The following is a 110,552-nucleotide window of genomic DNA, read 5'->3' as shown; positions in this document are numbered from 1 at the left end:
GCGCCGCTGGCCGCCCTGCCGCCCGCCTTCGCCGGCGCGGCCCTGCTGCTGGCGCTGCTGCAACGCCGCGTCGGCTGGCGCGCCCTCAGCCTCGCGGCCATGGCCGCCGCCGGCCTCGCCACCGCCTCGGGCCTAGCCCCCGAATCCGTGGAAGCCGCCCTCGCCGGCCCCGGCGGCGCGGGCCTCGGTCTGGTCGCCAGCCTCTCGGCCGCAGGGCTGACCGCCCTGGCCGCCTGGCGGATCGCGCCGGCCCCACCCTTCGGCGCCACGCGCCAGGTGCTGGGCGCCGCCGCGGTGGCCCAGGTCCTGATCGGCGCCTTTCTGGCCCTGCGCTTCGCCGCCTCGGGTGACCAGCCGGCCATCGGCCCTCTGATGGAGAGCGCCCTGCGCACCTTGCTGCTTGCCCTGGCCGGCGGCTCGGCCTTGCTGGCGCTCCGCGACCTCAGGGGTCTGATCGTTCGGGTCGGCCCGCACCTGCTGCTCGGCGCGGCGGCGCTCCATGCCCTTTGCGGTCCGATGACGATCCGTAACCCCTGGTGGGGACTGTGGAGCGAGGCGGTCGGCCCCATCCCCCTGATCAATATCCTGCTCCTTGCCTTCCTGGCCCCGGCCGCCGTCTTCGGTGTCGCCGCGACCCGGCTCTATCGCGCCGGGCGGCCTCTCGGCGGCCGCATCTACGGGGCGATCGCTGCGGTCCTCGCCCTGACCTGGGCGATCCTTGAGACCCGCCGCCTGTTCCATCCCGTGGACCTGGCCGTCGGCGCGACCAGCTTCGCCGAGATCTGCGCCCTTGGGCTCATCCTGCTGCTCGCCCCGCCGATCCTGCGCCGGGTCGGACCTCAGGCCGCCCGCGCCGACGCCCGCCGAACGGCCGAGGTCGCCGGCCTACTGGCGCCGCCCTTCGTGCTGATGCTGACGGGGCTGTTCTTCTGCCCCTGGTGGGGCGCGGCGGATACGCCGCTCGGCCCGCCGGCAATTTCCTTCGCTCTGCTGGCCGGGGTGGTCGCCCTGTCGGCCTGGAACGGCGCCGCCCTCCGTGACGCGGCCCGGGAGATCGGCCTGACGGTCGCCGGGCTCCAGGCCCTTCTGCTGACCACCCTCGCCGTCCGATGGCTGTTCGAGCCGGCCATGGCCGGGGGCCGAATCGAGAGCTTCGAATCCTGGACCTATTCGGCGGCCTGGGCCCTGTTCGGCGCTGGCCTGCTGGCCCTGGCCTCGGCGTGGCGCGAGCGAGCCCTGCGCTGGTTGTCGCTGGCTGTTCTGCTGACCGTCGCCCTCAAAGTGGTGCTGATCGACATGGCCAGCCTGGACGGCGTGACCCGCGCCGCGTCCTTCCTGGTGGTCGGCGCCCTGATGGTGGCGGCCGCGGTCATGGCCCGCCGCCTGGGCCGCCCGACCGGGGATCAGGGCGAGAAATTCACCAATGATTAACCATGTTTGCCGACCCTCACGCCGTCTTCCTTGAAGACACCCCACCATCAAAGACTTTGAACAGCCCGGCCTCACCGCCGGGCTCTTTTTTTCCGCCGCACACGGCTTGCACCGCCGCCGCCCCCGGCGTATACGCCGCCTCCTTCCGAAGCGATGTTCCTCGGTAGCTCAGTTGGTAGAGCAGGCGGCTGTTAACCGCCGGGTCGCAGGTTCGAGTCCTGCCCGGGGAGCCATCGGAAGGCTTCCACACATCGCAGATCAGTCAGAGGCCTTTCGGTAGGCCGCTCTCTCGGCCTCGACGGCTGCCCGGGCCATGTCGACCTCGGCATCATGGAGAGCCCGGGCCTTCGCCAGCCGTTCGCGCGCGCCCGCAACTTCGGCCTCGAGCCGCGCCAGCTCCGCCTCCCCCGCCCGCTCGGCCGCCTTCAGCGCCGCCTCGGCCTTGTCGAGCTTGGCGCGACTAACCTTCTTCGGGGGCTTGGCGCCCTTGCCGGCCGCCTTCAGCGCTTCGGACCAGTCACTGTCCGCCGGCCCGGCCTTGAACCGACCCTTGCCACCCTTGGGCCGCTTTAACGGCTGGCCCGGAGAGGCCGTCGCGGCGTCGACCATCGCCGAATCGGTGGTCACCCCGGCCTGTCCCTGGGCGAACAGGTCCTGATGGACGCCGAACGCCTCCAGCGCCGCCTTCTGGTTGGGCGCCGCCACGATCCAGTCGTTCAGGCCGTCAAGTTCGGCCGTGTAGGTCTTCAGGCGGCCAGCCATGATGGCCCTCGCTTGGTTCCCGCCGGGGACCCCGACGGGGCGCTAACGCCGCGGATCGGCGAGCGTTCACCAGGGTGAGCGACCAGGCCGACTCCCGCTAGGTTGGAGCCGGTTAATCGCCTGGGGCGAACTTGATGCATCACCACAGCCGCCCGCTTCGCGCGCTGGCCATCGGCCTGTCATCCCTGGCCGGGTTTATCGACGCGATCGCCTTCCTCGGTATCGGCGGCTTCTTCGTTTCCTTCATGAGCGGCAACTCCACCCGCCTCGGGGTCGGCCTGGCCCTGGCGCCCGGAGCAGCGGCGACCGCCGCGGCCTTGATCGGTGCGTTTGTGGTCGGGGTGACGACCGGATCGCTCATCGGTCATCTGGCGGGGCGGCATAGGCGGACGGCGGTGCTGGTGCTGGTCGCCACAGCGATCATCCTGGCCGCCCTCCTGCGACCCTCGGCATCGCCCCTGGTGGCGGCCCTCATGCTCGCGGCCGCCATGGGCGCCGCCAACGCCGCCTTCGAGCGCAATGGCGAGGTCGCCTTCGGGGTGACCTATATGACCGGCGCCCTGGTCAAGCTCGGCCATCGCCTCGCGCTGGCCCTGCGGGGAGGCGAGCGATGGTCCTGGCTGCCTTACCTCCTGCTGTGGTCAGGCCTGGCGGGCGGGGCGTGGGCTGGGGCCCTCGCCTACAGCCGGATGGGCTTCGGCGCGGTCTGGCTGGCCGCCGCCTTCGCCGGGCTCTTCGCGCTGGCGGCGGCCTGGCTGGACCGGGCGGATCAGTCCACCGCCACCGTATAGTTCAGCGCCAGCCGGCCGCCGTCCGGATACAGGGTCTGGCCGGTGAAGTAGCTGGCATCCTCGCTGGCCAGGAACACCGCCACCCGGCCGATCTCTTCCGGCTCGCCGAACCGCTTGAGCGGCGTGCGCGACAGGATGCCTTTGGCGGCGTCGGGACTGGTCATCACGCCCTTGAGGATATCGGTTGCGATGGTGCCCGGACCGATGGCGTTCACCCGGATGCCGTGCGGCGCCAGCCCCAGGGCCATGGCCTTGGTCAGCTGGTTGATCGCCCCCTTGCTGGTCACGTAGGCCAGCTGGGCGGGGATGGCCATCACCGCGTTGATCGAGCTCATGTTGATGATCGCGCCCTTGACCTTGGCCTCGACCATCCGCTGGGCCACGGCCTGACCGATCACGAAGGCGGCGCGCAGGTTCACCGACACCACCCGGTCGAAGTCCTCCAACTTGGCCGTGAGAATGTCGCCCGCCGCCAGCACCCCGGCGTTGTTGACCAGGATGTCGATGGTCCCGATGGCCAGGGCCGCTTCGGCGACCGCCTCGCGCGCCGCTGTTGCATCGGCGATGTCGCAGGCCAGCCCGGCGACCTTGCGGCCGGTCTCGGCGGCGATCTCGCCCGCCGCCGCCGCCGCACCCGGCCCGTCTATATCGAGCAGCACCACGTCCGCCCCCTCGCGGGCGAACTCGCGGGCGCAAGCCAAGCCGATGCCATGCGCCCCGCCGGTGACCAGCGCCTTGCGGCCGGCGAGCTTCATCACCAGGCCCCGACGTTGGGCATCGAGGCCCAGGGCTCGGCCGGCGCCAGCCGGTCGCCCTTCTGCAGCAGTTCGATGGAGATGCCGTCCGGCGACCGCACGAACGCCATGTGGCCGTCGCGCGGCGGACGGTTGATGGTCACCCCGCCGTCGGCCAGCCGCTGGCAGGCGGCGTAGATGTCGTCGACCGCATAGGCCAGGTGGCCGAAGTTGCGGCCGCCCTGGTAGTCCTCGGTGTCCCAGTTGTAGGTCAGCTCGACCATCGGCGCCTTGCGCTCGCGGGCCATCTCCACATCGTCTGGCGCGGCCAGGAAGACCAGGGTGAACCGCCCGCCGGCGTTCTCCACCCGCGACACCTCGGCCAGGCCCAACTTGGCGCAGTAGAAATCGAGGGCGGCGTCGAGGTCTTTCACCCGGACCATGGTGTGCAGGTATCGCATGAGGGTCTCCTTCAGGTCACCGCCGCGCGCTGGCGGAAGCGGGGCTGGTCGTACTGGGCGGTCGCCACCACCTCGCCGAGGATGTCGGCCGCGCGGGCGACCTCGGCGAAGCTGAGCGGCAGGGGCGAGAAGCCGAAGCGGGCGATGTCCGGATCGCGGAAGTCGCCGATCACGCCTCGGGCGATTAGGGCCTGGACGATGGCGTAGCCGTCCGGGTGGGCATAGCTGACGTGGCCACCGCGCAGGCCCGCCTCACGGGGCGTGACCAGCCGCAGCTCGGCCGCCGCCGGCCCCGCTTCGACGCGGCGGATGAAGAGGTCGGTCAGCGCCGCCGCCTTGGCCCGGATCGCCCTGGCGCCCGCCCGCGCGGCGATGTCGACGCCGCACTCCAGCGCGCTCACCCCCAGCACCGGCGGGGTGCCGCAGGCGAACCTTTGGATACCCAGCGCCGGGTCATAGGCGTCCTGGAAGGTGAACGGCGCCTGGTGGCCCATCCAGCCGGACAGGGGCGAGACCAGCGTCTCCTGATGCCGCCGCGCGACGAACAGGAAGGCCGGCGCCCCCGGCCCTCCGTTCAGGTATTTGTAGCCGCAGCCCACCGCCAGGTCGGCGTTGCAGCCGTTCAGGTCCACCTCCAGCACCCCGGCGCTGTGGCTCAGGTCCCAGATCACCAGCGCGCCCACGGCCTGGGCGGCGGCGGTCAGACGGGTCATATCGCGGATGCGGGCGGTCTTGTAGTGGGCGTGGCAGAGGACCAGCACCGCAACATCCTCACTCAGCGCCGCCTCGATCGCCTCGGCCGGGCGCAGCTCCAGCCGCCGCCCCTGGCCCAGGGTCCGCACCGCCCCTTCGAGCATGTAGAGGTCGGTCGGGAAGTCCCCCGGCTCCGACAGCACAACCTTGCGATCCGGCCGCGCCTGCATCGCCGCCACGGCCAGCTTGAACAGGTTGGCCGAGGTCGAGTCGGCGACGATCACCTCCCCCTGCCCCGCCCCGATCAGCCCGGCGATGGCGTCGCCCACCCGCGTCGGAGCCCCCATCCAGTCGTGGTCGTTCCAGCCCCGGATCAGGCTGACGCCCCACTGGGTCTCCACCACCTCGCGCATCCGCGCCCTGGCCGCCTTGGGCAAAGGCCCCAGCGAATTGCCGTCGAGATAGATCACCCCCTCCGGCAGCTCGAACTCATCCCGAAAGCCGGCCAGCGGATCGGCGGCGTCCAGTTCCGCGGCCTCGCTCATCGCGCCAGCTCCCGCAGCACCGCCCGCACCGGCGAGGCGTCCAGCCCGACCAGCGGCAGCGGCAGGGCGATCAGCTCGTAATCCCCCGGCGGCGGCTCGGTCAGCACCAGCCCCTCCAGGATCGCCATCCCCCGCGCCGCCACCGCCCGGTGCGCGTCCATGGTCTTGGACGTCTCCGGGTCAAGCGACATGGAGTCGACCCCGATCAACCGAACGCCATGGTCAGCCAACAGGGCGATGGCCTCCGGCGACACCGCCTTGAAATCGCTGTCCCAGGCGTCGTGCGGGAAGTCGTCATAGGTCCGCAGCAGCACCCGGGGCGGCGTGCCGTCCAACAGGCCCTCCAGATCGACCGCCTCGACTCGCGCCCCGGCGCCCCGCGCGTCGATCAACCGGCAGGGCCCCAGATAGATCTCCAGATCGACGCCCTCGGCCGTCGCCCCTCCCGCGTCATAGTGAAACGGCGCATCCCCATGGGTGCCGTTGTGCGCGGAACTGGAGAACCGGCCGACATTGACCGGCACGCCCGGCCCCATGCTCCACACCCCCTCGCTCTCGAACGGCGTATCCCCGGGCCAGTGCGGCATGCCGGGGCGAAGGGGCTGGGTGATGTCCCACAGTCGGCTCATGACGGCGCTTATGGGACCGTACGGCGCCGATGGGAAGCGTGGCGGCCACGACTGGACGGATCGGTCCATCCTGTCTCGAAATTCATTTGCCCGAACCCCGGTCTCCAGCATATCAGAACAGTGTTTAGATTACTGTTGGGGATCAGGCGCTCGCGGCGCGACGGCTGCGCGCGCCCAAGGGCGAGCGATGAAGATCAAACAATCCTACCTGGTCGCGGCCGGGATCATCGGCTTCGTGCTGCTGTTGTTCATCGTGGTCGGCCCCCTGATGTCCATGGGCGCGGAGAAGAAGAAAGCCGAGGCGCCGAAGGCCGCCAACAGCGCCCTGCTGGTCACCACGCAGTTGATCGAGCCGACCATGCGTCCCTCGACCACCCTGCTGCGTGGCCGCACCGAAGCCAACAAGGCGGTGGTCGTGCGGGCCGAAACCGCCGGCCCGGTGATCTCCACCCCGACCCCCGAGGGCGCCTTCGTGCGCAAGGGGACCATCCTGTGCCGGATCAGCGTCGACGCCCGCCAGGCCTCGGTCGACCAAGCCCGCGCCAACCTGAAATCCCGCCAGCTCCAGAAGCAGGCCTCCGAACGACTCGCCGCCCAGGGCTACCGCTCCCAGACCCAGGTGCTGCAGGACCAGGCCAACCTCGACTCCGCCCAGGCCAGCGTTCGGGCCGCCGAGGTGCTGCTGGAGCAGGTCAACGTCCGCGCGCCCTTCAGCGGCGTGTTCGACCGGCGCGACGCCGAGGTCGGGACCTACCTGTCGCCCGGCGCTGCCTGCGGCACGATGATCGAGTTGAACCCCGTGCTCATCGTGGTCGATATCCCTGAGCGCCTGACCAGCCAATTCCGGGCCGGCGACGCGGTGGTCGCCACTCTCTCCTCCGGCGAGCAGTTGACCGGCCGTGTCCGCTCCATCGCCCGTGACGCCGACGCTCAGACCCGCACCTACCGGGTCGAGATCCAGGCCCAGAACCCCGGTATGCGGGCCCGCTCCGGCGTCTCGGCCGACGTGCGCGTGACCGCAGGCGTCGCCCCGGCCCACCTGATCCCGCCGGCCGCGCTGGTGCTCGGCTCCGACGGCCGTCAGGGCGTCCGCCACGTCGTGGCCGATAACCGGGTGGCCTTTATTCCGGTGGAGGTGATGGACGAGACGCCGGAAGGCGTCTGGGTGCGCGGCATCGACGGGCCGATCCAGCTGATCACGGTCGGCCAGTCCTTCGTCGGCGAAGGCCAGAGCGTCCGCACCAAGGCGACCGCCCGATGATCGACGCCCTGATCGACGGCGCGATCAAGCGTAGGAAGGTCGTTCTCGGCATCGCCGTGATCGCCAGCCTGTTCGGCTTCATCGCCTATCTGAACCTGCCCCGGGAATCCAACCCCGACATCCCGGTGCCCTTCGTCGGCATCACCGTGCCCTACCCTGGCGTCTCGCCGGAGGACGCCGAGCGCCTGCTGGTCCGTCCGTTGGAGACCGAGCTCCAGTCGCTGGAGGGGCTGAAGGAGATGAACGCCGTCGCGGTGCAGAACGCGGCGATCGTCTACCTGGAGTTCGAGGTCAACTTCAACAAGGACAAGGTGCTGGAGGACGTCCGCGCCAAGGTCGACATGGCCCGGGGCCGCTTCCCGCCCGATGCTGAAGAACCGATCATCAGCGAGAACAACGTCAACGATAACCCCTTCATCGGCATCATGCTGTTCGGGGCCGCGCCCGAGCGCACCCTGTTCCAGACCGCCCAGGAACTGCAGGACCGCCTTGAGGCCCTGCCCGGCGTGCTGCGCACAGAGGTCGGCGGCGGCCGCGAGGAGTTGCTCGAAGTCACCATCGATCCGGTCAAGATGGAGGCCGCCAACGTCTCCGCCACCGAACTGGCCCAGGTCATCGCCCGCAACAACCAGCTGGTCCCCGCCGGCAACCTGCGCACTGACAAGACCGAGTTCGCGGTCAAGGTGCCGGGCGTCGTCGAAGGCCCTGAGGACATCCTGGCCCTGCCGGTGAAGCGCAACGGCGACCGGCTGATCACCGTCGGCGACCTCGGCGAGGTGCGCCGCACCTTCAAGGAGCCCAACCGGATCAGCCGCTTCAACGGCCAGCCGACCTTCGCCATCGATGTCATCAAGCGCTCCGGCGCCAACGTCCTCGACAGCGTCAAGCAGGTGCGCGAGGCGGTCGCCGAGGAGCAGAAGCGGTGGCCCTCGACCATCCAGGTCGACTACACCTTCGACGAAAGCGAGTTCATCGAGCGCAGCCTGACTATCCTGGAAAGCGGGCTGATAATCGCCACCATCCTGGTGATGACCATCATCGTGGGCAGCCTGGGCGTGCGTCAGGGGCTGATGGTCGGCATCTCCATTCCGGTCTGCTTCATGATCGGCTTCCTGCTGCTCACCGCGTTCGGCCTGACCCTCAACCAGATGGTGATGTTCGGCCTGGTGCTGGCGGTGGGGATCCTGGTCGATGGCGGCATTGTGGTGGTGGAGTACGCCGACCGGAAGATGGCCGAGGGGCAGGACCGCGCCCAGGCCTTCGCCGCCGCCGGCAAGCGGATGTTCTGGCCGGTGGTCAACGGCACCCTGACCACCCTCTGCGCCTTCGTGCCCTTCCTGTTCTGGAACAGCATCGCCGGCAAGTTCATGAGCTTCCTGCCGATCACCCTGATGATCGTGCTCAGCGCCTCCATCTTTGTGGCCCTGATCTTTACGCCGGCGTTCGGCTCGATCTTCGGCCGCAAGCAGGGCGTCGATCTGCATCACCTGGAAGAGATCCGGAAGTCCGAGCAGGGCGACCCCCGTGAGATGTCCGGCTTCATGGGCTGGTACGCCCGCGTCCTCTGGTGGTCGGGCCATCACCCCATGCGGGTGACCGGCGTCGCGCTGGCGGTGATCGCGGTGATCGTGGTGGCCTTCTCGATGAAGGAGCACCGGGTCGAATTCTTCCTCGACGAGGATCCGGAGTACTCCTCCGTTTACGTCAAGGCGCGGGGCAACCTGTCCGCCGAGGCGGCCAACACCCTGGTCGCCGGGGTCGAGCAACGGCTGGCTGGGATCAAGGGCATCGAGTCCATCTACGTCTCCGCCGGCAAGTTCAGCGGCGGCGGCGGCTTCGGCGCCCCGCCGGCCGACAGTATCGGCCGCATCCAGATCGACTACGTCGACTTCGAGGAGCGCAAGGAGCTGGGCGTCCGCGGCAAGGACATCACCGACGAGATCCGCAAGCGGGTCGCCGACGTGCCCGGCGTACTGACTGAGGTGCGGCTGCCTCAGGGCGGTCCGCCCCAGGGCAAAGATATCCAGGTCGAGCTGCGCGGCGACCCCGTCGCTCTCAACCAGGCCGCCGACCTGATCAAGGCCAAGCTGGAGGCTGACCCGCAGCTTATCGAGCATGAGGACAACCGCGCCTCGCCCGGCATCGAGTGGAACATGACCATCGACCGCGAGGCCGCCGGCCGCTACGGCGTCGACGTTTTGTCCGTGGGCCAGGCGCTGCAGTTCGTCACCACCGGGGTACTGGCCGGCCGCTTCCGGCCCGACGACGCCGAGGACGAGCTGGACATCCGTGTCCGCTTCACCCCTGAGGCCCGCAACCTGGCGGCCTTCGAGCGACTGAAGATCACCACCCCGTTCGGCCCGGTCCCGGCCAGCTACTTCGTCAAGACCACCCCGACGCAGCAGGTGACCAGCATTCAGCGCCGTAACGCCCAGCGCATGGTGATCCTGCAGGCGAACACGATCGACAATATCGCCTCCAACCAGAAGATCGCCGAGCTGAGGCCCTGGCTGGAAAAGGCGCAGATCGACTCCAGCGTCCGCTGGAAGTTCGTCGGGGCGGACGAGGAAAACCAGGAGGCCGGCGCCTTCTTCATCGGCGCCATGGCCGCCACCCTGTTCATGATGGGCGTGATCCTGCTGTGGCAGTTCAACAGCTTCTACGGGATCTTCGTCACCCTCTCGGCGGTGATCCTGTCGACGATCGGCGTGCTGCTCGGCATCGTGGTCAACTTGGCCAACACCTTCGACTTCATCTCGATGCTGATGGTGGGCACAGGCATTGTTGCCCTAGCGGGGGTGATCGTCGGCCACAACATCGTGCTGGTCGACACCTTCTACCAGCTGCGAAGGCAGGGTTATGAGCCTGACGAGGCGGCCATGCGCTCGGCGGTCCAGCGGTTCCGGCCGGTCATGCTGACCACGGTGGTGACGGTCGTCGGCCTGCTGCCGCTGATGTTCCAGCTGCACCCCAACTTCCGGGGCTTCCACTTCGAGTACAAGGCGCCGGGTTCCGAATGGTGGGTCCAGCTGTCTGCCTCGGTGGTCTGGGGCCTCAGCTTCTCCACCCTGCTGACCCTGTTCATCACCCCGGCCGCCCTGGCGGCGCCCAAGACCCTCGTCCGCCGGTTCAAAAACATCTACCTCCTGCTCCGCGGCCGCCAACGCTGGGCCGACCGGGTGCGCCAGGGCGACGATGTCCGCATGGACATCAAACCTGACGATGAGGATGTGGTGGGGCCGGAGTTGAAGCCGGCGGGGTAGGCGTTGTTTAGTGAGGGCGCGTCGCGCCCTCACCGCCCAACCGCCCTCACCCCCGTACCACCGTCATCCTCGGGCTTGTCCCGAGGATGACGGCGGAGAGCTACGTGACCCCTACAGCGTCGCCGCGCTGAACGTATCGCAGGCCACCGGGTCGCCCGCTTCATACCCCCGCCGGAACCAGCGCATCCGCTGCTCCGCCGAGCCATGGGTGAAGGCGTCGGGCACCACCCGACCCTGCGTACGCTTCTGGATCGTATCGTCCCCGACCGCCGAGGCCGCGCCCAGCCCGTCGCTGATGTCCTGGGCGTTGAATTGGATCCGCCCGTTGGCCGCCCGCGCGGCCCACACGCCGGCGTAGCAGTCGGCCTGCAGCTCCAGCCTTACAGCGCCGGACTCTTCACCGCGCATCCCCATCCGTTGGGCCTTGTCCATCGCACCCTGGAGGTTCTGGACGTGGTGGCCGACCTCGTGAGCGATCACATAGGCCCGGGCGAATTCGCCGCCGGCTCCGAACTTGCTCTCCAGCTCAGACCAGAACGACAGGTCGAGGTATATCTTCTGGTCCGCCGGACAGTAGAAGGGCCCCATCGCCGCCTGCCCGGTCCCGCACCCCGTGCCGGTCGCCTGATCGTAGAGCACCGCCGCGGCCGGCGGCTGATACTTCTGGCCCGAGGCCGAGAAGATCGCCGTCCAGACATCGGTGGTCGAGGTTTCGATAACATCCACGAACTGCCCGGCCTCATCACCTGGCGTGCCGCGCGCGCCCTCCTGCACCGGCGCCCCACCGCCGGCCCCGCCGACGATCGACATCATCTGCTGAGGGTCGATGTCGAAGACGAACACCCCGATCAGCACCGCCACGATGCCGACCACTCCGATGCCCCCGGTCGCGGCGCCGACGCCGCCCATGCCCCGACGATCCTCGATATTGCCGCCCCGCCGACCGCCGCGCCATTCCATCTCAGATCTCCCCAGCCGCTCACGCGCCCTAAGAGGCCCCAATCGGCGCGGCGCGTCCAGAGGAACGCGGTTACCGGTCAGTTGATCCTCCTCACACTCGTCTGGAGAGGGGACTACTTCCGCGTCACCGTGAACCGCACCAGCATCTTCGCCGGCGCATCCCATTCCGGGTCCAGCGCCTGGGCCTGCCGATAGTCGGCCCAGGCTCCTGTCGCATCGCCGATGCCTTCCTTGGCCAGGGCTCGGTTGAAGTAGGCCTTGGCGGGCTCATCGACGCCCAAGGTCAGCCCACGGTCGATTTCCGCCAGCGCCCCGGCGTAGTCCCGGTCCGCCATCCGCAAGACGCCCCGATTGACGAACGCTTCGCCAAGGTCCGGCTGCAGCCGGATCGCCTCCTCGAAGTCGCGGGCGGCTGGGCCATAGGCCTTGGCGCGCATTCGGATCACCCCGCGGTTGACCAGGGTGCCGGCGCGGTCACGGGCCGCCAGCCCCTCAGCCAATGCGCGGGTGCAGATCTCCAGCGAGGCGCGATCCGACCGGCCGGCGAACGCCGCCTTGGAACAGGCCGGCGCCAGCCCCTCGCCCAGCACCAGCACCGAGGCGCTGGCGGATCCCGCCGCCAGCATCCCCAGCGTCACCGCCAGCAGGAGGGTCCTCACCGCCGGGTGACCGAGAACCGCGTCAGCTGCACCTGCGGCGCCTGCCACTCGGGGGCCAGCTCGACCGCCTTCTGGTAGGCCAGGTAGGCGTTCTTCGGATCGTTCATGCCCTCATAGGCGATCGCGCGGTTGAACCAGGCCTTCTCCGGCTCGTCGACTCCGAGGGCCATGCCGCGATCGATCTCCGACAGCCCTTCGGCATAACGGTTCTCGGCAATCAGGCTGGCGCCCCAGTTGACGTAGGCCTCGCCCAGGTCCGGATCGAGCTTCAGCGCCTCGGCGAAGTCGATGCGGGCGTCGTCATACGACTTGCGTCGCAGCTTCAGGATGCCGCGGTTGACGAAGGTGCCGGCCCGGTCGCGGGGTCCCATGGCCTGGGTCTCCAGGGCCTGGGTGCAGGTATCGATGGACTTGAGGTCCTTTCGATCGCTCAGCGCCGCCTTGGAACAGGTCGTCGCCAAGCCCTGGCCGAGCACCAGCGAGGCGCCCGAGGCGGGAGTCGAGATCAGAATGGAAGCGGCCGTCATTGCGGCGGCGGCGAACGCGATTTTACTGGGCATTGTGTTTCCTCCCCAGCGTTCGAGTTATGACCATCTCGACCATACCACGTTTCGCAGAACACGGGATCACGAAATGAACCTCACTCGCTTTCCTCGCGCCCGGTTCGCCCACCTTCCGACACCGCTGGAGCCGGCCCCACGCCTGGGCGCTGAACTCGGTATCGAGCTGTGGATCAAGCGTGACGACTGCACCGGCCTGGCGGGCGGCGGCAACAAGACCCGCAAGCTGGAGTTCCTGCTCGGCGAGGCGCTGGACGCCGGAGCCGACGCCCTGATCACTCAAGGGGCTGTTCAGTCCAACCATGTGCGCCAGACGGCCGCCGCGGCCGCCCGCTTCGGCCTGGCCTGCGAGGTGATTCTGGAGGATCGCACCGGCGACCAATCGGCCGAGTACGTCGGCTCGGGCAATGTGCTGCTCAACCGGCTGATGGGCGCCACCATGCGCACCGTCCCAGCCGACACCGATATGAACGCTGCCATGGACGATCTGGCCGCTAGGCTGAAGGCGGAGGGAAAACGCCCCTACATCATCCCCGGCGGCGGCTCGAACAGCACCGGCGCCCTTGGCTATGTCGACTGCGCCCTGGAACTGGCCGCCCAGGCCAATGCCACGGGCCTGAAGATCGACCGCCTGATTACCGCCACCGGCAGCGCCGGCACCCACGCAGGCCTCGTCGCCGGCTTCGCGGTCAGCGGCGCCGACATACCGATCCTCGGAATCGGCGTCCGGGCGCCCAAGGAGAAACAGGAATTCAACGTCCACAAGCTGGCTGTGGAGACCGCCGCCCGGCTGGGCCACGAGGGCCGCGTCAAACGTGAACAGGTGATCGCCGACTGCGACTACGTCGGCGCCGGCTATGGCCTGATCGACCACGGCGTGACTGACGCCTTGAGCCTCGCCGCCCGCACCGAGGGCCTGCTGTTCGACCCGGTCTATACCGGCAAGGCGCTGAAGGGCCTGATCGCGCTGGCCAAGGCCGGCGTCTTCAGGGGCGAGACGGTGGTCTTCCTCCACACCGGCGGCGCCCAGGGCCTGTCCGGCTATCACCACCAGCTGGAGGCGATGCTCTAGATGAAGGTGCTGGGCGTCCTAGGCGGCATGGGGCCCGCCGCCACCCTAGACTTCCTGGCCAAGCTGCAGGCCGCCACCCCCGCCTCGCGGGACCAGGACCACATCCGCGTCCTGATGGATCTGAACCCCCAGGTGCCTGACCGCAATGTCGGCGACGGCGCGGCCGGCCCGGTCCTCGCGGACATGGCCGTCCGCCTGCGCCAAGCCGGCGCAGAGATCCTGGCCATGCCATGCAACACCGCCCACCTCCACACGGAGGAGGTTCGCCAGGCCAGCGCCCTCCCCCTTATCGACCTGATCGACGTGGCCATCTCCGCGACCGGCGGCGCCCGCCGTGTCGGCGTCCTCGGCACCCGCCTGGCCCTCGACCTTTACCGCGACCGCCTGACCGAAGCCGGCCTGGAGCCGGTCCTGCCGACGAACGAAGCCCAGGACGCCTTCATGGCCGTCCTTTACCGCATCAAAGCCGGCGAGACCGGCCCCGCCGTCCACGCCCTCATGGCGGCCTGCGCGGGCGGCCTGGAGCAGCAGGGCGCCCAAGCGGTTATCGCAGGCTGCACCGAAGTCCCCCTGGTCCTATCCCCCGCCGACCTCGCCGTCCCCTTCATCGACGGTTCCGCGGAACTGGCGAAGGCCTGCGTCGCCGCCTGCCGCTAATCCCACCGTTCCTCGATCCCGTGCAACTCCACCCACGGGTGCGCCCGGTCCTCGTAGACCGTGCGCTTGGGCGCTGGGAAGCTTGGATCGGCGAAGGCGCCCACGGCCACGGCGACCAGACCCGGCATCTCCTCGTTCCGCCACAGCACCGTCGTGCCGCAGCTCTGACAGAACTGAAAGGCGGCCCGGGTGCCCTCGTCCCCCACCCGCTCGAAACGCCCGCTCGGTCCCTCCACGCGCACCTGCTCCTGGGCGAACCGCGCCTGCACCCCAAAGGCGCTGCCCGTCCGCTTCTGGCATTCCAGGCAGTGGCAGACGCTTACCCGCGCCGGCTCGCCCTCGCAGTGGGCCTTCAGCCCGCCGCAGCAGCAGCTGGCCGTCCGGATCACGCCTTGAACACCGGCTTGTCGCCCAGCACGGTCGCCCGCGTCATGATCCGCCGGTGGGGCAGGAAGTCGTCGACGGCCCGGTGCTGGGTGTTGCGGTTGTCCCAGAAAGCCACGTCGCCCGGACGCCAGCGCCAGCGGACTACGAACTCCGGCTGCTGGATGTGGTTGTTGAGGAAGGCCATCAGCGCCTTCGACTCCTCGCGCCGCAGCCCCTTGATCCGCCGGGTGAACACCGAGTTGACGAAGATGCCGGGCTCCCCGGTCTCCGGATGGCTGCGGATCACCGGATGGGTGACCGGCGGGTTAGCCGCCACCGCCTTCTCGTACTTTTCGCGCCCTGCCTGGGATCCCGCCAGCCCGTCGGCGGTGAAGGCGTAGGAGAAATCATGAACCGCTTCCAAGCCTTGCAGGAACGTCTGCATCGGCTTGCTCAGTGCGTTGTAGGCCGCCGTCATCGAGGCCCACATGGTGTCGCCGCCGACCGGCGGCAGCTGCCGCGCCGCCAGGATCGAGCCCATCGGCGGGGTGTCGATGAAGGTGACGTCGGTGTGCCAGAAGTTGTTGTCGGTGGGATTATCGACGTGATTGTCGATGATCATGATCTCCGGGTGGCCCTCGTCCCGGTCATAGAGCGGATGGACGTGCAGGTCGCCGAACCGGGCCGCGAAGTCCCGCTGTTGTGTGGGGGTGAAGTCCTGCCCCTCGAAGAAGATCACCTGGTGCTTCAGCAGCGCCGCCCGGATGTCGCCGACCAGGTCGTCGCTGGCCCGTTCGGCCAGGTTCACCCCCCGAAGCACCGCCCCGATGGCCGGCGACAGCGGTTCGATCTCCAGGACGTTCGAGCGGGTCATGACGGCGTCTCCCTTGGTCTTTTGGGCACTATGGGCCGGGCGGCGGCGGCGCGCTACTTCGGCTTCAGGGGCTCGGTGTGCGGCGCCTCGGCGCTCCAGGCCGGCGACAGGCCGACGTTGGGCAGGGGCTCGGCGCCGGCCCGCTCGTCCTCCTCCCCGTCTCGCTCATCCAGCCGGCGGCGGATCTCGTCGTGAGCAGCGGCGTCCAGCTTGTGGCCGCTGATCAGCCAGGCCGCGATCAGGCCCATGGCGGCCGGCGCCAGGGTGAACAGCAGGCCCAGCACCGTTACCGCCTGCTCGCTGTTGGCCGTGCCGGCCTTGGCGTCGAAGCCGACCGCGGTGAGAATGGCCAGGGACCCGGACACGGCGATGGTAGTGCCGATCTTGATGGTGCCGCTGAGCAGGGAGAACAGCATCCCCGACTGGTCGACGCCGGTTTCCAGCCGCACCTCGTCCCGCACATCGGCCATCATCGAGCGCAACAGGATCGACCCCGCCCCGAACGGCAGCCCGGCCAGGAACATCAGGGCGATCCGCGCGCCGTCATTGTTGGGCGCGACCAGCACCAGGACCTGGAAGAAGGCGTAGATGACCGCCGCCGTGGTCAGCGCCCGATGCTTGCCGATCCGCTTGGCCAGCAGCGGCCAGATCGGCGCCCCGACCAGCCCGCCGACGAAGTAGAACAGCAGGAAGGCCGCCGCCTCCCCCCGGTCGATGCCGTAGGCTGCCTGGTAGTAGAAGAACAGCAGGGTGCCGGCGAGCGTCGGGGCCGTGCCCAGCAGGATGTCGGTCCCCAGCAGCCGCAGCACGTTCGGCCGGCGGATCATCGCCCAATAATGCTGCCAGCCGGCAACCTCGCCTGAGCTGCGGACGGGCGGCTCCGGCAAGGACTTCAACGCCAGCAGCACGGTCGGCGGCAACAGCCCGATGACCAGCCAGCCCATCACCTGCACACCCAGGGCGTCACTGCCGCCCAGCTTGGCGACGATCACCGGCAGGGTCAGGATGACCAGCATGCCGATCAGGGTCATCGCCTGCATCCAGCCGTAGACGCGGGTCCGTTCGCTGTATTGCGGCGCGGCCTGCGCCACCCAGGCCATGGCGCCCAGCTGGCCCATCGACTGGCCGATCATGGCGAAGATCATCCAGCCCAGGATGTAGATCGGGGTAATCCCCGGCTCGGCCATGAACAGCATGTAGAGGCCGATCATGGCGATCGGGACGCCCGCCACCACCCACGGCCGGAACCGCCCGAACCGCGTCTCCACCCGGTCCATGACCAGGCCAAGCGCCGGGTCGAAGGCCAGGTCGAAGATCCGCATGGCCGCGAAGGCCCACATCACCCCCGACAGGCTGACCCCCAGGTCGGTGGCGTAATAGTTGGGAAGGTAGAGCGTGACCGGCAGCATCATCGCGGTCAGCGGGATCGACAGGCTCGCGAAGCCGGCGAGCCGCCAATTGCTGTGTCGTTCCGTAGCCATCAACGCGTTTCCCCACTTTTTGGGGTCATGTTGAACGGCCGTTTGACCCCCGGCAAGCGGCGAACCCCCTTTTCGGGCGAGGCGGGCGGAGATGGCCCCGCGCAACCTCACGTTCGGGGGGCTTCAATGACGATCACCTATGCCAAGCGACAGACCGCCTTCGATCGGGAGGAGCACCAGTGGCGGGTCGAGCCGGACGCGCTGATCTGGGTCCGGCCGGGGGGCGAGAGCCTGACAGCGCCCTGGCGCGACGTGGTCGCCGTCCGCGCCGCTTTCGCCCCGACCCGCTGGAAGCCTTGGCGCCATGTGCTGGAAATCGCCAGCCGCCAGAGTCCGCGCCTGCTGATCGACAACGCCCACCTGCGCGGGGTCGGCGACTTCGAGGACCGATCGGAGGCCTTCAGCCGGTTCGCCCTGGCCTGCATCGCCCGGATCGAGGCGGCGGCGCCGACCGCGCGCGGCTGGCTCGGGGCCGGCTGGACCGCCTATCTCGCCCAGGCGGCTTTCGCGGGCGCGGGACTCTTGCTGGCGGCGATTGCGCTGCTGGCGCTCCCTTCGGCGGTTGGCGGAACAGTGCTGCTCAAGCTGGCCCTGATCGGCGCCATGCTACCTCTGGCAGCGGTCTGGCTGGTAAAAACACGGCCACGCTCAGCTCCACTCTACCCTGCCGCCTTCCTGGCCGGACTGCCGGAGGGCGCCAGCAAGTATTTGTAAACCATGAATTTTTCGGGAACCCGCTGACGTTGAGTTCATTCCTTCTACGTCGATTAGAGGCAACACCATGTCTGCGGATCATCCCTTCCTCAATCCGGACGCATTCGAACGCCTGCGCGAGCAGATGGCCACCGCCGCGGCGCTATGCACCGACGACCAACTCCTCATCCTGGCCGACAGCCTGCACGATGCCCGCCGCCGCCGCCGGGAGCATCGACACAACGAGGAGCGAAGCTGGCGTCCGGCTGAGTCGGCCATGGCAGGAACGATCTGACGGGGCGCAAGAGCGCGGCGCAGGTTGGCGCTCAGGCGTTGAGCCACTCGGTCAGCCCCTCCCGACGACAAACCGCGACGAACCCCGGCCGCGCTCGCATCCGAGTCACATACGGCCCCAGCCGGGACCAGCTCGTCGCCGGGCGCTCCATGTTGCGCGACCAGCGCATCAGCATGGTGGCCAGGAGGTCCACAGTGGTGACCATTTCGCCCAGCAGATACGGCCGCCCGTCGGCCAGCATCCCGTCCAGTCGTTCGAACGCCCCTTCGATCCGTAGCCGGGCCAGCGCCTGCACGGCGGCCGCGCCGGCCGGATCCCCGTCCTTCTCGGCGTAGAACCAGTCCCGCATCGCCGGCGACAGGGTGTTGGCCACGAAGACCATCGCCTCCATCCAGGCCGCGCGCTCGGGCGCCCCTACGGCCGGCGCGAACCCGCCCTGTGGATGCCGCTCGGCCAGCAGCATCAACAGCGCGGCCGACTCGCTTACCGGCCGGCCGTCCACCACCAGGGTCGGCACCCGCCCTGACGGATTGAGCGCCAGGTAGGCCGCCGATCGCTCGGCCTTGATGTCCACCGCCTCGGCCTCGAATGGAACGCCAAGCTCGATCAGCATCCAGTGCACGGCCAGGCTGGCCGTGCCGGGGGCGTAAAAGAGGGTGTAGCTCATGAAGGCCCCCGATCCCGACCCGCCTGGTGCCCCCGGTCGGGCTCGAACCGACACTCCTTGCGGAACCGGATTTTGAGTCCGGCGCGTCTACCAATTCCACCACAGGGGCTCGCGTCGGCGGGATCGCGAAGGGGCCGCAATCTAGCGATGGCGGGCGCGGCGTCAACGCGTGAAACGGAGGGTCCGGGACCCGGCAACGATCAGGGCCCCACCGTCGACAGCTACCGAGACATATCGCCTTACAATAAATTCACTATCGTTTTGCGATATAATTTGTATTGTCTGGCGATAACATTCTGAAGGGATTTCCATGTCCGCCATCTCGACGCCCACCCTGGGACTGTCCCGGGTGATGCTGAAGATCTTCATCGTCCTCAACGTGATCGCCGGCATCGGCGTCGCGCTCGGCCTCGTCGGCAGCTTCATCTTCGAAGTCGGGCTGATGGACTACTACCGGGAGCGGGTGATCGATGACGGCCTAGTGATCCTCGCCTTGCGGGGGATCCTGCTGCTGGCCATTCCGTTCTTCGCGGCGATCTACGTCCTTCTCACACGGCTGCTGGCGATCGTCGAGACGGTCGGGGCCGGGGATCCCTTCGTGCCGGAGAACGCGGCCCGTCTGAAGACCATCGCCTGGTGCATCCTGGTGATGCAGGTCTTCAACCTGGCAGCCGGCGCCTTCGCCGCTGTCATCAAGTCCGCCGACGCCCATATCGATTGGGACCTCGACTTCAACGGCTGGCTGATGGTTGTGCTGGCTTTCGTCCTTGCGCGGGTCTTCGAGGAAGGGACGCGGATGCGCAACGACCTGCAGGCGATGATCTGATGGCCATCGTGATCAAGCTGGACGAAGTCCTGCACGACCGCCGAATGACCCTGACCGAATTGTCGGCGCGGGTCGGGATAACCCTGGCCAACCTGTCGATCCTCAAGACCGGCAAGGCCAAGGGCATCCGCTTCGGCACTCTGGAAGCCATCTGTGAAGCGCTGGACTGCGAGCCGGGCGACCTTATCGAACGGGACCGGACCAGGCCGCCGACCAAGGACGAAGTCGACGTGGAGGCGTCGACCTAGCCTCCCTGCCCCGACAGCCGCGCGGCCGCCCCCTCCAGCCGCACCAGCAACCGCTTGAGGGTGGCCACCTCACTGGGCGCCAACCCGGCCAACAGGGCCGCCTCGTAGGCCTTGGCAAGCGGCGCGATCTCGGCGTGCAGGCCCCGGCCCATCGGGGTGAGGCTGAGAAGGTGGCTACGACCATCGGCGGTGTTGGCGTCGCGGGCGAGCAGGCTGCGGGCAACCAGCTCGCGGGCGGCGCGGGAGACGCTGACCTTGTCCATCACCGTGCGGGTGACGACCTGCTGCTGGGTCATGTCACCCTCGGCCAGCACCGCCATCACCCGCCACTGCGGGATGGTCAGGCCAAAGCGGTCCTCATATGCCCTGGCGATCAGCCGGGAGACACCGTTCGAAGCTACCGACAGCCGGAACGGCAGGTAGTCGTCGAGGGTCAGGTCGGTGTCGGCCGCCTCACCGGGGGTCGGGGCCAGGGACAGATGGGCCGCCACGGGCCGCCTCCTCGTCACGCGGGCGCCACTGTCTGTTCGATGGCGCCGAAGATGGTGTGGCGGCGCGCATCGCGCATCTCAATCCGCACCGTATCGCCATGGCGCAGGAAGGGCGTTTTCGCCTCGCCGTTGAGCAGCGTCTCCACCGTACGCACCTCGGCGATGCAGCTGTAGCCCAGACCCCCTTCGGCGACAGGCTTGCCCGGGCCGCCCTCGGCGTCGCGGTTGGAGACCGTGCCCGAGCCGATGATCGTGCCGGCGCCGAGGTTGCGGGTCTTGGCGGCGTGGGCGATCAGGGTCCCGAAGTCGAAGGTCATGTCGACCCCGGCGTCCGCCTCGCCGAAGGACTGGCCGTTCAGCTCGACCTCCAGGCGGCCGTGCAGCTTGCCGTCCTTCCAGGCCTCGCCAAGCGCATCAGGCGTCACCGCTACCGGTGAGAAGGCGCTGGCCGGCTTGGACTGGAAGAATCCGAAGCTCTTGCCCAGTTCGCCGGGGATCAGGTTGCGCAACGAAACGTCGTTGCACAGCATGACCAGCCGGATGTGGCCGAGCGCCTCTTCCCGCGTCACGCCCATCGGCACGTCCCCGGTGATCACCGCGATCTCGCCTTCCAGGTCACAGCCCCAGGACTCGTCCTTCAGCGGGATCGCATCGCGCGGCCCCAGGAACCCGTCCGAACCGCCCTGGTACATCAAGGGGTCGGTCCAGAAACTGTCGGGCATCTCCGCCGCCCGCGCCTTGCGCACCAGGGCCACGTGATTGACGTAGGCCGATCCGTCCGCCCACTGATAGGCGCGCGGCAGGGGGCTCATGGCGTCATGCTCATGGAAACGCTCGCGCGGCACCCCGCCGACCTCCAGGCTGGCGGCAAGGGCCTTGAGGATCGGCTCGCACCGCTCCCAGTCGTCGAGCGCCGCCTGCAGCGTCGGCGCGGCGGCGGAGGCGTCGAAGCACCAGGCCAGATCGTTGGACACCACGACCAGCTTGCCGTCACGGCCGGACTTGAGGGAGGCGAGCTTCATGGGCGTTTCCTTATGGCTTCTTGATGAGGCGACTGACCCGCGCCCCTTGGTCGTAGCGTGACGGACCGCCGAACACGGCCACCTCGCAGAGAATGTCACCGCCCTCGTCGGCGGCCCAGATGTAGTTCCGCTCCACCTGCACCTCGCGCCCGGCCGGGGACAGGCCTTCGAAGGTGTCGCCCCAGGGGGTGATTTTCGAGAGGTCTCGCCAGGAGAGCGTCAGGGCGCGGCTGAGTTCATCCTCGGCAAAGGCTTGAAGGTCGGGATCGGTCACCACGCCGCTCCCAGCTGGACGGCGAGTGTTCGGGCGATGTCGATGCGCTGGCTCATGTGTCGGTGGTGATCTCGTCCCATTCGGCATGATAGCCGACGAGCCAGTTCAGGCCCTTGTGCCGCTCCATCACAACCCCGCCATCCAGGCCGGCGGGAGCCGGCTTGCCGTCGATGCGGGCCTGCCGCACCGCCCAGTGATAGCGATAGATCAGGTCAGCCTCGTCCAGGATCTCGCCGATGGGCCGCAACCGGGCCTGACTCACAAAGGTCTTGCCGTCATCCGCGCTGATCAGCGACCAGAGACGGTCGACCTCGATGGTCTTGTCCGGCCGCTCCAGCGTCTTGAACCGCCCCAGCGCCCAGGCCATCGGCAAGGCCGCCTCGCAAAGCCAGCTCGCCTGGATGATCGCATGCTCGGTCGGCGCGGCCGCGTCCATGAAGGTCAGTTCCTCGGGCGAAAACGCCGCCCGGTCGGCGAATGCCGCGCGCCATGTCCGGGTGTTTTCCGGGTCGTTCGCCAGGGCCCGATGGGTCATCAACATCAGGGCGCAGAAGCGCCGGGCGACGGCATCGGCGCTCGGCGGTCGGGCTTCGACCGAGTCCTCGATCCGGGGCAGCCAGTCGATGGTGGGCACCCCCTCCTTCTTCAGCCGCGCGATCGAACGCGCCTTCCGCGCTTCGGCCTCACCCGGCGCGGCAGCCGCAACGCCGCCCACCCCGACCAGCGGCAGGCCGGCAAGGCCCGCCATCAACGATCGTCGGCCGAGCGCCGTCACCCCTGCGCCTTCCAACTGTCGACATAGGCCGGGTTTTCCACCGAGGCGGCGCCCACCCCCACCTCCAGTGGATCGCGGGTGTCGATCATCACGGCGTATTCGTCGGTGGCCGGTTTCGGCTGGCTGAGCATGTTCTTCAGCGCCTTGGGGTGCGGGCCGTGGGTGAAGCCGCTCGGGTGGAAGGTCATCATGCCGCTCTCGATGTGATCGCGGCTGAAGAAGTCGCCGGCGTGGTAGAACAGCACCTCGTCGAAATCGTCGTTGTTGTGGAAGAAGGGGATCTTGATGGCCCCTGGATCGGTCTCGAACGGCCGTGGCGTGAAGGTGCAGACCACGAAGCGGTCGCTCAGGAAGGTGGTGTGGACGCTCGGCGGCAGGTGGTAGCGGTGGCTGACCACCGGCCGGATGTCCTTGACGTTGAGCCGCACCGGCGACAGCTCGCCGTGCCAGCCCACGGCGTCGAGCGGGTTGTACTCATAGGTCGCCACCGACACCTGGCCGCGCTTCTTGATCCGCACCGGGAACTCGCCGGCCATCGCCTGATGGTCGCGGAAGGCCTCGTCCATCGCCGGGGTGTCGAGCATGGCCGGGTCGAAAATGGCGTGGGGGCCGAGCAGCCCCTTGTCCGGCAGGGTGTAGTGGGTGTTGGTCGCCTGGATGGTCAGCACCGCCGTGGTCTCCGACGGAGCCAGCCGCCACATCGTCCCACGCGGCAGGTAGAGGTAGTCGCCGGCCCGGTAGCCGATTCGGCCGAAGTCGCAGAACAGGTCGCCCGCGCCGGCGTGGATAAACAGCAACTGGTCGCCGTCAGCATTGCGCGCCAGATCGGTCAGCGCCCCCTCCGGCTTCCAGAAGCGGAGCTCCGTGGCGTTGTTGTGGAGCACCACCGGCGCGTCCCAGGGCGAAGCCTGCGGCTGGTTCAACCGGTTGAGGTCGAACGCCCGCGGCCGCAGCGGCCCCTCGAATTTCGACCAGCCGGTCGGCGGCCTCGGGTGATACAGGAACGCCGCCGGACCGAAGAACCCCTCCTTCGACATCTCCCGCTCGTAGGCACCCTGCGGCAGATCAGCGTGGGCCTGGCGGCTGTGGTCGCCTTGCGCGCCGCGGACCGGGATCCAGTTCTTCTTGCTCATGGTGCGCCTTCTAGGGCTCGTCCTTGTAGATGCTGATGACCGTCGGGCGGCCCGCCGCCGCCTGGGCGCGGTACATCCCGGGGGTGTTGAAGCTCCAGACCAACTGACCGTCGGCGGTCAGGGCGATGATGCCGCCGTCGCCCCTGATGTCGACCAGCTGCTTCTGGACCACCTCGTCGGCCGCCGCCTGCAGGCTCATGCCCTTGTACTGCACCAGGGCGCAGATGGTCCGGGCCACGGTCAGGCGGATGAAGTACTCGCCCGATCCGGTCGCCGAGACGGCGCAGGACCGGTTGTCGGCATAGGTGCCCGCCCCGATGATCGGCGCGTCCCCGACGCGGTTCCAGCGCTTGGCGGTCATGCCGCCGGTGGAAGTGCCGGCGGCGATGTCGCCGTTCGCGTCGAGGGCCACCACGCCCACCGTGCCGAACCTATGGTCGTCCGGCTGCGGGCCCCAGGTGAGCGACTTGGCGGCCGACGGCGCATTGATCGGCCGGGTCGGGATCGGCAGCCGCGCCGCGTTCAGCGCCTTCTCCAGCTGCTCCCACCGCCGCTCGGTGAAGAAATAGGCCGGATCGACCTGTTCCAGGCCCGCCTGCTTGGCGAACTGGTCGGCCCCGTCGCCGATCAGCATGACGTGCGGCGACTTCTCCATCACCGTCCGGGCCAGGCTGATTGGGTGGCGCGTGCGGGTCACCCCGGCCACGCTGCCGGCCCGCAGCGTCGCCCCATCCATGATCGCCGCGTCGAGCTCGTTGCGCCCCTCGGCCGTGAACACCGCCCCGCGCCCGGCGTTGAACAGCGGGTCGTCTTCCAGGACCTTGATGGTCGCCTCGACGGCGTCCATGGCGCTGCCGCCACGCTCCAGGACCCGCTGCCCCTCGGCGAGAGCCGTAGCGAGGCCGGCGCGATAGGCGGCCTCGGTCTTGGCGTCCATGTTGGCGCGTTCGATGACGCCCGCGCCGCCGTGAATGACTATGGCCCATTTGGGCCGCTCCTGCGCCGCGGCCGGAGCCGCCAGCGCGACGAGCAACCCCAATGCCAATAAAGCCCTGCGGATCACGGCGACCTCCCTTGTCATTGAGACCGGAGAAGGCACGACTGCTTAGGCCTGCACAACCCCGCGCCGGATCTGGTCGAGCTCGATACTCTCGAACAGGGCCTTGAAGTTGCCCTCGCCGAAGCCTTCGTTGCCCTTGCGCTGGATGATCTCGAAGAAGATCGGCCCGATCAGGTTCTCGGTGAAGATCTGCAGCAGCAGGCCCTGGCCTTCGGTCGGGGCGCCGTCGAGCAGGATCTTGTCGGCCTGCAGGCGCTGGGTGTTCTCCCCGTGGCCCTTCACGCGGTTATCGAGCAGCTCGTAATAGCTGTCCGGCGTGTCCTGGAACTTCACGCCGCGCTCGCGCAGGGTCTCGACGGTGTGGAAGATGTCGTCGGTGCCGAAGGCCAGGTGCTGGATGCCCTCGCCCTTGTAGTCGCGCAGGAATTCCTCGATCTGACTCTGGTCGTCCTGGCTCTCGTTCAGCGGGATGCGGATCTTGCCGTCCGGGCTGGTCATCGCCTTGGAGAACAGGCCGGTCACCTTCCCCTCGATGTCGAAGTAGCGAATTTCGCGGAAGTTGAAGACCTGCTCATAGAAGTCGGCCCACTTCTTCATCCCGCCCCGGAACACGTTGTGGGTCAGATGGTCGAGATAGGTCAGGCCAACGCTGTTGGCCGCCTCGGCCGCCGCCGCGCCCTCGATCGGGGCGAAATCGACGTCATAGATGCTTTGCGCGCCATAACGATCGACCAGGTAGAGGTTGGTGCCGCCGATCCCCTCGATGGCGGGGATGTTCAGCTCCATCGGGCCGATCTTGCCCGGGGTCGCCGGCTTGGCGCCGCGCTGCAGCGCCAGCTCATAGGCCTTGGCCGCGTCGCGCACACGGAATGCCATCGCGTTGGCCGATGGCCCGTGCGCGGCCTGGAAGTCGGCGGCCTGACCCTGCGGGTCCATGTTGAGGATGAAGTTGATGTCGCCCTGGCGGAAGTGAAGCACGTTCTTGGAGCGATGCTTGCCCACGGCGGTGAAGCCCATCAGCTCCCACATGGTCTTCAGCGCCTGGGGATCGGGCGAGGTGAACTCGACGAACTCGAAACCGTCGGTGCCCAGCGGGTTTTCGAACAGGTCTTTGGTGGGGTTCGGAGCGTTCATCGGGGGCCTCTCTGACCAGGGAAGGTTCGCGCTGCAGTTAGTATCATTTGAAACGATATTGGCAAAGAGGCGACACCGTTCGGTCAATCACGAATTCGCGCCCGCACGCCTTCTCTCCGCCGCAAAAGCGATTAGAAGCCAAACCATGAGCCAGCCCGACGCGTTCCAGGACAATCCTCAACAGGGGTTTATCGATCTGGTTGTCGGACTGCCTGACGGCGCGGGGTCGGACGGGCTGACACTCGGCGAAGTGCTCGACCGGATGGATGAGCGGGCGTTCGGCATCCTGATCCTGATTCTTGCGGTGCCCTGCCTGGTGCCCGCGCTGTACGGCGTGCCCCAGATCGTCGGGATTCCCATCATCCTCCTGGCGGCCCAGATGATGGTCGGCCGGAGCGAGCCCTGGTTGCCGGCCAGCTGGCTGAAACGCCGGATCTCACTCGATTGGCTCAACCGTATGTCCGGCTTCGCCGACAAAAGCATGCGCTGGACAGAGCGGGTTTCGCGGCCCCGCCTGGCGTTTCTGGCCACGGGGTTTGGTGAGCGGCTCGCGGCCTTCTTCATGATCCTGGCGACCCTGACCATCGTGCTGCCGATGACCAACTCGGTTCCCTCCCTGGCGCTTACCCTTCTGGCGGTCGGTGTCATCCAACGGGACGGGATTTTCGTTGCCCTCGGCTCGGCCATAGCGGTCGCCTGGGTCGGCTTCCTGTCCGCGGTGGTCATCGGCCTGGCCTTCGGCGCGACCTGGGCGGTTTCGCTGTTCAACAAGGTCGGGGGCGACGCCGTGGTCGGCTTCTTCCAGGGCCTGTTCAATTGACCGAGGTCGGCGCCATGCAGCCTGTGAAACGCCTGATCGGCTTCTTCCTGCGCCACTGGCCTGAGACGGCGCTGCTGTCGTCGGCCCTGATGCTGGCGGCGGCCCACGCCTTCGAACGGTTCGCCAACCTGATCCCCTGCACCCTCTGCCTCAAGCAGCGGGAGGTCTATTGGGCCGCTATCGCTATCGCCCTGGTCGCCGTGGTGATCAAGCGGACCGCCCACAGCCGGCGCATCTCCCCCTGGCTGGATGGCCTGCTGGGCCTCACCTTCCTGCTTGGAGCCGGCATCGCCTTCTACCATGCCGGGGTCGAGTGGCACTGGTGGCCGGGGCCGGCGGCCTGCGCCGGGGGTGGCGGAGCCGGCGTCTCGCTCAGCGAGATGGAACGGCTGGTCGGTGGCGGCAAGACCGCCTCTCCGGCCTGCGACAAGGCGCTGTGGCACTTCCTGGGCCTGTCGATGGCCGGCTGGAACGTGATCGTGTCGCTGAAGCTGGCGGGCTGGAGCTTCGTCTCCGCCTACAATAGACTTAGGCCATGAGCGCCAAGCCCATCCCCGCCCGTCCTGGAATCGGCGCCACCGCCGGCCGGCTGGCGGAGATTCTACGGGTCGATCACGCCGGAGAGTTGGGCGCCGTTCACATCTATCGGGGTCAACAGGCGGTGCTCGGCCGCGCCCCGGCCCACGGCCGCATCGCCGCTCAGCTGGCCGAGATGGAAGGCCACGAACAGGTTCACCTCTCGCGTTTCGACGCCATCCTCAACGAACGCGGCGTCCGCCCCACCCTGATGGCGCCGCTGTGGCGCGCCGCAGGCTTCGCCCTGGGCGCCGGCACCGCCTTGATGGGTCCCAAGGCCGCCCACGCCTGCACCGAGGCAGTGGAGACGATGATCGAGCAGCATTACGCCGGCCAGATCGCCGAGCTGGAAAAGCGCGAGCCGGAACTGGCCGCCGAACTGACCCAGTTCCGCGACGACGAGCTGGCCCACCGCGACCTGGCCATCGAGGAAGGCGCCCGCGAGGCGCCGGCCTATCCCATGCTGGCGGCGGTGATCCGCGCCGGCTGCCGCGCGGCCATCAAGATCAGCGAAAAGGTCTGAGCGGCCTGGGGGCTCAGCCCCAGGGGCCGGTCGCCGTTGGCGGCTCGATCAACGGCAGATCGCGTCCGCCAGCGTAGCGCACCAGGGCGTCGATCCGCTTGCTGATCGGCGGATGGGTGGCGAACAGGTCCAGGCTGTCGTCCTTGCCGTCGTCCAGGAACATGGCCCGCACCGAGTCCGGCGCGGCAATGTGGGCGCGGCCACTGATCTTGCGCAGGGCCGAGATCATCGCATCGGGGTTCTTGGTCAGCTCCACCGCCCCGGCGTCGGCGACGAACTCCCGGCTGCGCGACAGGGCCATGCGGATGAGAATGGCCAGGCCATAGCCGATCGCCCCGGCCGCGAAGGCGATCAGCAGCAGCAGCCCCGCTCCCTTGTTCCGCCCCGCCCGCGAGCCGACCGCCCCGAACCGCATGCCCCGGACCATCATCTCGGCCAACAGGGTGATGATCCCGGCGAACACCGCGGCGATGACCATGGTGCGGCAGTCACGGTTGATCACATGGGTCAGCTCATGGGCCAGCACCGCCTCTAGCTCGGCCTTGTCCAGCGCCCGCATCAGCCCGCGGGTGACCGTGATGCTGTACTGTCTCTCGTTCAGGCCAGTGGCGAAGGCGTTCAGCGCGTCGGTCTCGATGATGCGCAGGGTCGGCGTCTTCATCCCCCGGGAGATCGCCAGGTTTTCCAGCAGGTTGTAGAGGCCAGGCTCATCCTGTCTCTGAACCGGCCGAGCCCCTGTCGCCAGGTCGATGATCGTCTGGTTGGCGTAGTAGGCGATGGCGAACCAGACCGCCGAGACCAACACGGCCAGCGGCAGGGAGACCACCAGCAGCTGGGTCGCCCGCGCGAGGTCGCCTGGGATCGAACCTGTCGAGGGCAGGACGCCCGCCCCCATCAGCCCGACCGTCAACGCCCAGATCAGTCCGGTCAGCAGCACGGGAAACCCGATCAGCAGCAGGGCTGAGCGAACGTTGTTGGCCTGGATGTGGGTGTAGAGGCCGACGGGCCCCATGGGATCAGAACTTTACAGTGGGAGCAGCCGCGTCCATCGACGCCCGGCTGTCGGCGCCGACGTCGTAGAGCGTGCGGTCCTTGCCGTAGCCGAACAGGCCCGCGAACAGCACAGCCGGGAAGGCGCGGCGGGCGGCGTTGAACTCGGTCACCGCGTTGTTGAAGAACCGGCGGGCGGCGGCCAGCTTGTTCTCGAGGTCGCCCAGCTCGGCCTGCAGGCTGAGGAAGTTCTGGTTCGCCTTGAGGTCCGGATAGGCCTCCGACAGGGCGAACAGCTGGCGCAGGGCGCCGGTCAGCACCGTCTCGGCCTGAACCTTGTCATCGACGCTGGCGGCCGTGGCGGCGCTGTTGCGGGCGGCGATCACCGCCTCCAGCGTGCCGCGCTCGTGGGCGGCGTAGCCCTTCACCGTCTCGACTAGGTTGGGGATCAGGTCGTGCCGCTGCTTCAGTTGAACATCGATGTCGGCAAACGCCTGATCAGCCCGCGCGTTGAGCGCCACCAGCCGGTTGTAGACGCCGATGATCAAAAGGGCGGTGACCGCCACGATGACCAGAATGACGACAATTTCCATGGCCGGACTCCCTCAACCAGGATGACGGTAACGGATTGAGGGCAGGCTGCCTACTTCGACGGATCCACCAGGGCCGCGTAGACGAATTGCTGGCTGAGTTCGTCGAGGCGGTAGGCCTGCCCGCCGCCGATGACCTGGATCATGCCCATGACGAACAGGTCGTTCTCCGGATCGACCCAGAACCAGGTGCCGGCCGCGCCGCCCCAGCTGAAGCTGCCCATTCCGGCGGGCGTGCCGGCGGCGGCCGGATCCATCACCACCCCGAAGTCGAGGCCGAAGCCGACGCCGGGGCCGAGCGGCTGTTTGGCCAACTGGGCGTCGGTCAGGTGGTTTGTTGCCATCAGCTTGACGGTCGAGGGCGACAGGATGCGCACCCCATCCAGCTCGCCGCCGTTGCAGAGCATCTGGGCGAAGCGGGCGTAGTCGGCGACCGTCGAGACCAGGCCGCCGCCGCCGTTGGCCGCCGTCGGCGGCTTGCTGATGTCCAGCACCATGAAGCCGTCAGCCGGCACGATCCCCTTCTGGCGGTCCAGCATGTAGAGACTGGCCATCCGCGACTGCTTCTCCGGCGGGAGCCAGAAGGCGGTGTCCTTCATGCCCAGCGGGCCGAAGATGCGCGACTGCATGAACTCCGGCAGCGACTGGCCGGACAGCTTCTCGACGATGTAGCCCTGGATATCTACCGCGATCGAATAGCGCCATTGCTCGCCCGGCTGGTTGGCCAGCGGCAGCTTGGCCGCCTCGGACATCGCCTCCCGCAGGGTCGGCGAACCGAGCATGCCGGACTCGCGATAGGCGGCATCGACCGGATTGTCGGTGGTCAGGCCATAGGCGAAGCCGCCCGTGTGGGTCATGATCTCGCGCATCGTCGGCGGGCGGGACGCCGCCTCGGTGATCATCTTACCTTTCGCGTCCAGGCCCTTGAACACGCGCAGGTTCTTGAACTCCGGCACATACTTCGTGACCGGCTCGTCCAGCTTCCAGCGGCCCTCCTCGAACAGGATCATCATGGCCACGCCGGTGACCGGCTTGGTCTGGCTGTACATGCGGAAGATCGTGTCTTCCTTCAGCGGCGCGCCGCTGGCGAGGTCGGCCTTGCCGTAGATGCTGTAGTGGGCCGTGCGGCCGTGGCGAGCCACATAGGTGATCACGCCGGGCGCCGCGCCGCGATCGACGAGCGCCTTCATCGCGGCATCCATCTTCGCCAGCCGCTCGGACGAGAAGCCCAGCGCCTCCGGCTTGGCCGGCGCCAGCACCGTCGCCCGCGCCTGAACCACCGCCGGCGCGGCGACCGGGCCGGCCAACAGCAGGCCGGCGGCCAGGGCCGTCAGCGTCGATCTCTTCCAGCCCATATCCCTATCCCCTGCCCCGCATTGGTTTTCTTGGAAGACTAACCGCCCGCGCTGCGGCGGCAAGACGCACTGTGTTCGTAGACATGTTTACATTTCAAACTTGTCTGCTATGAGGGCGTCACGAGCGGCGAACGGCCGTGCTTCTGGGGCTCATGCCAATGACCGAGACATCTCCCGAACGCCTGCACGCGCTGGACGCCGTGCGCGGGTTCGCCCTGCTGCTGGGGGTGGCCTTCCATGCCACCCTGTCCTTCCTGCCGGGGCCCCAGGCCTGGATCGTCATGGACGAGCAGCGCTCGCCGGCCATGGCGATCACCTTCTTCACCCTGCACATGTTTCGGATGACGGTCTTCTTCCTGATCGCCGGCTTCTTCGCCCGCATGCTGCTCGAACGGCGCGGCCTCAAGGGCTTCGCCTTAGACCGGCTGAAGCGCATCGTCGCCCCGCTGGCCATTTTCTGGCCGCTCGCCCTGACCGGCATCATCTCGGTCCTGGTCTGGGTGACTGTCGATACCCTCGGCGCCCTGCCCAAAGACCCGCCGAAGGGCCCGGCCTTCACCCCCACCGACTTTCCCCTGACCCATCTGTGGTTCCTGTGGGTGCTGCTGGTCTTCTATGTCGGCGCTCTCATCCTGCGGGGTCTCGGCCGGCTGGTCGACCGCCAGGGCGTGATCGGCCAGATGCTTGACCCCGTGGTCCGCGCCCTGGTCCGTTGGTCCGTCGGCCCGATCGTGCTGGCAATTCCGGTCGGCCTGGCCTTCTTCCTGACCGCCAAATGGATTCCCTGGGCCGGTATCCCGACGCCAGACCAGTCGCTGATCCCGAACGCCATTGCGGCCACCGCCTATGGCCTGGCCTTCGGCTTCGGCTGGCTGATCCAGCGCCAGGCGGGCTTGGTCACCGCCTTCGCCCGCCATTGGCTCACCCATCTGGTCGCAGCGGTGATTCTGACGGTCATCGGCCTATACATGCTGCCCGAGGAGTCGATCGGCGCGACCTTCGATGACAACTGGGTGCGGGCCGCCTACTGCGTGATCTATCCGCTGGCCATCTGGAGCTGGGCCTTCGGGCTGATCGGGGCGGCGGTGCGGTTCCTGTCCCGCCACAGCCCGGTGCGCCGCTACCTGGCCGACGCCAGCTACTGGATCTACATCGTCCACCTGCCGATCCTGATGGCCCTGCAGGTCGCTATCCGCGACGTGCCCCTGCCCTGGTTCGCCAAGTTTGGTCTGGTCGTCGTCGGGACCATGGCGCCGGCCCTGGTCACCTATGAACTGCTGGTCCGCCACTCCTTCGTCGGCCGGCTGCTCAATGGACGCCGCGTCCCCTGGCGTGCGAAGCCTCAAACTCAAGTCCAGGAAGGAATCGCCTGATGACCGATGCCGACTCCGCGCGAGAGGACCTCGCCTATCTGAAGACCCTCGTCGCCGGCGAGCCCGGCGGCGGCGAGGTCTGGCGCTTCACTGGCCGGCTCTTTGCCCTGGGCGGTCTCGTCTATGGCATCCAATGCCTGTTCCACGGCGCCCAGATCCTTGGCGTCCAGTCGCCGGGGCCGGTCACCCTGTTCTTCCTTGGCGCGCCGACCGTGATCTTCCTGATCTACATGACCTACGCCATCATCAAGAGCGGCAACGCCATCAAGCCCAAGGGCGCCACGGGGCGAGCCGTGTCAGCGATCTTCAGTTCCACCGGCCTGATGAACCTGGTCTTCCTGGTCATCTTCCTCCCCCCCACCATCCAGACCGGCGACTTCCGCATCTGGCTGTTCTACCCGGCGGTGGTGTTCGCGGTGCTTGGGGGCGCCTGGTACGCGGCTTGGCTGATCCGCAAGCGGCTGTGGATGCTGGCGACTGGCCTGGGCTGGATGATCAGCGCCGGCCTGATGGGCCTGACCCGCGGCCATGCGGCCTATGTGCTGATCTGCGGCGCGGCGCTGTTCCTGTTCATGATGCTGCCCGGCATCGCCATGGCGCGGGGCAAGGCCGACTGATGCCGAAGTTCGATATCGGCGGCATCGACGAGGTTATCCACGGCCGCCTGCGGCTGGGGATCATGGCCTATCTCGCCGACGCCGAGGTCGCCGACTTCACCGAGCTCAAGACCGTGCTGGAGGCGACCCAGGGCAACCTGTCGATCCACCTCAGGAAACTCCAGGAAGCCGGCTACATCGACATCGAAAAAAGCTTTGTCGGCGTAAAGCCCCTGACCCGGGCGCGGATCACTGGTGAGGGCCGGGCGGCGTTCGGCCGGTACCTGGAGGCGATGAGCAAGTTGGTGGGGGGCTAGAAGAATGGGGACACGTACCTTTTCGCGACACGATCCAGGCGGCTGCACCGGCGCATGGGCGAAAAGGTACGTGTCCCCGCCCTTCCTCAGCGCGGTCTGAACCGCTTGCTCGTCGGGAAGCCCTTGGGGGCCAGTTTGCCGGCGCCGGCGCGCTTGCCGGCCCAGTCCTTCCAATCGGTCCACTCGCGTGTGCGGCCGGCGGCGTCGATCCAGAAGGCGCCCGTCTCAGCGTTAAACACCGTGGCGTCCCGCAGCCCTCCCTCGCGGTAGGACTGCAGCTTGACCCCCTTGCCGCGCGGCATTTCCGGAAGTTCTTCAAGCGGATAGATCAGGATCTTGCCGTTGTCGCCGATCACCGCCATCTGGTCGCCAGCCACCTCCAGCGATACCACGGCCGTGCCGTTCAGCACCGACTTGCCGGCCCGGCGGAAGGCCAGGGCCTCGTCCTCGGGCATGATGAAGCCGTAGCCCTCCTTGGACGCCAGGATGCGCTTGCGGCCGGCCTTGTGGGGGAAGACGTCGATGATCTTCACCTTGTCGTCCAGGTCAACCATCAGCCGCAGCGGCTCGCCATGGCCCCGCGCCGACGGCAGCTTGCTGCATTCGACGGTGAAGAACCGGCCGTCGGAGGCGAAGATCAGCAGCTTGTCGGTGGTCTCGGCCGGGACCAGGAAGCCCAGCTTGTCGCCTTCCTTGAACTTCAGCTCCGAGGGATCGTCCACCCGGCCCTTGGCGGCCCGGATCCAGCCCTTTTCCGACAGGATGACCGTGATCGTCTCGCGGGGGATGAAGGCCTCGGTGGCGGTGTCGACGTCGATCGACGGGGCCTCCGCGAAATCGCTGCGGCGGCGGCCGACCTCGGTGCCGACCCCGACCACGGCGCGCATGTCGGCCAGCCCCGTGCCGACCAGTTTCCACTGCGCCGCCTCGGAGCCGAGCATGGCGATGATGCCGTCCCTTTCCTCAGCCAGTTCAGCATGTTCGCGGCGGATCTCCATCTCTTCCAGCCGGGCCAGCTGGCGCAGGCGGGTGTTGAGGATGGCGTCGGCCTGGATCTCGGTAAGGTCGAAGGCGGCGATCAGCTTCTGCTTCGGCTCGTCCTCATAGCGGACGATGCGGATCACCTCGTCGAGGTTCAGATAGGCGATCAGCAGGCCGTCGAGGATGTGCAGCCGAGCCTCGATCTTCTCCAGCCGGAAGCGGGCGCGGCGGACCAGCACCTCGCGGCGGTGGTCGAGGAAGGCCTTGAGGATCGCCTTGAGGCCGAGCACGCCCGGCGTGCCGCGCGCATCCAGCACGTTCATGTTGACCGGGAAACGGGTCTCCAGGTCCGAGAGCTTGAATAGGCTCTCCATGAGGACTTCCGGCTCGACGTTGCGGTTCTTCGGCTCGATGACCAGGCGCACGTCCTCGGCGCTCTCGTCCCGCACATCGCCCAGCAGCGGCGCCTTCTTGGCCTCGATCAACTCGGCCAGCTGCTCGACCAGCTCGGCCTTCTTCACCTGATACGGAATCTCGGTGACCACGATCTGATAGCCGCCGCGGCCGGTCTCCTCCTTCGTCCAGCGGGCGCGCAGGCGAACCCCGCCCCGGCCGGTCTCGAAGGTTTCCAGCAGGCTGTGGTGGGGTTCGACAATGATGCCGCCGGTCGGGAAATCCGGCCCCTTCACCCGCTCCATCAGGTCGGCGGTGGTCGCCTCCGGGCGTTGCAGCAGCAGCAGGCAGGCGTCGATCAGTTCGCCGGCGTTGTGCGGCGGGATTGAAGTGGCCATGCCGACGGCAATGCCGCTGGAGCCGTTGGCCAGCAGGTTCGGGAATCCGGCGGGCAGGACGACCGGCTCTTCGTCCTGGCCATCGTAAGTGGGCTTGAAGTCGACCGCATTCTCGTCGAGGCCGTCGAGCAGCAGGCTCGCGGCTTCCGTCATGCGGCACTCAGTGTAACGCATGGCCGCGGCGTTATCGCCGTCGATGTTGCCGAAGTTGCCCTGGCCGTCGACCAGGGGATAGCGCTGGCTGAACGACTGGGCCAGGCGCACCAGGGCGTCATAGATGGCCTGGTCGCCGTGCGGGTGGAAGTTACCCATTACCTCGCCGACCACCTTGGCGCACTTGCGGGCAGAGGCGGTGGGGTTCAGCCGCATCTCGTGCAGGGCATAAAGCAGGCGGCGGTGGACAGGCTTCAACCCGTCGCGGACGTCCGGCAGGGCGCGGCCGGTGATGGTCGAGAGCGCATAGGCCAGGTAGCGCCGCGACAGGGCCTCGGTCAGCGGCTCGTCGAGGATACGGTCGCCGTCACCGGGCGGGGGGGTGTGAACAGTCATGTCGGTCCAGAATCAACTGGGTTGGTTATAGGGGCGTCCGCTGAGGAAAGGGAGCGCGGTGGCCGCGGATCTAAAGTAGTCGCTCCCCCTCTGGGGGAGCTGTCCGGCGCGAATACGCGACGGACAGAGGGGGCAGCGGCGGCGCTGAACCTGCTTGGCGCGCACTCCCCTACCGCCGGCGCCGCCCCCACCACCACGCGCGTATTCGCGCGCGGTCCCCCGCCCCCAGAGGGGGCGGAATTTTCGGCTCAGAGGCGGCCCGCGTCGGAGAGTTGCTCTAGGAGCCAGACGCGGGCCGGCGGAAGCGGACGGTTCAGCGGGCCGAAGACGAACTGTTCGAGGAAGTGGCCGGTGAGATCGAAGCCGGCGCGGATGTCGCCTTCGGCCAGGCCGTTGCGGGGCGAGAGCATGAAGGGCGGCAGGGGCAGCAGACGGTCGGCGTAGGGCTCGCCTGCCTCGCGGGAGACGGCGCGGCCGGTGCGGGGGCTGACCCAGATGAGGTCCTCGGTCACCCCGGTCGAGGCGCATTTGGTCAGGTCGAGGGAAAAGCCCATCTCGGCCAGCAGTCCGGCCTCGAACTGCACGAAGACCGCCGGCCAGACGTCCGGGTGCAACAGGGCGCCGATCAGGGCCTCGAAGGCATGGAAGGCCCCCGGATGCGGCTCCCGCTCCGGCAGGGCCCCGGCGGCCAGGGCGGCGGCGGCGGCCAAACCCGCCAGCGCCATCCGGTCGTCGAACAACTCCGACGGCCCCTCCCCGATTGGTTCGACCGTGGCCGACCCCAGCTGGCCTTCGACCCGGGCGCGATAGCTCACCACCACGCGGGTTCCGGCCTGTAGAACCGACTTGAGCCTTCGCGAGGCGCCGCCGGAAACATGGGCCGCCTGCCGGCCGTGGTGTTCGGTCAGCAACTCGACGATCGCCCCCGTCTCGCCATGCGGTCGGGCGGCGAGAATGTAGGCGTCGTCTTCCCATTCCATGCGGGTGGGATAGCTCCTGCAGCGATCGGAGGCGAGGCCTGCCTCAGGCGTAGAAGAACCGTTCCTCGACGATCTTGCCGTCCTTGACGGTGTAGAGGCCGACCTCGTCCATCTGGATGCGATCGCCGCTGGCCTTCTGGGTCAGGTCCATCTTGAAGCGGACCACGAACTGGTCGCCATTGACGTAGGGCCCCTCGACTTCCGAGCTGTGGACCTCGTGATTGGCGGCCCACCAGTCGCCCTTGCCCTTCACCGCGTCCTTGCCGCGAATTTCGGCCATATCGCCGGGCATGGCCTCGACGCTGAGCACATCATCGGCCCAGTACTTCTGGCCGGCGGTGTCGAAATCTCCCGCCCGGCACAGGGCGACGAGGTCATTGGCGATATCTTGCACGGTCATGGCGGCTCTCCCTTCAGAGACCCGCACTATCTCGCCACACCACCGTCATGGCAAGCATTTTGTTCTATTTTTGTTCCAACCTCGTCTTGGCCTCGAAAGCCTTGATTTCAGAAGTCATTCCCTTCGCCAGGTCGTTGGGGATCGGGAAGGTCAGGGCGTATTGGGCGATTTTCCATTCATTGTTCTGGAGCACCAGGACGCCCGTCCCCCGGCTGGTTCCATAGCTCTCGCTGTCCAGCAGCTCGTCGAACCAGACCACGCATTTGCACGCGATGTCGGCGTAGCCGAAGTGGCGCTCGCGGACGGTGTAGGTCCAGCCCTTGCCCTGGGCGAAGTAGGGTTCGGCGTAGGCGCGGAACTGGGCGATGGTCCAGCGTTCCGAGGCGTCGGTGCCGATGTAGATAGCGTCCTTGGTGAACAGATCGAAGTAGGTCTTGCCGTCGGCCTCCGACGCCGCGCGGTGCAGGGCGTCCAGGGGCGCGTTGACGTCCGTGTTGGGCGGGGTCTCCGGATCGAGAGCCCAGGCCGGCGTGGCCAGCAGCGCCAGGATGAAGATCAAGATGCGCAAGGCGCCCTCCCCTTAGACGTCGAAATCGAGGCCCATGCCGGCATAGGTCTCCCGCTCCTCGGCCCAGGTCTCGCGGACGCGGACGTGGAGGAAGAGATGGACCTTGCGCTCGAAGAGCTCGGCCAGCTCTTCGCGCGACTTCTGGCCGATCCATTTGAGGGTCTGGCCGTTGGCGCCGATGATAATGGCGCGCTGTCCCTCGCGCTCGACATAGACGGTCTGTTCGATCCGGACCGACCCATCCTTCTTTTCCTCGAAGGCCGTGGTCTCGACGCTGGCCGCGTAAGGCAGCTCCTCGTGGACGCGGAGGTAGAGCTTTTCGCGGGTTAGCTCGGCGGCCAGCAGTCGGGCGGGAATGTCGGCGGTCTGGTCCTCGGGGTAGAGCCAGGGGCCCTCCGGCATCAGCTCGGCGAGCCGCGCGCGGAGGTCCTCGACGCCGTTTCCGTCGAGAGCGCTGATCATGAAGGCTTCGCTATAGACGCCGGTCTCGAACAGGGCCTGGGAGACGGACAGCAGCCGCTCGCGCTTGACCCCGTCGATCTTGTTGAGCGCCAGGATGACCATCTTGCCGGACTTCTGGAGCGCCTCGATGATGGTCTGGACGTCCTCGACACCGCGCTTGTCGGCGCCCTTGGCGGAGCCGTCCTGCACCGCCAGTTCGGCCTGGACATCGACTAGGTGCACCACCGCGTCGGCATCGTCGGCCCCGGCCCAGGCGCTGCGCACCATGGCGCGATCGAGTCGGCGGCGGGGGGTGAAGATGCCCGGGGTATCGAGCAGCACGATCTGGGCCTCACCGGCCATGGCGACGCCACGAACCGGAAAGCGGGTGGTCTGCACCTTCTGGGTGACGATCGACACCTTGGCCCCGACCAGACGATTGGTCAGGGTGGACTTGCCGGCGTTGGGGGCGCCGATCACGGCGACGAAGCCGGCTTTGGTGGTCATTGTTGGCCTTCCTGTTTCAGCAGCATGATCATAGCCGCCGCCTTTTCCGCTTCGCGCCGGGAGCCCCCCTCCCCGCGTTCGGTCTCATAGCCCTTTACCGACACTTCGACGATGAACCGAGGCGCGTGGTCGGGGCCTGTCTGTTCCACCACCACATAGGCCGGGACGGGCAGGCGGCGGCCCATGGCCCATTCCTGCAGCCGGGTCTTGGCATCCTTGGCGCGGGGCTCCTCGAGCCGGGCGAACTCCTCCGACCAGGCCTCGAGGAAGAAGGATCGGGCCGTCTCAAGGCCGCCGTCGATGTAGATGGCGGCCATCAGCGCCTCGACCGCGTCGCCCAGGGCGCCGTCGTTGTCCCGCACGCCCATCTTGGTCGCCGAGCCGCTCATCCGCAGGGCCGCGCCCAGCTCCAGACGGCGGCCGACACGGGCGCAGGCCTTGCCGTTTACGAGGTTGGCCAGGCGGGGCGACAGCTCGCCCTCCTTGGCCTCCGGATAGAGGGCCAGCAGCCGCTCCGATGCCAGCAGGCCTAGCACCCTGTCACCCAGGAACTCCAGCCGCTCGTTGTGGCGCACCTTGACGGCGCCGTCCCCGACGCTGGCGTGGGTCAGGGCCCGCTCCAGCAGGGCGCGGTCGGCGAAGCTGTGGCCTATGCGGCGTTCGAGCGTCTCTACAGCAGCAACTCGGGCGTTCATTTCAGCAGGTTGAAGAACCGGCCGGGCCGCGCCTCGGTGAACCAGGTCCAGGGCTTGAACAGCGAGACGCCCTCGCGGACCTTGCCCTTCTCGTCGGTGACCGGGCCGCGGTCCATGCTGGGAGCCGGGTACCAGGATAGCAGGATGATCTCCGCCTTGCCGACCAGATTCTCGGCCGGCATGAAGCCGACGCCGCCGGCGCGGGGCGCGGCGTAGTTGGGCTCGAAGCGGGAATCGAGGCTGTTGTCGCGGTTGTCGCCCATGACGAAGTAGTGCTTCTGGGGCACCAGGAAGACGCCGGTGTTGTTGGGATAGCCGTACTCGGCGCCGGCGTAGGTGGCGTAGGTCTTGCCGTCGAGCGAGGTTTCCTGGCGGCGCACGCCGTTCAGGTCGTCCAGATCCTGGCGGGTCAGCTGGACGTGCGGCACCGCCTTTTCGTTGACGTAGAGCACGCCATTGCGAACCTGCACCCGGTCGCCGGGCAGGCCGATGACCCGCTTGATGTAGTCGGTCTTGTTGTCGGCCGGCAGCTTGAACACCACGATGTCGCCCCGCTTGGGCACGGTGTTGAAGATGCGCCCCTTGAACAGCGGCGGGCTGAGCGGGATCGAGTGCTTGGAGTAGCCGTAGGACCACTTGTTCACGATGATGTAGTCGCCAGCCAGCAGGTTCGGCTCCATCGAGGACGAGGGGATGGTGAACGGCTGGAACAGGAACACCCGCAGGACCAGGGCGATCAGCAGGGCGTAGAACACGGTCTTGCCGATCTCGACCATCTCCTGGACGAAGGAGGGCTTCTCCTCCGGCAGGTCGCGGGGTTCGTCGGACTCGTGGGCGACAGCGTCGGTCATCGGCGCGGGATTCTCTTTGAAACGTGGGGCATGAGCCCAGCGGGTCTGGTTAGCGGTGGAATACCGCAGAGGCAATGTCTGCGCCCGTTACTTCGCCTTCATGGCGTAACTTGGATAGGCAGCGCCTCAATGATCACGAAGGCCTGGGCGTAGGGGTGGTCGTCGGTCAGGGTGACGTGGATCTTTGCTTCCATCCCTTGCGGGATGATTTGGGCCAGGCGTTCGGCCGCGCCGCCGGTCAGGGCCATGGTCGGGGCGCCGGAGCGCAGGTTGACCACCCCCATGTCCCGCCAGTGGACGCCGCGGCGGGGAACGCCGGTGCCCAGGGCCTTGGCGCAGGCCTCCTTGGCGGCGAAGCGTTTGGCGTAGCTGGCGGCGCGGTCTTTGCGCCGGTCGGACTTGGCCTGCTCGGTCTCGGTGAACAGGCGCTGGACGAAGCGGTCTCCGAAGCGATTGAGGGTCTTGTCGATGCGGCGGATGTCGCAGAGGTCGGAGCCCAGGCCGATGATCACGCCGCCTGCTCCGCCTGCGCCCGGGCGGCGTCCATCAGTCGGCGCATGCGGAGAATCGCCTCCGGCAGGCCGACGAAGATGGCCTCGCCGATCAGGAAGTGGCCGATGTTCAGTTCGGCCAGCTGGGGGATGGCGGCTATGGGGCCGACGGTGGCGTAGTCGATGCCGTGGCCGGCGTGGACCTCCAGGCCCAGCTGGGCGGCCTGGGCGGCGCCGGCGGTCAGGCGGGCCAGGATGGCGGCGGCCCGGTCCGTCTCGCCGGCGCGGGCGGCGTCGCAGTAGGCGCCGGTGTGGAGCTCGATGACCTGGGCTCCGGCTTCGGCGGAGGCGGCGATCTGGGCCGGGTCGGCCTCGATGAACAGGGAGACGCGGCTGCCCGCCGCGCGCAGGGAGTGCACCGCGTCGCGCACCCGGTTGGCGCCCCGCACCACGTCCAGCCCCCCCTCGGTGGTCACCTCCTCGCGGCGCTCGGGCACCAGGCAGGCGGCGTAGGGGCGATGGGCCAGAGCGATGGCGACCATGTCGTCGGTGACCGCCATCTCGAAGTTCAGCGGCTTGCCGCGCTTGCGGCAAAGGTCGGCCAGCTGATCGATGTCCGCGTCGGAGATGTGGCGGCGGTCCTCGCGCAGGTGGGCGGTGATGCCGTCGGCGCCGGCCATCAGGGCCAGCTCGGCCGCGCGGGTCGGCTCCGGATAGCTGGCGCCCCGCGCGTTGCGGATCGTAGCGACGTGGTCGATGTTGACGCCGAGGCGAAGGGTCATGGCGGCTGTCCGTGGTGTGGTAGCTGACTACTTAGGGCGCGGGAGCCACGGGCGAAAGTCACGCACGGTTCCAGGTTTTTTCATCCCGGCTGTCGGCGTGGCGGCATCTGGGGCGTCCTTGGGGTAACCGCCGGCCGCGAATGGCGCGGGACGGGTGCGAACGGAGGACGATGCCATGAAGGTCACCCAGCATCTCTGGTACGAGAAGAACATGGCGGAGGCGATCCGCTTCTATGTCTCGCTGATCCCCAATTCGAAGATCGAGGACACCTCGGCGGTGATGGGCGAAAGCCCGGCCGGGCCGTCGGGGAGCGTGACGATCATCAGCTTCACCCTGGGCGGCCAGAACTACATGGCCATCGAGGCCGGGCCGCTGGACCCGTTCAACCACAGCTTCTCGATCATGGTCGAGCCGGAGACGCAGGACGAGCTGGACCGGATCTGGGACGCGCTGTGCGAGGGCGGCAGCGTCGAACAGTGCGGCTGGGTGCGGGACCGATGGGGGCTGTGCTGGCAGGTGGCGCCGAAGCGCTTGCGCGAACTGATGGGCAGTTCGGACCCCGCGGTGGTCAAGCGAGTGACCGAGCAGATGCTGAGCATGGTCAAGCTTGACATCGCGCCGCTGGAGGCCGCCGCGGCGGGCTAAGCGCGCTATTCAGCGATTGCTCAGACCCCGCTCATGCCGCTCACCGCGCCGTCGGCCAGGGTCCCGCCTCGTTTCAAACATCGAGGCAGAGTCATGACGGCGGACAACGAGAAGACGGGCAACGACAAGACGGGCAAGCGGCGTGGCGGCTGGTGGCAGATTCCCATGTGGGCGACGCTGGGGGGGCTGCTGCTCTTGCCGCTGGCAGCCATGCAGTTCACCGCTGAGGTCGACTGGGGACCGGAGGACTTCGCCATCATGGGCGTGCTGCTGGCTATCGTCGGCGGCGGCGTCGAACTGGGGGCGCGGCTGAGTGGCAACGCCGCCTACCGGGTGGCGGTGGCCCTGGCGATGGTCGCCGGCTTCCTGCTGATCTGGATGAACCTGGCGGTGGGGATCATCGGCGACGAGAACAATCCGCTGAACCAGATGTACGCCGGGGTGCTGATGGTCGGTGTGGCCGGCGCCTTCGTCGTCAACTTCAAGGCCAAGGGCTTGGCGCGGGTGTTGATCGCCATGACCGTGGCTCAGGTGGTGGTCGCCGGGGTGGCCCAGGCGGCCGGACATTTCACCTGGATTCTCACGGCCGGTTTCGTGTCGATCTGGTCGATGTCGTCCTGGCTGTTTGCCAGGGCGGCACGGGATGAGGCGGCAAAGGCCTAGGTTTGGGGATCCAGCCAGGTTCGCCGCGCGATCAGCATGGCGGCGACCAGGCAGGCGCTGAACAGCAGGCCCTCGACGGCGCCGGTGGCGGCCTGGGCGAGCGGGCCGAACCCGGGCTCGCCGAATAGCGCGCCGATACGGTCCAGCCGCAGGCGCGACCCCGGAAAGCCGCGGGCCAGCAGGTCGAGGCTGCCTCCCATCAGGCGGCCGCCGAGCAGGGGAATGACGAGGCCCGCCACGCCGCCGACCAGGCCCGCGGCGGCGACGGCCAGGGCAAGGGAGCGGCGGGCCGCAAGCCGGGCGGCCCACAAGGCGGCGAAGCCCACGGCTCCGCCCAGCAGGGCGCCTTCAAGGGCGCCGGTGATTTCACCAGGGGTGCGACCGAACAACAGGTTGAAGGCGTCCAGACCCAGCAGCTTGACCATCCCCCCAACCAGCAGGCCGCCGCCGGCCCCGCCCAGCACGCTCTTGAGGCCCGGACGGCCGGGCGCGAGGCCGGCGGCGGCGATCCCGAACGCGACCCCCGCCCCACCGAGAACGCCGACCACGACCGTCAGGGCGACCAGCACCAGCAGCACGGAGGCGGCGCCCATGCCCGGCTCCAGCGCCTGGGGGGCGCCGGCGAAACCGTAGAGCAGGCCGCCGACGCCGCCGGCGAAGGCTCCGCCGGCGGTCCCGGCCGCACCAAGCAGCCAAAAGCGGCTCCAACGGCCGGGGATCGATTCGCGGGTCTTCGGCGCGGCTTCGTCAGCCTCTACGGGCGCGATGAAGCGGTAACCGTGCTTGGGGACGGTCTCGATGAAGCGGGGGCGGGCCGCATCGTCGCCGAGCTGGCGCCGCAGGGTGCGGATACACTGGGTCAGGGCTTCGTCGGTGACGGGAACGCCGCGCCAGACTTCCTCCAGGAAGCGGTCCTTGGTGACCAGGCGGCCGGATTCGGCGACCAGCAGGGCCAGGGCGTCGAGGTAGCGGGCGTTGAGTTCAACCGGGGCGCCGTCGAGGGTGAGCAGTCGGTCGGCCGCGTCGAGGCGGAAACGGTCGAAGCGGAAGCCGCCGGTGGCCATCTGTTGGGTCCTGCGAGATCAGGGGCTAGGTCTCGCGCGGGCGGGGGGCGGGATCAAATGGAATTCTCGCGCAGCCCCTGCCCTACCCCCTTACCCCTGGGCGGCCAACCGCCGGCTGCCGGGATCTTCCACAGGCAGCGCCGCCAGCTCCGGGGGAAGCGCATCAGCCGGGTACGCAGGGACCTCCAGGCTGGCCAGGGCGATCAGCGGGACGCCGACGTCGGCCTTGCCGCCGGAGCGGTCGACGATGCAGGCGGCAGCGATCACCTCGCCCCCGGCGGCCTGGATGGCGGCAATGCATTCGCGGCTGGAGAGGCCGGTCGTGACAATGTCCTCGACCATCACCACCCGGGCGCCGGGCTCGACGTGGAAGCCGCGGCGCAGCGTGAACTGGCCGCCTTCGCGTTCGACGTAGAGGGATTGGACGCCGAGTTGGCGGGCAGTCTCGTAGCCCGGGATGATGCCACCGACGGCCGGGGAGATGCAGAGGTCGGGCTTGCCGACCTGGGCCACGATCTTGGCAGCCAGGGCTGCGCAGAGGCGCTCGCAGCGGTCGGGCTGGGCGAAAACCAGGTTCTTCTGCAGGAACACCGGGCTGTGCAGCCCGCTGGACAGCACGAAATGGCCTTCCCGCAGGGCGCCGGCGCCGCGGAATTCCTCGAGGACGTCATCGCTGGTCATGGGGGTGGCCATAACCCGAATCCCCACGCGCGCGAAGCGTCAGAGCTTCAGCCGGTAAACCCGCGCCGCCGTGCCGCTGAACAACGCCGTCTTCTCGTCCGCCGAATAGCCGGCGGCGAAGACCTTGAAGGCGTTCCAGAGGGTGGCGTAGTCGCAGGAGAGGATGTCGACCGGGAAGTTGCTTTCGAACATGCAGCGGTCCGGGCCAAAGGCCTCGATGCAGGTTTCCAGGTAGGGCGCCCATTCGGCGGCCAGCTGGGTCGAGGGGGCCGGGGCTTCGGACAGGCAGGAGGGGAAGGCCGGGAAGACCATGGCCAGGCCGCCGAGCTTGACCGTGACGTTCGGGCATTGGGCCAGAGTGCGGATGTTGTCCCGCCAGATGCCGAAGCGTTCCTCGCGGCGACCGGCATAGCTGGCGATACCGAGCGGGGTGCCGACGTGGTCGAGGACGATGGGGGTGTCCGGGAAGGCCTGGGCGAGTTCGATGAGGTTGGGGAGCTGGGGCTCGAGGAGCCAGGCGTCGAAGGAGAGACCGAGCGGCGCCAGTTGGGCGAAGCCTTCGCGGAAGGCGGCGTCGCGGTAGAGGCCGGCGGGCGTGCGGACCAGGGGGCCGAGGACGGCGCTGTCCGGGTCGTGGCTGGCGCTGTGGCGGATGCCGCGGAAGCGATGGCTGGCGGCGATCTGGGCTTCAAGTGTTACCCGGGCGGCGGCGCCGCGCGTGAGGTTGGCGTGGCCGATGATGCCGGCGCAGGGCTTGGCCGGGCCGTAGACGCCGGAATCGGCGATGGCGGCCAGGCCGTTGACCGCCTCGATCTCGCCGACGGGTTTCAGGTGGTCTGGGCCGTCCGGGCGGTAGAAGGCGCCGCATTCGAGGTAGACGGTCGCGACCACGTTATGGCCGCTGGTCATGTCGGCGAGGAGTTCGTCGAGCAGGTAGCGGGGGACGCGGCGGATGATCTGCTCGAAGCCGTGGGTCGGCGGCGGCAGGTGCGGCAGCAGCGCGGTGCGGTCCCACAGGTGGTGGTGGGGATCGACGATCGGCAGGTCGGGGTCGAGGATGGGTTCGGGCATCTGCATTCTCCGTCATCCCGGCCGGAGCGTAGCGGAGAGCCGGGACCCAGGGGGGTCAAGCACGATAGTCGCGGCGGTGAGGGCGGCGCCCCTGCCCTCCTGGGTCCCGGATCAGGCCTGCGGCCTGTCCGGGATGACGGAGGTTGGTGGGCCTACAGAATATCCCCACCCGCCGCGGCCGCCGTGGTGCCGTCGCGTTCAAACGCCTTGATGACGTTGCGGCCGACCGTCCAGCGGTGGACTTCGTCCGGGCCGTCGACGAGGCGTTGGCTACGGATGTGGGTGTACCAACGGGCCAGGGGGGTATCGAGGGAGTAGCCCAGGGCGCCGTGCAGCTGGATGGCGGTGTCTACGACCTTGTGGACCATGTGGGCCAGGAAGACCTTGGCGATGGAGTTCTCCTGCCGCATGTCCATGCCCTTCTCGGCCTTGTAGGCGATGTGGATGAGCATCAGGCGGGCCATGTAGAGCTCGCTGGCGCAGTCGGCGAGCATCCACTGGACGCCCTGGCGGTCCTTCAGCTTGCGGCCGAAGGTCTCGCGCTTGAGCACGTGCTCGGTGGCCATGTCGAGGGCCCGCTGGGCCATGGCGACGTTGTGCATGCCGTGGCGCAGGCGGCCGTAGGCCAGGCGATGCTGGCCCATGTTGAAGCCCTGGCCCTCGCCGCCCAGCAGGTTCTCGGCCGGGACGACCAGGTCCTTGATCTCGATCTCGCTGTGGCCGCCGCCCATGATGTGGCTGAGCGGGCCCTCGGCGGCCATGGTCGGGATGTCGCGGACGATGCGGTAGCCGGGGTTGGGCAGTTCGACGATGAAGGTCGAGAACTGCTGGTGGCGCGGAGCGTCCGGGTCGGTGCGGGCCATGACCACGGCCAGGTCGGCGGCGCTAGCGGCGCTGCTGAACCACTTCTCGCCATTGAGGATGTAGTTCTCGTTGCCGTCCTTGACCGCGGTGGTGCGCATGCCGGTGGCGTCTGCGCCGGCGGCCTTCTCGGTCATCGAGTAGCAGACGCGCATCTCGCCGTTCAGCAGCGGCTTGAGGTACTTTTCCTTCTGGTACTCGGTGCCGTGGGCCAGAAGAGTGAGGATGGTGGCGTCATCCGGGCCCTGGCTGTTCATGCTGAGCGCCCCCAGATGGCTCCTGCCGAGTTCCATCTGGACCAGGGCGTTGGCCAGGGGGCCCAGGCCCATGCCACCGTGTTCCCGAGGCACGAACGGCATCCACAGGTCCTGCTCCCGCGCCTTCTTGCGCAGGTCGGCGAGAACGGACTTGTAGCTATCCTTGTCGTGGATCAGCTTTTCGGCCGGGATACACTCGTCATTGACCCACTGGCGGACCTTTTCGCGGACCGCCTTGGCTTCGGGGGGAATCTCGAAATCGATGGCCATGATCGCGTTTCCTCGGACGATTGATTGTTCTTGAGTCAAACAGTCGTTCGAAAGCGGGGTATGGCGCAAGCAGCAATTGGGGCGCCGCTACGTCAGAGACCCCCAGTTTGTGGGTGGCCGACCTCTGAATTGGGCGCGATGATGCAAGAAATCGGAGCTCTCGCATGACCTTGCGCACCTTTGCCCTCGCCGCCCTCGCCTGCTGCCTTGCCGGCGCCGCTTCCGCCCAGAACGGGCCGATGTCGGTTGGCCTGCCGACCGATCCCAAGGACATTTCGATGCATTGCGCGGCGGCGGTGGCCACCGAGCTGTTCCTGGCCGAGGAGGAAGGCAAGGCGACCAGCTTCGACAAGGAAAAGCTGGACGAAGGGATGGCGCGCTGGATGGACGACGCCGCCTCCAAGCACGGCACCGACGTGGACGGGTTGATCGACAACAAGGTGTTCCTGGCGCTGGCCGAGAACAAGGCGGGCAACGACACGATCAGGATGCACCAAGTCCGCTGGTGCCTGGAACGGACGCCCAAGGGCTAGGCGAGGTGGGCGCGGACGGCTTCGACCCGTGACTCCGGTGGCCCTGGCTTGATCCCGGTCAGGGTGAAGCCCAGGGCCTCGTAGGTCTCGCGGTGGAGGTCGCCGAAGCGGAGGGCGCCGTCCAGGTCGATGCGGCGGGCGTCGGTATTGACGATGAAATCAAGGCTTTCGACGAAAAAGGCCTCGCGGACGTAGGCGTCGCGGGCGGCCTCGGCGGCGGCGATCAGGGCCGGCGACGGAGTGTGGCCAAGGAAGCGGGCCAGCGCGAGGGTGCAGACCGGCGAGCGGTCGAAGATGGTGGTCCCCTCCCCTGCCCGCGCCTGGCGGGCCAGTTGAAGGACGAGGATGTCCTCGGCGAAGGCGGGGTTGGCCCAAGGCTCGACCACGCCTTGGGCTTGGCGCCAGGCGATGAGGTCGGTGGCGGCTTCCTCGATGACCGGGAGGCCGGCCTGTTCGAGGCCTCGGAGGATGAGGGTCTTGCCGGCGCCCGGGGCGCCGGTGAGGATGTAGTGCATAAGTTGGCTCCAATGCTTCTCCCGCTTGCGGGAAGAGGGAGCCGGAGGCGCTAGCCCAGCGGCCGTTCGGCGTTCTCGACGCTCGGGCAGGCGCGGAGGGCCGCCACCAGGTTGGTGATGTGCTTGCTGTCGTGAACGTCGAGGTCGACGTCCACGTCGAAGAGGTCTTCCTGGCGGTGGGTCATCTTCAGGCCGACGATGTTGCCGCCGGCTTCGCCGATGATGGTGCAGACCTCGCCCAGCACGCCCGGGGTGTTGAGGATTGTCACGCGTAGCCGGGCGCGGGAGAGGGTGTTGCGCTCGGCCTCGGGGGTCCAGGTCAGGTCCAGCCAGCGATCGCCCTGGTCCTCGTACTGGGCCAGGTTAGGGCAGTCGATGGTGTGGATGGTGACACCCTCGGCCCAGGCGATGCCGACGATACGGTCGCCCGGCACGGGCGTGCAGCACGGAGCGAAGCGCAGCTCGGCGCCCTGGGCGAAGGCGCCGCGGACGAACAGGCGCGCGCCGGATCCATCCTCGATGCGGCGGCGCGCGGTGATCGCTGCTTTTTCGCTGTCTTTCAGGCCCGGGAAGACGATGTCGATCACCTGCATCGGGGTGGCGCGGCCCCGGCCGATGGCGTCGTAGAGGTCGTCGTCGGTCTTGTAGGCGAGCTGCTCGAGCGCCGGGCGCAGCGAGACGCCGGTCCGGCTCTTGCCCACCCGTTCGAAGGCCGAGAACAGTGCGGCCTTGCCCAGGCGCAGCGACTCTTCCTTCTCCGTCTGGCGGATGTGGCGGCGGATGGCGCTGCGGGCCTTGCCGGTAACGGTCAGGCTGCTCCAGTCGGGCGGCACCGCCGGCTTGGCCCCCTTGATGATCTCGACCACATCCCCGTTGACCAGCGGGGTGCGCAGGGGCTTCAGCTCACCATTGATCTTGGCCCCGATGGTGCTGTCGCCGATGTCGGTGTGGACGGCGTAGGCAAAATCCAGCGGCATGGCCCCGCGCGGCAGGGTGACCAGCTTGCCCTTCGGCGTGAAGGCGAAGGTCTGATCGAGGAACAGTTCCAGCTTGGCGTGCTCGACCAGATCCTCGGCGTCCCCGCCGTGTTCGAGCACGGCGACCAGCTGGCGCAGGTTATGGAGCGGGTCGCGGCCGCCCTCGGCCTGCATGTGCTCGGCGTCGAAGCCGTAAGACTGGTTCTTGTAGCGCCAGTGGGCGGCGACCCCGTCCTCGGCCACCCGGTCCATGGCCTCGGTGCGGATTTGCATTTCTATCCGCATGCCCTTGGGGCCGATCACCGTGGTGTGGATCGAGCGGTAGTTGTTGCGTTTCGGGGTGGAGATGAAGTCCTTGAACCGCTCCGGCATGCAGGGCCAGGCGCGGTGGATGAGGCCCAGCGCCCGATAGCAGTCGGCCTCGGAATCGACGATCACCCGGAAGGCGTAAATGTCCGACAGGGCCGAGAAGCCGATCGATTTGCGCTGCAGCTTGCGCCAGATCGAAAAGGGATGCTTTTCGCGGCCGAACACGCGGCTGGGAATGCCGTTGGCCTGCAAAATGCGCGCGATCTCGCCGCTGACGGTGCTGACCGCCTTGCCCTGTTCGCCGCGCAGGGTTTCCAGGCGGCGGATGATGGCGGTGCGGGCCATCGGGTTGAGCTGCTCGAACGCCAGCTCCTCCAGCTCCGAACAGATGCGGTGGCAACCGATGTTGCGGGCCAGGGGGGCGTAGATGTCGAGGGTCTCGCGGGCGATCCGCTCGCGCTTGGCCGGGGTCTTGATGAAGTGCAGCGTCCGCATGTTGTGCAGGCGGTCGGCGAGCTTCACCAGCAGGACGCGGACGTCCTTGGAAATGGCCAGGATGAACTTGCGCAGGTTCTCGGCCTGGCGGGTGTGTTCGGCGGTCAGCTCCAGCTTGGAGAGCTTGGTGACCCCCTCGACCAGCTCGGCCACCTCGGCCCCGAACAGGGTCTCGATGTCGGCGCGGGTGGCCTGGGTGTCCTCGATGACGTCGTGCAGCAGGGCGGTGACGATGGAGGCGGTGTCGAGCCGGTATTCGGTGAGGATGCCGGCCACCTCGACCGGATGGGCGAAATAGGGATCGCCGGACGCCCGCGTCTGGCTGCCGTGCATGCGGACGGCGTAGACGTAAGCCTTGTTGAGCAGCGCCTCGTCGGCGTCGGGCTCATAGGCGCGGACGCGCTCGATGAGCTCGTACTGGCGCATGTATTTGGGCCGGGCCGCCGCCTTCTGGGCGGCGGTCGGCTCGGGCTTGGGCGCCTCGGGTGGGGGCGAGTTCGGTGGAAGGGCGGCCTCGTCGACCGCCGCTAGAGTGAGAGGTTCTGCGCCGTCGGGGCTCAGTACCGCTCCTCCTGACCGCCGTCGCGGTCGCTCTGCAGGGCGCGGATCAGTTCCGCTTCGCTCATCTGCATATGGGTCGGATCAGACAGCAGGGCGACGGTTTCCGCTTCTTCCTCGGCCTCGGTGCGCTCATCGACCCGTTGCAGGGTGCCGATCAGGTTGTCGCGCAGGCCTTCCGAATCGACCACATCGTCGGCGATCTCGCGGAGCGCCACGACCGGGTTCTTGTCGTTGTCCCGATCGACCAGCAGAGCCGCGCCGGCCGAGATGCCCCGGGCGCGATGGGCGGCCAGCAGGACCAGGCCAAAGCGGTTGGGAACCTTCTCGATGCAGTCTTCGACGGTGACGCGAGCCATGGATATCTCTGTAAAGCGGGGGCGGTTGAACCGGGCTACATAGTGTTTTGCGCGCTATTGTGCAACGCCGCAAGGCACAGGCGCGGCATCGCGGCCGACCTGAGCGGTGTTTGCGAGGTCGCCGGCGCGGCGGTTCACGGTCGGGTGGCGCCAGTCGGGCGCGACCTGCGCCAACGGTCCCATGACGAAGCGGCGCTCGTGGGCGCGGGGATGGGGCACGGTGACACCCCCCTCCTCCACCACCGCGCGACCGTGGGCGATCAGGTCGAGGTCGAGCGTGCGGGGGGCGTTCGGCTCGGCCCGGCGGCGGCCGAACGCGGCTTCGATCCGGTGTAGTTGCAGCAGGGTCTGGCGCACGGATAGGGCCGTCTCGACAAGAACGACGCCGTTCGTATAGGCAGGCTGCGCCGGGTCGGGCCAGGCGGCGGAGCGCCACCAGGATGATCGGGCGAGCACGGTCAGGCCGTGGGCGGGAAAGGCTTCGAGCGCCGCCTCGAGCAGGGTCGGAACGTCGGGATAGTCGCCGGGAAGATTGCTCCCGAGGGCGACGATCACGGCGTCATCGAACTGAGTATTTTTATCCAAGGATTTGAATCCGTGACCTTTTACCCGACCGAGAAACTGGCGCTGTTCATCGACGGGGCCAACTTCTATTCCCAGGCCAAGGCCCTGGGCTTCGACATCGACTACCGCAAGCTGCTGGACGAGTTCCGCCGGCGCGGGGTGTTGATCCGCGCCTACTACTATACCGCCATCGTCGAGGGCGATGACTACAGTCCGATCAAGCCGCTGGTCGACTGGCTCGACTACAACGGCTTCACCCTGGTGACCAAGACGGCGCGCAAATTCGTCGACAGCCAGGGCCGCGACCGCTGGCGCGGCGACATGGATGTCGAGATCGCCGTCGGGATGATGGAGATGGCCGAAAAGGCCGACCATCTGGTCCTGTTCAGCGGTGACGGGGACTTCCGCGCCGTGGTCGAGTCGGTGCAGCGCAAGGGCGTGCGGGTGAGCGTCGTCTCCACGGTGAAGAGCCAGCCGCCGATGATCAGCGACGACCTGCGGCGGCAAGCGGACCATTTCATCGACCTCGCCGACCTGGGCGACATCATCGGCCGCCCACAGCGCCAATCGGCGCCGCGCGGCGGCGGCTACGACAACCGCACCCGCGCGGAGATCGAGGCTGAGGACGAGCTGTAGTGAGCGACCAAGTCGTCGACCTCACCTCCTCCGAGCCGCCGCGCGACTGTCCGCTCTGTCCACGGCTGGTGGCCTATCGGCGGGTGAATCAGGCGGAGAATCCGGACTGGTACAATGGGCCGGCGCCGTCGTTCGGGGACTGGAACGCGCGGCTGCTGGTGGCGGGGCTGGCGCCGGGGCGGACGGGGGCGAACCGGACGGGGAGGCCGTTCACCGGCGATCACGCGGGCTGGCTGCTCTATGAGACGCTGGGAAAGACGGGGTTCGCGACAGGCAAGTTCGAGGCGCGGACGGACGACTCCCTCGATCTCGTCGACTGCATGATCACCAACGCAGTCCGCTGCGCCCCGCCGCTGAACAAGCCGGAGACGTCGGAGGAGAAGGCCTGCAGGCCGTTCCTCGTGAACACCCTGGCCGCCCTGCCGAACCTGAAGGTGATCGTGACGCTTGGCGATGTCTCGCGGCGCAGCCTGCTGCGGGCGTTGAACCTGAAGGGCAGCGTCGGTCAGCCGGGCCACGGATCGGAGTTCCAGGCCGGACCCTATCGGGTGATCAACAGCTACCACTGCTCGCGGCTGAACACGAACACCGGCCGGCTGACCCCGGCGATGTTCGAGGACATCTTCCGCCGGGCGCGGGAACTGATCGAAGCCTAGAACGCGCTTTAGTCGATCGGCTCGCCGGCCTCGAGCACACGCTTGCATTGGTCGGGGTTCAGCATCAGCAGAACGGGGTTGGCATCGGAAGTGTCGCTCTCGCCGACCACCGCGACGCACCAGTAGCGGCCGCTGCCGAACTGGGTGAGGTCGGCGTTGTCGAACCGGCCGGTCTCGGACAGCTGCTGGCCGTTCGACAGGCGGACGGTCACCTTATGGGTTCCGGGCGCGGCGTCGTAGAGAAACCACTGGCCACCCGGCAGGCTTCGGGCAGGCGACGATCCGATGCTGAACTGGACCGGATTGATCAGCACATTAGCGAAATGCACCTTACCGGCGGGTTGGGCCTGGGCGGCGCCGGCGGTGGCCAGCAGGACGGCCGCGACGGCCAGGGTCTTGAACGCTTTCATGGAAACTCCCCTCGGTTGCCGGGAAGGTTGGCAGGCCAGCGTGGCTTTCGCCAGCCCCCAAGAGGGGGGCTAGCCGTGATCCTTCATCAGCCGCGCCTTGTCCCGCTGCCAGTCGCGTTCGGCGGCGGTTTCGCGCTTATCGTGCAGCTTCTTTCCCTTGGCCAGGCTGATCTCGAGCTTCGCCAGACCCTTGTCGCTCCAGTAGAGCTTGGTCGGAATGATGGTCCGCCCCTCGCGCTGCACCGCGCCGATCAGTCGGCTGATCTGCTTACGCTTGAGGAGGAGCTTCCGGGGGCGGCGGGGCTCGTGGTTGAAGCGGTTGCCGCCGGCGTAGGGGGGAATGTCGGCGTTGATCAGGACGATCTCGTCGCCCTCGATGGCGGCGTAGGACTCGGCGATGTTGGCCCGGCCGTTGCGCAGGCTCTTTACCTCGGTACCGGTCAGGATCAGCCCGGCCTCGATGGCGTCATCCAGGAAGTAGTCGAACCGCGCGCGACGGTTCTCGGCGATCAGCCCGCCCTGCTTGTTGGTGGGGGCCATCAGAGCACGCCGGCCGCCCGCATCGCGTCGAGCACCTGGCCGCGCGCGGCTTCCGAGCAGGGGGCGATGGGCAGGCGGCTGTCCTCGGAGCAGAGGCCGAGGGTGGCCAGCGCGAACTTGGTGGGGCTGGGCGAGGCGTCGGCGAACAGGGCCTTGTGCAGCAGGATCAGCCGATCCTGCCAGTAGCGGGCGGTTTCCCAGTCGTTGTTGAGGCAGGCGTTGTACATCGCCGCGCAGGCCTCCGGCGCCACGTTGGCGGTCACCGAGATACAGCCATGCCCGCCCTGGGCCATGTAGCCGACGCCGTTGGGGTCATCGCCTGTCAGCATGATCCATTCGTCGCCGCAGCCGATGCGCTGCAGCGCCTGGCGACCGAGGTCGCCCGAGGCGTCCTTGATGCCGACGATGTTGGGCAGCTTGCTCAGCCGCTCGACCACCTCGTTCGACATGTCCGAGCCGGTGCGGCTGGGCACATTGTAGGTGATGATCGGCAGCTGAACGGCGTCGTTGATCGCCTTGAAGTGCTGGTAGATGCCTTCCTGGCTGGGCCGGTTGTAGTAGGGCGAGACGACCAGGGCCGCGTCGGCGCCCACCGCCTTGGCGTGGCGGGCCAGGTCGATGGCCTCGGCGGTCGAGTTGGAGCCGGCGCCGGCGATCACCGGCACCCGGCCGCGCGCGGTCTGGACGCAAAGCTCGACCACGCGGCGGTGCTCTTCATGGCTGACCGTGGCGCTCTCGCCGGTGGTGCCGACCGGCACCAGGCCGTGCACGCCGCCGGCGATCTGGCGCTCGACCAGGGCGACGAAGGCGGCTTCGTCGACCGCGCCATCGCGGAAGGGGGTGACGAGGGCGGGGAAGACGCCCTTGAACGGGGATTGGAACATGGCTTGCAAATGGCCGTGAATTCGCCGCGTCTGCTTGCGGCCATGGATTGGGGGCGGACAATATGTCCGGGGCCTATTGCTTCGCAATGGGCGCGGGCGGTGAATGTTCCGGAGGATTTCGGGTGAGGATCAGCGCAGGTCAAGGGTTGGCGGTCGCCGGATGCGCGGTTCTGGCGCTGCTGGCGGCCGGATCCGCCTTTACCCAGGCGCCGGCGCAGCTGAACACCCCTGCCCTGCCCTATGCCGACGTGGCCGGCGAGGGGGACGCCGAGTATCTGCGCCTGGCCCTGACAGCCGCCAAGGCGGGTGATGGGGAACGGGTGAGGACCGCCGTCAGCGCCATCCAGGACCCGCTGGCGCGCAAGATCGCCGTCTGGGCGATGGCCGACGGGGCCGCGGACTCGATGTCCTTCGGCGAGCTGGACGCGGCGCGGCGGGACCTGGCCGGCTGGCCCAAGGCCCAGGCGCGGCAGGCGGCGGCGGAAAAGCAGTTGGAAGCGGCGGGGCTGGATCCCGCTCGGGTTGTCGCCTGGTTCGGCGGTGCCGAGCCCGTGACGGTCGAGGGGGCGATGGCCCTGGCCGGGGCCTGGCGGGCGCAGGGTCGAACCGGGGAAGCCAACGCCCTGATCCGCCGCTGGTGGACGACCCGGCTGTTCGAAGCCGAGCCACAGGCGGCGTTGCGGGCCAGATTCGGCGATGTGCTGACCCCGGCGGACCTGCAGATGCGGGCGGACCTGCTGCTCTACGGCTCGCAGGGGCCGGCGGCGCGGGAGATGGTCGACAACCTGACCGGACCGGACCGGGCCTTGGCCGAGGCGCGAATGGCGCTGCGGGCGGGGCGCAGCGACGCGAATGGGCAGGTCTCCGCCCTGACGGCGGACCAGCGGAAGGATCCGGGGCTGGTCTGGGAACAGGCGCTGTATTTCTACAAGCGGGGTCAGGCGAGCCTCGCCTTCTCGCTGTCGGCGGGGATCAAGGCGCCGCCGAGCCCGGACGTTGCGGCGCTGAGCTGGCCCGACAAGCGGCGGATGATCACCACGGCGCTGGGAAATGGCGACGCGCGGGCGGCCTACAACATCGCCCGCGACTGCGGGATGAGCGTCGGCGCCGACGCGGCGGAGGCGGAGTTCTACGCCGGCTGGCTTGCCCTCACCCGGCTTAACGATGCAGCGGCGGCCGAGACCCATTTCGCCAAGCTGGCCGGGGCGGGATCCTCGCCGATCACCCAGGGCCGGGCGCTGTATTGGCAGGGCCGGGCGGCCGAAGCGCTGGGCAAGGCGGCGGAGGCGCAAGCCTTCTATCGCCAGGGCGCTCGGCACATCACCGTCTTCTACGGCCAGCTGGCGGCCGAGAAGGCCGGGTTGCGGGAGATCACCCTGGGGAAGGACCCAGTGGTGACCAGCGCCGACCGGGCGCGGTTCGATGGGCGGGAGGCTGTGCGGGCCGCGCGACTATTGAGAGGGTTCGGGCTGAACGAGGCGTTCCGCGCCTTCGTGCTGCAAATCGACGACATCCTGCCGACGGCGGCCGAGGCGGCGTTACTGGTGGATCTGGCGCGGTCGGCCGGCGACCAGGACCTGGGGATGCGGGCGGTGCGGACAGCGGCCCAGCGCGGCTTCATCCTGCCCGAGCGCGGCTATCCGGTGATCGCCACGCCCCAGGTTCCGGGCGGGGCGGAAGCGGCCTTCGTCCTCAGCATCTCCCGCCAGGAGAGCAACTTCGACCCCCAGGCGCGATCCGGCGCCGACGCGCGCGGGATGATGCAGCTGCTCCCCGGCACGGGGCGGGATACGGCGCGGAACCTGGGCGAGGAATTCACCGTCGATCGCCTCTATGAGCCGGAATTCAACATGCGGCTGGGCAGCCGCTACCTCGGCGACATGACGGCAACCTTTGGCGGCAGCTACGCCATGGCCGCGGCCGGCTACAACGCCGGCCCAGGCCGCCCGCCGCAGTGGATCGCCCTTTGCGGCGACCCACGCGGGGGCGGCGATCCGCTGAATTTCATCGAATGCATCCCGTTCAGCGAGACGCGGAACTATGTGATGCGGACATTGGAGACGACGCAGGTCTACCGCGCACGGCTGAACGGCGGAGTCGCGCCACTGCAGCTGTCGGCGGATCTGCTGCGGGGCGGGCGGTAGTTTACGGCCCCCGCTTCGTCAGCGTGATCTCGTACAGTTTCGGCCACAGCTTCCCGGTCACGAACAGTCGCTTTGTTGCCGGGTCGTAGGCGATGCCGTTCAGCCATTCCGCCTGCGGCGTGCGATCATCGCCCAGCAGGTTCGAGAGGTCGATCCAGCCGACCACCTCGCCGGTCGTCGGGCTGATGCGGGCGATGAAGTCGGTCTGCCAGACGTTGGCCCAGATCTCGCCCTCGACCCATTCGAGTTCATTGAGGTTGACGAGGTCACGGCCTCCGGCGTTGACGCGGAGGCGGCCGGTTTCCTTCAACGTCTCCGGATCAAGGAACCGCAGTTCGGTCGTCCCATCGCTCATGATCAGACGCTTGCCGTCGTGGGTCAGGCCCCAGCCCTCGCCCGGATAGGTGAAGGTTCCGAGCGGCTTGAGGGTCTTCAAGTCGTAGATGAAGCCGAGCTGGGATTGCCAGGTCAGTTGGAGCAGCCGGCCATTCCAGGCGACGGAACCCTCGCCGAAATGGCGGGCGTCGATGCCATGCTGCTGGACGACCTTGCCGGTTTCGAGGGTGACCCGGCGGACCTGGGATCGGCCGTGCTGGCCCGTGCTTTCGTAGAGGGCGCCGGCCTCGAAGAAGAGCCCCTGGGTATAGGCGCCGGGATCGTGCGGGTAGCTGCTGACGATCTGGTAGTCCCAGACCGGCGGTTCGGCCCAGGCGGCGGCCGGCGCGGCGAAGACCAGCAGGAACAGGAGGACGAGGCGCTTCATGGGTCGGCCCGGCGGGTGACGAGGACCGGGCCATCTTCGGTGTCGAAGAAACGGCCGTCGAGGCCGAAGACAGCGCGCAGGCGGTCTGGCGACAGGGACTCGGAAGCGGGGCCATTGGCGGCGACCGCCCCGTCCGACAGGATCACCAGCCGGTCGCAGGCCCGGGCGGCCAGCGACAGGTCGTGCAGGGTGACCACTACGGCGGCGCCACGCTCGGCCTCCTGGCGCAGCAGGGCCAGGCTGAGGAACTGAGCCTCGGGATCGAGGCCGGCGGCCGGCTCGTCTGCGACCAGCAGCGGGGCGCGGGTGGCCAGCAGGCGGGCCAGCAGAACCCGGGCGCGTTCACCGCCCGAAAGGTCGAGCACGCCCCGGCCGGCGGCGGCCGCCATGCCGACGCGATCCAGAGATTGCAGCGCGATGGCGCGAGCCTCGCCGGCCGGCAGATCGGGGGCGCCGAGTTCGGCGATGCGCTCGGCGGGCAGGTTCCAGCCGATCCGCCGCTCCTGGGGCAGATAGCCGACCAGGCGGGCGCGCTCGGCGTGCCTCAGGTCGCCAAGCGGGCGGCCCGCCAGTCGCGCTTCGCCGCGCTGCAGCGGCAGCAGGCCGAGGCCGGCGCGCAGCAGGGTGGTCTTGCCGGCGCCGTTGGGACCGAGAACCCCGACCATTTCACCCGGGTGAAATTCCAGGCTGACGCCGCGCAGCACGGCCCGCTTGCCGGGACCGGCGCGGACGCCTTCGAAGGACCAGGCGGGGCTCATGCGCGCCAGCTCCGCGCCGCGCGCCATGCGATCAGGGCGAACATCGGCGCGCCGATCAGGGAGGTGACCACGCCCAGCTTCAACTCCTGCTCGCTGGGCAGGACGCGGGCGATCAGGTCGGCGGCGGTCAACAGGATGGCGCCGGCGAGCGCGGAAGGAACGAGGATTCGGCCGGGCTCGTCGCCCACCAGGGGGCGCACCAGGTGGGGCGCGGCCAGGCCGACGAAGCCGACCACCCCCGCGGCGGCCACCCCTGCCCCGGTCAGCAGGGCGGCTCCGGCCACGGCGGCCGTGCGCAGGAGCGCCATCGGCAAGCCGGACAGGGCGGCGGTCTCCTCGCCGAGGGTCAGCATGGTCAGCCCCTTTGCCGACCAAAGGCAAAGCGCGGCGCCCAGCGCCATCGGGATCGCGGCGCGGACGAGGTCGGAGAGGTCGCGGTTGGCGACCGAGCCGAGCAGCCAGTTCATGACTTCCGCCGTGGCCACCGGCGAGGGCGAGAAGTTGAAGATCAACGCCGTTAGAGCGCCGCCCAACGCCGACAGCGAGACGCCGAGCAGGATCAACGCCTCCGGCTCGCGAAACCGCGCAGCCAGACCCGAGACCAACAATCCGGCGACCAGGGCGCCGACCAGGGCGCCGGCCTCCACCGCCCCCGTCAGGGCCGAAAGGCCGAAGGCGATGGTCAGCGCCGCGCCGAGCCCCGCGAAGGCCGAGACCCCGAGCACGCCGGGATCGGCCAGGGGATTGCGCAGCAGGCCCTGCAGCGCTGCGCCGGCCAGGCCCAGGCCGCCGCCGACCAGGGCCGCCATCAGGGCGCGAGGCAGGCGGATGGTCCAGATCACCTCGCCGGCCGGGGAGGCTGGATCGCTCAGGGCCTGGATGTACTGGGCCGGGGTCAGGGCGATCTCGCCCAGCAACAGGCTGGCGGCCAGCACGACCGCCAGCGCGGCAAGCAGCAGAGTCAGGGCGGAAAGCCTCATCGCCCAGGCGCCGCCTTGGCCAGAGCCTCGACCCCCTCGGCGGCAAACCAGGCAGGGCAGCTGAGCACGGAGGCGGGCATGGCCGCCAGGGTCCGCTCCGGCAGGCGCTTCTGGACGGCGCGATGGCGGCCCATGCCCCAGCGCTCGAAGGCGGCAGACAGCTTGTCGAAGAATCCCAGGACGAAGCCGCGCTCAGGTCCCATGACCACCGTCTCCAGGGAAACCGGCGTAAAGCCCGGCCGAGCGGCGTTGCGCAGACCGGCGGCCGCCAGGATGCGATCGATGAAGGTCCCCGGCCCGGCGGTATAGCCGCTGGGCGTCAGGTAAAGCGCCTCCCGCCCCTTCCAGGCGCCGGCGCTGGCGGCCAGGCGGGCGTCCATCCGGGCGATCAGAGCCTGGCCGCGTTCGGGCTCGCCGAGCGCGCCCGCGACCCGCACGATGTTGGCGCGCACACCGTCGAAATCGATGGCGTCCTCGATGCGAACGCTGGCGACACCGCGCTTGGCCAGGACCTCGTCGAGCCTCGCATCGCCGCCCCAGTAGCGGACAACCAGGGTCGGGCGGGCGGCCAACACGCCCTCGGCGGTCACCCGGCGCTGGGGCAGACCCTTGGCCAGGTCACGCAGGTGGGAGTCGGCGTCGTCCGCCCGGTGGGACAGTCCGACGATGGCTTTGCGGGGGGCCAGGGCCAGGACGTACTGATCGGCGCATTGGTCGAGGGACACGACGCGGGCGGCCAGGGCCTCGCCGCCGGCCAGCGCGGCGACCACCGCCGTCCCGGCCAACAGGAATCGACGTCCCGCAGATCGCACTCTGTCACCCCTTAGGTCCCGGATCGGCCTTCAGGCCGTCCGGGATGACGGAAGGGGGTTGGAGGGTCAAGTCAATCGGAGACAAGCCCGTGCAGCATGCCGTCGAGCAACGTCTGGCGCAGCTCTGCGTCCGGCGCCCATTTGAAGGTCGGCTTGGTGATGATCAGCGACACCAGCCCATGGCAGGATGTCCACAGCACCTGGGCCGCGCTCTCCACCGAGCCCGTGCGCAACCGGCCGCTAGCGGCGATCTCGCCGACCACGTCGATGAATTTCTGGAAGCAGCGGTCGCCCAGGTCCTGGGTCGCCTCGGTCTTCTCCACGCTCATCAGCCCGGTGTGGGCGCAGAACACCAGCTGGTAGGCGTTGGGGTTCTCCAGGGCGAACGCCATGTAGGCGTCCAGCATCAGCCGCACCCGCGTCACCGCATCGATCGGCCGGACGGATAGCTCGCTGTTGATCTCCAGGAGCCGGTTGATGGCCCCGTCGCTGATCTCCAGCAGGATCTCGTCCTTGTCCTTGAAATGCATATAGAGCGCCGTCGAGGAGACCCCCACCTCGTCAGCGATCTTGCGGATCGTCGCGCCCTGATAGCCCTCCGCCACGAAGATCCGCTGGGCCGCCTCGAGGATTTCGCCCCGACGCATATGCCCGTCGCCCTTCGGCTTCCTGGCGGAGCGCGGCGGCTTCTTGAGAACCGTCGTCACGTCCTGTGTTTCCCCTCATCGTCCCCGAACTGAACACTAAACGGGAATCACTTGAGCGGCGCAACAGTTCCAAGTGCGGCCAAGCGCGCTGGACGCGGCGGCGCCTCACCGGTAAGCCGCGCCGTATGACCGAGCCCCGCGTCGCGGACGCCCCCATCCTGCTCAGCACCAAGGCCTGGGCCGACTATGCGCTGATCGACAGCGGCAACGGCCGCAAGCTGGAGCGCTATGGCCAGTTCCGCGTGGTGCGGCCGGAGCCGCAGTGCCTGTGGACCCCGAAGCTGTCCGATGCCGAGTGGGGGAAAGCCGACGCCGTCTTCGACCCGACCGACGAGGACGAGGCCGGCCGCTGGCGGTTCTCTCGGCCGATGCCGGAGATGTTTCCGCTGAGCTGGGGGCAGGCCAAGTTCAACAGCCGGTTCACCAACTTCCGCCACCTGGCCTTCTTCCCGGAGCAGGCGGCCAATTGGGCCTGGCTTGACCAGCGGATCCGGAGCGCCGGGCGGCCGCTGAATATCCTCAACCTATTCGGCTACACGGGCGTCGCCAGCCTGGTCTGCGCGGCGGCGGGCGCCAGCGTCACCCACGTCGACGCCTCAAAGAAGTCGGTGAACTGGGCGCGGGAGAACGCGATCATCAGCAAGCTCGACTTCGCCCCGGTCCGCTGGCTGGTCGAGGACGCCAAGAAGTATGTCCAGCGGGAGGTCCGGCGGGGCAACACCTACGACGGCATCATCCTCGATCCGCCGAAGTTCGGGCGCGGGCCGACCGGCGAGACCTGGCGTCTGTTCGAAGACCTGCCGGAGCTCTCGCAGCTCTGCACCCAGCTGCTGGCGCCGGACGCCTCCTTCCTGATCCTCAACGCCTACGCCGCGCGAATTTCCGGCGCGGCTCTGTCCGGCCTGCTGGCCGACCAGCTTCAGGGGCGCGGCGGGACGATCGACTGGGGCGAGCTGGCCCTGGAGCAGGAGGATGGCGAGCGGCGGATCGGCCTCTCCTTCTTCGCGAGATGGACTGCATGATTGCTCGCCAGGTCACCTCGCTGGCCAACGAGACGGTCAAGCACGCCCGCGCCCTGCACATGCGCAAGACCCGCGAGGAGAGCGGGCAGTTCCTGGCCGAGGGGCTGAAGATCATCACCGAGGCGGTGGACCAGGGCTTCGCGCCCGAGACCCTGCTGTTCGGCAAGGCGGCGGCCAGCCATCCGCTGCTGATCCGCGCCGCTGAAGCGACCACGGCCGCCGGCGGCGAGGTCATCGAGGTTACCCCGGAAATCCTCGAGAAGATCGCCCGCCGCGACAACGCCCAGCCGGCCCTGGCCATCTTCCGCCAGCGGTTTGTGCCGCTGTCCAGCCTGGAGCCGACCTCCAACGTCTGCTGGGTGGCGATGGACCGGGTGCGCGACCCCGGCAACCTGGGCACCGTGGTGCGGACAGTGGACGCGGCTGGCGGCGGCGGGGTCATCCTGGTCGGCGACTGCTGCGATCCCTATTCGGTCGAAGGCGTGCGGGCGACCATGGGCTCGATCTTCGCCGTACCGCTGGCCAGGGCGAGCGTGGAGGAGTTCGTCGCCTGGCGGGCCGCGTGGCCGGGGTCGGTGGTCGGCACCCTGCTGACGGCGGAGCATGACTACCGGGCGGCGGACTATCGGTCGCCGACCCTGATCCTGATGGGCAACGAGGCGCAAGGGCTGCCGCCGGAGCTGGCGGGGGTCTGCGACGTCAACGTCAAGATCCCGATGCGCGGCCGAGCCGACAGCCTGAACCTGTCGGTGGCGACGGGCATCATGATCTATGCGGTGACGGATCGGTTGCTGGGGTAGCCGGGACAGACCGTAAACTGCCACCCGGGCCAGAACCCTACGTCCCGCGCGGCTTGGCCCGCGTCGTGGCCTGGGCCTTCCAGGGCTCTTCCGGCCACAGATGCCGTGGATACCGCCCCTTCATCTCCGTCCGCACGTCCTTCCACGACCCGCGCCAGAAGGCCGGCAGGTCTCGGGTGACCTGGATCGGCCGGTGGGCGGGGGACAGTAGCGCGAGGACCAGCGGCCGACCGGCGACCGTGGGGTGGACCTCTGTCCCGTACAGTTCCTGCACCCGCACCGAGATGGTCGGCCCCGCCTCGGCGGCATAGTCGATGGCCAGGCGGGAGCCCGTCGGAGCGGTCCAGCGGGCTGGGGCGGCGGCGTCCAGGCGCTTCTGGACGTCCCAGGGGATCAGGGCGCGGAGGGCGTTTTCAAGCTCGTTGTCGGTCAGGCTGGCCAGGGTGCGGCGACCTTCGAGGAGCGGAGCGAGCCAGTCATCCAGGCTTGCCGTCAGGGCGGCGTCCGACAGGTCCGGCCAGGCCTCATCGCCGGCGCGCAGGAAGCGGGCGCGTTCGAGCAGGGAGCGGCTCCCCTCCCCCATCGGCAGGACGGCCAGCCCCTCGCGACGGACCTGGCCGAGCAGGGCGGCGGCGATCATCGCTCTGTCGGGCTTGTCGATCAGCCGGTCCTCCAACACTAGCCGGTCGAGACGGATGAGGCGGCGGGCGCGCACCTTGCCGTCCGCCTCGACGTCGAGCCGGTCCTCGGTGCTCAGGCGGGTGGCGAAGGCCTCGCGCAGGGCTGCGGGGTCGAGCGGGGCCGCGAGCAGGATGCGGTCGCGGGCCGCCCCGCCGCCCAGTTCGCCGACCGCCAGCCAGGGCTCGCGCGCCAGGGCGTCGGTGGGCTCCAGGTGGCAACCCCTGCCATTCGCCAACTGGAACTCGCCAGGCTTGCCGCGCGCCTTGGCGACCCGCTCCGGAAAGGCTTCGGCCAGCAGCAGGGCCGGGTCGAGCGGCGGCTGAGCGGGTGGGCGGCCCGCGCCTCGCGCCCAACGGTCGGCGAGGGTCCGGGCGTCGTGAGCGCGGGGCGAGCGGTCGCGGTCGAACTGGTCCAGGCGGTGGCGCAGGTCGGCGTCGCGACCGCCGAGGCCCCGTTCGGTCAACAGGGCGGCGATGCGGGCGGCGAGCACGGCCTGGCCACCGGCGGCGCCCCGGATGACCATATGGGCCAGGCGCGGCGGCAGGGGAAGTTCGGCCAAGGCCCTGCCGTGGGCGGTCAGGCCACCGGCCTCGTCGAGGGCCTCCAGGCGATGGAGCAGGCTGCGGGCCTCGGTGAAGGCGCCGGTCGGCGGCGGGTCGAGGAAGGCCAGGTCTGCGGCGTCGCGGGCGCCCCAGCGGGCCAGGTCGAGGGCGAATCCGGAAAGGTCGGCCTCCAGGATCTCCGGGCGGGCGAAGGGGACCAGGGCGCGGGTCTCCGGCTCGTCCCAAAGCCGGTAGCAGACGCCGGGCTCGGTGCGGCCGGCTCGGCCCCGGCGCTGGTCAGCGGCGGCGCGGGACACGCGGACGGTTTCCAGGCGGGTCAGGCCGCTCGCCGGGTCGTAACGGGGGACGCGGGCGAAGCCGCCGTCGATCACCACCCGGACACCCTCGATGGTCAGGCTGGTCTCGGCGATGCTGGTGGCCAGCACCACCTTGCGCCGGCCGGCCGGCGCGGGGCTGATGGCAGCGTCCTGGTCGCGCGGGTCGAGGGCGCCGTAGAGTGGGGCAAGGTCGACGTTGTCGGGCAGGCCCGCCTCGTCCAGGCGGTCGCGGGTGCGCAGGATTTCGCCCTGGCCGGGAAGGAAGACGAGCAGGCTGCCGGTCTCCTCGGCCAGCGCCTTGCGCACGGCGCGCGCGACCTGGTCCTCCAGCCGGGCGGCGGGGTCCCGGCCGAGATAGCGGGTGTCAACCGGAAAGGCGCGTCCCAGGCTCTCGATCACCGGGGCGCCGTCGAGCAGGCGGGCGACCGCCGCGCCATCGAGGGTGGCGCTCATCACCAGCAGGCGCAGGTCGTCGCGCAGCAGACCCTGGCTGTCGCGCGCCAGGGCCAGGCCGAGGTCGGCGTCGAGGCTGCGCTCGTGGAACTCGTCGAACAGCACAGCCGCGACGCCATCCAGCCCCGGATCGTCCTGGATCATCCGGGTGAACACCCCTTCGGTGACCACCTCGATCCGCGTCCGCGCCGAAACTTTCGACTCCATTCGCACCCGATAGCCGACTGTCTCCCCGACCCGCTCACCCAGGGTGGCGGCCATGCGGGCGGCGGCGGCGCGGGCGGCCAGGCGGCGGGGCTCCAGCAGAATCAGCTTTCCGTCCGCCCACGGCTGATCCAGCAGCGCCAGCGGCGCGCGGGTGGTCTTGCCGGCGCCGGGCGGGGCGACCAGCACGGCGCTGGTCCCGTTAACCAGGGCCGCCTTCAGGGCGGGCAGGATTTCCTCGATCGGCAGCATTCGGGAATGCGTTTAGTGCCCCAATCGCCCCGCGTCACCGCAAGCCGTTGCGCGCGGCGGCTTTACTGCTAACGTCCCCCGCTTGTGACGTCGGCGGGGAGCCGGCTTAAGGGGAGCGAGACGCATGTCCGCAGAGGGCGCCCGAACGGGCAACCGGCTATTTCTCAAGAAATCCATCGCCAACATTCAAAAGGAAGCGGCCAAGAGCGAGCTGAAACGCACGCTAGGGCCGATCAACCTGATGAGTCTGGGCGTCGGGGCCATCATCGGGGCGGGCATCTTCGTGCTGACCGGCCAGGTGGCCTCGGCCAACGCCGGCCCGGCCATCATGATCTCCTTCATCGTTGCCGGCATCGCCTGCGCCCTCGCGGGCCTGTGCTACGCCGAACTGGCCTCGACCATGCCGGTCTCCGGCTCGGCCTACACCTATGCCTACGGCACCATGGGCGAGGTGTTCGCCTGGATCATGGGCTGGCTGCTGGTGCTGGAGTACGGCATCGCCGCCTCCACAGTGGCGGTCGGCTGGTCCGGCTATGTGGTCAGCATGCTGCATGACTTCGGGATAAACTTCCCAAGCATCATGGTGGCCGGCAAGGAAGCGCCGATGTGGGCCACGCCGCTGATCCAGGCCTCGCCGAACGAGGCCGGCAACCTGGTATTCTCGATGACCGGCACGCTGAACGCGGTGGCCGCCATCGGTATCGCCCTGGTTTGCGCCCTGCTGGTGCTGGGCGTGTCGGAATCGGCCAACGTCAACAACATCATTGTGGTCATCAAGGTCATCGTCCTGCTGACCTTCATCGCCGTGGGGGTGACCTACATCAACCCCGCTAACTGGCAGCCCTTCATTCCCGAGCCCACCGGCAACGCCGGCGAATACGGCGTCGGCGGGATATTCCGGGGGGCGGCGATCATCTTCTTCGCCTATGTCGGCTTCGAGGCGGTCTCGACCGCCGCGGCCGAGGCCAAGAACCCCAGCAAGGACGTGCCCATCGGCATCCTGGGGGCCCTGGTGATCTGCACCGTGATCTACATGGCCGTCGCGGCCGTGATGACCGGCGTGGTGCCCTACAAGGAGCTGGCCAGCCCCGCCCCCATCGCGGTCGCCATCGACCGCATGGGCCTGGAATGGGCTGACGTTCCCCTGGCCACGGCCGAAGGCGGACAACTCAACCTGATCGCCTTCCTGATCAAGGTCGGGGCCATCACCGGCCTCTCCTCGGTCATGCTGGTGCTCTGCTACGGCCAGACCCGCATCTTCTACACCATGGCCCGCGACGGCCTGCTGCCGAAGGTGTTCGCCGCCATCCACCCGAAGTTCCGGACCCCCTGGATGGGCACCATCCTGCTGGGCATCCTGATCGCGGTGGCGGCGTCGTTCCTGCCGATCAGCCTGCTGGGCGACCTCGTGTCGCTGGGCACGGCGGTGGCCTTCTCGATCGTCTGTCTGTCGGTCATCTACCTGCGGGTGAAGCACCCCGACCTGCCCCGGCCGTTCAAGGTTCCGGGCGGTATCGTCACGGCGGTGCTCGGCATCTTCGCCTGCCTGTTCCTGGCCTGGCAGAACTTCAAGCCGATGATCGACCATGCCCTGGCCGACAACCCGGTGCCGCTGACCATCCTGGCGGTTTACGCCCTGGTCGGCGCGCTGATCTACGCGGCCTACGGCTACTGGCACTCCTACCTGGCCAAGGGCATCGACATCACCGAGGACACCTCGATGTCGAGCCCCGCCGAGGCGTTCGCCAAGGGTGTGGACGACGTGAAGGACTGACCGTCCTTCACCTGAAGACGGAAAAGGCCCAGGAGCATTCCTGGGCCTTTTTCAGTTGAGGCCTACTCCGCCGCCTCCGCCGTCGCCCGCCCCAGCGGCGTTTCCGCAGGCGCCGGTGATGCGACCGAGGCGACAGCGATGCCCAGATAGAGCAGCGTGTGCAGCCCGATGGCCACGGCGAACACCGCCCGGTTCCGGGTCCAGGCCGCCCCACCGACAAGAACCAGGTAGATCAGCGCGTTCACGCTGTAGGAAATCGCCAGCGCCTGGCCATTCTCGCGCGTCAGGTTGACCGCCAGCTGACCGCACATTCCCAACATGTTGGCGACGATGAGCAGGCAGAGCACCGTCCGCTTGTTGGCCCAGAAATGATCATCCAACCGCGCCGGCGCATCGGCTTCGTCCGGGAATACCAGGGCTGCGGCGATGAAATAGACGACCGCCACGATCAGCCCGCCGACCAGCAGCCCGTAGCTGAACGGCAGCGTCCGATAGTTGACCCAGGCCGCCTCCCAGAACGTCGCGATGTCCAGCGCCACGAACACCCCAATCAACGGCGTCAGCCAGCCGACAGGCTGCGCCTTGCGATGCTTGAAGGCACGCGCCGCGCCGGTGGCCAACACGGCCACGGACAGGCCGAGGAGAAGGCCGTAGAAGCTGAAGAAGAACTCGAACGCGCTCATGAAAGGTTTCCTGCCCGCCTGATTGCTTAGGTCGCGATCCCTGTCCTGTCACGATCCTGGGCAGCCTCTGGCGCTGGGGCCTTCCAATCGCCTGTCCGAACCCCGATCATAAGGGCCAGTCCCAGTCAGGAGCCCTGCCTTGAGCGAGCCCCCCATCCGCGCGGTGATCGCGCGAGTCACCCCGCTGCAACAGAACTGCACCATCGTCTGGTGCGCCAAGACCAAGAAGGCGGCGATCATCGATCCCGGCGGCGAGGCGCCGCGCCTCATGAAGGCGCTGGAGGATCACGGGCTGACCCTGGAAAAGATCTGGATCACCCACGGCCACATGGATCACGCCGGCGCGGCCCAGACCATCAAGGACCTGACCGGCGTTCCCATCGAGGGTCCGCACCCGGACGACCAGTTCTGGATCGACCGCATCGAATCCAGCGGCAAGCAGTACGGCATTCCTGATGCACGGAGCTTCACCCCCGATCGATGGCTGCATGATGGGGACAAGGTCACCCTGGGCGAGACCGAGTTCGAGGTCTTCCACTGCCCCGGCCACACCCCCGGCCATGTGGTGTTCTTCCACCGCGAGGCGCGGTTCGCCCAGGTCGGGGACGTGCTGTTCAAAGGCTCGATCGGCCGCACCGACTTTCCGCGCGGCAATTTCAATGACCTGATCGAGGCCATCACCACCAAGCTGTGGCCGCTGGGCGACGATGTCGCCTTCATGCCCGGCCACGGCGAGATGAGCACCTTCGGGTTCGAGCGTAAGGCAAACCCCTACGTCTCGGACATCGCCCTGGAATCGTCGCGGATCGAACCGGCCGAGGACCTTGCGCCTCGGCCGAGCTAGTAGCGCTTAGACCCCCCGCGCCTTGCGCATCGCGTCCTGTTCAGCCGCGTTGAGCTTGCCATCCCCGTCGGTGTCGGCCTGTTTGAAGCGGTAGTTGGAGGCCTTCACGAACTCCTCCTTCGACACCTTGCCGTCCTTGTTGAGGTCGGCCGGGGCGAGGATGTTCCTGCCGCCGGTGAACTTGGCGATCTGGGCCTGTTCATCGGCGTCGATAACGCCGTTGCCATTGGCGTCCATTCGCTTGAAGCCGCGTTCGCCGGCCGCGAGATGTTCGGCCATGCTGATGAACCCGTCCTTGTCGGTGTCGGGCGACGGGGGCCGCGGCTGGGCGGAGGCGGCGCCGGCCGCGAGGACGGCCAGGACACAGGCGGCGGCGAAACGACGGATCATCGGGGACTCCAACGGGTTCTTTGGGGCGGCGGACTTGAGACCGGCCCGGTTGCACCCGTATGTCTGCCTTGCAATCGTGTCGAGACACAGGCCTGCAATTGTCGTCCCATGGAGCAGACCATGACCCTCGACGCCCCCGACACGGGCGAGACCCCCGTCCGGATCCTGATGGTCGATGACGACCCCGGTATCCGCGACGTGGTGTCCGAATTCCTCGGCCAGCATGGCTATCAGGTGGAAACCGCAGGCGACGCGCGCGGCATGGAGCTGGCGCTGGCCAAGGGGCCGGTCGACCTGATCGTGCTCGATGTGATGATGCCCGGCGAAGATGGCCTGTCCATCTGCCGCCGCCTGACCGCCCAGCCGGGCGGGCCGGCGATCATCATGCTGTCGGCCATGGGCGAGGATACCGACCGCATCGTCGGGCTGGAGCTGGGCGCCGACGACTACCTGCCCAAGCCCTGCAATCCGCGCGAACTGCTGGCCCGCATCCGCGCCGTGCTGCGGCGTCGGCAGGAGCCTTCCGTTGCGCCTGAAGACGGGATGACCGCCACCTGCCATTTCGCCGGCTGGCGGCTGGACCTGGTGCGGCGCGAACTGCGCTCGCCGGAGGGCGTGGTGGTCAACCTGTCGAGCGGCGAGTTCTCCCTGCTGCGCGCCTTCGTCGAGCGGCCGCAACGGATTCTCACCCGCGACCAGCTGCTGGACATGGCGCGGGGCCGCGATTCCGAAGCCTATGACCGGGCCATCGACGTGCAGATCAGCCGGCTGCGCAAGAAGCTGGACGACGGTTCGGGTGGCGGCGAGCTGATCCGCACGGTTCGCAGCGAAGGCTATATGTTCGTGCCGAAGGTGACGCGCAGCTGATGCAGATGAGGATCCGCAGCGCCCCGCTGTTCGCCCAGGTGATGGCGCTGGCCCTGGTCAGCCTCATCGCCGTGCCGGCGATCAGCGCGGCCATGCTGCTGGCCCTGCCGCCGCCGCAGCCGGAGGTGTACCGACTCAGCGAAGTGGCCCAGGCCCTGAAGAACCGCGCCGATACCGAGGTGACCGACGGCCGCCCCCTGGTGGTCAAGCTGAGGGACGAGGGGCCGGAGGAGGCCTTCCGCCGCTCCCGCTGGCGGGAGGACTTCAAGCGCAACCTGGCCCAGGACATGGGCATCGAGGCCCGCGACATCGCCATCGAGACCATGGGCCCGGTGCGGGTGCTGCTGCGCACCGAAAGCCGGGTCGAGGCCAAGATCTTCCGCATGGAGCCCCCTGGCCCCGAACGTGGCGACCATCGAGGTCCGCCACCGCCACCGGAGTTCCGCCCCAACGAGCGGGTGATCTTCGCCCCCTTCAAGATCGGGGTGCGCCAGGCCGACGGCCAATGGCTGGTGGTCAAGCCCAAGCCGGTCTTCCGCTGGGACGCCTACCAGACCCGATTGATCTTCACCCTGGTGCTGTCCATCGCCCTGATCGCGCCACTGGCCTGGCTGCTGGCGCGGCGGCTGTCCGCGCCGATGGGCGCCTTCGCCAGGGCCGCCGACCGGCTGGGCCGCGATCCCCGCGCCCCGCCGCTGGAGATCAAGGGCTCGACCGAGGTGGTCGCCGCCGCCAGCGCCTTCAACCAGATGCAGGAGCGGCTGCGCCGCTACGTCGATGACCGCACCGCCATGGTCGGCGCCATCGCCCACGACCTGCGCACCCCGCTGACCCGGCTGAAGTTCCGCATCGAACAGGCCCCGGACGAGCTGAAGGCCAAGCTGGCCTCCGACATCGACCAGATGGAGGCGATGATCGCCGCCACCCTGGGCTTCGTCTCCGACGCCACCCGGCCGCGCGAGCGCACGAAACTGGAGCTGGCCTCGCTGGTCGAGAGCATCATCGACGAGGCGGCCGAGACCGGCGCCGCGGCCAGTGTCGAGGCGGCCGAGAAGCTGGTCATCGAGGGCGACCCCATCGCCCTGCGCCGGCTGGTCACCAATCTGGTCGACAACGCCCTGAAGTACGGCGGCGTGGCGCGCGGCAGGGTGTATCGCGAGGGCGACGAAGCGGTAATCGAGATCGAGGACGACGGGCCGGGCATTCCCGACCATGAGCGCGAGCGGGCGTTCGAGCCCTTCTTCCGTGGAGAGCCGTCGCGCAATCGCGAGACCGGGGGGATTGGCCTCGGCCTGGCGGTGGTCCGTTCGGTCGCCCGCGCCCATGGCGGCGACGCCGAGCTGATCAACAGAGAGGGGGGCGGCCTGACCGCCCAGGTCCGCCTGCCGTTGTCGGCGCTTGATCGGACGATGAAACAAGGCTGAAACCCGTCTGCCGTATCGCCGCCGCGCTGGCCTGTCAGCCTGCGCCCGGACTGGAGTTGAGATTTCCGATGAGCTTCCGCCTTGCCCTCGTCGCCGGCCTGCTGGTCGCCACCCCCGCGCTTGCCCAGCCCCCGGCGCCCCCCGGGGCGGAACGGCAGGTGTTCATCAGCCCGGCGGGCGAGCCCTTCCGGGCGCCGTTCGGCGAGCCCTATCCTGTCGCGACCTGGTTCAAGCAGGCCGATGCGAACAGCGACGGAGCGATCAGCCGCGACGAGCTGATCGCCGACTCGCTGGCCTTCTTCGACAAGCTGGACGCCGACAAGAACGGCACGCTGGATGGCTTCGAGATCGCCGACTACGAGCGCAAGGTCGCCCCGGAGATCAGCTCCCGCTCGGCCCTCGCCCTGTTGCGGGCGCCCAAGGCGACCCACCGCCCCTTGGGCGGACGCCAGCGGCCCTACGCCACCCGCTCCGACGGCTCGCGCGAGCGCGACCCCAAGCAAACCTACGACCAGGGCCGCACGGGCGCCGGCCTGTTCGGCCTGATCAACGAGGTCCAGCCGGTAATGGGCCAGGACAGCGATTTCAACCGCCGCATCAGCCGGGACGAGGCGATCAAAGCCGCCAAGGACCGCTTCGCCATCCTCGACAGCGACAAGGACGGCAAGCTGGTCCTCGCCACCCTGCCCAAGCCGCCGATGCAGCGGCTGATCGAGGACCAGGCGGCGGAGTAGCGGTCGCCATCATCCTGTGTTTCGCCGGAAGCGACGCTGCAATGCGTTGAAATCGGGCAGCAAACTGGGTCGCGTAGTGGGTTTGGCGAGCGAAGATTCACCAAGCCAGCGAGACCATGACCCTGAAAGCCCCTCCCCGCCGCAAGACGTATCCCTGGGCCATCGCCGCCTGGGCCGCCGGCGCGGCCATCGTGCTGGGCGGCGGGGGCTATCTTCTGCTCAAGCCGAAGGAGGCCAAGGACCCCTACCGCACCGAGGCGGTCCAGCGGGGCGACATCACCCGGTCGGTGTCAGCATCTGGCAGCTTACAGGCACTGGTCACCGTTCAGGTCGGCTCTCAGATCTCCGGCCAGATCACCAAGGTGCTGGTGGACTTCAACGACGAGGTGAAGGCCGGCCAGGTGATGGCCATCCTCGACCCCCAGACCTACGTCAGCCGCGCTGAACAGGGCCGCGCCCAGGTCGCCGCCAGCCAGGCCAGCGTCGACCAGCTGCAGGCCCAGGCCGAAGTCGCCCGCGCCAACTACAACCGCACCAAGACCCTGTACGACAAGGGCATCGCCGCCAAGGCGGCGCTGGACAACGACCTGGCCGTCTGGAAGGCCGCGCAGGCCAATGTCACCGCCGGCCGCGCCAACGTCACCTCCGCCCAGGCATCCCTGAACGCCACCAATGTGGAGTTGGGGCGGACAACGATCGTCGCCCCGATCAACGGCGTGGTCGTCGACCGCCAGATCGAGCCTGGCCAGACGGTGGCCGCCAGCCTGTCGGCCCCCGTGCTGTTCCAGATCGCCCAGGACCTCAACCGCCTAGAGGTCAAGATCAGCGTCGACGAGGCCGACATCGGCAATGTGCGCGAGGGCCAGCGGGTGAAGTTCACCGTCGACGCGTTCCCGGACGACAATTTCACCGGCGTGGTCACCCAGGTGCGCAAGCAGCCGGAGACCAGCAACAACGTCGTTGCCTACACGGTGATTGCCGAGGCCGACAATCCGGGCGGCAAGCTGCTGCCGGGCATGACCGCCAACGCCGACATCGTGCTGGAGGAACGGCGCGACGTGCTGCGCGTGCCGGCCGCGGCCTTGCGCTGGACGCCGGCGGACCAGACCGCGCCGCGCCAGCAGGCCAGCGGCCCGATGGGCGGTCCTCCCGGCATGGGCGCTGGCGGCGGGCAGCGCCAGCAGGGCGGCCAACGCGGTGGGCGGATGCTGGAACGCGTGACCGAGGCGCTGGACCTGGACAACGGCCAGCAGGCCAAGGCCAAGGTCATCTTCGAAAGGGCCCAGGCCAAGGCCCGCGCGGCGGGCGGCGACAACCGTCGCCAGGCGATGCAGCAAGCCAACCAGGCCGCATTCACCGAGCTGGAGGCCATCCTCAAGCCGGACCAGAAGCCCAAGCTGATCGCCCTGCGGGCCAGCCTCGGCCAAGGCGGCCGCCGCGGCGGCGCCGGCGGGATGACGTCCGGCGTGGTCTATGTCCTGAAGGATGGCAAGCCGACCCCGGTGCAGGTGCTGGTCGGCGCCACCGACGGCTCCTTTACCGAGATCGTCGATCGCTCGGGCGCGCTCAAGCAGGGCGCCCTGGTGATCACCGGCGGCGGCCCCAAGGCCCAGGTCCAGGCCGCCAACCCGATGGCCGGCGGCGGTCGCCCTCGCGTCCGGGGCCTGTGAGGTAGGCCGTGATCGAGATTTCCGGCCTTCGGAAGACCTACGTCATGGGCGAGGAGACGGTCCACGCCCTGGCCGGAGTGTCCCTGACCATCAAGCGGGGCGAGAGCGTGGCCATCATCGGCCCCTCCGGCTCGGGCAAGTCGTCGCTGATGAACATCCTGGGCGGCCTCGACAGGCCCTCGGACGGCGCCTATCGGTTCGAGGGCGAGGATGTCGGCCATTTCGACGACAACGAGCTGGCCGGCTTCCGCAGCCGCCGGATCGGCTTTGTCTTCCAGTCCTTTCAACTCCTTCCGCGGCTCACCGCCTTGCAGAACGTCGAGCTGCCGATGATCTACGCCGGTATCGAACCGGCCGAGCGAAAGGAACGAGCCGCGGTGCTGCTGGACAAGGTCGGCCTAGGCTCCCGCATGGGCCACCGCCCGACCCAGATGTCCGGCGGCCAGCAGCAGCGGGTGGCCATCGCCCGCAGCCTCGCCAACCAGCCGGACCTGTTGCTGGCCGACGAGCCCACCGGAGCGCTCGACACCCAGACAGGCCAGGACGTGCTGCGCCTGTTCCAGGAGCTGAACGCCGAGGGCCTGACCCTCGTCCTGGTCACCCACGATCTGGAGGTGGCCGCCGAGGCGCGCCGCCGCGTGACCTTCCGCGACGGACTGATCGTCTCCGACTATGGAGCGACGTCATGATGAAGCCCGTCGACCTGGTCCGTTTCGCCACCGGCGCCATCGTGGCCCACCCGATGCGCAGCGCCCTCACCTCTCTGGGCGTGGTGATCGGGGTAGCCGCCGTGGTCATGATGACCTCCATCGGCCTGGGCGCCCAGCACATGGTCACCTCGGCCATCGGCGGCCTGGGGTCCAACATGCTGATCATCAGCCCCGGCGCCTCGCGCGGCCCCGGCGGCGGCTTCGTCAGCCAGGGCGCCGGCACCGGCATGTCGCTGGACGACGGAGACGCCGAGGCCATCAAGGCCCAGGTCGAAAACATCGCGGCCGTGGCCCCGGCCGTGCGCGGCGGCGCCCAGCTGGCCGCCGAAGGCGCCAACTGGAACACCCGCGTCGAGGGGGTGACCGCCGATTACCTGGTCGCCCGCGACCTGACCATCGAGTCCGGCCGGATGTTCGACGACCGCGAGGCGCGCCAGGGCAAGAAGGTGGTGGTCATCGGCCAGACCATCGCCAAGGAGCTGTACGGAGACGCCGATCCGATCGGCAAGCGGCTGCGGGTCGGCACGGTCCCGTTCGAGATCATCGGCGTGTTGACCTCCAAGGGCCAGAGCGGCTTCGGACAGGACCAGGACGACATCGTGCTCGGCCCGTTGTCGGCAGTGCGCTCGCGCATCGTCGGGCGGCGGGTGCGGGGCGACAACGTCCAGACCATCTACGTCAAGGCGGCGACGGCCGAGGACCTGGACCGCGTCCAGGAGGACGTCACCAACCTGCTGCGCGAGCGCCACCGGATCCGCCAGGGCGCCGAGGACGACTTTAGCGTCCAGAACATGGCCTCGATCATGGAAGCCATGAGCGCCAGCACCAAGACCTTCACCGGCCTGCTGGCCGCCGTGGCGGCCGTGTCTCTGCTGGTCGGCGGCATTGGGATCATGAACATCATGCTGGTGGCGGTCACCGAGCGCACGCGCGAGATCGGCCTGCGCATGGCGGTCGGCGCCCGGCGGGCCTGGGTGCTCTACCAGTTCGCCCTGGAGGCGGTGGTGCTCAGCTTCGCCGGCGGGGTGATCGGTCTGATGATCGGCCTGGGCGGCGCCTGGCTGATGTCCACCCTGGCCGGCTGGCCGATGGCCATAGCCAGCTGGGCCGTGCCGACGGCGCTTGGCTTTTCGATGCTGGTCGGCCTGGTGTTCGGCGCCTATCCGGCTTGGCGCGCGGCGCAGCTGGATCCGATCGAGGCGCTGCGGCGGGAATAGCCGTCAGAACGGCCGATCGCCCACTATCGTCACCCGCTCCATCCGCCGCACGGCCGGCCAATAGTCGCTGGCGGCGTAGTGCTGGCTGGCGCGGTTGTCCCAGAAGGCGATGGAGTTGGTCTCCCAGCGGAAGCGGCACTGATACTCCGGGATCGCCGCCTGGGCGTAGAGGTGGGCCAGCATTCGGGCGCTGTCGTCCGGGTCCCAATCGACGATGTGCTGGGTGAAGGCGGCATTGACGTAGATGGCCTTTCGGCCGGTCTCCGGGTGGGTGCGGATCACCGGGTGCTCGACCATAGGGTACTGGGCGTTGAAGGCCTCGATCTCTTCCTCGGTCTTGCCGCGTTTGCGCATCGCGGCGCGGAAGTGGGCGAAGTCGTGGATGGCGACGGCGCCCTCGAGCCGGTCCTTGACCTCGTCGGTCAGTCCCTCGTAGGCGGCGTACATGTCGGCGAACAGGGTGTCGCCGCCGACCGGCGGGACCTCGAGGGCCCGCAGCACCGAGCCCAGCGAGGGCTCGATGCGCCAGGTCACGTCGCTGTGCCAGGTGTTCTCGCGCCCGCGGCTCTCGCGGTTGTGGGTGATGGCGAGCACCTCGGGATAGCCCGGCTTGTGCGGGGCGAAGGGGTGGACTTCCAAGGCTCCGAACTGTTCGGCGAAGGCCAAATGTTGCTCGGTGGTGATGTCCTGGTCGCGGATGAACAGCACCTTCCAGTCGAGCAGGGCCTGGCGCAGCGCGGACTGGTGGGCGGGGCTCAAAGGCTCGCGCAGGTCGATGCCGGAGACCTCCGCCCCGATGGTCGGGGTCAGGGGCGCGAGCGTCAGGCTGTCGAGAGCGAGGTGGCGAACCAGCTGGGTCATGGCGTCCTCCGCCCGGATCGTTCAGCTGTCCGGGATGGAAGATTATGTTACCATGTGGTTTCATTTGACAAGCCCGGTGCGACAGGCTCGCTTCCTTCCGATGGCCGACGGTTCCGCCCCGCAACGCAAGCCCCGAGTCGACGCCGCTGCACGGCGCGAGGAATACATCGACGTGGCTGCGCGGGTGATGCTGGAGAAGGGCCTGCACGGGGCCACCATGCGCGACTTCGCCGAGGCGGCGGGGGCGGCCAAAATCCTGTTCTACCGCCTGTTTCCCTCACGCGACGCCCTGGTCGAGGCGGTGTTCGAGCGGGTGGAGAAGGCGGTGCGAGCCTCCTATTCGCCCTGGGACGGCTACGGCTCGATGGTGCGCAACGTGCTGGAGATGGCGCGGCGCGACCCCGCCCCCTTCCTGGTGGTGCTGAAGAACTGCGGCGGCGGGGCGGATCGATCCGACTGGGGCGACCGGCTGCGGGCCATCGTCAACGAGCGGTCGCGGCCGATGTTCGAGCCCCGGCCCGGCGCGCCCGAGGGCGCCGACGAGCGGGCGGGCCGAGCCGGCGCCACCCTGTTCGGCCTGTGGGTCGACTGCATGACCACCTGGCTCGAGGAGCGGGACGGCCTGGACGACGCCGCCCGCATTCGCTGGTGGGGCCGCATCGTCAAGGAGTGGCGCTCGGCCACGCGTGAGGCGTATCAGCTGGACCCGCCCAAGAACGAGCCCAAACCCGAGAAGGACGCCTGAAGTGATCCCCGGCTTGATGCAGACCACGCCCCTGGTCATCACCTCGATCCTGAACTTTGCCGAGAGCGCCCATCCGCGCGTGGAGATCGTCTCCCGCACGGTCGAGGGCCGCATCCAGCGCTATGACTACGCGGGCCTGGCCGCCCGGACGCGCCGCCTGGCGCGGGCGCTTGAAACGCTCGGCGTGAAGTCCGGCGACCGGGTGGCCTCCCTGGCGTGGAATACCCACCGCCACCTGGAGCTGTTCTATGCCGTGCCGGGCCTGGGCGCCGTGCTCAACACCGTCAACCCGCGCCTGTTCGACGAGCAGATCCTCTACGTTCTGGAGCATGCCGAGAGCGGCGTCCTCTTCTACGACCGCACCTTCCAGCCGGTGGTCGAGCGCCTGGCCGATCGGATGACCACGGTGAAGACCTTTGTGCTGATGGCCGACGAGGACGCCCATGACGCCGGCGCGGTCGGCGCGCTGAACTATGAAGCGCTGGTGGCGGCGGAAACCGACGCCGCCTTCCCCTGGCCCTTCGTCGACGAAAACGCCGGCGCCTTCCTCTGCTACACCTCCGGCACCACGGGCGATCCCAAGGGCGTGCTCTACAGCCATCGCGCCGTGGTGCTCCACGGCATGGCGGCCGGCCTCAGCAGCGCCTTCGGGCTGACAGCGTTCGACGTGGTCATGCCCTGTTCCAGCCTCTACCACGCCACCGCCTGGGGCCTGCCGTTCATCTGCCCGATCAACGGCTGCAAGATCGTGCTGCCGGCCGAGAAGATGGACGGCGCCAGCCTGCAGGAGCTGATCGCCGGCGAGGGGGTCACCTTCTCCGGCGGGGTGCCGACCATCTGGACCATGTACCTGGCCCACCTGGACCAGACCGGCGGGTCGGTCGGCACCCTCAAACGGATCATCATCGGCGGCTCGGCCGTGCCGCGGGCGATGGCCGAGACCTTCAAGCGCAAGCACGGCGTCCAGGTGCTGCAGATCTGGGGCATGACCGAGACCTGCCCTCTGGGCGTGGTGGCCACCCCCACCCCGGCCCTCGCCGCCGCTGGCGAGGACCATGTCGACGAGGTGATCTGGACCCGCCAGGGTCGGCTGCAGTTCGGCATCGAGCTGAAGATCGTGCAGGAGGACGGGACCGAGGCGCCGCGCGATGGCGAGACCAGCGGCGCCCTGATGGTGCGTGGCCCCTGGACGATCCAGCGCTACTATCGAAAGGACCAGGACGCAGCCGACGCCGAGGGCTGGTTCGACACCGGCGACATCGCCACCCTCGACGCCGACGGGTTCATGCGGATCACCGACCGCGCCAAGGACGTCATCAAGACCGGCGGCGAGTGGATCAGCTCGATCGACCTGGAAAACATCGCCGTGGCCTGCCCCGGCGTGAAGATCGCCGCCGTGTTCGGCGTGCCGCATCCCAAGTGGGAGGAACGGCCCCTGCTGGTCATCGAGCCGCACGACGGTCAGGCGGTGACGAAGGAGGCCGTTCTGGCCTTCCTGGAGCCGCGCATCGTCAAGTGGTGGACGCCGGACGATGTGCTGTTCGATGCGGTGCCGCTGACCGCGACAGGCAAGATCGACAAGAAGGTGCTGCGGGAGAAGTACCGCGCGCACCTGTCCAGCTAGACTCCCCAGGCCAACGCGCGTATGGCCTCCCCTGCTCTTCGGGGAGTAGCCGTTCGCGAGACAGCGAAATCCGCGTCAACACACTTGGACCCTGTCCATGGCGCGGGTGACGGACCAGCCGGTCCGGATTGGCGAGACCGACGACATGACCTCCGGCTACAAGGGCCGACGGGGGATCGTGTCGTCTGTCTGAACATGGCCCGGGACGTCACTCATGGAACCCATCTTCGTTTCCACCGGGCTGGTCGCCATCGCCGAGATCGGCGACAAGACCCAGCTGCTGGCCATTATCCTGGCCGCCAAGTTCAAGAAGCCCTTACCCATCATCCTGGGCATCCTGGTCGCCACCCTGGCCAACCACGCCCTGGCCGCCACGGCCGGTTATCTGGTCGCCCAGTGGCTTTCAGGAACGCTGTTCCAGACCTTGGTCGGCGGCGCCTTCATCGTCATGGCCGGCTGGGCTCTGATTCCAGACAAGGAGGATGACGGCGGCATCGCCGGCAAGGGGAAGTTCGGCGTGTTCCTGGCCACGACGATCGCCTTCTTCTTCGTCGAGATCGGCGACAAGACCCAGATCGCCACGTCCCTGCTGGCGGCGCGGTTCGAGAACATCCTGCTGGTCACTATCGGCACTACGCTCGGCATGATGCTGGCCAACGTCCCGGCCGTGCTGATCGGCGAGGCGGCGACCAAAGTCGTGCCGCTCAAGTACGTGCGTATCGGCGCGGCGGTGATCTTCGCCCTGATCGGGGTGTGGGTGCTGCTGGCGACCTACGGCGTGCTGTGAGCCGTCAGGCAGAGAACGGAAACGAGGTGACGCTCTTCACCGACTCCTCCACCCGGGGCGGACGGTTGACCGGCGGGGCGGCCCGTTGCGGGCAGAGGTGGCGCTCGCAGATGCGGCAGGCGGGTCCCACCTCGGTCACCACGGGCGCGGCCAGGTCGATGCCTCGGGCGTAGATTAGCTTGGAGGCGTGCTTCAGCTCGCAGCCCAGGCCCACCACCAGTTCGTCCTCAAGCCCGGCCAGCAGGCCGGCGACCCGCCTAACGGTGCGTGACAGGGTGAAGTAGCGGGAGCCGTCCGGTGTCTCGATCACCTGGGTGATGACCCGGCCGGGAGTCTTGAAGCTATCGTGGATGTTCCAGCGCGGGCAGGTGCCGCCGAACCGCGAGAAGGGGAACGGGCCGTTGGAATAGCGCTTGGAGACGTTCCCGGCCGCATCGACCCGCATCATGAAAAAGGGCACGCCCCGCTCGCCGGGCCGGCCCAGGCTGGTCATCCGCTGGGCCGCCTGTTCGAAGGAAACGCCGAACCGCGGCCGCACCGCCTCGATGTCATAATGGGCCTTCTCCAGCGCGCCCAGGAAGGCCTCGTAGGGCATCATGATCGCGGCGGCGACGTAGTTTCCCAGGAACACCTTGAGCTGGCGGCGGGTGGCGTCGTCCGGCGGGGCGAAGCGGTCGGCCACCGCGTCCAGTTCCGTGCCGGCCTCCTGGAGTGTCAGTTGGTAGGCGATGGCGAAGGTTCGGCTGGCGGGGGCCAGGGTCTCGGCCAGCAGGAGCTGTTTGCGGTGGTGGTCGAAGCGGCGAAGGGCGCCGCCCATCACTTCGATGGGCATGACGCGGGTGCGGATGCCGTGCACGGTCTGCAACCGCTCGCGCAGGGCCGGCGTGGCGTCGCGTGTGTCGGCGCGCAGGGCTTCGAGGATGCGGGCGGCGACATCTTCCAGGTCGCCGAAATGATTGCGCTGGGCGGCGACCAGATCTCGCACCCAGTCGGTCGGGGCCAGGCTGGCGCCGCCGTCACGGCCTTCCAGGGCGCCGAGGTCGATCAGGTTTCCCCGATCGAGATAGGCCCGGTAGAGCCGGGTGAAGGCCTCGGCAATGCCCGGCGTCAGCTCGTTGGCCTCGGCGATCTCATGGCGGGTGATGCGCAGGTCGCCGAACATCCTGTCGGCCAGCGCCTCTTCCAGCCCACCGCCGCCCGGGTCGTCGGCGGACAGGCTGCGCATGTCGAGGTCGTAGGCTTCGGCCAGCCGCAACAGCATCTGGGCGGTGACTGGCCGCTGATTGCGCTCCAGCAGGTTCACATAGCTGGTCGAAACCCCCAGCTGTTCGGCCATCGCCGACTGGGTGACGTCGAGGTCCCGCCGCAGCCGCTTGAGCCGCCCCCCCAGAAACAGCTTCCTGTCCGATCCTGCCATTCAGTCACGTTGTCACAATTCGACAAAATCGACAATGTCTCAATGTGACAATGCGGCCTCATTAGATTGGCGTCGCGCACCGGGCTTCGGCTTCATGCCCGCCAACCTTTGCCGCCAGCTTTTCGGGACCCCGCCATGACCCTCCGCAAGACCTACGCCGAACACGTCGACGCCCTGCTCCGCCGCTATCCGGAAGGCGTGACCTCGGGCGGCGTCGCCATTGACGACATCATCCAGTTGAAGATGCAGAACACCTTCAACACTCACCTCGACATCGCCCGCGAGATGGCCGGGGTGATGCGGGCCGACATGGCCGCCTATGATCTGGACTCCAGCAAGTTCACCCAGTCGCTGGGCTGCTGGTCGGGCTTCCATGCCCAGCAGATGATCAAGTCGGTCAAGCGCTTGCGCGGCACCACCAAGGGCGCCTACGTCTATCTGTCGGGCTGGATGGTCGCCGGCCTGCGCAACCGCTGGGGCCACCTGCCCGACCAGTCGATGCATGAGAAGACCGCCGTAGTCGAACTGATCGAGGAGATCTACGTCTCCCTGCGCCAAGCCGACGAGGTGGCGATCAACGACCTGTTCAAGACCCTGCGCGAAGCCCGCAAGGCCGGCGATGAAGTCGCCGAGCGCGCCGCCATAAAGGCGATCGACGAGTTCGAAACCCACGTGGTGCCGATCATCGCCGACATCGACGCCGGCTTCGGCAACGAGAACGCCACCTACCTGCTGGCCAAGGAGATGATCAAGGCGGGCGCCTGCTGCCTGCAGATCGAGAACCAGGTTTCCGACGCCAAGCAGTGCGGTCACCAGGACGGCAAGGTCACCGTGCCGCGCGAGGACTTCATCGAGAAGCTGCGCGCCTGCCGCCTGGCCTTCGAGGAACTGGGCGTCGACGAGGGCGTGATCGTCGCCCGCACCGACAGCCTGGGCGCGGGCCTGACCCAGAAGGTGCCGGTCAGCCGGGAGCCCGGCGACCTGGCCAGCGACTACATCAAGTGGCTGAAGGTCGAGCCGATCACCCAGGACAATCCGATCCAGGAAGGCGAAATCGCCCTCTACAACGGTGGTGAGTTCGTGAAGCCGGTGCGGATGCCCAATGGCCTGTTCGCCTTCCAGGACGGCACCGGCCGCCAGCGGGTGATCGAGGACTGCATCGCCTCGCTCACGCAAGGCGGCGCCGACCTGCTGTGGATCGAAACCGACACGCCCAACGTCGACGAGATCGCCTCGATGGTGAACGAGATCCGTCAGGTCGTCCCGAACGCCAAGCTGACCTACAACAACAGCCCGTCGTTCAACTGGACCTTGAACCTGCGCAAGCAGGTGCGCGCCCAGTGGATCGCGGAAGGCCGGATCAGCGAGGATACCTATCCCGACACCAACGCCCTGATGTCGGCCGACTATGACGCCGATCCGCTGGGCCTCGAATCCGACGCCCGGCTGGCCAGCTTCCAGGCGGACATCTCGGCCCGCGCCGGGGTGTTCCACAACCTGATCACCCTGCCGACCTTCCACCTGACGGCCAAGTCGATGGATGAATTGTCGCGCGGATACTTCGGCGACGACCGGATGAAGGCCTACGTCAACACGGTGCAGCGCGAGGAAATCCGCCGCGGCGTCTCAGCGGTGAAGCACCAGCATGAGGTCGGCTCGGATCTGGGCGACACCTTCAAGGAGATGGTCGCGGGCGAACGCGCCCTGAAGGCCGGCGGCCACGCCAACACCATGAACCAGTTCGCGGCCGAATAGGCCGAGCGAGAAAGGAGACTGCCATGACGCAAGTCCAATTCACCCGCGCCCCGATGCCGGAAACCGACGGCCGCGACCGCGCCATCCAGCGCCTGGTGGAGGCGTCCCACCGCCTCAACGAGGCCGTCCAGAAGGCGATCGCCGCCGGCTATTCGGTGGAACTGGTGCGCACCTCGCGCCACCATGACGGGGCCGGCAACTGGGGTGATCAGATCGTTCCGACGGTTCGTGATCCCAGCGCCGCCTGATCCCTGATAAACAGCCATCAGCCTTGAGGCGTCCGGGCGACCCGCCCGGACGCACTCTCGCGCTCAAGACCGACCAACGCCAGGAAGACCTATGCCGCTCGATATCGCCTCCGACTTCACGATCACCGGTCCTGTCGAGGGCCGCGCCAAGGAGATCCTGACGCCCGAGGCCCTGGCCTTCGTCGCCGACCTGCACCGCCGGTTCGACGCTCGCCGCCGTGAGCTGCTGGCCGCCCGCGCGGCGCGTCAGGCCCAATTCGACGCCGGCGAACTGCCCGACTTCCTGGCCGAGACCGCCTCGGTGCGGGCCGGCGACTGGAAGGTCGCGCCGATCCCCGCTGACCTGCTGGACCGCCGGGTGGAGATCACCGGGCCGGTCGACCGCAAGATGATCATCAACGCCCTGAACAGCGGGGCCAAGGTGTTCATGGCCGACTTCGAGGACGCCACCTCCCCCACCTGGGCCAACCTGATCGACGGCCAGGTCAACCTGAAGGACCGCTGGGCCGGCGAGCTCAGCCACGTCGATCCGACTTCCGGCAAATCTTACAAGCTCGGCGACAAGCCCGCCGTGCTCGTGGTCCGTCCGCGCGGCTGGCACCTGCCGGAGCGCCATGTGACGGTCGATGGCCAGACCCTGTCGGGCAGCCTGTTCGACTTCGGCCTCTACGTCTTCCACAACGCCAAGGCGGCGATGGCCAAGGGCTCGGGCGCCTACTTCTACCTGCCCAAGCTGGAGAGCCACCTGGAAGCCCGGCTGTGGAACGACGTTTTCGTCCGCGCCCAGGAGCAGCTCGGACTGCCGGTCGGGACCTTCAAGGCCACCGTGCTGATCGAGACCATCCCGGCCGCCTTCGAGATGGACGAAATCCTCTACGAACTTCGCGACCATATCGTCGGCCTCAACTGCGGCCGCTGGGACTACATCTTCTCCTTCATCAAGCGGCTGGGCCGGGCTGAGGCCTTCCTGAGCCCCAACCGCGCCGCCATGGTGATGGGCCAGGCCTTCCTGGGCGCCTATTCGCTGAAGCTGATCCAGACCTGCCACCGACGCGGCGCCTTCGCCATGGGCGGCATGGCCGCCCAGATCCCGATCAAGGGCGATCCCGAGGCCAACGCCGCCGCCTTCGCCAAGGTCAAGGCCGACAAGGAACGCGAGGCCGGGGACGGCCATGACGGCACCTGGGTGGCCCACCCCGACCTGGTGCCGGTGGCCATGGAGGTGTTCGATCGCCTGATGCCGACCCCCAATCAGCTGGACCGGCTGCGCGAGGATGTCGATGTCGGCCAGGCCGACATGCTGCGTGTGCACGAGGGCGCCCGCACCGAAGATGGCGCCCGCGAGAACATCCGCGTCGGCGTGCGCTACACCCAGGCCTGGATGGAAGGCCGGGGCGCGGTGCCGCTCTACAACCTGATGGAAGACGCCGCGACCGCCGAGATCAGCCGCACTCAGCTTTGGCAGTGGGTCCGCCTGGGCGCGAACCTGGACGACGGGCGGACGATGGACGCGCCCTTGTTTGAGGCCCTGTTCGAGGACGAGATGGCCGCCCTGCGCAAACAGTTCCCCTCACCGCGACTGGAAGAGGCCGGCAAGCTGTTCCACCAGATGGTGCTCGACCCGGCCCTCGTCGAGTTCCTCACCCTGCCCGCCTATGAGGTCATCGACTGAGCGCGCGCAAGCGCCACATCAGTCTGAATTTGTTGGAAAAAGCCTGGCGGTGACGGAGGGATTCGAACCCTCGATACCCTTTCGAGTATGACGATTTAGCAAACCGTTGCCTTCAGCCACTCGGCCACGTCACCCCAGGCGAAGCGCGCTGATACAGGGTTCGCGCCGCTCATGCAACGGAGCAATCGGGCGGATTTCCGAACCCTGTTAACCGGGCGCTAGAGGCGTGCATGGCAGTCTGGCGAGGTCATGACCAGTGCCCCCGCCCCTCGTCCTTCCCCGCCGGACGGCGCCGCCGTCGACGAGCCCTGGGTGGCGGCCGCCAAGGCGTTGCGCGACGACATGCGCAAACGCGCCGGCGCCGAGCCCGAAGCTGTCACCGAAGACCGCCGTGGGCCGCTGCGTCCTGGGCGCCTGACCCCGCTGCGCAACCGCATCCAGGCACAGCTGGTCGGCCGGCTGTTCCGCATCGTCGACACGGGATCGTTGATCGCCCTGGCCATGGCCGGCGCCCACGTCTCCACCCCCAGCGGCTGGCTGAACGCCAGCCTGGTGCAGGTTTTGCCCTATGCCGCCGGCGCGCTGGCCATGGCCTGGCTGCTGAGCGCGGTCGGGCTCTATCGCTTTCCGCTTTATGGCCGGCTGTGGACGCGGCTGGCGCGGCTGACCGCCGCCTTTGGCCTCGGCGGGACCCTGATGACCGCCGGCGTCTGGCTGGGGTCCGGCGCCCCGCCCGCGCCGGCGCTGGGCCTGTGGTTCGGCCTTGGCTTCGCCAGCCTGGCAGTACTGCACACCATCTGGTGGGGCATGGTCCGCCGCTGGCGCGACACCGGCATGCTGATACCCAACATCGTGATTGTCGGGGCCACCGAGTCCGCAGACCGGCTGATCGAAGCCGCCTTGAAGTCGCGTGAGGTCAATGTCGTCGGGGTGTTCGACGACCGGCTGGACCGCGCCCCGGCCAAGATGCGCGGCGTGCCGGTGCTGGGTGACCTGGACGCTTTGATCGGCCACCGGATCATGCCTTACGTCGACCAGGTGGTGATCGCTGTCACCTCGGCGGCGCGTGACCGGGTACGGATTCTGACTGACAAGCTCAGCGTTCTGCCGAACGACATCTCCTTGGTCATGGACATGGACGCCAAGGGCGCCGACGCCGCCATCGGTCGCATCGCCGACGCCCCCCTGGCCCGCGTCGCCGGCGTGCCGACGGACGAAAAACGCGCCGCGATCAAGCGGCTGCAGGACCTGGTTATCGGCGCCCTGGCTCTTGTGCTGCTCAGCCCGCTGATGCTGATCGTGGCCGGGCTGATCAAGCTGGACAGCCCCGGCCCCGTCTTCTTCCGCCAGCGCCGCCACGGGTTCAACAACGAGGAAATCCGGGTCTGGAAATTCCGCTCGATGCGGCACGAGGCCACCGACCACACTGCCAGCCGCCAGGTCACGGGGGATGACGACCGGGTCACCTCGGTCGGCCGCATCATCCGCCGCACCAGCATCGACGAGCTGCCCCAGCTGTTCAACGTGCTTGCCGGCGACATGAGCCTGGTCGGCCCCCGTCCCCACGCCATCGGCATGAAGACCGGCGACACCGAGAGCGCCCGGCTGGTCGCTGAATACGCCCACCGCCATCGGCTGAAGCCCGGCATGACGGGCTGGGCCGCCGTCAACGGCTCGCGCGGACCGGTCGACACCCCCGAGCTGGTCCAGCGCCGGGTGGCCCTCGATATCGACTACATCGAGCGCCAATCGTTCTGGCTCGACCTCTACATCATGGCCATGACCATTCCCTGCCTGCTGGGCGACCGGCACGTGGTGCGGTAGGCCGATGTTCTGGCGTGGCGTCCTCGGCTATCTGCCCGTCAACCTGGCCCAGGGCCTGGTCGGGCTGCTGACGATCGTTGTCTTCACCCGGTTGCTGACGCCGGAGGACTATGGCGTCTACGCCCTGGCCTACTCCGGCATGGTCCTGGCCCACACCGCCCTTTTCACCTGGACAGAGGCCGCCATGGCCCGGTTTCAGGCCCAGGCCCGCGAGCGGGGCGAGGTCGCCGATCATATGATGACCCTTTACCGGGCCTGGTCGATGCTGGGGCTGGGGTTCCCCGTTCTGGCCGGCGCGGTGGTCTGGGCCGCGCCTATGAACCCGGAGCTCAAGGTCGCGGTCAGCGCCGGTCTGGCCGCCATCCTGTTCCGCAGCTGCATCAAGCTCGCCCAGGAACGCCGGCGCGCCGACGGTGAGGTCGCTTCCGCCGCCACCCTCGACATCGTACAGACCATCGGCGGCTTCGCCGTTGGCGCGGCGCTGGCGGCCATGGGCCTGGGCGGCGCCTCGCCGCTGATCGGTTCGGCCGCCATTGCCGCTATCTGTCTGGTCTTCGTCCTCCCCGGCGAGCGCAGGCTGATGGCCGGCGGCCATTGGCAACAGCGCCGAACCCGCGAGTATGCCGGATACGGGGTGCCGATCTCCCTCTCTCTGATCCTGTCGCTGGTCATCGCCAGCACCGACCGCTTCGTGCTCGGCGCGGTGCTCGGCGAGGAGGCGGTAGGGGTCTATCACGCTGGCTACAGCCTCGCGAACCGCACCCTGGACGTGGTCTTCGTCTGGCTGGGCATGGCCGGCGGCCCGGCCCTGGTCGCCGCCTTCGAGCGCGGCGGGCTCGAGGCGCTGCGGCAGCCGGCCCGCGACCAGGCCAGCTTCATGGTCCTGCTGACCCTGCCGGCCACCGTCGGCCTGGCCCTGGTCGCCCTGCCTCTGTCCGAACTGCTGATCGGCCCGGCCCTGGCCCAGGGCGCCGCCAAGGTCGTGCCCTGGATCGCCGTGGGCGGATTCTTCTCCGGGGTCACCACCTACTACCTGCACCAAGCCTTTACCCTGGGCCGCCGCACGGGCCTGTTGATGGCCGCCATGACCCTGCCGGCGGGGCTGAACCTGGTGCTCAACTTCGTGCTGGTCCCGCGCTTCGGCCTCGACGGCGCCATGTGGGCGACCACCGCCAGCTATGCCGTGGGCGCGGCGGCGTCCTTGGTCCTCGGTCGGCGCGTCCTGGACCTGCCGATCCCGGTGGACACCTTCATCCGGACCGCCCTGGCCTGCGTCCCAATGGCCCTGGTGGTCGTCAACCTGCCGGACATGGACGAAGTCCCCGAACTGTTCCTCAAGGCCGGCCTGGGCGCCGCCACCTTCGGCCTCGCGGCCTGGCTGCTCGACGCGGGCGGCCTGCGCACCCATGGCAAGACCCTGCTCGCCACCCTGCGCCCGAGGGCCGCCGCATGACAGCCCCGGCCCAGGACTGGACCATCGACAACCCCCTGTGGGACGCTGCCAAGCCGCGCCTGTCGGTGCTGATCCCCTTCCTCGGCGATGACCCGGTCCAACTGGCCCAGGAACTCGCCGCCCAGTCTTCCCACATCGAGATTGTCCTGCTCGACGATGGCGGGAAGGACCCCGCCCTGGCGACCCGCGTCTCCGAAGCCGTCCAGGCCCTGCCCGCTCCCGCGCGGTTCGTGAAGCTGGCCGCCAATGTCGGCCGAGCCAAGGGCCGCAACCGGCTCGCCGCCCAGTCGCGCGCCAAGCACCTGCTGTTCCTCGATGCCGACATGCTGCCCGACAGCCCGGCCTTCATCGCCGACTGGCTGGCCTTGATCACGGCGCAGAACCCCGCCGTCGCTTTCGGCGGCTTCTCCTTCGACCGGACACCCGCGCGCCGCGAACACGCCCTGCACCGGGCGTTGGCCCTACGCAGCGACTGCCTGCCGCCGGCCCAGCGGGCCGAGGCGCCGGAGAAACACCTGTTCACCTCCAACCTGCTGGTCCGCCGCGACGTCTTCGACGCCATCGCCTTCGACGAGCGGTTCACCGGCTGGGGCTGGGAGGATGTCGAATGGGGGATGCGGGTGGCCCGCGAGCACCCGATCCTGCACCCCCATATTCCGGCCAGCCACATCGGGCTGGACACCGCCGCCACCCTGGCCCGCAAGTACGAGCAGTCGGCCGCCAATTTCGCCCGGGTGGTCGAGGCGCATCCGGAGGTGGTCTCCGGATACGCCAGCTTCAAGGTTGCCCGCGCCATCCGCCGCCTGCCGGGCCGCGCCCTTCTGCGCGCTGCCGCCAGGGCCGCCGCAATGGCCGAGCCCCTTCCGCCCAAGGCCCGCGCCTTCGCCATGCGGCTCTACCGCGCCGCCCTCTATGCGGAGGTCGTCTGATGGAAGCCTATTCGGCCGACCGCTCGCTGCGCGGCAAGCTGCGCCGCCGCTACACCCGCCTGGCCTACCGCAAGCCCCTCACCCTCGCGCTTGACCGCCCGATGCTGACCTTCAGCTTCGACGACGTCCCGGCCACCGCCGCCCTGGCCGGCGCCCAGGTGCTGGAGGCAGCCGGCCTGCGCGGGACCTTCTACATCTGCGCCGGGCTTGAGGACGGCGAAGGCCCCATGGGCCGCTACGGCTCGTCAGAGGACGCCCGCCGTCTCGTCGCCGCGGGCCATGAGGTCGCGTGCCACACCTACAGCCATCTCGACTGCGGCCAGGCCGACCGCGCGACGATCGCCGCCGATGTCGATCGCAATGGCGCAGCCCTGGCCGAGCGCGGCGCCCCGGCGCCGGTCAGCTTCGCCTACCCCTATGGCGACGTTTCCTTCTCGGCCAAGCGCGCGCTGGGCGAGCGCTTCAAGACCCTGCGCACCGTCCAGGCCGGCCTGGTCGAAAGCGGCGCTGACGCCAACCAGCTGCCGGCCGTCGGCATCGAGGGCGCGGACGGCGAGGCTCGCGCCCGCGCCTGGATGGCGCGCGCCGCCCAGCGCAAGGCCTGGCTGATCCTCTACACCCACGACGTGGCGGAGGCCCCCTCCGCCTGGGGCTGCACGCCGGACGCCCTGGCGCGGCTGGCCGCCGAGGCGGGCGGGTTCGATGTCGTGACGATGGCGCAGGGCGCCGCGCGCGCCGGTCTCTAGGCCTGGTCGCGGTCCGGCAGGGCCAGCTTCACCGCCAAGGCCACGAAGATCACCCAGCGAAAGTCGTTGTACGAGACCGCGAAGCTCTCGGTCAGGGTGGTGAGGCTGTAGATGACCAGGAACGGCAGCGCGAGGTAGGCGCCCTTTTCGCGGAAGGTGGCGACGACCGCCGCGCCCATGGTCTGCAGGTAGAACAGCGCCCAAGCCGCCAGACCGACATAGCCCATGCCCAGCCACTGTTCGAGCCAGGCGTTGTGGGCGTGGCTGGCCTTGAACCCCGCGTCGCGGGTGATCCAGGCCAGCGGACCCCAGCCGGACTTGTCGTCCCACACCGCCGCATAGCCGTAGCCGGTCCAGGGTCGCTCCTGGATCTGGGTCCAGATCGCCGCCCAGATTTTGGTCCGGCCGGTCAGGGTGGCGTCCTTGCCAAGGTACCCCAGGAAGACGTCGGCGGCGAAGATCAGGAAGGCGGCCAGCAGCGCCGCCCCGACCACCGCCGCCCAGGTGGCCATGGTCGCCGAGGCCGGCCCTCGCCTCACGATCCAGATGAAGGCCAGTGCTCCGCAGCCCAAGGCCAGGGAGACCAGCGCCGTCTTCGAGGTCGACATCAACACGAGCAGCAGCGCCAGGCCCGCGAGGCCGCCCCAGAGCCAGCGCCGCTTGGGAACCAGCATGGCCGCCGCCGCCAGGATGGCGAAGCCCATGGCCATGTTGCCGCCAAGCGAATTCTTCTCCATCCAAAGCCCGCGCCAGGCGCCAGGGAACAGGGTCTGCATCTTGCCGAGCGAGGGCATGGCCAGGATCAGCAGCAGCGAGCCGACCGCCAGGATGGCAAACGCCGCCCCCATCACCTCCGCCAGGGTCGCCCAGCGGTATCGGGCCGCGATAACGATCCCGGCCAGGGTGGTGGCGTAGAGCGCGACCAGTCGGCGCATGGTGGCGTCCGGCGACAGCGACCAGAGCATCGAGGCCGCCGCCACCAGCATGATCAGCACCAGGAAAGGCTGGCGCAGCACCCCCTTGATGCTCTCGCCCAGGCTCATGGCCAGCAGCAGGATACCCGCCGCGTAGGCCGGCAGATAGGCGTTGCGGACCAGGGCCGAGCTGCCCTCGTCGAACGTCTCACCCACCAGGGGCAGGATCCAGCCCTGGCTATGGATGACCAGCATGAACACCGCCAACCCGAAAGCCAGCCAGTCGAACATGTCGGCCCGATGGGTGGGCGCGGCGCGTTGCGGCGGCTGCCAGGCCGCGTAGGTCACGGTAATAGCCGCCGCAGAAAGCCGGGCGCCTCGACCTGGGCCCTGTTGAAGAACACCCCGGCGCATCGCCCTCCCGCGGTGGTGATGGCATCGCGCAGCTGGGCGGGGCCGCGGACGTCGGCCTGGTCGGCGGCGACCACCAGCACCGTCTGGTCGATGAATGGGGCCAGGGTCGTGGCTGCCTGGGAGCGGTCAGCCGACGGCGCGTCGATCACCACCAGGTCGGCATGCTTGCGCAGCGCGTTCCAGTAGTCGGCGCCGGGCAGCACATGCACCGTCTGGCGGCCCTTGAGCACCTCACGGCGAAAGCGGGTAACCCACCAGCGGGGCCCGCCCACCGAATAGGCCTGGACGTACAGGGCGTCGGGGACCGGCTTGCCATCGGTTCCCCGCTGCGGCGGCTGGACGGCGAGGAACATGCTGCCGTCCGGGCTGGCCGAAACCGGCTGGCCGAGGGGACCGTAGAGGTCCGGGTCGGCGGCGATGGCAGCGTGCTGCGGCGAGCCCTGGAGGTCCAGGTCGACCAGCCAGACCGTCTTGCCGGCCCGCCGGGCGGCAAAGCGGGCGAACTCGCGGGCGATGGTCGAGGTGCCCTCGCCGCGATGAGCGGCGGCGAACTGGATGACGCGCGCACGGCCGGGGGCGGGCGCGCCAAGCGACGCCCACAGCCCTCCCATCTCGCCGCTCAGGTCCACCATTCGTCGAATCGCCACGCGTACTGCGGCTTGAACCCTAATCCATCCTGGGGCTCAGCGCGCCTTCACCGGCGCCGCACCCAGCACCGGCAGATCGAGTGTGCGCGCCGCCGATGCGGGCGTGGGCATCCCCGGCCGCAGGAACATGCGCAGCAGCCCGGCGCACAGCGCCGAGAAGGCCGCGAACAGGAAGGCCAGCATCAGCACCGGCCGGCGCAGGCTGGCGCCCTTCGGCGGCGGGCTGGCGCGTTCGACGATGCGGATGTTGTCGTTGGTCTCGCCGGCGATCATCCGGGCAGCCTCGTCCTGTTGCTGCTTGACGCTGAAATCCCGGACGCTGCTCTGAAGGATCTCGCGGTCGCGGGTCAGGTCGGTGAATTCCGGCTCCAGCTCGGCCATGCGCTGCAGCTGGGCGGTGGCCTCGGCGTACTGGGCGGTGTTGGCGTCGCGGTGGCTGCGCAGGGCGGCGATCTCGGCGGCAAGTTGGATCTTTTCAGTCTGCAGGGTCTGGTAGACCGGGTTGACGCCGGTGCGTTGCGCGCCCGGCGCGGCGGTGCGCCCGGCGGCCATGCCGGTCTCCAGCTGGCGGATCTGGGCTTCGACGTTCTGCACCTCGATGCTGGTCGGCTTGTAGCGGCTCAGCAGGTCTTCGCGCTTCATCTTCAGCTCGGCCAGCTTGTTGGCGTCGGCCATGTTGGCGTCGCGATAGAGGCCGATCTCCGGCGCCACCTGAGCCAGCTGGGCGTCGAGCGAGGCCAGGCGGCCCTGGCGCTGCTGCAGCTCCGCCTCGATGGTGTACTTCTGGCCTTCGAGCTGGCCGATGAGCTGGGTCAGGCTGGTCTTGGTGGCGGCGAAGTCGCCGAGATTGTTGTTGGCCAGGAACTCCTGGTAGGCGGCGTCCGCCTGGCCCAGCCGGTCCTCGAACAACGCCCGCTGGCGCTCCAGCGCCGGCGACGCCGGCTGGATCAGGACGGTACGGCGGTAAATGAGGTATTCCTCAAGAAACGCATTGAGCGTCCGAGCCGCGACGACCGGGTCGTCATGCTCGAAGCTGATCCGCACCACCGGATTGGCCGGCGTGGCGGCGACATTCATGTTCTCGCCCATGTCCTGGACGGCCTTGGCCATGATCAGCGGCTTGTCGGCGGCCGAGGCGGCGTCGTACTCGGCCCCGGCCTTGGGATAGACCGCGCCGAGGCCCAGTTTGCGCAAGGTGCGCTCGCGCAGTTGGGCGCTCATCAGGATTTCGGTTTCCGAGGCGACCAGTCCGTCGACGTCCGGCACCGCCCCGCGGGCGGCATCCCCGGCGCGGGGCTCGTAGACATATTCCTGGCCGAGCTGGACCAAGACACTGGAGCCGGCCGTGTAGGACTTCTTGAGGGTGAAGGCGAAGCCGGCTCCGATCAGGAAGATCAGCAGGAAGACCGCCAGCATCAGCCCCTTCTCGCGCCACAGCAGCGTGACGAAGTCACTCGGCGCATAGCGCGGCCGCCCGGCCCAGTCGGCGCGCGCCGGCGGGTCGTGCGGAACCATCGTCCATGTGCTGGCGGCGGTGGCCATGCGAATCCCTTGGGACCTTTTTCTGGTCCTGCCCATGCACCCTGGGAGGTCGCCGTTAATGGTCCGTTACCCATTCTCCTTAACGGTTGGGTCATGGGCCGCGCGCGCACCGGAATCGTCCTGTTGACCCTCGCCGGGGTGGCCATGGCCTCACCTGCCGGCGCCCAATGGCCGTTCGGCGGGGCTAAGGATCGCCGCCAGCCGGACCCGCCGCGCAGCAACAGCCAGTTCCCCGATATCGCCTATGCCGATTGGAGCGACGCCGAGCCGAGTTATCGCACCTATCCCGGCGATGAGCTGGAGATCGTGGTGCCCTCAGCGCCGGAGCTGAACAAGACGGCCATCATCCAGCCGGACGGCCGCGTCTCATTGCCGCTGATCGGCCCAGTGATGGTCGCCGACCGCACCGTGCCCGAGCTGAACGCTATCCTGACCCAGGCCTATTCGCGCGACCTGCTGCGTCCCGACACCATGGTGTCGGTGAAGACGGCCCAGCCGCTGCGGGTATTCGTGGGGGGGGAGGTCGACAAGCCCGGCGTCTACGACATGCCCGGCGACATCAACTCGCTGCAGGCCATCATCCAGGCCGGCGGCTTCCGCGTCAGCGCCAAGCGACGCGAGGTGGTCATCCTGCGCCGCGGCCCCGACGGGCGCTTCATGCGGCGGACGGTGGATCTTTTGAAGGGGTCGTTCCAAGGCGGATCCGATCTGGTCCCGCTGCGCCGGTTCGACATCGTCTATGTGCCCAGGAGCGAGATCGCCGAGGCCAACCTCTTCCTGCAGCAGTACTTCAAGGACCTGATCCCGATCAGCTTCGGGCTCAGCTACGACCTCAACGGCAACAATAACCGCTGAGTTCGCCTAGGCGCTTCGCCTCAGGCCCTGGCCAACCATTCGCGCGCCTGACGCTGGGCTTCGGCGACCTCGTCCGAGGCCATCTCCTGGCTCAGTTCCTTGCGGTAGAGGCGGGCCTCCTCCGAGCCGCGCATGGCGGCGAGGTTGAACAGCATGTGCGCCGAAACATAGTCCAGCGGCGCCCCGCCCTGGCCGGTCGAATAGAGCATGCCCATCCGGAACAGCTCGTCGCCGGTCGATTGCGGCCCCGGCAGGGGCAGAAGGGTTTCGGTCTCGTGGCTCGTCATCATGACGTCCTATCCCGTGCTTGGCGCCGTTCTGGCGGCCCGTTCGTGTTGATCACGGGTACGAAAAAAGAGCCCGCCACGTGAAAGCAAGGTTAACCGCAAAGCGACCCGCGACAATTTGTGCGATTTCTGGCGAAATACTTTGCGCGCGTTAGTTTGCTGGTAATCAGCTGGAAAAGTTGCGTTTACCGGCGTTGCGACGGGGTTACCGGACTGACCGGCCGGTAAGGATTTAGTGGCGCCGGGTTTGGAACGGTTAACCTGACAGGCTCGTTCAGGCCGGGTTCAGACAGGCCCAGTCATCCTGACCGTCTGTCGAGGGCCATTCCCGCGATCCCCAGGATCGCCAGTCGACCTAAAGGAGGATGTCGACATGAAACGTCTCCTGCTCAGCCTGGCCGCCGCCGCCTGCGTCTCCGGACCCATCCTGGCCGCTGCCTCTACCGCCGACGCCCAGCCTCGTGACCGCTGGGAGCGCCGCGAAGACCGTCAGGATCGTCGCCAGGACCGGCGCGAGGATCGCTGGGACCGTCGTGACGATCGCCGTGACTACCGCCGCGACCGCCGGGACGACCGTCGCGAGGCGCGCTGGGATAACCGCCGGCACAATGGCTACTACTATCGCAACCGCTGGCACTACGGCCCGCCGCCGAGCGCCTACTACAACGATCCCTACTACCGTCCGGGCTACGCCGCCTGGCGTCGTGGTTCCTATCTGCCGGGCTACTACCGCTCGAACAGCTACCGGATCAACGACTACGGTCGTTACCGTCTGCGGGCCCCGCCGCGCGGCTACTACTGGTACCGCTCGGGCGACGACTTCATCCTGGCCGCCATCGCGACTGGCCTGATCTTCGAGGTCATCACCCGCTAGGGTCCCTTGCCCAACGTGAAGCGCCCCGGAGGAAACTCCGGGGCGTTTTCTTTTGGGCTTCAGCGGATGACCCGGGCCCCCTTGCCGTGCATCACCGCCTCGACCTCGGACGCCCGCACCATCGAGGTGTCGCCCGGGGTGGTCATCGCCAGCGCGCCATGCGCGGCGCCGTACTCGACCGCCGCCTGCGGTCCCTTCCCTTCCAGAAAACCATAGGCGAGCCCGGAGGCGAAGCCGTCGCCCCCGCCCACGCGATCGTAGATCTCGAGATTCTCCCGCATCTGCGAGGCGTAGAACTCGCCGCCGGCCCAAAGGATGGCCGACCAGTCATTGATCGACGCGGTCTTGGCGTTGCGCAGGGTGGTGGCGGCGACCTTGAAGTTCGGGAACTCCTTCACCGCCGTAGCGATCATGGTCTTGAAGTTGGCCGGGTCGATGGCGCTGATATGCTCGTCCAGGCCCTCGACCTCGAAGCCAAGGCAGGCGGTGAAGTCCTCCTCGTTGCCGATCATCACATCGACGTACTGGGCGATCTCGCGGTTGACCTTCTGGGCGCCGGGCTTGCCGCCCTGGCTCTTCCACAGGCTGGCCCGGTAGTTGAGGTCGTAGGAGACGATAGTCCCGTGCTTGCGGGCCGACTTGACCGCCTCGATCACCGCCTGGGCGGTGTTGGGCGCCAGGGCCGCGAAGATGCCTCCGGTGTGGAACCAGCGAACGCCTTCCTCGCCGAACAGCCGGTCCCAGTCGACCTCGCCCGGCGCGATCTGGCTGGCGGCGCTGTTGGCGCGGTCGGAGCAGCCGAGGGCCGCCCGCACCCCGAAGCCCTTCTCGGTAAAGTTAAGGCCGACGCGGGTGTTCCGGCCGATGCCGTCGAACTCGCGCCAGATCAGGTGGCTGGTGTCCACCCCGCCCTGCATCATCAGGTCCTCGACCAACCATCCAAGGTCGTTGACCGGCAGCGCCGTCACGGCAGACGACCGCTTGCCCCAGGTCTTCCGCATGGCGCGGGCGACGTTGTACTCCCCGCCGCCTTCCCAGACGTGGAACTGCCGCGAGTTGCGCACCCGTCCGAAGCCCGGGTCGAAGCGCAGCATTACCTCGCCGAACGAGACGCAATCCCAGCGGCAGTCGGCGGCGGGGCGGATGTCGAGGATGTCGCTCATGTCTTCCTGTGTTTTTCGATCAGCTGAACCGTGTCACGGACCTTGGCCTCGATCCCGGCCCAGTCCTTGGCGTCGAGCAGGGCCTGGGTGATCAGCTTCGATCCCATGCCGGCCGCCACGATGCCGGCGCCGAACCAGGCCTTGACGCTGTCCTCGGTGGGATCGACCCCGCCGGTCGGCATGATCCGGGTCCAGGGCATCGGCCCCAGCACCGCCTTGACGAACTCCGGCCCGCCGACCTGCGTCCCCGGGAACACCTTGACGATCTCGCAGCCCAGTTCCTGGGCGTAGGAAATCTCAGAGGCCGAGCCGCAGCCCGGGCTGTATGGGATCATCCGCCGATTACAGACCTTGGCCACGTCGGCGTTGAGGATCGGCCCGACCACGAACTTAGCCCCATTGGCGATGTAGATGCCGGCCGTCGGCGCATCGACCACCGAGCCGACGCCCATGATCACGCGCGGATCCGCCTTGGCGAAGTGGCGGGCCACCTCGAGGAAGACGTGGGAGGCGAAGTCGCCCCGGTTGGTGAACTCGATGCAGGGCGCGCCGGCGTTGGCGCAGGCCTGGATGACCTGGATGCAGACCTCCGGGTCCGGGTGGTAGAAGACCGGGATCACCCCCTGCTTCATCATGGCCGTCAGGACGGACATCCGGTCGTGAGTCATCGCGCGCTCTCCTTACTCTTGGGGGCGCCAACCTAACTTGAAAAAGGTGGGCGCCGGGTCACATCCCGGCGCCCAGTTCGCGCAAGGAGGTTAGAAGCTGTACCGAAGGCCGAAATAAACCTGACGGCCGGTGTGGTGATAGACAGAGGTGCTTTCGCGCCCGTCGCCTCCGACCCACTGACGGTTGAACTCGTCGGTGAGGTTCAGCCCCTCGACGGTGACCATCAGCTTGTCGGTGATCTTGAAGCTGGCCGAGGCGTCGACATTGAAGGTCTCCGTCTTGCCCTCGGTCAGGTTGCCGTTCCGCCCCGGCACGTTCTGCAGGTAGCCGTCGCGGTAGGAGCCGCTGATCCGGGCGCTGAACCGGTCGTCCTCGTAGTAGAGGGTGGCGTTGTAGGCCTTGGGCGACAGGTTCACGAGGTCATCGGTCACGACCGAGGAGCACAGGGCGTTGTTGCAGTAGTCGATCTCGGACTTCACGTAGGTGTAGTTCAGCTGGATGCCGAGGTTCTCGAGCGGGCCCGGCAGGAAGGTGAAAGGCTGCTGATAGCTGATTTCGAAGCCTTGCAGCGGGCCGCCCTCGGTGTTCACCGCGCTGGTCAGCTGGAAGACGGTCGAGGGGCTGCAGCTGTTGGCCAGCAGGCAGAAGCCCGGAGCGAAGGCGCTGGGGTTCAGGGCCGTCAGGTCCGTGTAGGGAAGATCCTGGCGGATGATCTGAATGTAGGTGTCGATGTCCTTGTAGAAGAAGGCCACAGACAGCAGGCTTTCCGGCGCGAAGTACCATTCGAAGCTGAGGTCGTAGGTATTGGCCTGGAACGGCTCCAGCTTCACGTTGCCGATCGAGGCGGTGAAGTTCGGACCGGTGGCGCTCAGCGAGGTGGTCGGCACCAGGTAGTTGGTCCCGGCCAGGGTGTTGCCGATCTGGGGCCGCGCCATGACCTTCGCCGCGCCGAAGCGAACGATGAAGTTGTCGGTGGCATTCAAAGCGAGGTTCAGCGACGGCAGGTAGTTGTCGTACTCGTGCGAACCGAACACCCGGGTCCCACCGCCGGTCGAGCTGTAGCCCTGGGCGTAGAGGTTGGTGTTCACGCCCCGAATGCCCAGGTTGCCGCGCAGGTTCATGTCCCAGAACAGGTCGAACCGGAAATCGCCCTGGATGTACCAGGCCCGGTCTTCTTCGCGGATGAAGCGGTTGCCGCCCCGGGCGTTGCCGTTAGTGATGCTGGTCAGGGTGAAGTCACCGCCCGCAACGCCGGTGTTGCAGTTGCAGTAGATGTCGAACAGCTTGGCGATGGCGTTGAGGTTCGGCACCACCCAGCTGCGGTCGTTGGCGCCCGGCTGGCCCAGGTTGCTGCCGTAGCCGGTCAGCAGGGTGGAGATATCCGCCACCGTCGTTCCGCCCGGCAGGGCCGGCACCACGGTTTCATCGGCCCGCCGGAACTCGTAGGAGTCGCTCTCGTAGGTCTTGTAATTGTAGCCGAACTTCAGGGTCAGCCAGTCATAGGCATCGAAGGTGAAGTCGAGTTGGGCCGACTGGAACTCGGTGTCCACGCCATTGGGGCGGATGCGGATTTCCGAGCGCGGCACCGAGGAGCCGACCGCCCGCCAGTCCCAGTTGGCCGGATTGGCGACGTCGAAGCCATAGTCGATCAGCGGGGTGTTACGGTTGCCGCGGAAGTCCCAGCTGAAGCCCTGGATGTTCTGGCGGTCGAGGGTGACCGTGGTCTGTACCGGGTTCTCGAACTTCGACGTCGCCTGGCCGATGAAGGCCCGCATCTTGAACCGCTCGTTGAAGCGGTGGTCAAAGGTCAGGGTGTGCTGGACGAACTCGGTGCTCAGCTCGTCATAGCGCTGCTCGGAGCGCACATCGACGTTGTCGAAGACGCCATAGACCAGCTCATTGTTCTCCACGACCGCATCGCGCACGTGGATCTGAGTCTTGCCTCCGGCCGCGGCGTTGCGGCTGAACGACAGGCTTTCCAGGAAGTTTTCCTGACGCGTGGCGTCCAGCTTCGAATACAGGATGTCATAGCTGAAGGTGCTGTCGTCGGTGGGCTTGAATTGAATGGAGCCCGTGAAGCCCAAACGCTCCTGTTCATGCACCAGCCGGCCATAGCGCGGCAGGCGGGGGTGGAAGACGCTGGCGTTGTTGGCCAGCGTATAAGCGGTGTTGTTCGAGGCCGTATTGGCCGGACGCGGCACGCCGGTGGCGCAGTTGGCGGCGCTGGACCCGGTCGAGCCGCTGTTCGTGGGGTTCTGGGGGGCAAAACCCAGCGGCGAGCAGAAGCCGCCGTTGTCGGTGCCCCGCTCCCATCGCACCGAGGAGAAGCCCTCTTCCAACAGGCTGCGCTCGCTGTAGGCCACGGAGGCCAGGACGCCGATCTTGTCGTCCATGAAGGTGTTGCTGACCAGGAAGGCCAGGCGCGGGTCCCACTCTTCCGACAGGTCGTTGACGCCATACTGGGCGCTCATCGCCATCTGGAAGCCGTCATAGTCGAACGGCCGGGTGGTGCGCAGGTCGACCGTGGCGCCCAGCGAGCCTTCCTCGGTCTCAGCGGCGGCGGTCTTGCGAATGGTGATGCTGTTGAACAGCTCAGAGGCGAAGACGTTGAAGTCGAAGCCGCGGCCGCGGTTGGCGCCGCCCGAACTGTCGGTGCCGCCGGTGGTGGCCTGGGCCTCCATGCCGTTGATGCGGGTGCGGGTGAAGTCCGAGCCCAGGCCGCGAACAGTGATCGAGCGGCCCTCGCCGGCGTCACGGTCGATGGAGACGCCTGGGATCCGCTGGATGGATTCGGCCAGGTTCAGGTCGGGGAAATCGGCGATGTCCTCGGCCTTGATCGAGTCGACCACCGTCGTCTCGTTGCGCTTGATCTCGACGGCGCTGGCCAGGGCCCCGCGGAAGCCGGTGATCTGCACCTCCTCCACTTCGTTCTCGTCGGCGGGCGCTTCCTGAGCCGCGGCGACGCCGGCGGCGCCGAGCGCCATCGTCATGGCCGCCAGCGAGGCGCCGAAGCGCAGAGCGAACGCCCGCGAGTGATTCCGATTGGACATGTAACTGCCTCCCCTTCAGCGCGTCCGCGGTCTCATGCCGCCGATTGCGTTACCACGTTCCCTTGTCCCCGACCCGCCCGCGCACTGAAACTTCGCGGAGACATGACACCGGTGTCATACGTGAACGAAAGATCGTTGACACCGGTATCATCGCCAGTGATATCCCGGTTCCGTCGGATTTGGCAACCCCCCTCGGGCAACTTCCCGCCACAGGAGAGCCACAGTTGAAGGTGTTCCCGCCCATCATTCTCAGCTGCGCCCTGCTGGCGGCGGCGCCCGCGACGGCCTCGGATGCCCCCCAGATCGCCTTCCCCGGCGCGGAGGGTCATGGCCGGTTCGCCCAGGGCGGCCGGGGCGGAGCCGTGTTTCATGTCACCACCTTGGCCGACTCCGGACCGGGAAGCCTGCGGGCCGCTGTGGAGGCGAAAGGGCCGCGCACGGTGGTGTTCGAAACGGCCGGGACCATCCGGTTGAAATCGCCTCTCAAGATATCCCGCGGCCGTATCACCATCGCGGGCCAGACCGCGCCGGGCGCGGGAATCACCCTGGCCGACCAGCCGCTGGTCATCGCCGCCGACGACGTGGTGATCCGCTATCTGCGGGTGAGGCTGGGCGATGAATCAGGGGTGCAGGAGGACGCGGTCACCGTCTCGCGCGGCCGTCGCATCATCCTGGACCACCTCTCGGCCAGCTGGTCGGTGGACGAAACCCTGTCGGTGGGCAGTCGCTATGACCCGCCCGAGAGCGGCGTTTACGACGTCACCGTCCAATGGAGCCTGATTGCCGAGAGTCTGAATCGCTCGGTCCACGACAAGGGCCGACACGGCTACGGCAGTCTGATCCGGGGCGGACATGGCGCGAGGATGAGCTTCCATCATAACCTTTGGGCCAACCACCTCGCCCGCATGCCCCGGCCGGGCAACTACAACGGCCCGGAGGTTGACCCGGTCGGCGGCTTCTTCGAGTTCCGCAACAACGTCTTCTACAACTGGGGTGGCGAGGCCGCCGGCTACAACGCCGATGAGGCCGCCCATTCGTCCTACGACTTCGTCGGCAACGCCTACCTGCCCGGCCCCGACGGCAAGGGCGCCCTCGCCTTCTGTGAACAGAACAGCCTCTCCCGCGCCTGGTTCGCCGACAACGCCATGGCGGGCAAGGTCCCCGCCGATCCTTGGAGCCTGGCTGGCTGCAAGCCCCCGGCAGACTACCGCGCCGCCGGCCCACTGGCCGCCTCGGGCATCCACACGACCGGCCCGCTGGAAGCCCAGGATGCGGTGCTGGCCCAGGCCGGCGCGTCCAGGGTCCGCGACCCGGTCGATCTCCGAATCCTGGCGGGCGTGCGCTCGGGAACCGGCCGCCAGATCGACAGCCAGAAGGACGTCGGCGGCTGGCCGGCGCTGAACGGCGGCTCACCCCCGGCGGACATGGATCGCGACGGGATGGCGGATGCGTGGGAGCGGGCAAACGCACTAAACGCGTCAGACGCTGCCGATGGAGCGCTGGACAAGGACGGCGATGGCTGGACGAACCTGGAGGAATACCTGGCCAGCCTGATCTGAACCCTAGCCCGTGTTCCGCAGCCCCGCCGCGATTCCGGTGACCGTCAGCTGGATCGCCAGGCGGGTCTCCTCGCTGTCATCTCCGCCCCGTCGGCGCGAGAGAAGCTCCAGCTGCAAATGGTTGAGCGGCCTCACCGAACCGGCGGCCAACGCCACCGACTCCGCCAGCTCCGGCCGGTCGTCGAGCAGCGCCGTCCCGCCCCGGATCGCCAGGGCCAGGTCCACGGCCGCGTCGTGCTCCCGACGGATTTCATCAAAGATGGGGCCGGCCGACGCGTCATCGCACAGCGCCGCATAGCGGGCGGCCAGGTCCATGTCGCTCTGGGCCAGGGCCAGTTCCATGTTCGACAGCAAGGTCTCGACGATCTCGAATTCCCCGGCCAGCTCCGCCAGCCGTCCCGCCTCCAGACCCGCCCGCGCCGCGCCGCCGGCCAGGCCGTACCAGCCGGGCAGCATGACCCGCGCCTGCGACCAGCTGAACACCCACGGGATGGCGCGCAGATCCTCAATGCGGCGGCTCTTGGTGCGGGAGGCCGGGCGGCTACCGATGTTGAGGGTGACGATCTCGGCGATCGGGGTGGCCGACCAGAAGAAATCCTCGAACCCGGGCGTGTCGTAGACCAGCGCTCGGTAGTGGGCGAACGCGCCGGCCGCCAGGGCGTCCATCGCCGCCGTGGCCGCTCCGGCCTCCGAGGGCCGCGGTCGGGCGGTCGCGGTGAGAACGGCCGACGTCAGGCCTTCCAAGTTGCGGCGGGCGGTTTGTTGGTCGCCGAAGCGGCGGAAGATCATCTCCCCCTGCTCGGTCATCCGCAGCCGGCCCTGCACCGTTCCCGGCGGCTGAGCCAGCACGGCCTCGGCGGCAGGACCCCCGCCGCGCCCGACCGATCCGCCGCGACCGTGGAAGATCCGCAGACCGACGCCCAGTCGGTCGCCTTCCTCGGCCAGGGCGCTGGCCGCCCGCGCCACGCCCCAGCGGCTGGCCACATAACCTCCGTCCTTGTTGCTGTCGCTGTAGCCGACCATCACCTCCTGCACCGCCCCGTCGCCCAGCAGCGACCGGGCGGCCGGGGTTTCGAGCCACTGGCGAAGGATGCCGGGACCGGCCTCCAGGTCGCCGATGGTCTCGAACAAGGGGCTGACCCGCACGGCCGCGCGCGGCTCCTCCCCGCCCCAGACCAGGCCGGCCTGCTTGAGCAGGACCAGGGGCTCCAGCATGTCGGAGAGGCTGGCGGTCTTGGAGACGACGTAGGCGCCGATCGCCGCCGGGCCGTAGTCGGCGATAGCCTTGGCGGCAGCGTCGATGATGGCCAACTCACGCGCCGTCTCCTCTCCATAGGCCGTGAACGGCGAGCGCAGGGGACGGCGGGTAGCCAGCTCCTCCAGCAGGAGGGTGACCCGGGCCTCTTCGTCGAGGTCGAGATAGTGTTCGGTCTCCCCGGCCTGGGCCAGCAGGTCGGCGACCACCCGCTCATGAACGTCGGCGTTCTGGCGCAGGTCGACGGCCAGGAGGTGGAAGCCGCAGGCGCTGCCCACCGCCTGCAGGGTCTTGAGCCGCCCACCGACCAGCCGGGCGCCGCCATGGCTCTCCAGCGAGGCGTGGATCACCTCCAGGTCGACGAGGAATTCCTCGGGCGCGCCGTAGGCCGGACCGTCCGGGTCGGCCACGGCGAAGGCCACACGCGCGCCGGTCAGCTTCAGAGAGGTGGCGCAGAGGCGGTCGAAGATGCGTTCGAAGGCCAGGCGATAGGGCTCGTCGAGACGGTGGACGCTGGGCTGATCGGCCTGCATGGCCAGGGCCTGGAGCGCCTCGGAGGCCGGGCCGTAGGCGGTGGAGATGGCCAGGTCGGACCACAGCCGCCGCACCTCGCCGGCATAATGGTCGAGGATGATCCGCGCCTGGCTGCGCAAGGCGAGTGCAAGCGTGTCGGCGCCGACCCCGGGGTGGCCATCCCGGTCTCCGCCCAGCCAGGTGCCGAGCTTGAGGACGGGGCCGAGCTCGACGTCCAACGCCTGGTCCCAACGGTCGTAGAGTTCGACCAGCGCCGGCAGGATGGCGGTGCGGACGATGGACAGGGCGTTGCGGATCTCGTCGCCTACAGTGATCTTTTCGGGCCGGTAGAGGCGGGTGCGCCAGAGCAGCGCCACCTCGCGGAACAGATCCTCGCGCAGGCGCGCCTGAACGTCCGGGCGGCTGCGGTGCTGGCGCAGGGCCATCAGCCGCGCGATCTCCGACTGCCGCTCGACCAGGGCGCGGCGGCGCACCTCGGTGGGATGGGCGGTCAGCACCGGGGTCACCGAAAGGCTGTCCAGCGCCTTCCGGCCGGCCTCACCGAGTTCGGCCACGGCCGAGGCCAGGGTGGCGGCGCCCGCCAGGCTTTCGGCTTCGGCCTCTCGGCGGCGGCCGGCGACATCTTCGCCGATGTTGGCCAGCATCGAGGCGCAGGCGAAGGCGCGGGCCAGCAGGCTGGCCTCGGCCGGGGTGACCGCGGTGAACAGGAAGCCCAGGTGGGAGGCTTGATCGCCGCCGGCCGCCGTGGCGCGGGCAGTCTCCACCAGCCGGGCGCTGTCCTCACCGTCCAGATAGGCGATGGCCTCGGCGAGGAGTTCGCCGAGCAGGTCCAGGTTGCCACGCACCCGGCCGTTGATGGGGCGCTCGGTCAGCGGGCCAGCCATCCCCCATCCACGGGCAGGATGGCGCCATGCACATAGTCGGCGGCGCGGCTGGACAGGAACACCGCTGCCCCGCCGAGGTCCGAAGGCTGGCCCCAGCGGCCGGCCGGAATGCGCTCGAGGATGGATCTGTTGCGCGCCTCGTCGGCCCGCAGCGCCTCGGTGTTGTTCGTCGAGAAATAGCCGGGCGCGATGGCGTTCACATTGATTCCCTTGGCCGCCCACTCATTGGCCAGCAACCGGGTCAGTCCGGCTACGCCGCTCTTGCTGGCGGCGTAGGAGGCCACGCGGACTCCGCCCTGGAAAGACAGCATCGATGCGATGTTGATCACCTTTCCGGCGCCTTTCGAAATCATCTCGCGGGCGGCGGCCTGGGTCAGGAAGAAGGTCGTCTTCAGATTGACGTCCATCACCGCGTCCCAGTCCTCCTCGGTGAAGTCCAACGCGTCGTTGCGCCGGATGATCCCGGCGTTGTTGACCAGGATGTCCGGGGCGGCGGCGGCGGCCTTGGCGGCGGCGATCACATCGCCGCTGACGCCAGGCTGGCCCAGGTCGGCCTGGACGAAGTGGAAGCCGCGCCCGGCGGCCCGCACCCCGGCCTCGGTCTGCGTCGCCTGGGAGCGGCCGACCGCAACGATGTCGGCCCCGGCCTCGGCCAAGGCGATGGCGATCGCCTGCCCAAGGCCGGTGTTGGCGCCGGTGACCATGGCCGTGCGGCCGGCCAGGCTGAAGAGATCGCTCATCGGACGCCTACTTCAGCTGGCAGATGTCGAGGACGTTCATGTCGGTGTAGTCGAGGTTCTCCCCGCCCATCGCCCAGATGAAGGCGTAGTTGGAGGTGCCTGAACCCATGTGGATCGACCAGGGCGGGCTGACCACCGCCTCCTCGTTGGCGACCACGATGTGGCGGGCGCTGTCGGGTTCGCCCATGAAATGGAACACCCGCTCGTCCGGCTTCAGGCCGAAGTAGAAATAGATCTCCGAGCGGCGGTCGTGCAGGTGCGGCGGCATGGTGTTCCACACACTGCCGGTCTCCAGGATGGTCAGGCCGAGCAGCAGCTGCGCCGACTGGCAGACCCCAGGGATGATGTACTGGTAGATGGTCCGCTCGTTGGAGGTCTCCAGCGCCCCGCGCTTCAAGGGCGTCGCCTGGGCGATATCGATCTTCTTGACCTCGAAACGCGCATGGGCCGGGGTCGAGGCCAGGTAGAACCGCGCCCCCTCCCCTTCGAACATCACCTCCTTGGTCCCCATCGGCACATAGAGGCCGTCGCGGGGGCCGAGATCGAAGGCCTGGCCATCGACGGTCACGTTGCCGGCCCTGCCGACATTGATGATGCCCAACTCCCGCCGCTCCAGGAACGGATGCCCCTTGGCGCTCTCCGGCTCGGTCTGATCGGGCAGCTTCAAGGGCGAGGCCCCCGGCGCCGCCCCACCGATCACGAACCGTTCGTTGTGGCTGTAGTTCAGCACGACCTGCCCGTCCGCGAACAGGCCGCCGATCAGGTAGCGGTCGCGAAGCTGGTCATTGCTGGCCCCGTCCATCATGTCCGGATGGGTGGCCTGATAGGTCTTGGCGAACATGGCGGCGGTCTCTCCCCGAAGCTAACGTTTGTTGTCAGGTAACCGGTGTCATGGGTTGAAGCAAGATCGGGAGAGAGATTAGCAGCGCCCTCGCCTTCGCGGGAGCGTCAGGATCAACTCTCCCCCCGCTTTGCGGGGGGAGGACCGGTTTCGAGCCTGCAAGCGACAGAGCAGGAGGGGGCAAGTCCGTTTCAGGAGGGACCTCCCTCCGCCGGGGGGCCCGCATCCTGGCTTCTCGCCTGCAGGCTCGAAACCGGTCCTCCTCCCGCTTCGCGGGGGGAGAGTTGAAGCCCATGTGTCGTCAAATAGAAAAGGACGCCCGCCAGTCCGGCGGACGTCCTTAAAGCTCACGGCCCGCCTTGGTGCGGGGCGGGATGGGGCGGGGGTGGAACCGCGATCCATCCCAGGCCGGCCGCGAGCAATCCTGCTCGAAGCCGTCGCTCCTAGACGTCGTCTTCCTCGGAGGGACCGACCAGCAGCTCTTCCTCGATGTCCGCGGACTTGCCGCGCACCTGAGCCTCGATCTCGGCGGCGATGTCCGGGTTGGCCTTGAGGAATTCGCGGACATTGTCGCGGCCCTGGCCGATGCGCTGGCTGTTCCAGCTGAACCAGCTGCCGGCCTTCTCGATCACCCCGGCCTTGACGCCCAGGTCGATCACTTCGCCGAGCTTGGAGATGCCTTGGCCATACATGATGTCGAACTCGACCTCGCGGAACGGCGGGGCCACCTTGTTCTTCACCACCTTGACCCGGACGTTGTTGCCGATGATCTCGTCCCGCACCTTCACCGACCCGGTGCGGCGGATGTCCAGGCGGACCGAGGCGTAGAACTTCAGGGCGTTGCCGCCGGTGGTCGTCTCCGGGCTGCCATACATCACCCCGATCTTCATGCGGATCTGGTTGATGAAGATGACCAGCGTCTTGGCCTTGTTGATCGAGCCGGTCAGCTTGCGCAGCGCCTGGCTCATCAGGCGGGCCTGCAGACCAGGCAGGCTGTCGCCCATCTCGCCCTCGATCTCGGCCCGGGGCGTAAGGGCCGCCACGGAGTCGATCACAATGATGTCGACCGCGTTCGACCGCACGAGGGTGTCGGTGATCTCCAGCGCCTGCTCGCCGGTGTCCGGCTGGGAAACCAGCAGGTCGTCGAGGTTGACCCCCAGCTTGTGGGCGTAGGACGGATCCAGCGCATGCTCGGCGTCGACGAAGGCGGCGGTGCCGCCGGCCTTCTGAACCTCGGCCACCACATGCAGCGCCAGGGTGGTCTTGCCCGAGCTTTCCGGCCCGTAGATCTCGACGATCCGTCCCTTGGGCAGGCCGCCGATGCCCAACGCCAGGTCCAGACCCAGCGAGCCGGTCGACACCGACTCGATCTCCACGATCTTGCCCTTGGTGCCCAGCTTCATCACCGAGCCCTTGCCGAAGGCCCGGTCGATCTGGCTCAGCGCCGCTTCTAGAGCGCGCTGCTTGTCCCCGTCGTCTTTACCCACGAGCTTCAATGCCGCCTGACTAGCCATTTCGTTTCCACCTTGTCCCACGATTCTCGCCGGCCCGCCCGGCATGTCGAAGGACAGTAGTACACGGTTTGTTCCTGTTCGCAATATGTTCTTTTTCGCGACCGGCCGGGGCCTTTGCGCGGGGCGTCGGCTGTGGGGCCCTGCCCTCATTTCGTTGCGACGGCTTGCCGCGCCCCCGCGACAACTCCCCCTTAAGCGTCCCGACGCTAACAAGAGCGGCAATCACGGAGCGCCCCCTTGGCCCCCTCTCCCCGCACGCTGCTCGGCTTTGCGTTCACCGCCGGCGACCTGCTGCTCGAGCTGGACGCCGAGGGTACGATTCTCGAGGTCGTCGGCGCCGCTCAGGCCCTGTTGGGAATGGCGGAGGCGACCCTGCCTGGGACCGCGATCCTCGATCTGGTCCATGAGTCCGACCAGGCCCTGGTCTCCGCGCTGCTGGCGACTGCCGAGGAGGGCCGGCGCCGGGGACCGGTCCCCCTGCGGCTGGCGCGGGCCGGGGAGCACGGCGCCGTGCTCTCCCTCCGCAGTCTGCCGGGCAATGGCGGCCGGCTGTCGTGCGCGCTCACCGGCGGCCCCATTCCGATGCGACCTCCGGGCGATGGACTATACGATCGCAACAGCTTCGAAGCCGTCGCCCGAGGCCTGGGAGAGGCCGCCAGGGCCACCGGCCGGGAGTTGGAGTTGGCGATGGTCGAGCTCACCGGCCTGGCACGCATCCGGGCAGCCATGGACGCCAAGGCTGCCATGAACCTGGACGCCAAGGTCGGCGGCGCCCTGCGCAGCGAGATCGGCGCCCTTGGCGCGGCGGCGCGGCTGAGCGACGAACGGTTCGCGGTGGTTCGCCAGACGGGCGGCTCCACCGCCAGCATGGCGCGCGACCTGTCCCGCGCGCTGGCCCTGGTCGGCGAGGACGTCACCGTCTCCGCCCAGGCAGCGCCGATGGAATCCGCAACCCCCGCTCGCCTCGGCCGCGCCATGCGCTACGCCCTGGACGACTTCATCGCCGAAGGGCTGAAGGAACACCCGCCGGCCAGCATGGCCGAGGCGATGAACCGATCGGTCCGCCGCACCCTGGCCCGGGCCGGCGAACTGGGCGTGGCGGTCAGCCAGCGGCGCTTCACCCTGGCCTTCCAGCCGGTGGTCCGCCTGTCCGACGGAGCCCTGCACCACCACGAGGCCCTGGTCCGCTTCGAAGAGAACGCCAGCCCCTTCGCCATGGTCCGACTGGCCGAGGAGTTCGACCTGATCGAGGAGCTCGACCGGGCGGTTTGCGAACAGGCCGTCCGCCGCCTGCGCGCCGACCGGACCGGCGCCTTGACCCTGGCCGTCAACATCTCCGGTCGAAGTGTCGGCTCCTCGCCCTTCATCGAGGGTCTGCAACGCCTGATCGCGGCCACCCCAAACCTGGCTGGCCGGCTGATCTTCGAGGTGACCGAAAGCGCCGCCATCGACGACCTGGCGCTGGCCAACCGCCATATCCAGGCCCTCCGCGAGGCCGGCTCGCTGGTCTGCCTGGACGACTACGGCGCCGGCGCCGCCTCTCTCGCGTTTCTTCAGGCCCTTGCGGTCGACATCGTCAAGATAGATGGACGCTACGTCCGCGATCTGGCCGGCGGCGGTCGCGACGCCGCCCTGGTGCGCCATCTGGTCAAGCTCTGCGGAGAACTGAAGGTTCGCACCGTGGCCGAGATGGTCGAGACCCGCGAGGCCGAGGAGGCCGCCCGCGCGGCCGGCGTCGATTTCGGCCAGGGCTGGTGGTATGGACGCCCCGCCGACGTGCCCGAAGCCCCGGCGCGGCACGACGCGATGCCAGCGCGGCGCAAGGGCGCCAGTGAATCCTGGCGCTGATCGCCGCGGTCGGAATCCAAACGGCGGCTCAGGCGTTGGAGACGCAGGAGACACCGATGCCGCCCGAAACCCGCCGCTACGAAGTCCACCCCGCCCACCACGGTCGCGACGCCACCCATACCGTGGAGGGCGCCAGCTACGAGGACGCGGCCCTGGCCTTCATCGACCGTTGGCATCCCGCCATCGACGCGGACGGCGAGGTCACCCTGATGGTGGCCGACTGCGAGACCGGCAGGCAGGTCTGCCTTCGGGTCGATCTGGACGACGGCACGACGGCGCCCTGCGACTAGCTTCAAGGCTCCATGCGGACGCCGGCGCCGACAGCAGCGGCTGGCGGCAGAAGCGCAAGTGACGACGCCCTCCATACTTGTTGAAGGTGAACCCTTCCACCGATGCCGACATCGTGAGATATCGGCGTTCGCCGCGCTGACGACGGCTAACGGCCGCGAACCAAGTGATCTCGCGGCCTCTCTGCTCGGAGATGCCCATGCCTTTCGACGCTGTCCTTCAGCTTTCCACACTGAACGGGACCACGGGTTTCCAGATCCGTGGCGTCTTGGCTAACGACGTTGCCGGCAAATCGATCGCCTCAGCCGGGGACATCAACGGCGACGGTATCGACGACCTGATCATCGGCGCCTGGGGCGCCGACCCGAACGGCGGCTATTCCGGCGCGAGCTACGTTGTGTTCGGCACAGGTTCCGGTTTCGGGACCAGCTTCGAACTCTCGTCCTTGGACGGCACGAACGGCTTCCGGCTCAGCGGCGCGGCGGCGGGTGATCGGAGCGGATTTTCGGTCTCCTCGGCGGGCGACATCAATGGCGACGGCATCGACGACCTGATCATCGGGGCCTATTTCGGCGCCGGATATGCCGGAAACAGCTATGTCGTGTTCGGGCGCGACACAGCGTCCACTGGTGACTTTGCGGCCAATCTCAGTCTCTCGGACCTGGACGGATCGAACGGCTTTCGGATCGTCGGGGCGGCCGGATTTGACCTCAGCGGCCGGTCGGTCGCTTCGGCGGGGGACGTCAATGGCGACGGCATCGGCGACCTGATCATCGGAGCCCCCTTTGCGGATCCGAACGGCAGTCTGTCGGGGGCCAGCTATGTGGTATTCGGCCGAGACACCGCGACCGAAGGCGACTTCTCGACCAGCTTCAATCTGGCGAGCCTGGACGGGACCAACGGCTTCCGGATCAGCGGCGTGGCTTCAGCTGACCGGAGCGGCTTTTCGGTCGCCGCGGCGGGCGACGTCAACGGTGATGGCATCGGTGACGTGATTGTCGGAGCCTACGGCGCCGACCCGAACGGCTCCAATTCCGGAGCCGCCTATGTGGTGTTCGGCCGCGATACCGGAACCGTGGGCGACTTCGCGGCCAACATCAATCTTTCAGCGCTGGACGGGTCCAATGGCTTCCGGCTCAGCGGGGCCACGGCAAACGATCAGACCGGCTACTCGGTCGCCTCGGCGGGGGACGTCAACGGCGATGGCATCGACGACCTGATCATCGGCGCCAGGGGCGCGGACCCGAACGGCTTCAGTTCCGGCGCCACCTATGTGGTGTTCGGCCGTGACACCGCGATCGCGGGCGACTTCACGGCCAGCCTCAATCTGTCGGCCTTGGACGGAAGCAACGGATTCCGCATCAGCGGCGTGGGGGGCTATGATGAGAGCGGCTGGTCGGTCGCCTCGGCGGGGGACGTCAACGGCGACGGCTTCGATGACCTGCTCATCGGGGCACCGTACAGCGACCCGAACGGCGCCAGTAACGCCGGAGCCAGCTTTGTGGTCTTCGGCGGCGGCGCCGGGTTCGCGTCCAACCTCAACCTCTCGGCTCTGGATGGATCGAACGGTTTCCGGATCAATGGCGTCTCGGCGAATGATAATACTGGCGCGGCGGTCGCCGCGGCGGGGGACGTCAATGGCGATGGCATTGACGACCTGATCGTCGGCGCCCCTCTTCGCGATCCGAACGGCAGCAATTCCGGCGCGAGCTATGTCATCTTTGGCCGGCTTCTCAATCTCGGCACCCCGGCCAACGACACCACCACCGGAGGCGCGTCAGGGGATCAACTGGCTGGCCAGAGTGGCGCCGACGTTCTCAGCGGCCTCGACGGGGATGATGTGCTCGACGGCGGCGCCACTCTGGCCAGCCAGTTGATCCCCTGACGCGCCTCCGGTGGTGG

General features: G+C 68.4%; 111 protein-coding genes, 3 tRNA genes and 1 riboswitch (1 of these 115 running past the window's edge). Of the genes, 49 read left to right on the top strand and 65 right to left on the bottom strand.

Features of this window, described 5'->3' with window-relative positions; all coding sequences use genetic code 11:
- Together GVN21_RS08680 and GVN21_RS08675 are read left to right on the top strand one after the other, a co-directional pair.
- A protein-coding gene (locus GVN21_RS08680) for a DUF2339 domain-containing protein (RefSeq protein ID WP_166574324.1) crosses the window boundary here: on the top strand, positions 1-1,431 show its 3' portion. It extends 1,248 nt beyond the left edge of the window; the window shows 1,431 of its 2,679 coding nt (coding positions 1,249-2,679); the start codon falls outside the window, past its left edge; its stop codon occupies positions 1,429-1,431.
- 157 nt (positions 1,432-1,588) lie between these two features.
- Positions 1,589-1,664, top strand: a tRNA-Asn gene (locus tag GVN21_RS08675).
- A gap of 25 nt (positions 1,665-1,689) precedes the next feature.
- On the opposite strand, the gene GVN21_RS08670 is transcribed toward GVN21_RS08675, so the two are convergent.
- The gene (locus GVN21_RS08670; RefSeq protein ID WP_166574323.1) at positions 1,690-2,193 is read right to left on the bottom strand and encodes a cell envelope biogenesis protein TolA; all 504 of its coding nucleotides are present in this window, start codon (positions 2,191-2,193) and stop codon (positions 1,690-1,692) included.
- Positions 2,194-2,327: 134 nt separating this feature from the next.
- Here GVN21_RS08670 and GVN21_RS08665 point away from each other — a divergent pair, with 134 nt between their 5' ends.
- The gene (locus GVN21_RS08665; protein WP_166574322.1) at positions 2,328-2,984 is read left to right on the top strand and encodes a DUF1275 family protein; all 657 of its coding nucleotides are present in this window, start codon (positions 2,328-2,330) and stop codon (positions 2,982-2,984) included.
- Here the strand turns inward: GVN21_RS08665 and GVN21_RS08660 are convergent.
- Genes GVN21_RS08660 through kynB form a run of 4 tightly spaced genes read right to left on the bottom strand, consistent with a single transcriptional unit; the run spans position 2,963 to position 6,046 of the window.
- Positions 2,963-3,739 carry a glucose 1-dehydrogenase gene (locus GVN21_RS08660; RefSeq protein WP_166574321.1) on the bottom strand — a complete coding sequence of 259 codons (777 nt, stop codon included), beginning with the start codon at positions 3,737-3,739 and terminating at the stop codon, positions 2,963-2,965. The two genes, GVN21_RS08665 and GVN21_RS08660, sit on opposite strands and share 22 nt — an antisense overlap.
- Positions 3,739-4,179 (bottom strand): VOC family protein, encoded by a 441-nt coding sequence (locus GVN21_RS08655; RefSeq protein WP_166574320.1) that lies wholly within the window; start codon positions 4,177-4,179, stop codon positions 3,739-3,741. The genes GVN21_RS08660 and GVN21_RS08655 overlap by 1 nt, the downstream gene beginning before the upstream one ends.
- Positions 4,180-4,190: 11 nt before the next feature.
- Entirely contained in the window at positions 4,191-5,417 is a 1,227-nt protein-coding gene (gene kynU, locus GVN21_RS08650) for a kynureninase (protein ID WP_166574319.1), read from the bottom strand.
- Positions 5,414-6,046, bottom strand: coding sequence for an arylformamidase (gene kynB / locus GVN21_RS08645; RefSeq protein ID WP_166574318.1), 633 nt, complete (start codon positions 6,044-6,046; stop codon positions 5,414-5,416). The genes kynU and kynB overlap by 4 nt, the downstream gene beginning before the upstream one ends.
- Before the next feature lie 187 nt (positions 6,047-6,233).
- Between kynB and GVN21_RS08640 the strand changes: the two genes are divergently transcribed.
- Complete coding sequence (locus tag GVN21_RS08640; RefSeq protein ID WP_166574317.1) at positions 6,234-7,307, top strand: efflux RND transporter periplasmic adaptor subunit; 1,074 nt, start codon at positions 6,234-6,236, stop codon at positions 7,305-7,307.
- A complete protein-coding gene (locus GVN21_RS08635) occupies positions 7,304-10,570 on the top strand; it encodes an efflux RND transporter permease subunit (protein WP_166574316.1) in 3,267 nt (1,088 codons plus the stop codon). The genes GVN21_RS08640 and GVN21_RS08635 overlap by 4 nt, the downstream gene beginning before the upstream one ends.
- 111 nt (positions 10,571-10,681) lie before the next feature.
- On the opposite strand, the gene GVN21_RS08630 is transcribed toward GVN21_RS08635, so the two are convergent.
- From GVN21_RS08630 to GVN21_RS08620, 3 genes are all read right to left on the bottom strand, one after another.
- A complete protein-coding gene (locus GVN21_RS08630; RefSeq protein WP_166574315.1) occupies positions 10,682-11,530 on the bottom strand; it encodes a neutral zinc metallopeptidase in 849 nt (282 codons plus the stop codon).
- Positions 11,531-11,643: 113 nt separating this feature from the next.
- Entirely contained in the window at positions 11,644-12,189 is a 546-nt protein-coding gene (locus tag GVN21_RS08625; RefSeq protein ID WP_346764234.1) for a hypothetical protein, read from the bottom strand.
- Positions 12,186-12,749, bottom strand: coding sequence for a tetratricopeptide repeat protein (locus tag GVN21_RS08620; protein WP_166574314.1), 564 nt, complete (start codon positions 12,747-12,749; stop codon positions 12,186-12,188). The genes GVN21_RS08625 and GVN21_RS08620 overlap by 4 nt, the downstream gene beginning before the upstream one ends.
- 73 nt (positions 12,750-12,822) lie before the next feature.
- Here GVN21_RS08620 and GVN21_RS08615 point away from each other — a divergent pair, with 73 nt between their 5' ends.
- Both GVN21_RS08615 and GVN21_RS08610 read left to right on the top strand, forming a co-directional pair.
- Positions 12,823-13,821, top strand: coding sequence for a D-cysteine desulfhydrase (locus tag GVN21_RS08615; protein ID WP_166574313.1), 999 nt, complete (start codon positions 12,823-12,825; stop codon positions 13,819-13,821).
- Entirely contained in the window at positions 13,822-14,478 is a 657-nt protein-coding gene (locus tag GVN21_RS08610) for an amino acid racemase (RefSeq protein WP_166574312.1), read from the top strand.
- Here the strand turns inward: GVN21_RS08610 and GVN21_RS08605 are convergent.
- From GVN21_RS08605 to GVN21_RS08595, 3 genes are read right to left on the bottom strand one after another with little or no spacing between them, the layout of a single operon-like run.
- Positions 14,475-14,867, bottom strand: coding sequence for a GFA family protein (locus GVN21_RS08605; protein WP_166574311.1), 393 nt, complete (start codon positions 14,865-14,867; stop codon positions 14,475-14,477). The two genes, GVN21_RS08610 and GVN21_RS08605, sit on opposite strands and share 4 nt — an antisense overlap.
- Positions 14,864-15,718, bottom strand: a complete 855-nt coding sequence (tauD, locus tag GVN21_RS08600; protein ID WP_166574310.1) for a taurine dioxygenase — start codon at positions 15,716-15,718, stop codon at positions 14,864-14,866. The genes GVN21_RS08605 and tauD overlap by 4 nt, the downstream gene beginning before the upstream one ends.
- Positions 15,719-15,771: 53 nt before the next feature.
- Positions 15,772-17,199 (bottom strand): MFS transporter, encoded by a 1,428-nt coding sequence (locus tag GVN21_RS08595; RefSeq protein WP_166574309.1) that lies wholly within the window; start codon positions 17,197-17,199, stop codon positions 15,772-15,774.
- Positions 17,200-17,325: 126 nt separating this feature from the next.
- Between GVN21_RS08595 and GVN21_RS08590 the strand changes: the two genes are divergently transcribed.
- Together GVN21_RS08590 and GVN21_RS08585 are read left to right on the top strand one after the other, a co-directional pair.
- On the top strand, positions 17,326-17,913 hold the full coding sequence (locus GVN21_RS08590; RefSeq protein ID WP_166574308.1) for a hypothetical protein: 588 nt from the start codon (positions 17,326-17,328) through the stop codon (positions 17,911-17,913).
- A gap of 67 nt (positions 17,914-17,980) precedes the next feature.
- A complete protein-coding gene (locus GVN21_RS08585; RefSeq protein ID WP_166574307.1) occupies positions 17,981-18,187 on the top strand; it encodes a hypothetical protein in 207 nt (68 codons plus the stop codon).
- A gap of 31 nt (positions 18,188-18,218) precedes the next feature.
- Here the strand turns inward: GVN21_RS08585 and GVN21_RS08580 are convergent, their stop codons facing one another.
- Together GVN21_RS08580 and GVN21_RS08575 are read right to left on the bottom strand one after the other, a co-directional pair.
- Complete coding sequence (locus GVN21_RS08580) at positions 18,219-18,854, bottom strand: glutathione S-transferase (protein ID WP_166574306.1); 636 nt, start codon at positions 18,852-18,854, stop codon at positions 18,219-18,221.
- Positions 18,855-18,878: 24 nt separating this feature from the next.
- Positions 18,879-18,963: transfer RNA gene (locus GVN21_RS08575), tRNA-Leu, on the bottom strand.
- Between the two features lie 201 nt (positions 18,964-19,164).
- Between GVN21_RS08575 and GVN21_RS08570 the strand changes: the two genes are divergently transcribed.
- Together GVN21_RS08570 and GVN21_RS08565 are read left to right on the top strand one after the other, a co-directional pair.
- Complete coding sequence (locus GVN21_RS08570; protein ID WP_166574305.1) at positions 19,165-19,680, top strand: DUF2975 domain-containing protein; 516 nt, start codon at positions 19,165-19,167, stop codon at positions 19,678-19,680.
- Positions 19,680-19,928: a helix-turn-helix transcriptional regulator gene (locus GVN21_RS08565; RefSeq protein ID WP_166574304.1), complete on the top strand. Its 249-nt coding sequence runs from the start codon at positions 19,680-19,682 to the stop codon at positions 19,926-19,928. Before GVN21_RS08570 ends, GVN21_RS08565 begins: the two co-directional genes overlap by 1 nt.
- On the opposite strand, the gene GVN21_RS08560 is transcribed toward GVN21_RS08565, so the two are convergent.
- From GVN21_RS08560 to hppD, 7 genes are read right to left on the bottom strand one after another with little or no spacing between them, the layout of a single operon-like run.
- A complete protein-coding gene (locus GVN21_RS08560) occupies positions 19,925-20,419 on the bottom strand; it encodes a MarR family transcriptional regulator (protein WP_166574303.1) in 495 nt (164 codons plus the stop codon). The genes GVN21_RS08565 and GVN21_RS08560 overlap by 4 nt on opposite strands.
- A 14-nt stretch (positions 20,420-20,433) precedes the next feature.
- Entirely contained in the window at positions 20,434-21,441 is a 1,008-nt protein-coding gene (locus tag GVN21_RS08555; RefSeq protein WP_166574302.1) for a fumarylacetoacetate hydrolase family protein, read from the bottom strand.
- A 10-nt stretch (positions 21,442-21,451) separates the two neighbouring features.
- Positions 21,452-21,715, bottom strand: coding sequence for a hypothetical protein (locus GVN21_RS08550; protein ID WP_166574301.1), 264 nt, complete (start codon positions 21,713-21,715; stop codon positions 21,452-21,454).
- A gap of 52 nt (positions 21,716-21,767) precedes the next feature.
- Positions 21,768-22,463 carry a DUF4272 domain-containing protein gene (locus GVN21_RS08545; RefSeq protein ID WP_166574300.1) on the bottom strand — a complete coding sequence of 232 codons (696 nt, stop codon included), beginning with the start codon at positions 22,461-22,463 and terminating at the stop codon, positions 21,768-21,770.
- Between the two features lie 23 nt (positions 22,464-22,486).
- Entirely contained in the window at positions 22,487-23,623 is a 1,137-nt protein-coding gene (locus GVN21_RS08540; RefSeq protein ID WP_166574299.1) for a homogentisate 1,2-dioxygenase, read from the bottom strand.
- 10 nt (positions 23,624-23,633) lie between these two features.
- Positions 23,634-24,686 (bottom strand): isoaspartyl peptidase/L-asparaginase, encoded by a 1,053-nt coding sequence (locus GVN21_RS08535; RefSeq protein ID WP_346764233.1) that lies wholly within the window; start codon positions 24,684-24,686, stop codon positions 23,634-23,636.
- A 42-nt stretch (positions 24,687-24,728) separates the two neighbouring features.
- Entirely contained in the window at positions 24,729-25,817 is a 1,089-nt protein-coding gene (gene hppD, locus GVN21_RS08530; protein ID WP_166574297.1) for a 4-hydroxyphenylpyruvate dioxygenase, read from the bottom strand.
- Positions 25,818-25,962: 145 nt separating this feature from the next.
- Here hppD and GVN21_RS08525 point away from each other — a divergent pair, with 145 nt between their 5' ends.
- The 3 genes from GVN21_RS08525 to GVN21_RS08515 are packed head-to-tail and all read left to right on the top strand — an operon-like array spanning position 25,963 to position 27,736.
- Complete coding sequence (locus GVN21_RS08525; RefSeq protein ID WP_166574296.1) at positions 25,963-26,637, top strand: exopolysaccharide biosynthesis protein; 675 nt, start codon at positions 25,963-25,965, stop codon at positions 26,635-26,637.
- Positions 26,634-27,176: a disulfide bond formation protein B gene (locus GVN21_RS08520; protein ID WP_240902819.1), complete on the top strand. Its 543-nt coding sequence runs from the start codon at positions 26,634-26,636 to the stop codon at positions 27,174-27,176. The genes GVN21_RS08525 and GVN21_RS08520 overlap by 4 nt, the downstream gene beginning before the upstream one ends.
- Positions 27,173-27,736, top strand: a complete 564-nt coding sequence (locus GVN21_RS08515; RefSeq protein ID WP_166574295.1) for a demethoxyubiquinone hydroxylase family protein — start codon at positions 27,173-27,175, stop codon at positions 27,734-27,736. Before GVN21_RS08520 ends, GVN21_RS08515 begins: the two co-directional genes overlap by 4 nt.
- A 13-nt stretch (positions 27,737-27,749) precedes the next feature.
- Here GVN21_RS08515 and GVN21_RS08510 read toward each other — a convergent pair whose 3' ends face one another.
- Genes GVN21_RS08510 through GVN21_RS08500 form a run of 3 tightly spaced genes read right to left on the bottom strand, consistent with a single transcriptional unit; the run spans position 27,750 to position 30,671 of the window.
- Positions 27,750-28,748, bottom strand: a complete 999-nt coding sequence (locus tag GVN21_RS08510) for a M48 family metallopeptidase (RefSeq protein WP_166574294.1) — start codon at positions 28,746-28,748, stop codon at positions 27,750-27,752.
- Positions 28,749-28,752: 4 nt separating this feature from the next.
- Positions 28,753-29,319, bottom strand: coding sequence for a LemA family protein (locus tag GVN21_RS08505; protein WP_166574293.1), 567 nt, complete (start codon positions 29,317-29,319; stop codon positions 28,753-28,755).
- Between the two features lie 50 nt (positions 29,320-29,369).
- Positions 29,370-30,671, bottom strand: coding sequence for a serine hydrolase domain-containing protein (locus GVN21_RS08500; protein ID WP_166574292.1), 1,302 nt, complete (start codon positions 30,669-30,671; stop codon positions 29,370-29,372).
- Positions 30,672-30,829: 158 nt separating this feature from the next.
- Between GVN21_RS08500 and GVN21_RS08495 the strand changes: the two genes are divergently transcribed.
- The 3 genes from GVN21_RS08495 to GVN21_RS08485 are packed head-to-tail and all read left to right on the top strand — an operon-like array spanning position 30,830 to position 32,957.
- Positions 30,830-32,044 carry an acyltransferase family protein gene (locus tag GVN21_RS08495; protein ID WP_166574291.1) on the top strand — a complete coding sequence of 405 codons (1,215 nt, stop codon included), beginning with the start codon at positions 30,830-30,832 and terminating at the stop codon, positions 32,042-32,044.
- Positions 32,044-32,661 (top strand): hypothetical protein, encoded by a 618-nt coding sequence (locus GVN21_RS08490; RefSeq protein ID WP_166574290.1) that lies wholly within the window; start codon positions 32,044-32,046, stop codon positions 32,659-32,661. Before GVN21_RS08495 ends, GVN21_RS08490 begins: the two co-directional genes overlap by 1 nt.
- Positions 32,658-32,957: a transcriptional regulator gene (locus tag GVN21_RS08485; protein ID WP_166574335.1), complete on the top strand. Its 300-nt coding sequence runs from the start codon at positions 32,658-32,660 to the stop codon at positions 32,955-32,957. Before GVN21_RS08490 ends, GVN21_RS08485 begins: the two co-directional genes overlap by 4 nt.
- An 86-nt stretch (positions 32,958-33,043) precedes the next feature.
- On the opposite strand, the gene parC is transcribed toward GVN21_RS08485, so the two are convergent.
- The 9 genes from parC to GVN21_RS08440 all read right to left on the bottom strand — a co-directional run bounded on the left by parC (position 33,044) and on the right by GVN21_RS08440 (position 40,993).
- Complete coding sequence (gene parC, locus GVN21_RS08480; RefSeq protein WP_166574289.1) at positions 33,044-35,278, bottom strand: DNA topoisomerase IV subunit A; 2,235 nt, start codon at positions 35,276-35,278, stop codon at positions 33,044-33,046.
- Between the two features lie 248 nt (positions 35,279-35,526).
- Positions 35,527-36,258: a DNA repair protein RecO gene (gene recO, locus GVN21_RS08475; protein ID WP_166574288.1), complete on the bottom strand. Its 732-nt coding sequence runs from the start codon at positions 36,256-36,258 to the stop codon at positions 35,527-35,529.
- Positions 36,259-36,301: 43 nt separating this feature from the next.
- A complete protein-coding gene (locus tag GVN21_RS08470) occupies positions 36,302-36,658 on the bottom strand; it encodes a nuclear transport factor 2 family protein (RefSeq protein WP_166574287.1) in 357 nt (118 codons plus the stop codon).
- 64 nt (positions 36,659-36,722) lie between these two features.
- On the bottom strand, positions 36,723-37,226 hold the full coding sequence (locus tag GVN21_RS08465; protein WP_166574286.1) for a nuclear transport factor 2 family protein: 504 nt from the start codon (positions 37,224-37,226) through the stop codon (positions 36,723-36,725).
- A 12-nt stretch (positions 37,227-37,238) separates the two neighbouring features.
- Entirely contained in the window at positions 37,239-38,174 is a 936-nt protein-coding gene (era, locus tag GVN21_RS08460) for a GTPase Era (RefSeq protein WP_166574285.1), read from the bottom strand.
- Complete coding sequence (gene rnc, locus GVN21_RS08455) at positions 38,171-38,869, bottom strand: ribonuclease III (protein ID WP_166574284.1); 699 nt, start codon at positions 38,867-38,869, stop codon at positions 38,171-38,173. Before rnc ends, era begins: the two co-directional genes overlap by 4 nt.
- The gene (gene lepB / locus GVN21_RS08450; RefSeq protein ID WP_166574283.1) at positions 38,866-39,720 is read right to left on the bottom strand and encodes a signal peptidase I; all 855 of its coding nucleotides are present in this window, start codon (positions 39,718-39,720) and stop codon (positions 38,866-38,868) included. The genes rnc and lepB overlap by 4 nt, the downstream gene beginning before the upstream one ends.
- 98 nt (positions 39,721-39,818) lie before the next feature.
- Complete coding sequence (gene acpS / locus GVN21_RS08445; RefSeq protein WP_166574282.1) at positions 39,819-40,232, bottom strand: holo-ACP synthase; 414 nt, start codon at positions 40,230-40,232, stop codon at positions 39,819-39,821.
- Positions 40,229-40,993, bottom strand: coding sequence for a pyridoxine 5'-phosphate synthase (locus tag GVN21_RS08440; RefSeq protein WP_166574281.1), 765 nt, complete (start codon positions 40,991-40,993; stop codon positions 40,229-40,231). Before GVN21_RS08440 ends, acpS begins: the two co-directional genes overlap by 4 nt.
- A 175-nt stretch (positions 40,994-41,168) precedes the next feature.
- Between GVN21_RS08440 and GVN21_RS08435 the strand changes: the two genes are divergently transcribed.
- Together GVN21_RS08435 and GVN21_RS08430 are read left to right on the top strand one after the other, a co-directional pair.
- Positions 41,169-41,639: a VOC family protein gene (locus tag GVN21_RS08435; RefSeq protein WP_166574280.1), complete on the top strand. Its 471-nt coding sequence runs from the start codon at positions 41,169-41,171 to the stop codon at positions 41,637-41,639.
- Between the two features lie 93 nt (positions 41,640-41,732).
- Entirely contained in the window at positions 41,733-42,302 is a 570-nt protein-coding gene (locus GVN21_RS08430; protein ID WP_205689990.1) for a hypothetical protein, read from the top strand.
- Here the strand turns inward: GVN21_RS08430 and GVN21_RS08425 are convergent.
- From GVN21_RS08425 to GVN21_RS08410, 4 genes are all read right to left on the bottom strand, one after another.
- Positions 42,299-43,366 (bottom strand): winged helix-turn-helix domain-containing protein, encoded by a 1,068-nt coding sequence (locus tag GVN21_RS08425; RefSeq protein ID WP_166574279.1) that lies wholly within the window; start codon positions 43,364-43,366, stop codon positions 42,299-42,301. The two genes, GVN21_RS08430 and GVN21_RS08425, sit on opposite strands and share 4 nt — an antisense overlap.
- 90 nt (positions 43,367-43,456) lie before the next feature.
- A complete protein-coding gene (pyrE, locus tag GVN21_RS08420; protein ID WP_166574333.1) occupies positions 43,457-44,047 on the bottom strand; it encodes an orotate phosphoribosyltransferase in 591 nt (196 codons plus the stop codon).
- 39 nt (positions 44,048-44,086) lie between these two features.
- Positions 44,087-45,118 (bottom strand): amidohydrolase family protein, encoded by a 1,032-nt coding sequence (locus tag GVN21_RS08415; protein WP_166574278.1) that lies wholly within the window; start codon positions 45,116-45,118, stop codon positions 44,087-44,089.
- Between the two features lie 152 nt (positions 45,119-45,270).
- A complete protein-coding gene (locus tag GVN21_RS08410; RefSeq protein WP_166574277.1) occupies positions 45,271-46,506 on the bottom strand; it encodes an acyl-CoA dehydrogenase family protein in 1,236 nt (411 codons plus the stop codon).
- Positions 46,507-46,670: 164 nt separating this feature from the next.
- Between GVN21_RS08410 and GVN21_RS08405 the strand changes: the two genes are divergently transcribed.
- Positions 46,671-47,039 carry a hypothetical protein gene (locus GVN21_RS08405; protein WP_166574276.1) on the top strand — a complete coding sequence of 123 codons (369 nt, stop codon included), beginning with the start codon at positions 46,671-46,673 and terminating at the stop codon, positions 47,037-47,039.
- Here GVN21_RS08405 and GVN21_RS08400 read toward each other — a convergent pair.
- From GVN21_RS08400 to folK, 4 genes are all read right to left on the bottom strand, one after another.
- Positions 47,036-47,554: an AAA family ATPase gene (locus tag GVN21_RS08400; protein WP_166574275.1), complete on the bottom strand. Its 519-nt coding sequence runs from the start codon at positions 47,552-47,554 to the stop codon at positions 47,036-47,038. The two genes, GVN21_RS08405 and GVN21_RS08400, sit on opposite strands and share 4 nt — an antisense overlap.
- Before the next feature lie 50 nt (positions 47,555-47,604).
- Positions 47,605-49,761, bottom strand: a complete 2,157-nt coding sequence (locus GVN21_RS08395) for a bifunctional (p)ppGpp synthetase/guanosine-3',5'-bis(diphosphate) 3'-pyrophosphohydrolase (RefSeq protein WP_166574274.1) — start codon at positions 49,759-49,761, stop codon at positions 47,605-47,607.
- Between the two features lie 131 nt (positions 49,762-49,892).
- Positions 49,893-50,252 (bottom strand): DNA-directed RNA polymerase subunit omega, encoded by a 360-nt coding sequence (gene rpoZ, locus GVN21_RS08390; protein ID WP_166574273.1) that lies wholly within the window; start codon positions 50,250-50,252, stop codon positions 49,893-49,895.
- A gap of 54 nt (positions 50,253-50,306) precedes the next feature.
- Entirely contained in the window at positions 50,307-50,807 is a 501-nt protein-coding gene (gene folK, locus GVN21_RS08385) for a 2-amino-4-hydroxy-6-hydroxymethyldihydropteridine diphosphokinase (RefSeq protein ID WP_166574272.1), read from the bottom strand.
- A 42-nt stretch (positions 50,808-50,849) separates the two neighbouring features.
- Between folK and GVN21_RS08380 the strand changes: the two genes are divergently transcribed.
- Positions 50,850-51,452: an NYN domain-containing protein gene (locus GVN21_RS08380; protein WP_166574271.1), complete on the top strand. Its 603-nt coding sequence runs from the start codon at positions 50,850-50,852 to the stop codon at positions 51,450-51,452.
- Complete coding sequence (locus GVN21_RS08375) at positions 51,452-52,108, top strand: uracil-DNA glycosylase (RefSeq protein ID WP_166574270.1); 657 nt, start codon at positions 51,452-51,454, stop codon at positions 52,106-52,108. The genes GVN21_RS08380 and GVN21_RS08375 overlap by 1 nt, the downstream gene beginning before the upstream one ends.
- An 8-nt stretch (positions 52,109-52,116) precedes the next feature.
- On the opposite strand, the gene GVN21_RS08370 is transcribed toward GVN21_RS08375, so the two are convergent.
- The 3 genes from GVN21_RS08370 to dapA all read right to left on the bottom strand — a co-directional run bounded on the left by GVN21_RS08370 (position 52,117) and on the right by dapA (position 53,942).
- Positions 52,117-52,518, bottom strand: a complete 402-nt coding sequence (locus GVN21_RS08370) for a hypothetical protein (protein WP_166574269.1) — start codon at positions 52,516-52,518, stop codon at positions 52,117-52,119.
- Positions 52,519-52,587: 69 nt separating this feature from the next.
- The gene (gene smpB / locus GVN21_RS08365; RefSeq protein ID WP_166574268.1) at positions 52,588-53,058 is read right to left on the bottom strand and encodes an SsrA-binding protein SmpB; all 471 of its coding nucleotides are present in this window, start codon (positions 53,056-53,058) and stop codon (positions 52,588-52,590) included.
- A complete protein-coding gene (gene dapA / locus GVN21_RS08360; RefSeq protein WP_166574267.1) occupies positions 53,058-53,942 on the bottom strand; it encodes a 4-hydroxy-tetrahydrodipicolinate synthase in 885 nt (294 codons plus the stop codon). Before dapA ends, smpB begins: the two co-directional genes overlap by 1 nt.
- A gap of 146 nt (positions 53,943-54,088) precedes the next feature.
- On the opposite strand from dapA, the gene GVN21_RS08355 reads away from it, so the two are divergent.
- Entirely contained in the window at positions 54,089-56,086 is a 1,998-nt protein-coding gene (locus GVN21_RS08355) for a lytic transglycosylase domain-containing protein (protein ID WP_240902818.1), read from the top strand.
- A gap of 1 nt (position 56,087) precedes the next feature.
- Here GVN21_RS08355 and GVN21_RS08350 read toward each other — a convergent pair whose 3' ends face one another.
- From GVN21_RS08350 to GVN21_RS08330, 5 genes are all read right to left on the bottom strand, one after another.
- Positions 56,088-56,849 (bottom strand): glutaminyl-peptide cyclotransferase, encoded by a 762-nt coding sequence (locus GVN21_RS08350; protein ID WP_166574266.1) that lies wholly within the window; start codon positions 56,847-56,849, stop codon positions 56,088-56,090.
- Positions 56,846-57,607 carry an ABC transporter ATP-binding protein gene (locus GVN21_RS08345; RefSeq protein WP_166574265.1) on the bottom strand — a complete coding sequence of 254 codons (762 nt, stop codon included), beginning with the start codon at positions 57,605-57,607 and terminating at the stop codon, positions 56,846-56,848. The genes GVN21_RS08350 and GVN21_RS08345 overlap by 4 nt, the downstream gene beginning before the upstream one ends.
- Positions 57,604-58,587, bottom strand: a complete 984-nt coding sequence (locus tag GVN21_RS08340; protein WP_166574264.1) for an iron ABC transporter permease — start codon at positions 58,585-58,587, stop codon at positions 57,604-57,606. The genes GVN21_RS08345 and GVN21_RS08340 overlap by 4 nt, the downstream gene beginning before the upstream one ends.
- Positions 58,584-59,399 (bottom strand): ABC transporter substrate-binding protein, encoded by an 816-nt coding sequence (locus GVN21_RS08335; RefSeq protein WP_346764232.1) that lies wholly within the window; start codon positions 59,397-59,399, stop codon positions 58,584-58,586. The genes GVN21_RS08340 and GVN21_RS08335 overlap by 4 nt, the downstream gene beginning before the upstream one ends.
- Before the next feature lie 71 nt (positions 59,400-59,470).
- Positions 59,471-60,106 carry a TetR/AcrR family transcriptional regulator gene (locus tag GVN21_RS08330; protein WP_166574263.1) on the bottom strand — a complete coding sequence of 212 codons (636 nt, stop codon included), beginning with the start codon at positions 60,104-60,106 and terminating at the stop codon, positions 59,471-59,473.
- Between the two features lie 125 nt (positions 60,107-60,231).
- Here GVN21_RS08330 and GVN21_RS08325 point away from each other — a divergent pair, with 125 nt between their 5' ends.
- Positions 60,232-61,128: a class I SAM-dependent methyltransferase gene (locus GVN21_RS08325; RefSeq protein WP_166574262.1), complete on the top strand. Its 897-nt coding sequence runs from the start codon at positions 60,232-60,234 to the stop codon at positions 61,126-61,128.
- Complete coding sequence (locus GVN21_RS08320; RefSeq protein ID WP_166574261.1) at positions 61,125-61,928, top strand: RNA methyltransferase; 804 nt, start codon at positions 61,125-61,127, stop codon at positions 61,926-61,928. Before GVN21_RS08325 ends, GVN21_RS08320 begins: the two co-directional genes overlap by 4 nt.
- Before the next feature lie 37 nt (positions 61,929-61,965).
- Here GVN21_RS08320 and hrpB read toward each other — a convergent pair whose 3' ends face one another.
- A complete protein-coding gene (gene hrpB, locus GVN21_RS08315) occupies positions 61,966-64,398 on the bottom strand; it encodes an ATP-dependent helicase HrpB (RefSeq protein WP_166574260.1) in 2,433 nt (810 codons plus the stop codon).
- 124 nt (positions 64,399-64,522) lie between these two features.
- Here hrpB and GVN21_RS08310 point away from each other — a divergent pair, with 124 nt between their 5' ends.
- Entirely contained in the window at positions 64,523-66,172 is a 1,650-nt protein-coding gene (locus GVN21_RS08310; protein ID WP_166574259.1) for an amino acid permease, read from the top strand.
- 62 nt (positions 66,173-66,234) lie between these two features.
- On the opposite strand, the gene GVN21_RS08305 is transcribed toward GVN21_RS08310, so the two are convergent.
- Positions 66,235-66,855: a hypothetical protein gene (locus GVN21_RS08305; protein ID WP_166574258.1), complete on the bottom strand. Its 621-nt coding sequence runs from the start codon at positions 66,853-66,855 to the stop codon at positions 66,235-66,237.
- Positions 66,856-66,994: 139 nt separating this feature from the next.
- On the opposite strand from GVN21_RS08305, the gene GVN21_RS08300 reads away from it, so the two are divergent.
- Complete coding sequence (locus tag GVN21_RS08300) at positions 66,995-67,699, top strand: MBL fold metallo-hydrolase (protein WP_166574257.1); 705 nt, start codon at positions 66,995-66,997, stop codon at positions 67,697-67,699.
- Between the two features lie 6 nt (positions 67,700-67,705).
- Here GVN21_RS08300 and GVN21_RS08295 read toward each other — a convergent pair whose 3' ends face one another.
- Positions 67,706-68,089 (bottom strand): EF-hand domain-containing protein, encoded by a 384-nt coding sequence (locus GVN21_RS08295; RefSeq protein WP_166574256.1) that lies wholly within the window; start codon positions 68,087-68,089, stop codon positions 67,706-67,708.
- A gap of 120 nt (positions 68,090-68,209) precedes the next feature.
- On the opposite strand from GVN21_RS08295, the gene GVN21_RS08290 reads away from it, so the two are divergent.
- From GVN21_RS08290 to GVN21_RS08265, 6 genes are all read left to right on the top strand, one after another.
- Positions 68,210-68,956 carry a response regulator gene (locus tag GVN21_RS08290; protein WP_240902817.1) on the top strand — a complete coding sequence of 249 codons (747 nt, stop codon included), beginning with the start codon at positions 68,210-68,212 and terminating at the stop codon, positions 68,954-68,956.
- Entirely contained in the window at positions 68,956-70,380 is a 1,425-nt protein-coding gene (locus GVN21_RS08285; RefSeq protein ID WP_166574254.1) for an ATP-binding protein, read from the top strand. Before GVN21_RS08290 ends, GVN21_RS08285 begins: the two co-directional genes overlap by 1 nt.
- Positions 70,381-70,448: 68 nt before the next feature.
- On the top strand, positions 70,449-71,114 hold the full coding sequence (locus GVN21_RS08280; protein ID WP_166574253.1) for an EF-hand domain-containing protein: 666 nt from the start codon (positions 70,449-70,451) through the stop codon (positions 71,112-71,114).
- Between the two features lie 116 nt (positions 71,115-71,230).
- Entirely contained in the window at positions 71,231-72,784 is a 1,554-nt protein-coding gene (locus GVN21_RS08275; RefSeq protein ID WP_166574252.1) for an efflux RND transporter periplasmic adaptor subunit, read from the top strand.
- A gap of 8 nt (positions 72,785-72,792) precedes the next feature.
- Positions 72,793-73,473, top strand: a complete 681-nt coding sequence (locus GVN21_RS08270) for an ABC transporter ATP-binding protein (protein WP_346764231.1) — start codon at positions 72,793-72,795, stop codon at positions 73,471-73,473.
- Positions 73,470-74,711, top strand: coding sequence for an ABC transporter permease (locus tag GVN21_RS08265; protein WP_205689988.1), 1,242 nt, complete (start codon positions 73,470-73,472; stop codon positions 74,709-74,711). Before GVN21_RS08270 ends, GVN21_RS08265 begins: the two co-directional genes overlap by 4 nt.
- 3 nt (positions 74,712-74,714) lie before the next feature.
- Here GVN21_RS08265 and GVN21_RS08260 read toward each other — a convergent pair whose 3' ends face one another.
- Positions 74,715-75,572 (bottom strand): TauD/TfdA family dioxygenase, encoded by an 858-nt coding sequence (locus GVN21_RS08260; RefSeq protein ID WP_166574251.1) that lies wholly within the window; start codon positions 75,570-75,572, stop codon positions 74,715-74,717.
- 100 nt (positions 75,573-75,672) lie between these two features.
- Here GVN21_RS08260 and GVN21_RS08255 point away from each other — a divergent pair, with 100 nt between their 5' ends.
- The 3 genes from GVN21_RS08255 to GVN21_RS08245 all read left to right on the top strand — a co-directional run bounded on the left by GVN21_RS08255 (position 75,673) and on the right by GVN21_RS08245 (position 78,728).
- A complete protein-coding gene (locus GVN21_RS08255) occupies positions 75,673-76,317 on the top strand; it encodes a TetR/AcrR family transcriptional regulator (protein ID WP_166574250.1) in 645 nt (214 codons plus the stop codon).
- 1 nt (position 76,318) lies between these two features.
- Positions 76,319-77,941 (top strand): long-chain fatty acid--CoA ligase, encoded by a 1,623-nt coding sequence (locus tag GVN21_RS08250; protein ID WP_166574249.1) that lies wholly within the window; start codon positions 76,319-76,321, stop codon positions 77,939-77,941.
- A 28-nt stretch (positions 77,942-77,969) separates the two neighbouring features.
- Positions 77,970-78,145: riboswitch (yybP-ykoY riboswitch) on the top strand.
- Between the two features lie 10 nt (positions 78,146-78,155).
- The gene (locus GVN21_RS08245) at positions 78,156-78,728 is read left to right on the top strand and encodes a TMEM165/GDT1 family protein (protein ID WP_166574248.1); all 573 of its coding nucleotides are present in this window, start codon (positions 78,156-78,158) and stop codon (positions 78,726-78,728) included.
- 4 nt (positions 78,729-78,732) lie between these two features.
- Here GVN21_RS08245 and GVN21_RS08240 read toward each other — a convergent pair whose 3' ends face one another.
- The gene (locus GVN21_RS08240) at positions 78,733-80,145 is read right to left on the bottom strand and encodes a helix-turn-helix transcriptional regulator (protein ID WP_166574247.1); all 1,413 of its coding nucleotides are present in this window, start codon (positions 80,143-80,145) and stop codon (positions 78,733-78,735) included.
- 135 nt (positions 80,146-80,280) lie between these two features.
- Here GVN21_RS08240 and GVN21_RS08235 point away from each other — a divergent pair, with 135 nt between their 5' ends.
- From GVN21_RS08235 to aceB, 3 genes are all read left to right on the top strand, one after another.
- Complete coding sequence (locus tag GVN21_RS08235) at positions 80,281-81,900, top strand: isocitrate lyase (RefSeq protein WP_166574246.1); 1,620 nt, start codon at positions 80,281-80,283, stop codon at positions 81,898-81,900.
- 53 nt (positions 81,901-81,953) lie between these two features.
- The gene (locus GVN21_RS08230; protein WP_166574328.1) at positions 81,954-82,148 is read left to right on the top strand and encodes a hypothetical protein; all 195 of its coding nucleotides are present in this window, start codon (positions 81,954-81,956) and stop codon (positions 82,146-82,148) included.
- 91 nt (positions 82,149-82,239) lie between these two features.
- Positions 82,240-83,820 (top strand): malate synthase A, encoded by a 1,581-nt coding sequence (gene aceB / locus GVN21_RS08225; RefSeq protein WP_166574245.1) that lies wholly within the window; start codon positions 82,240-82,242, stop codon positions 83,818-83,820.
- Between the two features lie 44 nt (positions 83,821-83,864).
- On the opposite strand, the gene GVN21_RS08220 is transcribed toward aceB, so the two are convergent.
- Positions 83,865-83,954 (bottom strand) — tRNA-Ser (locus tag GVN21_RS08220).
- Between the two features lie 115 nt (positions 83,955-84,069).
- Here GVN21_RS08220 and GVN21_RS08215 point away from each other — a divergent pair.
- Genes GVN21_RS08215 through GVN21_RS08200 form a run of 4 tightly spaced genes read left to right on the top strand, consistent with a single transcriptional unit; the run spans position 84,070 to position 88,772 of the window.
- Positions 84,070-85,644 (top strand): exopolysaccharide biosynthesis polyprenyl glycosylphosphotransferase, encoded by a 1,575-nt coding sequence (locus tag GVN21_RS08215; RefSeq protein WP_166574244.1) that lies wholly within the window; start codon positions 84,070-84,072, stop codon positions 85,642-85,644.
- A gap of 4 nt (positions 85,645-85,648) precedes the next feature.
- Entirely contained in the window at positions 85,649-87,097 is a 1,449-nt protein-coding gene (locus tag GVN21_RS08210) for a lipopolysaccharide biosynthesis protein (protein ID WP_166574243.1), read from the top strand.
- Positions 87,094-88,026, top strand: a complete 933-nt coding sequence (locus GVN21_RS08205) for a glycosyltransferase family A protein (RefSeq protein WP_166574242.1) — start codon at positions 87,094-87,096, stop codon at positions 88,024-88,026. The genes GVN21_RS08210 and GVN21_RS08205 overlap by 4 nt, the downstream gene beginning before the upstream one ends.
- Positions 88,026-88,772, top strand: a complete 747-nt coding sequence (locus tag GVN21_RS08200; protein ID WP_166574241.1) for a polysaccharide deacetylase family protein — start codon at positions 88,026-88,028, stop codon at positions 88,770-88,772. Before GVN21_RS08205 ends, GVN21_RS08200 begins: the two co-directional genes overlap by 1 nt.
- On the opposite strand, the gene GVN21_RS08195 is transcribed toward GVN21_RS08200, so the two are convergent.
- From GVN21_RS08195 to GVN21_RS08185, 3 genes are read right to left on the bottom strand one after another with little or no spacing between them, the layout of a single operon-like run.
- Complete coding sequence (locus GVN21_RS08195; protein ID WP_346764230.1) at positions 88,769-90,034, bottom strand: O-antigen ligase; 1,266 nt, start codon at positions 90,032-90,034, stop codon at positions 88,769-88,771. The two genes, GVN21_RS08200 and GVN21_RS08195, sit on opposite strands and share 4 nt — an antisense overlap.
- On the bottom strand, positions 90,031-90,732 hold the full coding sequence (locus GVN21_RS08190; RefSeq protein WP_166574240.1) for a CpsD/CapB family tyrosine-protein kinase: 702 nt from the start codon (positions 90,730-90,732) through the stop codon (positions 90,031-90,033). Before GVN21_RS08190 ends, GVN21_RS08195 begins: the two co-directional genes overlap by 4 nt.
- A gap of 51 nt (positions 90,733-90,783) precedes the next feature.
- Positions 90,784-92,289 (bottom strand): GumC family protein, encoded by a 1,506-nt coding sequence (locus tag GVN21_RS08185; RefSeq protein WP_166574239.1) that lies wholly within the window; start codon positions 92,287-92,289, stop codon positions 90,784-90,786.
- A 93-nt stretch (positions 92,290-92,382) separates the two neighbouring features.
- On the opposite strand from GVN21_RS08185, the gene GVN21_RS08180 reads away from it, so the two are divergent.
- A complete protein-coding gene (locus GVN21_RS08180) occupies positions 92,383-93,144 on the top strand; it encodes a polysaccharide biosynthesis/export family protein (protein ID WP_240902816.1) in 762 nt (253 codons plus the stop codon).
- 20 nt (positions 93,145-93,164) lie between these two features.
- Here the strand turns inward: GVN21_RS08180 and GVN21_RS08175 are convergent, their stop codons facing one another.
- On the bottom strand, positions 93,165-93,434 hold the full coding sequence (locus GVN21_RS08175; RefSeq protein WP_166574238.1) for a sel1 repeat family protein: 270 nt from the start codon (positions 93,432-93,434) through the stop codon (positions 93,165-93,167).
- 370 nt (positions 93,435-93,804) lie between these two features.
- On the opposite strand from GVN21_RS08175, the gene GVN21_RS08170 reads away from it, so the two are divergent.
- The gene (locus tag GVN21_RS08170; protein WP_166574237.1) at positions 93,805-94,305 is read left to right on the top strand and encodes an RcnB family protein; all 501 of its coding nucleotides are present in this window, start codon (positions 93,805-93,807) and stop codon (positions 94,303-94,305) included.
- Between the two features lie 59 nt (positions 94,306-94,364).
- Here the strand turns inward: GVN21_RS08170 and GVN21_RS08165 are convergent, their stop codons facing one another.
- The 3 genes from GVN21_RS08165 to GVN21_RS08155 all read right to left on the bottom strand — a co-directional run bounded on the left by GVN21_RS08165 (position 94,365) and on the right by GVN21_RS08155 (position 99,187).
- The gene (locus GVN21_RS08165) at positions 94,365-95,468 is read right to left on the bottom strand and encodes a sugar kinase (RefSeq protein WP_166574236.1); all 1,104 of its coding nucleotides are present in this window, start codon (positions 95,466-95,468) and stop codon (positions 94,365-94,367) included.
- Positions 95,465-96,136, bottom strand: coding sequence for a bifunctional 4-hydroxy-2-oxoglutarate aldolase/2-dehydro-3-deoxy-phosphogluconate aldolase (locus GVN21_RS08160; RefSeq protein ID WP_166574235.1), 672 nt, complete (start codon positions 96,134-96,136; stop codon positions 95,465-95,467). The genes GVN21_RS08165 and GVN21_RS08160 overlap by 4 nt, the downstream gene beginning before the upstream one ends.
- A gap of 90 nt (positions 96,137-96,226) precedes the next feature.
- Positions 96,227-99,187: a TonB-dependent receptor gene (locus GVN21_RS08155; RefSeq protein WP_166574234.1), complete on the bottom strand. Its 2,961-nt coding sequence runs from the start codon at positions 99,185-99,187 to the stop codon at positions 96,227-96,229.
- Positions 99,188-99,417: 230 nt separating this feature from the next.
- Between GVN21_RS08155 and GVN21_RS08150 the strand changes: the two genes are divergently transcribed.
- Positions 99,418-100,746, top strand: a complete 1,329-nt coding sequence (locus GVN21_RS08150; RefSeq protein WP_166574325.1) for a pectate lyase — start codon at positions 99,418-99,420, stop codon at positions 100,744-100,746.
- Positions 100,747-100,749: 3 nt separating this feature from the next.
- Here the strand turns inward: GVN21_RS08150 and ppc are convergent, their stop codons facing one another.
- From ppc to recA, 4 genes are all read right to left on the bottom strand, one after another.
- The gene (gene ppc, locus GVN21_RS08145) at positions 100,750-103,419 is read right to left on the bottom strand and encodes a phosphoenolpyruvate carboxylase (RefSeq protein WP_166574233.1); all 2,670 of its coding nucleotides are present in this window, start codon (positions 103,417-103,419) and stop codon (positions 100,750-100,752) included.
- Complete coding sequence (gene kduD / locus GVN21_RS08140; RefSeq protein ID WP_166574232.1) at positions 103,404-104,159, bottom strand: 2-dehydro-3-deoxy-D-gluconate 5-dehydrogenase KduD; 756 nt, start codon at positions 104,157-104,159, stop codon at positions 103,404-103,406. The genes ppc and kduD overlap by 16 nt, the downstream gene beginning before the upstream one ends.
- A gap of 7 nt (positions 104,160-104,166) precedes the next feature.
- Positions 104,167-105,000 (bottom strand): 5-dehydro-4-deoxy-D-glucuronate isomerase, encoded by an 834-nt coding sequence (gene kduI, locus GVN21_RS08135; RefSeq protein ID WP_166574231.1) that lies wholly within the window; start codon positions 104,998-105,000, stop codon positions 104,167-104,169.
- Positions 105,001-105,443: 443 nt separating this feature from the next.
- Entirely contained in the window at positions 105,444-106,514 is a 1,071-nt protein-coding gene (recA, locus tag GVN21_RS08130) for a recombinase RecA (protein WP_166574230.1), read from the bottom strand.
- A gap of 237 nt (positions 106,515-106,751) precedes the next feature.
- Between recA and GVN21_RS08125 the strand changes: the two genes are divergently transcribed.
- From GVN21_RS08125 to GVN21_RS08115, 3 genes are all read left to right on the top strand, one after another.
- Positions 106,752-108,362 carry an EAL domain-containing protein gene (locus GVN21_RS08125; protein WP_166574229.1) on the top strand — a complete coding sequence of 537 codons (1,611 nt, stop codon included), beginning with the start codon at positions 106,752-106,754 and terminating at the stop codon, positions 108,360-108,362.
- A gap of 56 nt (positions 108,363-108,418) precedes the next feature.
- Positions 108,419-108,652, top strand: a complete 234-nt coding sequence (locus GVN21_RS08120) for a DUF5961 family protein (protein ID WP_166574228.1) — start codon at positions 108,419-108,421, stop codon at positions 108,650-108,652.
- A 197-nt stretch (positions 108,653-108,849) separates the two neighbouring features.
- On the top strand, positions 108,850-110,535 hold the full coding sequence (locus tag GVN21_RS08115; protein ID WP_166574227.1) for an integrin alpha: 1,686 nt from the start codon (positions 108,850-108,852) through the stop codon (positions 110,533-110,535).
- Positions 110,536-110,552 lie beyond the last annotated feature (17 nt).

Source organism: Caulobacter sp. SLTY (assembly GCF_009905535.1).
In the GTDB taxonomy this organism is placed as follows: Bacteria; Pseudomonadota; Alphaproteobacteria; order Caulobacterales; family Caulobacteraceae; genus Caulobacter.
Note: the sequence above shows the minus strand (reverse complement) of the source record. Positions and strands in the feature narration are given on the sequence as shown.

Coding starts and splice junctions, on each gene's coding strand:
- GVN21_RS08670 (WP_166574323.1), bottom strand. CDS start 2,193: ATGGCTGGCCGCCTGAAGACCTACACGGCCGAACTTGACGGCCTGAAC.
- GVN21_RS08665 (WP_166574322.1), top strand. CDS start 2,328: ATGCATCACCACAGCCGCCCGCTTCGCGCGCTGGCCATCGGCCTGTCA.
- GVN21_RS08660 (WP_166574321.1), bottom strand. CDS start 3,739: ATGAAGCTCGCCGGCCGCAAGGCGCTGGTCACCGGCGGGGCGCATGGC.
- GVN21_RS08655 (WP_166574320.1), bottom strand. CDS start 4,179: ATGCGATACCTGCACACCATGGTCCGGGTGAAAGACCTCGACGCCGCC.
- kynU (WP_166574319.1), bottom strand. CDS start 5,417: ATGAGCGAGGCCGCGGAACTGGACGCCGCCGATCCGCTGGCCGGCTTT.
- kynB (WP_166574318.1), bottom strand. CDS start 6,046: ATGAGCCGACTGTGGGACATCACCCAGCCCCTTCGCCCCGGCATGCCG.
- GVN21_RS08640 (WP_166574317.1), top strand. CDS start 6,234: ATGAAGATCAAACAATCCTACCTGGTCGCGGCCGGGATCATCGGCTTC.
- GVN21_RS08635 (WP_166574316.1), top strand. CDS start 7,304: ATGATCGACGCCCTGATCGACGGCGCGATCAAGCGTAGGAAGGTCGTT.
- GVN21_RS08630 (WP_166574315.1), bottom strand. CDS start 11,530: ATGGAATGGCGCGGCGGTCGGCGGGGCGGCAATATCGAGGATCGTCGG.
- GVN21_RS08620 (WP_166574314.1), bottom strand. CDS start 12,749: ATGCCCAGTAAAATCGCGTTCGCCGCCGCCGCAATGACGGCCGCTTCC.
- GVN21_RS08615 (WP_166574313.1), top strand. CDS start 12,823: ATGAACCTCACTCGCTTTCCTCGCGCCCGGTTCGCCCACCTTCCGACA.
- GVN21_RS08610 (WP_166574312.1), top strand. CDS start 13,822: ATGAAGGTGCTGGGCGTCCTAGGCGGCATGGGGCCCGCCGCCACCCTA.
- tauD (WP_166574310.1), bottom strand. CDS start 15,718: ATGACCCGCTCGAACGTCCTGGAGATCGAACCGCTGTCGCCGGCCATC.
- GVN21_RS08595 (WP_166574309.1), bottom strand. CDS start 17,199: ATGGCTACGGAACGACACAGCAATTGGCGGCTCGCCGGCTTCGCGAGC.
- GVN21_RS08590 (WP_166574308.1), top strand. CDS start 17,326: ATGACGATCACCTATGCCAAGCGACAGACCGCCTTCGATCGGGAGGAG.
- GVN21_RS08585 (WP_166574307.1), top strand. CDS start 17,981: ATGTCTGCGGATCATCCCTTCCTCAATCCGGACGCATTCGAACGCCTG.
- GVN21_RS08580 (WP_166574306.1), bottom strand. CDS start 18,854: ATGAGCTACACCCTCTTTTACGCCCCCGGCACGGCCAGCCTGGCCGTG.
- GVN21_RS08570 (WP_166574305.1), top strand. CDS start 19,165: ATGTCCGCCATCTCGACGCCCACCCTGGGACTGTCCCGGGTGATGCTG.
- GVN21_RS08565 (WP_166574304.1), top strand. CDS start 19,680: ATGGCCATCGTGATCAAGCTGGACGAAGTCCTGCACGACCGCCGAATG.
- GVN21_RS08555 (WP_166574302.1), bottom strand. CDS start 21,441: ATGAAGCTCGCCTCCCTCAAGTCCGGCCGTGACGGCAAGCTGGTCGTG.
- GVN21_RS08545 (WP_166574300.1), bottom strand. CDS start 22,463: ATGGCGGGCCTTGCCGGCCTGCCGCTGGTCGGGGTGGGCGGCGTTGCG.
- GVN21_RS08540 (WP_166574299.1), bottom strand. CDS start 23,623: ATGAGCAAGAAGAACTGGATCCCGGTCCGCGGCGCGCAAGGCGACCAC.
- hppD (WP_166574297.1), bottom strand. CDS start 25,817: ATGAACGCTCCGAACCCCACCAAAGACCTGTTCGAAAACCCGCTGGGC.
- GVN21_RS08525 (WP_166574296.1), top strand. CDS start 25,963: ATGAGCCAGCCCGACGCGTTCCAGGACAATCCTCAACAGGGGTTTATC.
- GVN21_RS08515 (WP_166574295.1), top strand. CDS start 27,173: ATGAGCGCCAAGCCCATCCCCGCCCGTCCTGGAATCGGCGCCACCGCC.
- GVN21_RS08510 (WP_166574294.1), bottom strand. CDS start 28,748: ATGGGGCCCGTCGGCCTCTACACCCACATCCAGGCCAACAACGTTCGC.
- GVN21_RS08505 (WP_166574293.1), bottom strand. CDS start 29,319: ATGGAAATTGTCGTCATTCTGGTCATCGTGGCGGTCACCGCCCTTTTG.
- GVN21_RS08500 (WP_166574292.1), bottom strand. CDS start 30,671: ATGGGCTGGAAGAGATCGACGCTGACGGCCCTGGCCGCCGGCCTGCTG.
- GVN21_RS08495 (WP_166574291.1), top strand. CDS start 30,830: ATGACCGAGACATCTCCCGAACGCCTGCACGCGCTGGACGCCGTGCGC.
- GVN21_RS08490 (WP_166574290.1), top strand. CDS start 32,044: ATGACCGATGCCGACTCCGCGCGAGAGGACCTCGCCTATCTGAAGACC.
- parC (WP_166574289.1), bottom strand. CDS start 35,278: ATGACTGTTCACACCCCCCCGCCCGGTGACGGCGACCGTATCCTCGAC.
- recO (WP_166574288.1), bottom strand. CDS start 36,258: ATGGAATGGGAAGACGACGCCTACATTCTCGCCGCCCGACCGCATGGC.
- GVN21_RS08470 (WP_166574287.1), bottom strand. CDS start 36,658: ATGACCGTGCAAGATATCGCCAATGACCTCGTCGCCCTGTGCCGGGCG.
- era (WP_166574285.1), bottom strand. CDS start 38,174: ATGACCACCAAAGCCGGCTTCGTCGCCGTGATCGGCGCCCCCAACGCC.
- rnc (WP_166574284.1), bottom strand. CDS start 38,869: ATGAACGCCCGAGTTGCTGCTGTAGAGACGCTCGAACGCCGCATAGGC.
- lepB (WP_166574283.1), bottom strand. CDS start 39,720: ATGACCGACGCTGTCGCCCACGAGTCCGACGAACCCCGCGACCTGCCG.
- GVN21_RS08440 (WP_166574281.1), bottom strand. CDS start 40,993: ATGACCCTTCGCCTCGGCGTCAACATCGACCACGTCGCTACGATCCGC.
- GVN21_RS08435 (WP_166574280.1), top strand. CDS start 41,169: ATGAAGGTCACCCAGCATCTCTGGTACGAGAAGAACATGGCGGAGGCG.
- GVN21_RS08430 (WP_205689990.1), top strand. CDS start 41,733: ATGACGGCGGACAACGAGAAGACGGGCAACGACAAGACGGGCAAGCGG.
- GVN21_RS08425 (WP_166574279.1), bottom strand. CDS start 43,366: ATGGCCACCGGCGGCTTCCGCTTCGACCGTTTCCGCCTCGACGCGGCC.
- pyrE (WP_166574333.1), bottom strand. CDS start 44,047: ATGACCAGCGATGACGTCCTCGAGGAATTCCGCGGCGCCGGCGCCCTG.
- GVN21_RS08415 (WP_166574278.1), bottom strand. CDS start 45,118: ATGCCCGAACCCATCCTCGACCCCGACCTGCCGATCGTCGATCCCCAC.
- GVN21_RS08410 (WP_166574277.1), bottom strand. CDS start 46,506: ATGGCCATCGATTTCGAGATTCCCCCCGAAGCCAAGGCGGTCCGCGAA.
- GVN21_RS08405 (WP_166574276.1), top strand. CDS start 46,671: ATGACCTTGCGCACCTTTGCCCTCGCCGCCCTCGCCTGCTGCCTTGCC.
- GVN21_RS08400 (WP_166574275.1), bottom strand. CDS start 47,554: ATGCACTACATCCTCACCGGCGCCCCGGGCGCCGGCAAGACCCTCATC.
- GVN21_RS08395 (WP_166574274.1), bottom strand. CDS start 49,761: ATGCGCCAGTACGAGCTCATCGAGCGCGTCCGCGCCTATGAGCCCGAC.
- rpoZ (WP_166574273.1), bottom strand. CDS start 50,252: ATGGCTCGCGTCACCGTCGAAGACTGCATCGAGAAGGTTCCCAACCGC.
- GVN21_RS08370 (WP_166574269.1), bottom strand. CDS start 52,518: ATGAAAGCGTTCAAGACCCTGGCCGTCGCGGCCGTCCTGCTGGCCACC.
- smpB (WP_166574268.1), bottom strand. CDS start 53,058: ATGGCCCCCACCAACAAGCAGGGCGGGCTGATCGCCGAGAACCGTCGC.
- dapA (WP_166574267.1), bottom strand. CDS start 53,942: ATGTTCCAATCCCCGTTCAAGGGCGTCTTCCCCGCCCTCGTCACCCCC.
- GVN21_RS08350 (WP_166574266.1), bottom strand. CDS start 56,849: ATGAAGCGCCTCGTCCTCCTGTTCCTGCTGGTCTTCGCCGCGCCGGCC.
- GVN21_RS08345 (WP_166574265.1), bottom strand. CDS start 57,607: ATGAGCCCCGCCTGGTCCTTCGAAGGCGTCCGCGCCGGTCCCGGCAAG.
- GVN21_RS08340 (WP_166574264.1), bottom strand. CDS start 58,587: ATGAGGCTTTCCGCCCTGACTCTGCTGCTTGCCGCGCTGGCGGTCGTG.
- GVN21_RS08325 (WP_166574262.1), top strand. CDS start 60,232: ATGACCGAGCCCCGCGTCGCGGACGCCCCCATCCTGCTCAGCACCAAG.
- GVN21_RS08320 (WP_166574261.1), top strand. CDS start 61,125: ATGATTGCTCGCCAGGTCACCTCGCTGGCCAACGAGACGGTCAAGCAC.
- hrpB (WP_166574260.1), bottom strand. CDS start 64,398: ATGCTGCCGATCGAGGAAATCCTGCCCGCCCTGAAGGCGGCCCTGGTT.
- GVN21_RS08310 (WP_166574259.1), top strand. CDS start 64,523: ATGTCCGCAGAGGGCGCCCGAACGGGCAACCGGCTATTTCTCAAGAAA.
- GVN21_RS08305 (WP_166574258.1), bottom strand. CDS start 66,855: ATGAGCGCGTTCGAGTTCTTCTTCAGCTTCTACGGCCTTCTCCTCGGC.
- GVN21_RS08295 (WP_166574256.1), bottom strand. CDS start 68,089: ATGATCCGTCGTTTCGCCGCCGCCTGTGTCCTGGCCGTCCTCGCGGCC.
- GVN21_RS08290 (WP_240902817.1), top strand. CDS start 68,210: ATGACCCTCGACGCCCCCGACACGGGCGAGACCCCCGTCCGGATCCTG.
- GVN21_RS08285 (WP_166574254.1), top strand. CDS start 68,956: ATGCAGATGAGGATCCGCAGCGCCCCGCTGTTCGCCCAGGTGATGGCG.
- GVN21_RS08280 (WP_166574253.1), top strand. CDS start 70,449: ATGAGCTTCCGCCTTGCCCTCGTCGCCGGCCTGCTGGTCGCCACCCCC.
- GVN21_RS08275 (WP_166574252.1), top strand. CDS start 71,231: ATGACCCTGAAAGCCCCTCCCCGCCGCAAGACGTATCCCTGGGCCATC.
- GVN21_RS08265 (WP_205689988.1), top strand. CDS start 73,470: ATGATGAAGCCCGTCGACCTGGTCCGTTTCGCCACCGGCGCCATCGTG.
- GVN21_RS08260 (WP_166574251.1), bottom strand. CDS start 75,572: ATGACCCAGCTGGTTCGCCACCTCGCTCTCGACAGCCTGACGCTCGCG.
- GVN21_RS08255 (WP_166574250.1), top strand. CDS start 75,673: ATGGCCGACGGTTCCGCCCCGCAACGCAAGCCCCGAGTCGACGCCGCT.
- GVN21_RS08245 (WP_166574248.1), top strand. CDS start 78,156: ATGGAACCCATCTTCGTTTCCACCGGGCTGGTCGCCATCGCCGAGATC.
- GVN21_RS08240 (WP_166574247.1), bottom strand. CDS start 80,145: ATGGCAGGATCGGACAGGAAGCTGTTTCTGGGGGGGCGGCTCAAGCGG.
- GVN21_RS08235 (WP_166574246.1), top strand. CDS start 80,281: ATGACCCTCCGCAAGACCTACGCCGAACACGTCGACGCCCTGCTCCGC.
- GVN21_RS08230 (WP_166574328.1), top strand. CDS start 81,954: ATGCCGGAAACCGACGGCCGCGACCGCGCCATCCAGCGCCTGGTGGAG.
- aceB (WP_166574245.1), top strand. CDS start 82,240: ATGCCGCTCGATATCGCCTCCGACTTCACGATCACCGGTCCTGTCGAG.
- GVN21_RS08215 (WP_166574244.1), top strand. CDS start 84,070: ATGACCAGTGCCCCCGCCCCTCGTCCTTCCCCGCCGGACGGCGCCGCC.
- GVN21_RS08210 (WP_166574243.1), top strand. CDS start 85,649: ATGTTCTGGCGTGGCGTCCTCGGCTATCTGCCCGTCAACCTGGCCCAG.
- GVN21_RS08205 (WP_166574242.1), top strand. CDS start 87,094: ATGACAGCCCCGGCCCAGGACTGGACCATCGACAACCCCCTGTGGGAC.
- GVN21_RS08200 (WP_166574241.1), top strand. CDS start 88,026: ATGGAAGCCTATTCGGCCGACCGCTCGCTGCGCGGCAAGCTGCGCCGC.
- GVN21_RS08190 (WP_166574240.1), bottom strand. CDS start 90,732: ATGGTGGACCTGAGCGGCGAGATGGGAGGGCTGTGGGCGTCGCTTGGC.
- GVN21_RS08185 (WP_166574239.1), bottom strand. CDS start 92,289: ATGGCCACCGCCGCCAGCACATGGACGATGGTTCCGCACGACCCGCCG.
- GVN21_RS08180 (WP_240902816.1), top strand. CDS start 92,383: ATGGGCCGCGCGCGCACCGGAATCGTCCTGTTGACCCTCGCCGGGGTG.
- GVN21_RS08175 (WP_166574238.1), bottom strand. CDS start 93,434: ATGATGACGAGCCACGAGACCGAAACCCTTCTGCCCCTGCCGGGGCCG.
- GVN21_RS08170 (WP_166574237.1), top strand. CDS start 93,805: ATGAAACGTCTCCTGCTCAGCCTGGCCGCCGCCGCCTGCGTCTCCGGA.
- GVN21_RS08165 (WP_166574236.1), bottom strand. CDS start 95,468: ATGAGCGACATCCTCGACATCCGCCCCGCCGCCGACTGCCGCTGGGAT.
- GVN21_RS08160 (WP_166574235.1), bottom strand. CDS start 96,136: ATGACTCACGACCGGATGTCCGTCCTGACGGCCATGATGAAGCAGGGG.
- GVN21_RS08155 (WP_166574234.1), bottom strand. CDS start 99,187: ATGTCCAATCGGAATCACTCGCGGGCGTTCGCTCTGCGCTTCGGCGCC.
- ppc (WP_166574233.1), bottom strand. CDS start 103,419: ATGGCTGGCCCGCTGACCGAGCGCCCCATCAACGGCCGGGTGCGTGGC.
- kduD (WP_166574232.1), bottom strand. CDS start 104,159: ATGAGCGATCTCTTCAGCCTGGCCGGCCGCACGGCCATGGTCACCGGC.
- kduI (WP_166574231.1), bottom strand. CDS start 105,000: ATGTTCGCCAAGACCTATCAGGCCACCCATCCGGACATGATGGACGGG.
- recA (WP_166574230.1), bottom strand. CDS start 106,514: ATGGCTAGTCAGGCGGCATTGAAGCTCGTGGGTAAAGACGACGGGGAC.
- GVN21_RS08120 (WP_166574228.1), top strand. CDS start 108,419: ATGCCGCCCGAAACCCGCCGCTACGAAGTCCACCCCGCCCACCACGGT.
- GVN21_RS08115 (WP_166574227.1), top strand. CDS start 108,850: ATGCCTTTCGACGCTGTCCTTCAGCTTTCCACACTGAACGGGACCACG.